The following is a 113,846-nucleotide window of genomic DNA, read 5'->3' on the forward strand; positions in this document are numbered from 1 at the left end:
CATCGAATTTTCATTCAATCGCAACTCAAAGCCATCTTCTTTTTCACCACCAGAGCATCAAGCTCTAGCAGCGAAGCCTTCGATCATAGCACAGAAAAACCTTACCGCGCAACAAACAAAGAGAAGATTTACCGCCTTCGCCGCCTCCCACCTGTCTGCACAAGCGCTTCAGCAACGAAGAGGCGTGACTATAGCACGGGTTTCACGAAATTTTCACAAACACAACCGCACTGCGCAAGTGCCTCGCTCCCACGGAGCTCGATAATCCTGCTCCCATATGGCACTCATTACTCTCTTAGACGCCCAGCTCGCCTTCGGGCATGTGGCCCTGCTGGATCACGCCAGCTTCTCGCTCGAAGCCAATGAGCGCGTCGGGCTGATCGGCCGCAACGGCGCTGGCAAGTCATCCTTGCTCAAAATCCTGGGGGGATTGGCACATCCTGATGATGGTGTACTGCAAGTGCAGCAAGGCCTGCGCATTGCCTATGTTCCCCAGGAGCCTGTGCTGGAGCCCACGCACACCATCTTTGAAGCGGCTTCCGCGGGATTGGCTGCGGTCATTGCGTTGCGTGAGCAGTACCTGTCCAACACACCAGACTTGGATCTGGATGCGTTGCAGTCGCAGATCGAGGCGGCTGACGCCTGGAATTGGGAACAGCGTGTCGAGGAAACATTGCACCGCCTGCACCTTGAGCCGCAGGCGATTGTCGGCACGCTGTCGGGCGGCACCCGCAAGCGGGTGGCTCTCGCACAAGCGCTTGTGGCCAGGCCGGATGTACTACTCCTGGACGAGCCCACCAACCACCTGGATCTGGACTCGATCGAGTGGCTGGAAGATCTGCTCCTGGGGTTCAAGGGCAGTGTCGTCACCATCACCCACGATCGCGCTTTTCTGGACCGCGTGGCCACACACATCGTCGAGCTGGATCGCGGCCAGTTACGCTCCTATCCCGGCAATTTCGCCCAGTACCAGTTACAAAAGGAAGAGCAGCTGGCCCAAGAGGCCGTCATCAATGCCCGCGCCGACAAGCTGCTGGTGCAGGAAGAGATATGGATCCGCAAAGGCGTGGAAGCACGGCGCACGCGCAGCCAAAGCCGCATCAACCGGCTGGAACAGTTGCGCGTCAACCGCGCCGAGCGGCGCGATGCGCTGGGCCGGGTGCGGATGGACATCGACGCCGGCACCAGCGGCAGCTACCAGGGCAAGATCGTCGCGGAGCTGGCAGGCGTGCACAAGGCGTTCGGCGACAAGACGATCGTGCACAATTTCTCAGGCACCATCCTGCGCGGCGACAAGGTCGGCCTGATCGGCCCCAACGGCGCAGGCAAGACCACCTTTCTCAAGATTGTGCTGTGGGAACTGTCGCCCGACAGCGGCCAGGTGCGGCGCGGTGCCAACCTGCAGGTGGCGTACTTCGACCAGATGCGCCACGCCATCGACCTCGACGCCACGCTGGAGGATTTCATCAGCCCCGGCAGCGAATGGATCGAGATTGGCAGCCAGCGCAAGCATGTGAAAAGCTACTTGGGTGACTTCCTGTTTTCACCCGCCCGCGCCCATTCGCCAGTACGCTCCCTCTCGGGTGGCGAACGCAACCGGCTGCTGCTGGCACGCCTGTTCGCCCGTCCTGCGAATGTGCTGGTGCTCGACGAGCCGACCAACGACCTCGACATCGACACGCTGGAGTTGCTCGAAGAACTGCTCCAGACCTATGACGGCACCGTGTTCCTCGTGAGCCATGACCGCGCCTTTCTCGACAACGTCGTCACCAGCACGATTGCCTGCGAGGGCGACGGCCTCTGGCGTGAATACGAAGGCGGTGTGCAGGACTGGCTCACTCAGTCCCAGCGCAGCCGCACGCCAGTGACCATGGGTAAACCCATAAGCGAGAACAAAATCGAGCCCAAAGCCATGCCAGACAAGCGCGAGCAGCTATCAAAAAAGAAGCTGAGCTACAAGGAGCAGCGCGAACTGGAACAGTTGCCTAGCCACATTGCTGCCCTGGAGGCGGAGCAGCAGGCCATCCGCACCGAACTGGCGGACGGCACCCTGTACGCCAAGGATGGCATTCGCGCCGCCGCACTGTACCAGCGCGACGCGGAAATCGAGGAGCTGCTGCTGCAAGCGCTGGAGCGCTGGACCACGCTCTCGGAATGAAGCGCCGGCCTGCACCTCATACGGATTTGCCTTCAACCGTCTAACGTCGTTGGTTCGCCTTGCCGTGCTACAGCACTGATCGTAGGCTTCCCGCCTAGTTATACGGTTGAATGCAAACCCGTATCAGTTTTTCATGCTGCGTCGCAGCACCCGCGACGCATGAAACGAGGGTGTAATTTGGGTGCGGCGTCCGGCACAGAGGTCGGTTCGTACTTGGTGTCCCGAACCCGTGTATCAGTTGGACCCGCGGCCTCACGAGCACCCCAAACTGTCGCCAGGCACTGGCGTGCCTGAGCACGCACTTCAGACTTCGATGACGTGGGTCGCACGCCGGTGTCGCTGCTGTTCTTTGATGAGGAGGCGATCATGGACGTGATTCATCCGCTCTGTGCGGGACTGGACGTGCACAAGCAAAGCGTAGTGGCTTGCGCACGGATTGCGGGCCCAGGCCCGCTGGTGCAAGAGGTCCGCACCTTTGCCACGACCACCTCGGGCCTGCTGCTGGAGCTGGCCGACTGGCTCGAATCCTTCGGCGTCGAGCACGTCGCCATGGAAGCTACGGGCGTGTACTGGAAGCCGGTGTGGCATGTGCTCGAAGGCCACTTCGAGTTGGTGCTGGCCAATGCCGCGCACGTGAAGAACATGCCCGGGCGCAAGACTGACGTGAACGATTCGATGTGGCTGGCCGATCTGCTGGCTCATGGCTTGATCCGCGCCAGCTTCGTGCCGCCGGTGGCGGTGCAGGAGCTGCGCACCCTGACGCGAACGCGCAAGCAGTTCGTGCGCGAGCGCGCCTCGCACGTGCAGCGCATCGAGAAGGTGCTCGAAGACGCCAACATCAAGATCACCAGCGTCCTGAGCGACATCCTGGGCAAGAGTGGGCGTGCGGTGCTGCAGGCGCTCATTGACGGCCGCAGCGATCCCCAGCGTCTGGCTTCATATGTCGTGGGCAACCGCCTCAAGGCCAGCCGAGCCGAGTTGGTCGAGGCATTGAGCGGGCGCGTGCGTGCCCACCACCGCTTCATGCTCAAGCTGCACCTGGGCCATATCGACGCTCTGGACAAGGCCATTGCCGACATCGAGAAGGAGGTGGGCCTGGGGCTCGAGCCGTTTCGACAAGCCGCCAAGTTGCTGAGCACGATGCCCGGCTTGAGTCAGGTCAGCGCCAACGTGGTGGTCGCCGAGATCGGCATCGACATGTCGCGCTTTGCAACGGCAGGCCACCTGCTGTCATGGGCCTGCCTGTGCCCGCGCAGCGACGAGAGCGCGGGCAAGCGGCGTAGCACACGGCTGCGCCGTGGGGGCGTGTGGCTCAAGACCACCTTGGTGCAGGCCGCATGGGCCGCGGTTAAGGTCAAGGGCAGCTACCTGCAGGCGCAGTTCCACCGCATCCGAGCCCGTCGGGGTGCCAAGAAGGCCATCATCGCCGTGGCCGCTTCCATGCTCACCGCTGCATGGCACATGCTCAAAGATGGCACCGAATGGCATGACCTGGGGGCTGCGCACTTTGACCGCGCTGACGCCGAAAAAACCGCCAACCGGCTCATTCGGCGACTACAACAAATCGGATACACCGTCCAGGTTGCTCCCGCTTGATCTGCGCCTGAGTTTCACTTCAGATGCGGTGATGCAGGCGGTCCGTCGTGCTGCGCAGGCGGGTCACCAAGGCCCCGGCGATCTGCGTCAACGGCAGCACTTCGTCCGCGGCGCCGTGGGCAATGGCTTCGCGCGGCATGCCGAAGACAATGCAACTGGCCTCGTCCTGCACGTAGTTGTAGCTGCCAGCGTCTTTCATCTCGCGCATCGCGACGGCACCGTCGGCGCCCATGCCCGTGAGCATGACGCCGTAGGCATTGCGCCCCGCCACCGCAGCCACCGATTTGAACAGCACCTCCACCGAGGGCTTGTGGCGATTCACCGGCGGCGCGTCATCGACCACGGCGACATAGTTGGCGCCGCTGCGGGCAATGTGGAACTGCGTGCCCCCCGGGGCGATATAGGCGTGGCCCGGCAGAATCCGCTCGCCGTTGACCGCCTCTTTCACCGTGATCTGGCACAGGCTGTTCAGGCGCGCGGCGAAGCTGGTCGTGAAGCCGGGCGGCATGTGCTGCGTGATGACGATGGCCGGCGAATCCGGCGGCATGCGCACAAGCACTTCGCGGATGGCCTCGGTGCCACCGGTGGATGCGCCAATCGCGATGATCTTCTCCGTCGACAGGCGGCCCAGCAGGCCCGAAGGCGCCGCCGGCGGTATGGCCGCTGCGGCCGGCGCACCGGCCGCAGTGGAAGCCGAACCGGAGGCCGGCGCCGCGACCCGGTGCACACGCGCCACGGCGGCGACACGGATCTTGTCCACGATCTGCGACGCCAGTTCGTTCAGCCCGCTGGCCAGCCCCACGCGCGGCTTGGCGACGAAATCCACCGCCCCCAATTCCAAAGCCCGCATGGTGACCTCGGCGCCACGCTCGGTCAGCGTCGAGATCATCACCACCGGCATGGGCCGCAGGCGCATGAGGCGCCCCAGGAAATCGATGCCGTCCATGCGCGGCATTTCCACGTCCAGCGTAATCACGTCGGGGTTCATCTCACGGATCATCTCGCGCGCCACCAGCGGATCGTTGGCCGTGCCGATGCACTCCATGTCGCGTTGGCGGTTGATGATTTCGGCCAGCAGACTGCGCACCAAGGCAGAGTCGTCCACCACGATGACCCGGATCTTCTTGTTCATTCCCAAATTTTTCCTCTAGCCACTTGCTTCAAAACAGATCCACGGAGCCGCCCGATGTGGTCTTGGCCACCGTGGCGGCATTGCCGCGCACTTCCTGGGCCAGCGCTTCGGGATGGGCATGCGCCAGCCGCTTCACCATGGCCTTGCCCGTCGCGGGGAAGAACACGACCTTGCGGGGATAGATGTCGAGCACGTCCTCCGAAACGATGGGGATGCGCTCGGTTTGCAGGTAGTTGACGACAAAGCTCGTGTTGCGCTCGCCCACGTTCATGGTCGTGAAATTGGCCATGACCTGGCCGCCACCGAATATCTTCGCCTGCATGGTTTCACGGCGTGCGCCCAGCTTGAGCATTTCGTTGATCAGCAGTTCCATGGCGTACGAGCCATAGCGCCCCGACACATCGGTGGAGTCGCTCTCGGGCAACATGAAATGGTTCATGCCGCCGACACGTGCGCGGCTGTCCCACAGGCACGCGGCAATGCATGAACCGAGCACGGTCATGATGACGATGTTATCGCCCGAGACGAAGTACTCGCCCGGCAGCACCTTGACCGCGTTGAACTGGAAATGGTGGTCGAAATAGAAGAACGAAGCCTCGCCCGGCTTGCGCGCACGGGCCTTGAGGTCCTGCAGCGACACCTCAGGCACGGTCCGGTTGCCTTGGGTATAGATATCGGCACTCAATGGCGCGATGCGCGGCGCACGTCGGCGCTCCATCCCGCTGGACAGCGCGCTGGCGGCAGGCGTTGAAGGCGTCGAGCCAGGGTTGAGAGACGTCATGGAGCCCTTCCAGCGGAGCCGGCATTGGTACGATCAGCGGCGCTCATATACGGTCTTTCCGCGCAGGGTGAAGAGATCGCGCGATTCGCTGAAATTCTCGGCGTGGCCGACGAACAGCATGCCGCCGGGCTTGAGCACACGATGGATGCGCTCCAGAACGCGGCGCTGCGTCTGCGCATCGAAGTAAATCATCACGTTGCGGCAGAAGACCACGTCGAAAGGCTCACGGAATGGCCAGTCGTCACGGATCAGGTTCACGCTCATGAACTCGATGGCCTTGCGCAGCTCGGGCTTGGCACGGATCATTCCCGCATTCGCCCCTTTGCCGCGCAGGAAGAAACGCTGCAAGCGCTCCTGGCTCAACCCCTTGGCGCCGTCGAGGCGGTACACACCCTCTGCCGCCTTGGCCAGCACACGGGAGTCGATGTCGCTCGCCGTCAGCTTGAACGCAGCATTCATCCCCAAGGTTTCCAGCGCCGTGATGACGATGGAGTAGGGTTCCTCGCCTGTCGATGCCGCGTTGCACCAGACACGCCACGAGGAGCCCGCGGGACGGGTGCGCAAATGCGCAGCAAAAATCTCGAAATGGTGCTGTTCGCGGAAAAAAGCCGTCAGGTTGGTGGTGAGGGCATTGACGAACTCCTGCCACTCCGGTCCATCATGCGTTTCCAGCCACCCGAGGTAATCGCTGAAGCTCGTGTGCCCCGTCTCGCGCAGCCGCCGGGAAAGGCGGCTGTAGACCATGGCATGCTTGCCGTCGTGCAGGCTGATGCCCGCGCGCTGGTATATCAGGGACTGCACCCGCGCGAAGTCAGCGGTCGTCCAGACGAATTCACGCCCCTGGGCCAGCGGGCCCGAGACGGCATCGGCATCATCGTCGGTGCGGGCGGAGGCGAGGTTCTGGCGCATGACGGCGTACGTCAGTCTTCCACCGCAACCAGGCCCATGTCGACGCTGGACATCAGCTTCTCGATGTCCAGCAAGATCAGCATGCGCTCCCCGACCGAGCCAAGTCCCAGAATGCAGTTGCTGTCGATGGCACTCTCGATGTCCGGCGCGGAACGCACGTTGTCGGGCGACAGCTCCATCACGTCGCTGACCGAATCGACCACGATGCCGACCACCCGGTTGCGCAGGTTCAGGATGATGACCACGGTGAAGCTGTTGTAGTCCGCCCTGGAACAGTTGAACTTCAAGCGCATGTCCACGATGGGCACGATAGTGCCGCGCAGGTTGACCACGCCCTTGATGAACTCCGGCGCATGGGCAATGCGGGTCGGCGGCTCGTAGCCCCGGATTTCCTGCACCTTGAGAATGTCGATGCCGTACTCTTCCTGGTCGAGCCGGAACGTCAGGTACTCGCGTGCGCCGGTAGCGGCCACTTCTGCGCTCTGGGTCACCACAGTCATGTCATATCTCCTTGTCACTGCCTGCGCCACACATAGCCTGGCGCAGGGATTCATGCGTCATCAATGGCGCGCGCGGCGCACCAGGCTGCTGGTATCCAAAATCAAGGCCACCGTGCCATCGCCCAGGATGGTGGCCCCGGACACGTTGGCCACCTTGCGGTAGTTGCTTTCAAGGTTCTTCACCACGACCTGGTGCTGCCCCAGCAGTTCGTCCACGAGCAGGGCGATGCGGCTGCCATCGGACTCGACCACCACCATGATGGTGCTGGATTTGTCCTGGTCCTGGCGCGGCACCTGGAACACCCTCTCCAGCGAAATCACAGGCATGTACTCGTCGCGCACCTTCACCAGCTGCGAACCCTGCGCGACCGTACTCACGTCATCGGGATTGACCTGGAAGGATTCGACCACCGAGGACAGCGGCAGGATGTAGACCTCGTTGCCCACACCCACGGACATGCCGTCCATGATGGCCAGTGTCAACGGCAGGCGCACGGCCACGCGCATGCCATAGCCTTCGGCAGAATCGATTTCCACCGAGCCGTTGAGCGCGGCGATATTGCGCTTGACCACGTCCATGCCCACGCCGCGCCCAGACACGTCGGTCACGACATCGGCGGTGGAGAAACCAGGCGCGAAAATCAGCTGCCACACCTCGCTGTCAGGCATGGCATCCGAGACATCCATGCCCCGCTCGCGCGCCTTGCGCAGAATCTTCTCGCGCGACATGCCCTTGCCGTCATCACGCACCTCGATGACGATGGAGCCGCCCTGGTGCGACGCCGACAGGGTGATCGTTCCGTGCTCCGGCTTGCCTGCGGCGATGCGGTCCTCGGGCGCCTCGATACCGTGGTCCACGCTGTTGCGCACCAAGTGCGTCAGGGGATCGGTGATCTTCTCGACCAGCCCCTTGTCCAGTTCCGTGGCCTCGCCCAACGTCACCAGATCGACCTTCTTGCCCAGCTTGTTCGCCACGTCACGCAGCATGCGCGGGAAACGGCTGAACACGATCGACATCGGAATCATGCGGATGGACATCACCGATTCCTGCAAATCGCGGGTGTTGCGATCCAGATCGGCCAGGCCCGCCAGCAGTTGCTGGTACGCCGCAGGGTCCAGCCCCTGGCTGTTCTGCGCCAGCATGGCCTGGGTGATGACCAATTCGCCCACCAGGTTGATGAGCTGGTCCACCTTTTTCACGTCCACGCGGATCGTGGTCGATTCCATCTGCACGGACTTGGCATCGCCGGTGCGCGGTGCCGCGGAGCGGGCACCCGCCGCATTCGCCACGGGCTGCGCCGCCGTCGCGGCCTGCTGCTCCGCAGGCGCGCCCGGCGCGCCGGGGAAGAAACCGTAAGGCGCGCCACCGGCCATTTCGGACACTGCCTGCACCGTGGCATCGGTGGGTTCGGGCTCCACGGGCGCCGCCCCTTCCATGGAACGGATCTGAACCTGCTCCTTGGCAACGTGGAAGGCAAACAGGTCGAGGAGGTCGTCGTCCGTGGAGCTGGTCTGCACGGCATACAGGCGCGTCTGCGGCACGGTGGCAGGCAGGTCCTCGATGGTTCCCAGCCCTGCGATGTCACGGAACAGTTCCTTGATGGCGTCGGCCTGCTCCATGCGTTCCATCGGCCCGATCTGGATCTGCAGCGCCCGCGCCGCACCACCGGCGGAAGCAGGCGCAGGCACTGGAGCCGCGGCGGGCGCGGGCTCCGCCACTGGCGCGGGTGCGGGTGCGGGCGGCACCGGTGCTGAAAGCGTGGGCGCCTGGCCGGCAGCGAGCTCCGCGATGCGCCGCACCAGATCGGCCGTGGACACTGCCTCTCCCTGCCCACCGGACTGGTGGCGCGCCAGCAGGCTGCGCGACGCATCGGCGGAATCGAGCAGCACATCGACCATGGCGGGAACCGGCTGCAGCTCATGGCGGCGCAGGCGGTCGAGCAGCGACTCCATCTGGTGGGTCAGCTCGGCCACATCGGAAAACCCGAACGTGGCCGCGCCGCCCTTGATCGAATGGGCGCAGCGGAAGATGCCGTTGAGCTCCTCGTCGTTCGCGGCGCTCAGATCCAGATCGAGCAGCATCTGCTCCATCTGGTCGAGGTTCTCGCCAGCCTCCTCGAAGAAGATTTGGTAGAACTGGCTCAGGTCGAAATCGGCGCCTGCGCCTGCTCCTTCGTTATAGGTATCCGCCATCTGGGCTCCTGCTGTGTCCGGGGATTCTTCGCCTTCGCGTTTCAGCGAATGACCTTTTGAATGACTTCGATCAAGCGATTGGGATCGAATGGTTTGACAAGCCAGCCCGTGGCGCCTGCGGCCTTGCCCGCCTGCTTCATCTGGTCGCTCGACTCGGTCGTGAGTATGAGGATGGGCGTGGTCTTGTAGCGCGGGTGCTCGCGCAGCTTGCGTGTCAGGCCGATGCCATCCAGGCGCGGCATGTTCTGGTCAGCCAGCACCAGCGCCACCTCGTGGGTATCCGCTTTTTCCAGGGCATCCTGGCCGTCCACGGCCTCCACCACGCGATAGCCCGCGCCAGTGAGGGTGAAGTTCACCATCTTGCGCATGGAAGGCGAATCGTCAACAGCGAGAATCGACAGCATGTAGGACTCCAACGAGACTTGTATAGATAGGTTTGGAACGGCGGACAGGCTCAGAACAGATCGATGGAACCGGCATCCATTTCACTCTGTGTCACGGGGTTGGGACGCTCGGGCATGATCTCGGTGAAGGAAGCGGCTTCCTCGCCCTCCTCCTGGCCCATGGCCTCCGAGGCGAGCCGGAAAGCGCAGCCCTGCAGCACCTTGGTGGTATGCCAGATCAATTGCGACGCCATGTCGTGAAACTGCAACTCCGTCACCGCGCTGCGCAGTGCCGCACGCGCAGCAGCGAGTTCGGGCGACGTGCCGACCACGCCATCGGTCAGCAGGCCATTGGCCTCGCCGAAGCGCTCCAGCAGATTGTCGGTGGCATGGCTGAGCAATCCTTCCAGCCGCTGCAGGTCGTGCATGACGACGAGCAGGGAGTCCTGCAGTTCCGCCGCCACCATGACTGGCACCTGAACCGCTGGCCCTCCAGATGTTGTTAGCGAAGATTGCATCATTCCTCCCCCGCTGAGGGGCGTGTCGACGGTCAGCCATTCCCGCGGAGCAAATGCCTGAAGGCTTTGTTCCAAGTTGTATCCTATGATAGCGCCCTATGGGCCATACAGTACCGGATCGACCCTTAGAACGTTGCGCGTGACAGCACCATGGAGACGTTCCGGCGCATTCTGCACATCGAAGACTCCCTGGCCGACCACCAGCTCGCCCGCATCACCCTGCAGCGCAGCGGCGCCCGCTTCGATATCGAGCACATCGACAGCCTGCAAGCACTGCAGCAGCTCGACCTCCACACCTTCGACCTGATTCTGGCCGATTACCGCCTGCCCGGCTTTACCGCGCTCGACGTGTGGGCGCACGTCGCCCGCCAGCCCGGGCACCCGCCTTGCGTGCTGCTGTCGGGTGCCATCGGCGAAGCCGCGGCCGTCGATGCCATGCGCCTGGGCCTGAGCGACTACCTGCTCAAGGACGACATCGCCCGCCTGCCCCATGTGGTGGCACGTGCCATCGAGGTGCACGAGGCGCGCCAGGCGCGCGAGCAGGCCGCCGCCGAGCTGGCCCAGTCGGAGCGCCGCCTGGCCGAGCTCACGGAGCACTTGCAGCGCTCGATCGAGGCCGAACGCGCGGCCATCGCACGCGAGATCCACGACGACATCGGCGGCGCGCTCACCGCCGTCAAGTTCGATCTGGCCTGGATCGGGCGCCACGCGCCCGAGGGCGGCATCCAGGCGCACACCAGCGCAGCGCTGGAGATGCTGCAGCACGCCATTGGCGCCAGCCAGCGCATCATGATGAACCTGCGCCCGCCGGTGCTGGACCAGGGCCTGGTGGCCGCCGTGAAGTGGCTGTCCGAGAATTTTGAGCGGCGCACCGGCGTGGCGGTGCAACTGCGCAGCAGTGCCCCGTCCATCGACGTGCCCGCCGATCTGCAGCTCGTGGCCTACCGCACGGCGCAGGAAGCCCTGACCAATGCCGGCAAGTACGCCAGCGCCCGCCAGGTGCGCATCGACCTGTCGGACCACGAGGGCGTGCTGACCGTGGAGGTCAGCGACGACGGCTGCGGCTTCGCCGCCGAGGCACGCGGCAAGCCCAAGGCCTTCGGCCTGAAAGGGCTGCAGGAGCGCGCGCGCACCGTGGGTGGCTGGCTGGACGTGAGCAGCCGGCCTGGCCAGGGCACCTCGGTGATCGTCTCGCTGCCGCTACCATCGCCTTCCACCGACCCCACGCCCAAGGAGTGCACCCCGTGATCCATGTCGTGCTGTGCGATGACCATGCCGTGCTGCGGCGTGGCATCCGCGACACCCTACTCGATGACCCCGGCATCGAAGTCGCCGCCGAGGCCGGCGGCTACTCCGAGCTGCGCGAAGCGCTGCGCCATGCGCCTTGCGACGTGCTGCTGCTGGACATCAACATGCCCGGCCGCAACGGCCTCGAAGTGCTGGCCAGCCTGCGCGAGACGCACCCCGGCATCCGGGTGCTCATCGTCTCGATGTACCCGGAGGATCAGTACGCGCTGCGCTGCCTCAAGGCCGGCGCGCACGGCTACGCCAACAAGGCCGGCGACCCGACGCACCTGGCCGCCGCCGTGCACACCCTGGCCCAAGGACGCAAGTACCTCACGCCCGAAGTGGCCCAGCTGCTGGCGAACAGCCTGGCCGAGCCCACGCCGGAGATGCCGCACGAAACGCTGTCCGAGCGCGAGCTGCAGACGCTGGTCAAGATCGCCTCGGGCAAGCGCCTGTCGGACATCGCCGACGAACTGATGCTCAGCCCCAAGACCGTGAGCGTGTACCGCGCGCGCGTGCTGGAAAAACTCCAGCTCACCAACAACGCGGAGCTCACCGTTTACGCCATCCGCAATCAGCTGGTGTAGGAACGATTTCAGGCCAAATCAGCCTCCAGCCCTTACCAGGAAAGCGCTGGCAGCTATGGTTTTTGAAAGATCTCGATCGCCAGCTGCAGCAGGTTCAGCAGCGGCTGCTCCAGCATCGGCAGCGTGGCGGCGATGCCCATCAGCCCCACGGTGAGGGTGACCGGAAAACCCACGGCGAAGATGTTCATCTGCGGCGCCACGCGCGAGATGATGCCCAGCGTGAGGTTGACGAACAGCAGCAGCGCGATCATGGGCAGCGCCAACCAGAAGGCGCTGGAAAACAGCGCACTGCCCAGTTCATACAGCCGCATCTGCGCCAGCGACTGCAGGAAATTCCCATCGGTCGGGAAATGGTCGAAGCTCTTGACCACGGCCATGAGCAGCACCAGGTGGCCGTTGCTGACCACGAACAGCAGCAGCACCATGCGGCTGAAGAAACGCCCCACGGCGCTGATCTGCCCGCCGCTGGCCGGGTCGAAGAACGCGGCGAAGTTCAGCCCCATCTGCAGGCCGATGAACTCGCCCGCCAGATCCAGCGCTGCGAACACCACGCGCACGGCAAACCCCATCGCCATGCCCACCGCCACCTGCTGCGCCGCCGTGCCCAGCGCCTCGGGGCTGTTGACGCCGATCACCGGCTGGTCCCCCAGCATGGGCTGCGCGCACAGCGACACGAACAGCGCGAAGCCGACCTTGGCGCGCGTCGGAATCACACGCAGCGAGAACACCGGCGCCGTCGAGAACAGCGCCAGCACGCGCAGGAACGGCCACAGCAGCGGCGACAGCCAGGCCATGATCTGGCCCTCGGAAAACGTCACCATGCGCCGCGCCCTCCCCGGCCCGCGTCAGCCCAGCGCCGTCGGCAGGGATTCGATGGTGCGCCGCAGGTAGTCCACCAGCGTGGTCAGCATCCATGGGCCGGCGATGGCGAACACCACCATGGCCGCGATGAGCTTGGGCACGAAGGCCAGCGTGGCCTCGTGGATCTGCGTCACGGCCTGGAACACGCTCACCAGCAGCCCCACGGCCATGATGGTGCCCAGAATGGGCATGGCCACCATGAGCAGCAGGGTGAGGGCCTCGCGGCCGATGGTGAGCACCATTTGCGCAGTCATGGCGGTTTCTCCTTCAGGTGGCGAAGCTCGCCGCCAGCGAACCGATGAGCAGGTTCCAGCCATCGGCCAGCACGAACAGCATCAGCTTGAACGGCAGCGCCACGAGCACGGGCGAGAGCATCATCATGCCCAGCGACATCAGGATGCTGGCGACCACCATGTCGATGACCAGGAACGGGATGAAGATCATGAAGCCGATCTGGAACGCCGTCTTCAGCTCGCTGATGACGAAGGCTGGCACGATGACGCGGAACGGCGCCCGCTCCACCGTCACGCCGGGCTCCAGCTTCGCCAGGCGCGCGAACAGCGCGAAATCCGACTGCCGGGTCTGCTTCAGCATGAATTCGCGCATTGGCGCCTGCGCCTTGTCCACCGCCTGCTCAAAGCCCAGGGCGTTGGTGGAATAGGGCAGGTAGGCCTCCTGGTACACGCGGTCGAAGGTCGGTCCCATGACGAAGAAGGTCAGGAACAGGGACAGCCCGATCACCACCTGGTTCGGCGGCGCCGACTGCGTCCCCATGGCCTGGCGCAGCAGCGAGAGCACGATCACGATGCGCGTGAAGCCCGTCATCATGAGCAGCACGGCCGGCAGGAAGGACAAGGCCGTGAAGAACAGCAAGGTCTGGATCGGCACCGAGTAGCTGGTGCCGCCGCTGCCTGAGCCGACCACGAGCGGCAGCGTCCCCGCCCCCCCCTGCTGCGCCCAGGCCGCACCGGCCGTGGCGGCCAGCAGCACCGCCAGGCCCCAGCGCGCAGCGCTACGCATGGGCGTCCTTGTGCGGCAGCGCCTGCGCGGCCGCCATCTCGGTGGCGAAGGAGGCCGGCGCCACTGCCGCGCCGCCCGCGGGCAGCACGTGCAGACACTGGATCTGCTGCGCCGTCACCCCGAGCACGAGCACCGCGCGCTGCCCCTCGTGCTGGACCTCCACGGTCACCACGCGCTGTTGCGGCCCCACGGCGACCTGGGTCAGCACGCGCGAACCCGCGCTGCCGCCCCCCAGGCCGGCCTGGCGCAGCTGCAGGCGGCGCACCAGCCAGGGCAGAAAGGAAATCGCCACCACGAAAAGGACCACGACCGCCAGGGTCTGGGTCATGGCGGAACTATCCACGGCTGACACGGCGCAGGCGCTCGGACGGGGTCACCACGTCCGTCAGACGGATACCGAACTTGTCGTTCACCACCACGACCTCGCCCTGCGCGATCAGGTAGCCGTTGACCAGCACGTCCATGGGCTCGCCCGCCAGGGCGTCGAGCTCGACCACCGAGCCCTGGGCCAGTTGCAGGATGTACTTGATCGGCACCTTGGTGCGCCCCAGCTCCACCGACAGCTGCACCGGAATGTCCAGCACCATGTTGATGTCGCTGACAGGCACGTCGCCCCCGCCCGTGGAAGTGAAGGGGCGCGATGCGCCGCCGGACAACGGCCCGCCCTGCTCGGCCATGTCGGCCGCCGCGGCGGCGGCCTGCTTGTCGTCGGCGCCTTTCTGCTCTTCCAGCGCCTCGGCCCAGCCGGCGAACGGATCGTCACCGCCACCGCCATCGGGGTTGTTGTTTTCTTCAGTTGCCATGCTTTTCTCCCAGCCAGCTCATATCGGAGCCACGCAGGCATTCCTCGATGCGGATGGCGTATTTGTCGTTGTGCGTCCCGTACTGGCACTCGAAGACCGGCACCCCGCCAATCGCAGCGCGGATGCGCGGCTGGCGATCGAGCTCGATGAAGTCGCCCGGCTTCATGGCCAGCAGTTGCTCTACCGTGGCGTCGGCACGGGCGAGCTCGGCCACCAGCGTCACCTCGGCAGCCTGGATCTCGCGCGTCAGCAGCTTGACCCAGCGGCGGTCGACCTCGATCGCGTCGCCCTGCACGGTCGAGTACAGCACGTCGCGGATCGGCTCCAGCGTGGCGTAGGGCATGCAGATGTGAATGGCCCCGGCCAGGTCGCCGATTTCGAGCTGGAACGCCGTGGAGACGACGATTTCGCTCGGCGTGGCGATGTTGGCGAACTGCGGCTGCATTTCGGAGCGCTGGTACGACAGCTCCACCGGATAGATGCCCTGCCACGCCTTCTTGTACTCGCCCGCGATCACGTCGACCAGGCGGTTGATGACGCGCTGCTCGGTGGGCGAGAAATCGCGCCCCTCGATGCGGGTCTGGAACTTGCCAACGCCGCCATACAGGGTGTCGATGATGCCGAACACCAGCGAGGGCTCGCACACCACCAGGCCATTGCCGCGCAGCGGACGGATCGCCACGATGTTGAAGTTGGTCGGCACCGCCAGCTCGCGCAGGAAGGCGCTGTAGCGCTGCACCTGCACCGTGCCCACCGAGATCTCGGGGCTGCGGCGGATGAAGTTGAACAAGCCGATGCGGAAGTTGCGCGCAAACCGCTCGTTGACGATTTCCATCGTCGGCATGCGCCCGCGGACGATGCGCTCCTGGCTGGAGATGTCGTAGTTGCGGATCGCGCCAACCTCGATCTGCTCCTGAACCGACTTCTGGCTCTCGCCCGTGACCCCTTCCAAGAGGGCATCGACTTCTTCCTGGGACAGAAAAGCGTCACTCATGCCTGGCTCCCTTCGCGGTTTGGCTCATTGAATGATGAAGCTGGAGAACAGCACCTGACGCACCGGGTTCTGGCTCTGGCGGCTGCGCGCGGGCTGCTCTTCCTCGCCATCCTCCAGCTCCTCCGGCGTGGGCTTGCGCGGCTTCTTCGGCACGCGGAAGCCCAGGGGGCGCGACACCTCGCGCAGAATGTCGGTGGCCAGCTTCTCCTTGCCGTCGCGCGACAGCAGCTCCTCCGCCGAGCGCTGCGAGACCAGAATCAGGATGGCGCTGCGGATGGCCGGCAGATACTGCTTGACCTGCTCGGCCGTCTTGGCATCTTCCAGCTCCAGCGTGATGCCGATCTGCGCGAAACGGTCACCGCCGGGGTCGGCCAGGTTGACCACCATGTTCTCGATGGGCATGAAGGTCGGCGCCACCTTGGCGGCGGTGGCCTTGCGCGGCGCCGCAGCGCCCTCTTCCTCCTCGCCGCTGTGCCGCCCGAGCATGAACCATGCCGCAACGCCCCCCACGACCACGAGCAGGGCCACGATGGCGCCGATCACGATCAGCTTCTTGCTCGACGCCTTTTCCTTGGCGGGTGCGGCAGCAGGCGTTTTGTCGGACACGGTGGGAATTCCTTGCGATGGGGCGGGCAGCCAGGGGCCGCATGGTGTCCATTATTGGACGGGGTGCGCCCGATAATAGCCAGAATAAACGCCCCAAACCACGGCTTTCACCGCCGTTCGGTTCGGCCTCAGACGAAGACGTCGAGCCCGGGCCGTCCCTGCTGCTGCGCTGCCGCGCGCGCGCCGCCCACGGCCCCCTCCACACCCGGCACCGCCACCTGGGCCCGCCCAGGCTGGCCACCCTGGCGTTGCCCTGGTTCACGCTGGCCGCTCCCGCTGGCCGAGCTGTCCACCGTGGCGCCCGCCAGCACCAGGCCCTGGCTTTGCAGCAGTTCGCGCAACTGGGCCATGCTGGCATCAAGCGCATCGCGCGTTTGCACCTGGTCGCTGCGGAACACGACATGCGCCTCGTTGCCCGACACCGACACACGCACCTGCACGGGCTCGCCGTCGCGGTCCAGCGTCATCTCGGCGCTTTGGTTGTTCTGGTCGACCCAGAAAGCCACTTGTTCGGCCATCTGCTCATCCACTGCCTGCTGCGTGGCGTCCGCTGCCACGGCACTGCCATCCGGAGCGAGCGCGCCCGGCTCGAAGACCTGCTCCGTACCGCCCGCCGCAGCATGCGCGGGCTGCGCGCCCCCGTCGCCGGCACCGCCTTCGCGCGCGCCCTGGCGTCCTTCGGACGATGCCGGCGCAGCATCCTGCTGGCCGGCCGCCAGCGCCGCGGCGGCAGGGTCCCCCTGCATGGCTGCCAGGCGCTCCGTGCCAGCGCCGGGGTGCATGTCACGGCGCTCCGTACCCGACAGGGCCACGGCCGCAGTGCCTGCCGGCGCCACGGCAGCCAGCAGATCGGTACCCACCTTCTTGTCCTGGGCCACGGCGCCGTGCGCGGGCACGGCCTGCGCCGCGGCCGCACCTGAAGCGGCCATGGCCGTGTTCCAGCCCATCCAGCGGGCGGCGGTGCCCTTGCCCGGCACGCTCCCCGCCTGCCCTGGCGGGTTGTCCACCGCCTGTGTCAGGTCGGCAGCCTTGTCGATGGATGCCGTCTGCGCCACCAGGCTGTCGGGCGCCTGCGCACCCAGGGCCGCCACGGCATTCCAGGCCGCCGCCGCACCTTGCAGCGGGGCTCCGCCCTGGGCGACCCCGCCCGGGGCCGCCCCGCCATTGCCACCCGCCGCCAGAGCCGCGGCCTGGGCCGCCGCTGCGGCATTCCACGGCTGCTGCTGGCCCTGGCCCAGCAGACCCGCCGGGTCTTGCGCCAGCCCGGTGCCGCCCGCCCCGGCACTTTCGTCGTCCGCCAGCGGCAAGCCCGCGTCCTGCGCCAGCAGCCCATCGTCCCCGCCCAGGGCGGCCAGCAACGCCGCGAAGGCATCCTGCGGGCTCTGGGTGCCGGCGGTGTCGGCTCCCGCGGCCTTGCCGCTGCCGCGCGTGGCGCGCGCGCCCTGTGCGGCGGGCGTGCCGTGCTGCTGCGGGCTGGAGGTACGTACGGTTTCCATGGTCATCACTCCTGGGGCCCTATCCCCTGGTTGGCCGCCGCCAAGCGCAAGGATGCGCGCTCGTCGGTCTGTTTCTGTTCCCGGCGCATCTGGGCGATGGCCAATTCATGCTGCTTGCGCTCCACCACCTTGCGCAGGCTGGTCAGGCGCAGTTCCGCCTCCAGCAGCGCCTGGCGCGCCTGCTCCACGCGCCGCGCCTGCTCCTGCACCACGCCCGACTGCAGCCCGATGGCGTGCTCCAGCTTGCCGATGAACTGGTAGTGGTGGTACATCACCTCGGGCTGCACCGTGCCGCCCTCGCGCATGCCCCAGCGGCCCTGCGTCTCCTGGGCGTAGCCGCTGAGCTGCTCCAGCTGCGCCTGCCCGGCCTGTGCCACGCGCTGCATGTCCTGCAGCACCTGGCGCGCGGCATCGCGCTTGCGCGTGGCGGCTTCCACGGCGACGTTCAGGGCGTTGAGCGATGACATGGCGGTGTCCTAGGCCCGCTATTGCGCCAATACGGCCGCCATGGTGTTCAGGCTGTCGTCCATGGTCGCGCCCTCGAACATGCTTTGCTGCAAAAAGCTCGCCATGGCAGGCTGCAGGCGGATGGCTTCGTCGAGCTGCGGGTCGGAGCCGCTCATGTACGCGCCCACCTGCACCAGGTCGCGGCTCTTCTGGTAGCGCGAATAGATGGCGCGGAACTGCCGCGCCATCTCGAAGTGCTCGCGCGTGACCACGTTGTGCATCACGCGCGAGGCCGATTGCTCGATGTCGATGGCCGGGAAATGGCCGGTTTCCGCCAGGGCGCGCGAGAGCACGATGTGGCCGTCCAGAATGGCGCGCGCGGCGTCGGCGATCGGGTCCTGCTGGTCGTCGCCCTCGGACAGCACGGTGTAGAACGCCGTGATCGAGCCCACGCCGTTGAGGCCGTTGCCGCTGCGCTCCACCAGCCCCGGCAGCTTGGCAAAGCAGCTTGGCGGATAGCCCTTGGTGGCCGGCGGCTCGCCGATGGCCAGGGCGATCTCGCGCTGTGCCATGGCGTAGCGCGTGAGCGAATCCATCAGCAGCAGCACGTGCTTGCCCTTGTCGCGGAAGTGCTCGGCAATCGCCGTGGCATAGGCCGCGCCCTGCATGCGCAGCAGCGGCGGCGCGTCGGCCGGCGCCGCCACCACCACGGCGCGGCCACGGTCCTCGGCGCCCAGGATGTCCTCGACGAATTCCTTGACCTCGCGGCCGCGCTCGCCAATCAGGCCGACCACGATCACGTCGGCCTGGGTGTAGCGCGCCATCATGCCCAGCAGCACGCTCTTGCCCACGCCGGAGCCCGCGAACAGGCCCAGGCGCTGGCCGCGCCCCACGGTGAGCAGCGCGTTGATGGCGCGCACGCCGGTATCGAGCGTCTCGCGCACCGGCGAGCGTTCCATGGCATTGATGGGGCTGCGGTCCATGGGCTCGGCCATGACGTGCTGCAGCGGGCCCGCATGGTCGAGCACCTGGCCTTGCGAATCGACCACGCGCCCGAGCAGGCCATCGCCCAGCGGCAGGCGCAGCATGCCCACGGCGAGCGAAGGCACCTCGGTGTCGCCGAGCTGCGGCGGCGGCACGTAGGGCTGCGCCGGGGTCACGCGCGCACCGCTGGACAGCCCGTGGATGTCGCCCGCCGGCATGAGAAAGGCGCGCCCGTCGGAAAAACCCACCACCTCGGCCAGCACCGGCTCCTGGCCCGGCATCTGCACCTGGCACTGCGAGCCCACGGGCACGCGCAGGCCGGCGGCTTCGAGCACCAGCCCGGTGAGGCGGCTCAGGGTGCCGCGCGACTCCAGCGCCAGCGGCTGGGCCGCGCGCGCACGCGCATGGCCGAGGAACTCGCCCCAGATGGCATCGCCCTGGATGGCGCTTTCGGCGGGCGCATGCGGTTCATGCATGTTTTTGGCCTCTAGCCCTTTCTGGGCAAGCGCTAGCAGCTATGAATATAGTAGTAAACATATTCATTCCTGCGTCTCCTGCCAGTTCCCTACCAGGCCCAGCGCGGCCACGGCGCGGCGCCAGCGCTTTTCCATGCTGCCGTCGATCACGGTGCCGGCCGATTCGACCTGGCAGTCGCCCGCCGCCACCGCCGGGTCGGGTTGCCACTGCACCTTGCCCTGGGCGAATTCGGCGTGCAGCGGCTGCTCCAGCGCGGCCCAGTCGGCCGGGTTCAGGCGCACGGTGGCCGGGCGGCCCTCGTTGACCAGCATGTCCAGCGCCTCGCGCACCACGGGCAGCAGGGCCTGGGGGTTGCTGGCGAGTTCGCGGCGCACCACCTGGCGGGCGATGTCGCAGGCCAGCTGCAGCAGCTCCTTGGCCATGCGCTGCTGCAGCGCGCCCAGGCTGGCGTCGAGCGTGCGCACCAGCGCGTCCAGGCGCTCGGCCGTTTCACGGCCCGCGCCGGCCACATAGTCATCCAGGCGCTGCTGCCACGCCTGCGTGGCCTCGGCCGTGCCCTGCGCGCGCCCTTCGGCCAGGCCTTGCGCATGGGCCTGTTCGCGGGCCTGCTGCAGCAGGGCCAGGTGTTCGTCCTCGGCCACCATGGGCACGACGGGCTCCAGGGGCACGCCCGGCGGCAACGGCTCCTCCGGCACGGGCTCGGGCTCGACCGGGGGCAGCGGGGCAGCCGAGCCATCGACGGCCGCGAAGCTCCATTGCGTGACCGAGTCGGCCTCGATCTCCTCCTTGGGGATGAAGCGCGAATAGGCGCGGGCGCTCGACGGGCTCACCATGGCAGGCCTCGCGCTGCGGGGTTATCAGACCAGGGCGTCATCTGCACCGCCTCCGAGCACGACCTGCCCTTCTTCCGCCAGGCGGCGCACCGTCTTGATGATTTCGCGCTGCTGCGCCTCCACTTCGGACAGGCGCATGGGGCCGCGCGCCTCCAGGTCCTCGCGCAGCGCCTCTGCGGCGCGCGAGGACATGTTGGCCAGGATCTTGTCGCGCATCTCGTTCGAGGCGGCCTTGAGTGCGACGATGAGCGTCTCCGACGCCACCTCGCGCAGCACCATCTGGATGGAGCGGTCGTCGAGCTTGCCGATGTCCTCGAACACGAACATCTTGTCCATGATCTTCTGCGCCAGGTCCGGGCCGTAGCCGCGGATCGACTCCAGCACCGCCGCGTCCGTCCCCGAGCTCAGCAGGTTGATGATCTCGGCCGCCGTCTTGACGCCGCCGAGCGAGCTCTTGCGGATCTTGTCGCCGCCGGCCAGTACCTTGTAGAGCACCTCGTTGAGGTCCTTGAGCGCCGTCGGCTGGATGCCTTCGAGTGTCGCCACGCGCAGCATGATCTCGCTGCGCTGGCGGTCGGTGAGCTGCATCAGGATGGCCGAGGCCTGCTCGGCGTCCAGGTGCACCAGGATGGCGGCGACGATCTGCGGGTGCTCGTTGCGCAGCAGCTCGGCCACCGACAGCGGGTCCATCCATTTCAGGCTCTCGATGCCGGACACGTCGCCGCCCTGCAGGATGCGGTCGATCAGCAGCGTGGCCTTGTCGTCGCCCAGCGCGCGCTTGAGCACCGAGCGCACGTAGTTGCCGGTATCCGACACCAGCAGGCTCTGCGCCGCCGCATCGTCGGAAAAGCGGTTGACGATGGCATCGACCTTGTCGCGCGAGATGGCGCGCATGCGCGCGATCGTCTCGCCCAGCTTCTGCACCTCCTTCGGCGAGAGGTGCTTGAACACCTCGCCCGCGGCCTCCTCGCCGAGGGAGATCAGCAAAATGGCAGCATCGTTGAGGCCTTCTTCATCCATGGCGTGTCCATCCAGAGCAAAGGGCAGAGCTTACCCGGCGCATGGCGTACGTCTTCACGCTCACCCCGCCTCGCCATTGACCCAGGTTTTCAGGATGTTGGCCACGGCGATCGGGTTCTCCTTGGCCAGCAGGCGGGCTTCTTCCAGGCGCAGTTCCTCGGGCGTCGGCCCGGGATCGACCACCTTCTTCGGCGGCAGCGCCGGGCGGCCCACGGTCTCGTCCTCCAGCGCATCGAGCTGCGTGCCCGGCAGCGCGCCGGCCGCGGCGATCTCCGCCGGCTTGGGCTGGCGCAGCGCCGGGCGCACCAGGCCCAGCAGCACCAGCAGGGCGAACAGCACCATGCCCACGGGCCAGGCAAAGCTCTTGGCCAGCTCGATGGTTTCAGGCTGCTTCCACAGCGGCAGCGGCTCGGCCGGCTTGGCATCGGCCAGGAACGGCGTGTTCATGAGGTTGACCGAGTCGCCGCGCTCCTTGCTGTAGCCGATGGTCTCGCGCACCAGCGCGGTCATCTGCTCCACCTGCTCGGGCGTCAGCGCCTTGGCCTGGGGCTGGCCCTTCTCGTCCGCGCCCGGCTGGTAGTTCACCACCACGGCCGCCGTCAGGCGCTTGATGCTGCCGTTGCCGCCACCGGTGCGCGTCACGCGCACGGTCTTGTCGACTTCGTAGTTGGTGATGGATTCGCGCTTCACGCCGCCGCCCGACGCGCCGCCGCCCTGGCTGCTGGCCACCGAGGGCGCAGGGTTGGCGCCGTTGACCGGCGCGCTCGACGTTTGCGGCGGCTGGTTGCTCACCGCGCCCGGAATGCCCGAGGGCATGACGCTGCCGGGGCCGCCCGTCTCCACCACCTGCTGGCTGCGCACGGCGCTGCTGTCCTGCGTCAGATTGGGGCGGTGCTGCTCGGAAGTCTGCTCGGTCTGGCTGAAATCGACTTCGGCCGTCACCTGCGCCTTGACGTTGCCCGGGCCCACCACGGGCTCCAGGATGTCGAGGATGCGGCGCGTGTACTGCTCCTCCAGCTTCTGCACGTACTGCACCTGCTGCACGTCGATGCTGGAGCCGCCGCTGCCCTGCCCGTCGGGCGACTGCGACAGCAGCTTGCCCGAGTCGTCGAGCACGCTCACGGCCGTGGGCGCCAGTTCGGGCACGCTGGACGCCACCAGGTGCACGATGCCCGCGATCTGCGCGCGGTCCAGGATGCGCCCCGGGTACAGGCTCAGCAGCACCGAGGCCGAGGGCTTTTGCTGCTCGCGGAAGAAACCGTTCTGGTTCGGCAGCGCCAGGTGCACGCGCGCGCTTTGCACCGAGGACAGCGCCTGGATGGAGCGCGTCAGCTCCCCCTCCAGCCCACGCTGGAAGTTCAGCCGCTCCTGGAACTGCGTGACGCCGAATTTGGCGTTCTCCATCAGCTCGAACCCCGTCACCGACCCCTTGGGCAGGCCCAGCGTGGCCAGGCGCAGGCGCGCGTCGTGCACGCGCTCGGTCGGCACCAGGATGGCGCCACCGCCCTCGGTGTACTTGTAGGGCACGTTCATCTGCGCCAGCTGGGCCACGATGGCGCCGCCATCCTTGTCGCTCAGGTTGGAAAACAGCACGCGGTAGTCGGGCTGGCGGTTCAGCACCACCGCTGCCACCACGGCCGCCACCAGCAGCACCACGGCCGCCGCCAGGCGCATGCGCTGGCCACGGTCGAGCGCCACCAGGCGCTGGCGCAACGCAGGCAGGCCCGCTTGCGGCGCGGGCGCGTTCTCGGGAATTTCGGCAACGGCGGACATGGTGCTTGGCGATTGTCAGGAACCACCGCCCAGGCAAGAGAGGGCGGTGCGTCGATTATTCGGGTGGCGCCCCTTGGCGTTTGCCCGATAAGGCGCGCAATTGTCCATCTATTCCCGCAGATGCGCAGCCTGCGCCGGCCCTAGGATTGCGCCATCCCAAGCTCCAGCATTCCGAACGCCATGGACCTGCGCATCAACAGCACGACCACTGCCCCCCTCGCGGGCGCCGGCCTGGCGCGCCGCGCGACCGGCGCCGAGGCGCCCGTGGGCAAGGAGGGCTTCTCCTCCGCCTTCAAGAACGCCCTGCAATCCGTCAGCCAGGCACAGAACCAGGCTGCAGACCTGCAGCGCGAAGTGCAGCTCGAAAACCCCTCCGTCAGCCTGGAGCAGACCATGGTCGCCATCCAGAAGGCACAGGTCGGCTTCCAGGCCACGCTGCACGTGCGCAACCGCATGGTGCAGGCCTATAGCGACATCATGAACATGCAGGTGTAAGCCTCCCATCCGCACGACAAAAAAGCCGACTGGCGCATGCCAGTCGGCTTTTTGTGGTTTTCGCTACTTCTTTGGTAGCTGCCAGCGCTTACCCAGTAAGCGCTGGAGGCCTATTCGGCTTGAAACCCGGCTCAGTGCATCAAGTGCGGCTGGCCGTCGAACATGTGCTCGAACTGGGCGATCCAGGGCTCGGCCAGGCAGCGTATCTGCGCATCGTTACGCAGGATGCGCTGCATGATGCGCATCTTCTCGCGCCGGTGCTCGGGCTTCAGCTCCTGACAGCGGGACTGGCTGCGCAGTTGCTCAATCAGCACGGCGCAGGCGCCCTCGTGGCGCACCACGCCATCCCAGTCCTTGAGCTTGGCGGCCTCCAGCATCTTGGCGCTGCTGTCTTCAATGGCTTTGTAGTAATCAATCAGCATTTCGGGCATGGCTCAGGCCCCCACCATGGCAACGCGCATCTCGGCGCGGGGCGCCACGGCAGCGGCCGTGGGGGTTTTGATCTGGTTCCAGCCCTGGGCAATGGGCTCGAACAGGTGCGCAACTTCTTCCAGCATGGCATCGTCGTTGTGGGCATTGGCCAGGATCAGGCGGCGCAGGCTGTAGTCGTACAGCGCCTCCAGGTTCTGGGCCAGTTCACCACCAGCCTCGCGATCCAGCGCCGTCATGAGGCCTTCCTCGATGATGCGCACCGCCTTGGAAACGCTGTTGCACTTGGTCAGCACATCGCCGCGCGCCAGGGCGCCACGCGCAGCAGCGATGGAACTCAGCACCCCTTCATACAACAGACTGACCAGTTGGTGCTGGTCAATCGTGTGCATGCTGGTTTCCACGTTGATGCGCTGGTAAGCGGATGCGGCACGGGGCTGGTAGGCGGCGAACATGGCAGGCATTCCTTTGAATTGACTGCTTTATTTATCGGCTTGGAACCTGGAAACTTGAAGGCCCATTGGCGTCAATTCCTAGGATTTATTCCAGGTCGTGACCTGCTGGGCAATATAGGAATTCAGCGCGTTCAGCTTGCTCATCTGGCTATCCAAGGCCACGTAGCGCGCGGTCAGGCTGGCCTCCAGCCGCTTCGCACGGTCTTCCACGGTCTGGACTTCCTTCTCATTGAGCTTCTTGGCTTTTTGCAGCAATTTATCCTTGCTGGAGAAGAAGCCCGTTCCATCGGCCAGCAGGCCATCGAGCGCCGCCTTGATCTTGGTGCCCACGCCACTGGCGGCATTGCCATCAATGCCGCGGAAGACGCCCTTGAGCGCCTCAGGATCCTTCAGCGCGGCATTGAGCTTGGTCGCGTCGATCGCCAGATCGCCCGAAGGCCGCAGCACATCAGCGCCCTTGGCTGTGCTGATACCGATGTCGGACAGCGTGCGCAGCTTGCCCTCCCCGCCCGCCACCGACTGCAGCGCCATGCGCAGCGTGTTCTGCAGCGTCACCGCCGACGAGTCGCCCTGCAGCAGGCCCGCCGTCTTGGTGTCCTTGTCGTAGGCGGTGATCGTGTTGAGCGCCTGGTTGACCGCGTTGTAGGCCTTCACGAAGGCGTCGAGGTTTTCCCTGACCTTCGAGACATCGCTGGCCACGGTAATCTCCACCGGGTCGGCGGTCACCTTCAGCGCGGTGAACGTCACGCCCGCCACCGTGTCCGTGAACGCATTGGAGGGCGACGTGACCGCGATGCCGTTGACCGTCGCCTTGGCGTCTGCCGCGTAGTCCGTGGTGGCGCTGTCCATGATGCGCGACAGGCCCGAGCCATCGGCGTTCTCGCCGTCGGCGTCGGTGACGGTCATGCGGAACCCCATCGCCTCGCCCGAGCTCTTGCTGCGCAGCAGCAGGCGCTCGCCCGCCGCATCGCTCAGGATGGTTGCCGTTACGTAGGTATTGGCGCCGTTGATCTTGCCCGCGATGTCGGACAACGTGTCCTTGGCATCGATGGTGATGTCCTTCGGTGAACCGGGCGGAATGCCCGGGCCCTGCTCAAAGGTGGCGGAATCGGTCCACTTGCCCAGCTCCAGGTGCAGCGTGCCTGCGCCCACCGGCAGGCCCTTGCCCAGCGCCTGCGACGTCACGGTCTGCGTCTTGGCCAGCCCCTGCACCTGCACACTGAACGTCGAAGCCACCGAGCCACCCAGCGCCGACGCGGTGATGGCATCCTTGTTCGACGAGGTGGCGCTCATTGCATTCCAGCCGGTCACACTGGCCAGTTTGTTCGTCGCATCCGACAGCGTGGAGACCAGCGACTTGATCTGCCCGTAGGTGGAGATCTTGGCGTCGATCATCGTGGCCTGGTAGGTCAGGCCGGTACTCCTGGTGATCGGCAGGCGCGCCCCATTCACAGCCGACTCGATGAGCCCACCGACATTGACGTTGCCGCCGAGACCGATCCCCACATTTGAAAAGCTGGCCATGGCCGCCTCCTGATGAATGCACTGTCAGGTTAATACCAACCGGGAGATTATCCAACCAGGCCGCCGGGCGCATTGCGCCGATAAGCGCCGATAAGCACCGGGAATACCGGCAATTCACGCGCAAACGGCAAAGCGGCAGCGATCTCCCATCGCCGCCGCCCTTGTTTTTGTTCGAAGGCCGGAGAACCCTCCGGCCTTCAGTCCTGGCTTAGCCGCGCAGCAGGGCCAGCACGCCCTGAGGCAGCTGGTTGGCCTGGGCCACCATGGCGGTGCCGGCCTGTTGCAGGATCTGAGCACGCGACAGGGCGGCGGTTTCCGACGCGAAGTCGGCATCCTGGATGCGGCCACGCGAGGCGGACATGTTTTCCGAGGTGGTCTGCAGGTTGGTCACCGTGCTCTCGAAGCGCGACTGCAGGGCGCCGTAGCTGGCGCGCTGGCTGGCGATGGCTGAGATGGCGGCATCGACGATGGCCAGGGTACGGTTGGCACCGGCCACCGTGCTCACATCCATGTCCTTCACGGCCTGCATCTGGCTGGCGTTGGCACTGGTGGTAAGCAGGAAACCATCCGCAGCACCCGCCGCAGTCCCCTTGCTGTCCGTGGCGCTGAACGACTTGGACGAATCCAGCGTGAGCTGCCCCGTGACAACCGTGAAATTCGTCGATGCCGCAGTCAGCGAAGCGACGCCAGGAACGGCCGTGCCCTTTGCATTGGCCTGGCTCAGGTTGGCCGTCGCCGTGGCCGACTTGTTCTTGATGTTGATGTCGCCGCCCGCATCATTCACCAGGATGATGCCGTCGCCCTTGTCGTTTACGCGGGCCGAGATACCGGTCTTGGCCGAGACGTCGTTGAACGCCTTCACGGCCGCACTCATATCCTCTGCCGTTGGCAGACCTTTCGAACTGAAAGCGATGGTTACGGGCGCAGAGGTGTCATTGTTTGAAGCCACATCCAGCGTGTAGGAGCCAGAAACAAAGGTGTCCAGCTGCACTTCGGTGCGCGCCGAGGCACTGACGCCAGTAAATTCAGTCTGGGCGTTTACCAGGGCCGCCACATCCTTAGCAGAACTCTTGGCAGCGTAGTCAATCACTTTCTTACCCAACGCGCCTTCGATGGTCAGCTGGCCACCGGTGATGGCCGAGGTACCCGTGCTGGATGCCTGCACGATCTTGGAGCCCGACGTGCTGTTCAGCGTCAGGTCGCCAGTGGCATCGGTGGACGTGACGGCCTTGCCGCCGATTCGGTAGTTGCCGTACGAATTGGTGCTGAAGTTGGACGACGTGGCCGTGATGGTCTGGTTAGCGTTGGCGCCCACCTGGAACTGTGCGCTGGTGAACGAGCCGTCCAGAAGCTTGCGGCCGTTGAATTCGGTGGTCTTGGCAATGCGATCCAACTCGGAGGTGAGCTGATTCACTTCGGAGTTCAGCGCTTCGCGGTCCGAGGCGCTGTTGGTGGCGTTGGCCGACTGCACAGCCAGCTCGCGAATACGTTGCAGAATGTCGCCCGAGCTCTTCAGCGCGCCTTCGGCGGTCTGCGCCAGCGAGATGCCGTCGTTGGCGTTGCGTACAGCCTGATTCAGACCACGAATCTGGCTGGTAAAGCGCTCCGAAATGGCCAGGCCGGCCGCGTCGTCCTTGGCGCTGTTAATACGCAGGCCCGAGGACAGACGGTTGATCGAGGTGTTGAGCGCGTTTGCGCTGGTACTCAAGTTGCGCTGGGCGGTCAGCGATGCGACGTTGGTGTTGATAGTGGCCATTGCTACTCTCCTGAAGGAACTGACATATCTATGGCGTTACCGCCAACTGGGCCCAGAACCGTCTGGCCGCAGGGTTCACAGCGCCGGGGCGGCTGTCTGTTGAACGGCGGGCACATCCGCTACCTCTTGTTGCAAACGTCCCGTTGAGGTTGTTTTCGGGCGGCCGCCGGAAAACTTTAGGGGTCTCCGCGGGCAAATCTGCGGATTAGGCGGTTTTTTGGCTGCTTATCCAACCTACGGCCTAGCGGCGGCTGACCACAATCGCTCCATCGTTCCCAAAAAGTCCGCCGGAGGGGTAGCGCTTGAGCCGGCAGAAATGTTTGTATCCCGCCACGCAGGAGTTCCGCCATGGCATCGACGATCAACACGAATATTGCCTCGCTCACCGCGCAACGCAACCTGGGCGTGAGCCAGTCGTCCCTCAACACCTCCATCAACCGCCTGTCCTCGGGCCTGCGCATCAACAGCGCCAAGGACGACGCGGCCGGCTTGGCCATTTCGGAGCGCTTCACCACGCAGATCCGCGGCATGAACCAGGCGGCGCGCAACGCCAACGACGGCATCTCGCTGGCGCAAGTGGCCGAAGGCGCGCTCAAGAGCTCGGGCGACATCCTGCAGCGTATCCGCGAGCTGGCCGTGCAGTCGGCCAACGCCACCAACAGCGCCTCGGACCGCGAAGCGCTGAACTCCGAAGTGAACCAGCTCACCGCAGAGCTGGACCGCATCGCCAAGACCACTGAATTCAACGGCCGCAAGCTGCTGGACGGCTCGTTCACCAGCGCGCAGTTCCAGGTGGGCGCCAACGCCAACCAAACCATCACGGCCACCTCGTCGAACTTCAGCACCAATTCCTACGGCAACTACCGCATTGGCGGCAAGGCCGTGCTGCCGACGGACAACACGGGCGACCTGACGCTGGGCAGCGCCCCCGGTTCCGTCAGAGCCCAGGGTGCTTCGCCAAACTCAGCCATCACCGGCGGTACCCTGTCGGTAGATGGCGCGTACGGGAAAAAGGACATCATCTACCCAGCGGGTGCCTCGGCCAAGAGCGTGGCCGCCCTGGTGAACGCCCAAACCGAACTCACCGGCGTGAGCGCCTCGGCGCGCACCGAGATCGGCCTGGATGCCCTTGCCTCCGGCGCGTACACGCTGCAAATCGCTTCGAACAACGACGCAGGTGCTCCGGCCACCGTGTCGTTTACCGTCAAGTCCCTCACCGCCGAAGGCTTGAGCGCTGCCGTCAAGGCCTTCAACGACGTCTCGGCCAAAACTGGCGTATCCGCCAGGGTGAACGACGATGGCAACCGCATCATCCTCACCAACGATTCGGGCGAGGACATCAAACTCCTGAACAAACTGGCCCCCGGAGCCATCACCATCACCACGCCCGACGGCCTCGGATTAACCCCTGCAGTGACGGCTGCGGTGAACGCGGCGGGCACCTTGGCCGGCAACGGTACTGTCCTTACGGGCCAATTGACACTGGATTCATCCAAGTCATTCAGCGCGACCGACTCGGTTGGCTCGCCCGGCGGCTTCATGATCGCCGCCGCCACCGCCACCTCGAGCCAGCTACAGGCCGTCAAGGACATGGACGTGAGCACGGTGGACGGTGCCAATCGCACCCTGGCCATGGTGGACTCTGCCATCGCCGCGATCAGCAGCCAGCGCGCCAACTACGGCGCCCTGCAGTCGCGCTTCGAGACGACCATCGCCAACTTGAACATCTCGTCGGAAAACATGTCCGCCTCGCGCAGCCGCATCCTGGATGCCGACTTCGCGGCCGAAACGGCCAACCTGTCGCGCACCCAGATCCTGCAGCAGGCCGGCACCGCCATGGTGGCCCAGGCCAACCAGATTCCGCAGGGCGTGCTGTCGTTGCTGAAGTAAAAAACAGCAAACCTCGCAAGAACTCCTTCTTTGATAGCTGTCAGCGCTTGCCAGGCAAGGGTTGACAGCTATTTTCATTAGAATCCTGCAGAAAAACAGCGGTTATCGCCAATAGCGCAGGGGTCTCCATGAAAATACGTCAATCAGGAAGCCTAGGATAAATATCCTGTCCAGCCCGGCCAGTTGTACCAGATACACCGACAGGTCCATGAAATCGCTGATCCAAGCCGCTCCGCACCAACTGACCCGCACCGACCGGCGAAACCACTATGGCCATGATGGCGCCGTTGTCTGGCTGACGGGGCTTTCCGCAGCCGGAAAATCCACACTGGCCATGGCCGTGGAACAGCAGCTGACTGCACTGGGCTACTCCTGCTATGTGCTCGATGGCGACAACGTCCGGCATGGATTGAATTCCGATCTGGGTTTCTCCCCAGAAGCCCGCACAGAAAACATCCGGCGCGTGGGCGAAGTAGCCGCCCTGTTCGCTGACGCCGGCCTAGTATGCCTCTGCGCCTTCATTTCCCCCTACCAGAGGGATCGTTTGAAGGCCCGGCAGGCTTGCCGGCAGACTTTTCACGAAGTACATGTAGCGGCCGACATCACCACTTGCGCGGCCCGCGACCCTAAGGGGCTATACCGGAAGGCAAGCGCCGGGGTATTGGGCCAAATGACCGGGCTTTCCGCCCCCTACGAGCCGCCAGACCACTGCGAGCTGAGAATCGACACGCACCGGGAATCCATCGAACAAAGCACCGAGAACCTGCTTCGGTATATCAAGCATGCCGTTCCCCTTTCTCCCCCACTGAGAACACGATGAAGGCCGTCATCCTGGCGGGCGGCCTGGGCACCCGTATTTCCGAGGAATCGCATCTGCGGCCCAAGCCGATGGTCGAGATTGGCGGCAAGCCGATCATCTGGCATGTCATGAAAATCTATTCACATTTCGGTATCAACGATTTCGTGATCTGCCTGGGCTACAAGGGCTACGTCATCAAGGAGTACTTTGCCAATTACTTCCTGCACATGTCGGACGTGACTTTCGACATGGCGCAGAACCGCATGCAAATCCACGACCAGCACGCCGAGCCGTGGCGCGTGACGCTGGTGGACACCGGTGAGCACACCATGACCGGCGGGCGCCTGAAGCGCGTGCGCAAGTACCTGGGCGACGACACCTTCTGCATGACCTACGGCGACGGCGTGGCCAACATCGACGTGGCCGCGCTGCTCGCGTTCCACCGCCACCATGGCAAGCAAGCCACCGTGACGGCCGTGCAGCCGCCGGGCCGCTTCGGCGCCCTGGAGATAGAGGGCGAACAAGTGCGCGGCTTCCAGGAAAAGCCACAGGGGGATGGTGGCTGGATCAACGGAGGCTTTTTCGTGCTGGAGCCCAGTGCACTGGATGACATCGCGGGGGATGCCACCATCTGGGAGCAGGAGCCCATGCGCCAACTGGCTGCGCGCGGCGAGCTGATGAGCCACTTCCACCATGGCTTTTGGCAACCCATGGATACCTTGCGCGACCGCAACCTGCTCGAAGAACACTGGCAAAGCGGGCATGCGCCCTGGCAGCAATGGAGTTGAGCGCCGCGTTCTGGGCTGGGCGGCGCGTGCTGCTGACCGGGCACACCGGCTTCAAGGGCGGCTGGCTGGCGCTATGGCTGCGCATGCTGGGCGCCCAGGTGCGGGGGTACGCACTACCGGCCACCGCCACGCCCGCGCTGTGGCACGCGGCACGGCTGACCGAGCTGGCGCCCGGCACGCTGGCAGACATCCGCGACGGCGCGCGCCTGGCCACTGCCGTTACCGAATTCCAGCCCGAAGTCGTGCTGCACTTGGCCGCGCAGCCGCTGGTGCGCGCGTCTTACCAGACACCCGCCGAAACCTATGCCACCAACGTGATGGGCACGGTTCACCTGCTCGAAGCCGTGCGCCAATGCAACGCGGTGCGCGCGGTGGTGGTGGTGAGCAGCGACAAGTGCTACGACAACCGCGAGTGGCTCTGGCCCTACCGCGAGCAGGACGCGCTGGGCGGGCACGACCCCTACAGCAGCAGCAAGGCCTGCGTGGAGCTGCTGTGCGCCTCGTGGCGCGCCTCGTTCCTGCAAGGCCGCGACACGCTTCTGGCCACAGCGCGCGCGGGCAACGTGATCGGCGGCGGCGACTGGTCGCCCGACCGCCTGGTGCCCGACGCCCTGCGCGCCTGGGAGCGCGGTGAGACGCTGGCGCTGCGCTACCCCCAGGCCACCCGTCCCTGGCAGCACGTGCTGGAGCCGCTGCACGGCTACCTGCTGCTGGCGCAGGCGCTGGCCGAAGGGCGCGGCACTGCGGCAGCGGCCTGGAACTTCGGTCCCGACACCAACGGCGTGGCAAGCGTGGCCGAGGTGGTCGGGCAGCTTTCCGCCCTGTGGCCCGGCCCGGCGGCATGGCGCGCCGAACCGCAGGCGCGGCAACCCCACGAGGCCGGGCTGCTGGCGCTCGATGCGTCCAAGGCGCGCAATCTGCTCGGCTGGCGCCCACGCTGGACGCTGGCGCAGGCGCTGGCGCACACCATGGAATGGCACAGCGCCTGGCGCGCAGGCGCGGACATGCAGGCTTTCACACGCGCACAGATCGCGGCTTTCCAGGACAGTGCCTCATGAATTTTTCCGATGAATCTTCGCTGCGCCAGCACATCGGCGGACTGGTGGAGCTGTATGCACAGCGCTACCGTACACCCGGGTCTTTCGTGCCGGGACAAACACCCATTCCGCCCTCCGGCAAGCTGATCGACGCCGAGGAAATCAAGCTGATGGTGGAGGCTGCCCTCGACGGCTGGCTGACCACCGGGCGGTTCAATGCGGAGTTTGAAAGCAGGCTCGCGGCGTTCATCGGTGTGAAGCACCTGATTACCGTGAATTCAGGCTCGTCGGCCAATCTGATCGCCTTCAGCACACTCACCAGCCCCAGGCTGGGCACCCGGGCCATACAGCCAGGCGACGAAGTGATCGGCGTGGCGGCGGGCTTTCCCACCACCGTCAACCCCATTCTGCAGTTTGGCGCCGTGCCGGTATTCGTGGACGTGGAACTGGGCACCTACAACATCGACGCCAGCCAGATCGAAGCAGCCATAGGCCCCCGCACCAAAGCCATCATGCTGGCCCACACGCTGGGCAATCCCTACAACCTGGAGACCGTCACCGCGCTGTGCAAGAAGCACGGTCTGTGGCTGGTGGAAGACTGCTGCGACGCCCTGGGCTCCACCTACCAGGGCCGCATGGTGGGCACGTTCGGCGACATCGGCACCCTGAGCTTCTACCCCGCGCACCACATCACCATGGGCGAAGGCGGCGCGGTGTTCACCAACAATGCCGAACTGAAGGCCATCGCCGAGAGCTTCCGCGATTGGGGGCGCGACTGCTATTGCGCGCCCGGCAAGGACAACACCTGCGGCAAGCGCTTCTGCCAGAAGCTGGGCGAGTTGCCTGCGGGCTACGACCACAAGTACACCTACAGCCACCTGGGCTACAACCTCAAGATCACCGACATGCAGGCCGCATGCGGCCTGGCGCAGCTCGGCAAGGCCGCGCAGTTCGTAGCGCAGCGCAAGCGCAATTTTGCCTATCTGCACGAGCTGCTGCGCAAGTGCGAGGAGTTCCTCATCCTCCCCCGGGCCACGGAGCATGCCGACCCGTCCTGGTTCGGCTTTCCGCTCACGCTGCGCCGCAATGCGCCGGTATCCCGTATAGATCTGCTGACGTACCTTGACCAGAACCGGGTGGGAACACGCTTGCTTTTCGCCGGGAACCTGATTCGCCAACCCTATATGGCAGGCAGAAAGTACCGGGTCAGCGGCACGCTGGAAAACACTGACACAGTGATGAACCACACGTTCTGGATCGGTGTGCAGCCGGCGTTGACACAAGACATGATGGACTTTGCAGCCGCCAGGATCAGGGCTTATCTTGGCGTCGATTTTGAATAGGCAACCCGGAGAAGAACCTGATGCAATCCATTAGCCAACGCGACAAGGACCTGTTCGAGAACCTGTTCGTCCTGGAGCTGGCCAACAACCACTGGGGCAAACTGCAACGCGGTCTGAAAATCATTCGCGACCACGGTGCGATCGTGCGCTACAACAACGTGAAGGCGGCCATCAAGCTGCAATTCCGCGATATCGACGAGTTCATCCACCCTGATTTCAAGGGCAATACCGAACTGCGCTACGTAAAGAAGACCGAGGACACCCGGCTCAGCAAGGCGGACTTTTCACGCATGGTCGAGGAGATCCGCAACCTGAGCTGCATTCCCATGGCCACCCCGTTCGATGAGGCATCCGTCGATCTGTGCATCGAGTTCGACATGCCCGTCCTCAAGATCGCCAGCTCGGATATGAACGACTGGCCGCTCATCGAGAAGATCGCCTCCACCCGCCGCCCTACCATCATCTCGACCGGCGGCGCCTCGGAGAAAGACCTGGACGACATCGTCCACTTCTTCGAGAAGCGGGACATTCCGCTGGCCATCAACCACTGTGTCTCGCTCTACCCCAGCGAAGACAGCGAGCTGCATCTGGACCAGATCGACTACCTGTACAGCCGCTATCCACGCCACGTCATCGGCCTGTCCACGCACGAGTACCACGACTGGCACTCGTCCATGCTGATCTCGTACGGCAAGGGCGCGCGCACCTGGGAGCGCCACATCGACATCCAGTACGAAGGCGTGCCCGTCTCCAATTACTGCTCGCTGCCCGAGCAATGCGACACCTGGTTCAAGGCGTTTCACAAGGCGAAGGAGATGTGCGGTGGCGTAAGCGCCAGCCGGCGCCCCATTTCCCGCAAGGAAACCGAATACCTCAACGCGCTCGTGCGCGGCGCCTATGCGCGCCGCGACCTGGAGGCGGGCTACGTCTTCGACAAGGACACGTTCGAGAAGGACTTCTACCTCGCCATTCCGTTGCACAAGGGTCAGCTGTCCTGCCGCGAAGTCATGAATGGCGAAAAGCTCCAGCAGCCGATCAAGGCCCACGAGCGCCTGACCATCAACCACATCGATGGCCCCTACAGCGAAAGCCCCGCGCTCAAGCGCCTCATCCTCGACCGCGGACTCTGAATGAAACGCATCGCCGAACGTATCGCCGACTGGCTAGCCGGCCAGGGAATCGAGCAGGTTTTCTCCGTCACGGGTGGCGGCGCCATGTTTCTCAACCAGGCCCTGGGCGGGCATGGGCAACTGCGCTGCACCTTCATGCACCACGAGCAGGCCTGCGCCATGGCGGCAGAGGGCTATGCCCGCATCACCGGCAAGCCCGCCGTGGTGATGCTGACCACCGGGCCGGGCTCGGTGAACGCGCTCAACGGCGTGTACGGCGCATTCACCGACTCGATCCCGATGATCGTCCTCTCGGGCCAGATCAAGCGCCAGACCTGCATCGATTTCCATGATGTGCCGGGCCTGCGCCAGCTGGGCGACCAGGAAGGCCCGACCATCTCCATAGCCAGCCCCGTGTGCAAGTTCGCACGGCTGGTGCGGTCAGAGAAAGAGTTGGAAACCCTGCTGCCCCAGGCCTACGTCGAGGCCACGGGCGGGCGCCCCGGCCCCGTGTGGCTGGACATTCCACTGGACATCCAGCAATCCACCGAGGCGATCCAGATACCCGCGCCTCCGGCGCCTGCCGCCAAGCCGCCGTCAAACGCACTGCACGCTGCCTGCCGCGCCATCATCGACAGGCTGCTGCAGTCCCACCGCCCTCTGATCCTGGGCGGCACTGGCGTGCGACTCTCGCGCACTGAAGGGCGACTGCTAAAGCTGGTGGAGCGCCTGGGAATTCCGCTTGCCACGGCCTGGACGCACGACCTCATCGCCTCCGACCACCCGCTGTTCGCAGGCCGCCCCGGCACCATCGGCACGCGCGCGGGCAACTTCTGCCTGCAGGCCTCCGACTGCGTGCTGGTGCTGGGCTCGCGCCTGAACATCCGCCAGACCAGCTACAACTGGGACGCCTTCGCCAGGAACGCCTGGCTGGCGCAGGTGGACATCGACGAAGCCGAGCTGAACAAGCCAACGCTGCGGCCCGACCTGGGCGTGGCGGCAGACCTGAACGACTTCCTGGACGTACTGGAGGAAGAACTCGCGCACGTACAGCCGCCCAGCTACCGGCCCTGGGCCCAGTGGTGCCGGCAGACGGGGCAGCGCTACGACACGGCGGCAGAACACCACCAGCAGAACGGCGCCCCGCTGAACCCCTACGTCATGGTCAGCCGCGTCTTCGCGCGCATGCGGCCCGACGACATCGTGGTCTGCGGCAATGCATCGGCCTGCATCCTGCCCTTTCAGGTGGGCGCGCTGCAAACAGGCCAGCGCCTGTTTAGCAACTCCGGCTCGGCTTCGATGGGCTACGACCTGCCCGCCGCCCTGGGCGCGGCCACCGCAGCGCAGGGTGCGCGGCGCGTGATCTGCTTTGCGGGCGACGGCAGCCTGCAGATGAACATTCAGGAGCTGCAGACCCTCAAGACCACGGGGCTGGACGTGATCGTCATCGTGCTCAACAACCGGGGCTACCTGTCGATCTGGCAGACGCACGAGAATTTCTTCGGCCGCGTCGTCGGCGCCACGCCCGAATCGGGCGTGGAGTTCCCCGACTTCACCGCCGTGGCCCGCGCCTACGGCTTGCGCGCCGAAAGCATCGCCACCGAGGCCGACCTGCCCCGGCTCGACGCACTGCTGGAAGGCGGCGGCCCGCTGCTGATCGATTTGCACGTCGATCCCCGGCAGGAGTTCGTGCCGCGCATCAAGTCGCGCGTGGACGAACAGGGCAAGTTCGTCACGCCCGAGTTGGACGACATGCACCCCTTTCTTGACCCAGCCACGCTGGTGCAAATCCGCAGCGAAGCGCTGGCGATCCGATCCAGCCACACAGGCACGCCATGACGGCACCGGCCGACTTCCTGCGCCTGCGCGACCAGGCCGCCGCCGCACCCCAGCCCGGCATCGACCCCGACCGCCCCTGCTGGATCTTCGGCGCGGGCAACTTCGGCCGCAGCCTAGCGGGCGCGCTGCAGGCACAGGGCACCACCATCGCCGGGTTCGTGGAAACCGCCCCGCGCACCGCCGCCGTGCAAGGCCTGCCCGTGCTGGACTGGAACACGCTGGCACGCCAGGAACCGCAGGCCCAACTGGCCCTAGGCATTTTCAACCGCGACACGCCCTTCGACCAATTGCTGGCCCTGCCCGCAGCCACAGGACTCAACCGACCGCTGATGCCCTGGACGCTCTACGGACCGCTGGCCCAGACGCTGGGCTGGCGCTTCTGGTTAAGCCCCCGCGCCCTGCTGCTGGACGGCATGCCGCGCATCGCCCAGGCGGCCGAACGGCTGGCCGACGCCGAGAGCGTGCGCACGCTCTACCGCATCTGCGCCTTCCGTCTGGGACTTGACATGGGCTACGCCAGCTTCCAGTCCACCGAAAGGCAGTACTTCAACGCGCTGACCCTGCCCACCCTGCAAGGCCGCGCCATCACCTACGTGGACTGCGGCGCCTACGACGGCGACAGCTTTAGCGACCTTCTCGCCCAGCCCGGCATCGCCTGCGCGCAAGCCTTTCTGCTGGAGCCCGACCCCGCCAACTACGCCCGGCTGGCGCAGCGCGCGGCGGCCCACGCGGGCACGGACACGCAGGCCATCTGCTTGCCACTGGCGGCGGCGCAGGCGCATGGCAGCCTGACCTTCCAAGCCGGGCAGGGCGAAGCCTGCACCGTTCTGAAAGAAGGGACAAAAGCAGGAACCGGCACCACCATCACCGCCGTGGCGCTGGATGAGCTACTGCCCGGCACCCCGGTTCATTTACTCAAACTTGATATCGAAGGCGCCGAGGCCCCGGCGCTGCGCGGCGCACGGCGGCTCATCCAGCGCGGCCGCCCCGTGCTGGCGGTATCGCTCTATCACAACCCCCAGGATCTTTGGGAACTGCCGGAGCTGCTGTTCGAGCTCTGCGGTGAGGGCTACCGCTTCCATATCCGCCAGCACGGGTTCAACTCGTTCGAATCCGTGCTGTATGCAGTGCCCCAGAATTTTTAATGAAATCGGCCTCTAAGGCATGTCCCCCAAACGCAAGCAGCTATTAAAATAGGAGTAAAACCCATGGACTTACTGCTGACGGGAGGCACCGGATTCTTTGGCAAAGCGCTGCTGCGGCACTGGCAGGCGGCGCCCGCCGCCCCGCGCGTCACCGTGCTGAGCCGCAACCCCGAGGGCTTCGTTGTGCAGCATCCGGAGTTCGCCGCGCTGCCATGGCTGCACTTCCACAAGGGCGACATTCTTGACCCCGCCAGCCTGCCAACCCACGCCGCATTCACGCACCTGCTGCACGCGGCGGCCGACTCCACGCTGGGGCCACAGCTCACGCCCTTGCAGCGCTACACGCAGATTGTCGATGGCACCCGCCATCTGCTGGACTACGCCGTCACCCACGGCATCCCGCGCTTTCTACTGGCCAGCTCCGGCGGTGTCTATGGCGCGCAGCCGCAGGACATGGCGCAGATGCCAGAGGACCACCACGGCATACCCGACCCGCTGGACGCCCGCAACGCCTACAGCGTCGCCAAGCGCTGCGCCGAACATCTGTGCGCGCTGTATGCGCAGCAGCACGGTATGCACGCCGTGGTGGCGCGCTGCTTCGCTTTCGTGGGACGCGACCTGCCGCTGGATGCACATTTCGCCATCGGCAACTTCATCCGCGACGCGCTCGCCCGGCCCCACGTCACGGTGAACGGCGACGGCTCTCCCATCCGTTCCTATATGGACCAGCGCGATCTGGCCCACTGGCTGCAGGTACTGCTGCGCCAGGGGCGCGCAGGCCAAGCCTACAACGTGGGTTCCGACGCGGCCCTGACCATCGCCGAGTTGGCGCATCAGGTGCGCGACTTGCTCGCACCAGGCAAACCGGTTCGCATCGCCGGGGCTGCGAACACGGACAGCGTCCGCAACCGCTATGTGCCGTCCATCGCCAAGGCGCGATCCGAATTGGGGCTGCGCCTGCAATACACCCTGCCGCAGTCCATTCAACATGCCGCCGCAGCCGTATGCCGATGAGCCAGCCTTGTTCCCACATCGTCTTCGACCTGGACGGCACGTTGATCGACTCGGCCCCGTCCATCCTCGCTTCCATGCAAGCCGCTTTCGACACGGCAGGCCTGCGGCCTTCGCGCCCGCTGGTGCAAGACTTGATCGGCCCGCCCCTTCATGCCACCCTGGCATCCCTGCTGCCGGCAGGGCACGGCGATAGCGTGGACAAGCTGGCCGCGCTGTTCAAGAGCCACTACGACGCCACTGGCTACCGCGACACACGGGCGTATGAAGGCATCGCGAACATGCTGGAAGCATTGCGACGCCGCGGCTGCCGCCTGCTGATCGCCACCAACAAACGCATCCTGCCGACGCGGCGCATCATCGACCACCTCGGATGGAACGGCCTGTTCGAGGAGGTACACGCCCTCGATGCCTTCATGCCGCCGCTGCGCAGCAAGGCAGAAATGCTGACCGCTTTGCGCTCCAGGCTGCACGCGCCAGCGGTGTATGTCGGTGACCGCCCCGAAGACGCCACCGCTGCCCAGCAGGCTGGCCTTCCGTTCTTTCTGGTGGCATGGGGATATGCCCCAGCCGACTACCTGGAAACGCAGCGCTCCAAGGCACAGACTCCACAAGCATTGGCACACCACCTTCAGACTATCGCCTTGGCCTCTGATCTATATCCACACACCACCACAAGAAAATGAGCAAAAAAATACCGCTGACCGTCGCACTCATGACCTACAACAGAGGCGGATCGTACCTACGAGAGGCGATACAAGGCATTCTGAATCAGACCTATCGGGATTTTGAGTTCTTGATCCTCGATAATGGCAGCATTGATGATACGCCGCAGGTTGTCCTAAGCTACAAGGACGACAGAATCCGGTATGTCAGGAACCCGCCGGGCCTCTCCGCTTTTTTCAATGGCGCATCCGCCGTGAAAATTTCACGCAGCGAACGCCTACTCATCACCTTCGATGACGACATCATGCTACCCACCATGGTGGAGAGGCAGATGGCGCTGATGGATTCAGATCCTGACATTGTGGGCGTTTGGAGCAATATCCAAACCATCAACCAGGATGGGGTCATCATCGAAGACAACTCTGCCGCGCTGGGTAAAGACCAAATCTACGATCGTGGAGAATTCTTGGCTGATTTTCTGTCGCATCAGGTCTGGCCCATCCCCTGCACCTTGATGTTCAAGAAAAATCCTCGCAAGGATTGGGGCATTGATTTCACCTACTACGGCGGCACCCTGCCCGAAAGGGTCAAGAAAAAGATAGAAAACGTGCATGGCGGAGACGACGTTCTGACGCTGGTGGGCCACAACTCCAGGGGCAAGATCGCCTTTATCAACGACCCCCTGTACAAATACAGAAGGCACAACCAACAAGACACACATGCCGTCGATCCGACGAGGGGCATTCTTAGCACATACAAGAAGATAAAGAAATTCATCCGATCACAAAGCTATATTTCTGACGAAATACGCACCACCGTGGATGCATTCGTCATGCACTACGAGGTGCAGCACGCCATTGCCTCCACACCGGATGAAGCATCCGCCAAACAATCCATTCGAAAAATATCAGCCCTTTTCAATAAAAAGAAGGATGCCCAGGATGACGCAACGCAGTACCGCATCCTATCAACAGCCATACTGCTCTCTTACTACAAAGACCGTGCATGCCGCGAACGCCTGACGAGCAACTTGCCTCCGCCCGGCCCGCAATACTCCACCGCGACACGGGCTCTTTATGCATGGGCGCAGCACCGCGCCCTCAATGAGAACCTATTCGCAAGCATTCCGAAAGAATCAAAAATCGCCATTCTTGGCAGCGTCTTCATTGCATCCCTTCTCATTCATGAGGCTCGTGCGCGTGGACTCCACATCACCTGCTGTCTTGACTCAAATAGGAACCGACAGCACAAGACATTACTTGGAGTCCCAATTATTCCGACAGCAGAACTGGCTTCCAACAAGACAATCGACTATGTCTTTCTTAGTTCCGAGAAAGACCATGAGCCTTACCTGATAGATTACCTCTCCAAACTTAATTCGGCAGTCAAGATATCTTCATGGAAGATTCTTTGCCAACCGGCATTGGAAGCGCATCAATCCCATGACAGCCAATGACTCTGCTGCACGCATCCGCGACTTGCTGAGCTCGTAGCCTTTCAAAAATTATTTCATTTTGCGTAACGGAGCCGCCCAAGACGATGAAAACATACCAGCCCGGCACGAACTTTTTTGAGAGTCGCCATGCTCCGTATTACATTGCCAGCCCCCACTTTACGCAAAAAACCGCAGGGCCACGGGTATTGCATTACCTATGCCATATTCTCAACGAGCTGGGGTACGAGTCTTACATCACCGCAACCGGGCATAGCCCTTGGCTTCGGACACCTCTTCTGACTCCGGACGTCAAGGAAAAACACGCACAAACGAGGAGGACACCCGTCATGGTGTATCCTGAAACCATCACTGGGAATCCATTGAATGGTGCAGTGGTTGCGCGTTGGCTCCTCAACCAGGCGGGCCACCTGGGAGGCGAAAAGGTCATACGCGGAAATGAAATAATATTTCATTGGGATGAATGGGTCTTGCAAGAAGAAAAGTCCAGCGGCAGACTCTTCATTCCCAGCGCAGACAATAGAATTTTCAACGAAGATGGAGTGAGCAAGGCAAATAGGAAAGGGTTCTGCTACTACGCTCACAAATATCTTTTATCTGGCGGAAAAATATCCGATACCGTCAAGAAAAATGGCCTCAGCCTATGCCAGGACATTCCTCGATCGCCCGAAGAAATCGCAGAAATCCTGCGATCAACAGAGGTTCTTTATTGTTATGAACCATCGAGCATGGCTTCGGAAGCTTATGCATGCGGCTGCCAGCCCATATTCGTCGAAACGGATTACCTGAAGCGATTCAGACCCAATCCCGGCATGAGACAAATATTGGAATCCGATATTGGAGTCTTACCAGTTCCGCCAATCGACCGCGACCATCGAGAGCAAATTGCACGGATCCATGCCCAGGCATTGGAAAGCGTCAAGAACTTCATTGACGTGACGCAAAATGCCGCCATCGCGCATGCCCAACTTCCAGACCGCCAGCGCCAGCAAAGGGAAGCCGCCATGGCCGCCTCCTATGCGTTTGCCCATACATCTTCCCTTGCGCAATGGCAAGCCCAGCGCACGCCTGGCCCCGCGCAATCACGCCTGATTACGGAACGCCTCGCCAGCGAGGCGCCCACACTGGCCGTCTTCATTCGCACCATAGGGCTGGGCAGCACAGCGCTGACCGCTACCTTGCGCAGCCTTGCGGAGCTTCAACCGCCCTATGCACCCTCTTCCATCACCGTGCTGGGCGGCCCAGAACCTGCGGCACAGGAGAAACTGCCGCAGTTGCGCTGGGTAGCGGTCGAAACGCTGGATGCCGTCCTCCCACTCGTGCAAATGGAGTCATGTGGCTGGATATTGGTGGTGGATGCGGGCGATTGCTTCACGCCATCGGGCCTGCTGATGGTGGCGCTGGAACTGGGTCATGCCCCGCAATGCCGCGCCGTCTATGCCGATGCGCTGGTGCGCACCGATACGGGCGAGCCTGCGGCGCTCATGCGCCCGGATTTCAACCTGGACATGCTGCTGTCCTGCCCCGCGAACATGGCGCGGCACTGGCTGTTCCGCCGCGACGTATTCCTCGAAGCAGGCGGGTTCGATGCTGCCTATGCGCAGGCGCCAGAATTCGCGCTGCTGCTGCGCTTGATCGAAACCGGCGGGCTTGACGGCCTGGCCCACGTGCACGAGCCCCTGCTGACCATCGCCGCGCCGCCGATGGAAAACAACGCGCATGAACTGGCCGTACTGCAGCAGCATTTGCTGGCACGCGGCTACGACAACGCCACGGTCGATGCCGCCCTGCCGGGGCGCTACCGCATCCTCTATGGGCACCAGGCGCAGCCGCTGATATCCATCATCATCCCCACCAGGGACCAATTCGCCCTGCTGGAGCGCTGCGTCAGCTCACTGCTGGAAAAGACCACCTATCCGCATTACGAGATCCTGCTGGTGGACAACGGCAGCACCGACCCGGCCGCCTGCGCATGGCTCGACGGGCTGGCCGCGCTGGGCGAGGCGCGCATCCGCGTGCTGCGCTATCCGGAGGGGTTCAACTACGCCGCCATGAACAACCTGGGCGCACGCGAGGCGCGCGGCGACTACCTGGTGCTGCTGAACAACGACACCGCCATCGTGCAGGGCGATTGGCTCGACGCGCTGCTCAACCATGCGCAGCGCCCCGAGGTGGGCGTGGTAGGCGCCAAGCTGCTCTACCCCAGCGGCCAGGTGCAGCACGCCGGGCTGCTGCTGGGGCTGCACGGCATGGCGGGCTACCCGTTCTCCGGGGCCGAGGCCGACGCACCGGGCTACATGCACCGGCTGGAGATCGACCAGAACTACAGCGCCGTGAGCGCCGCCTGCCTGATGGTGCGCCGGGCGCTCTACGACGAGCTGGGCGGCATGGATGCCGAAGCGTTCCCGCTGATCTGCGGCGACATGGATCTGTGCCTGCGCACACGCGCGGCGGGCTACCTGACAGTGTGGACGCCGCACGCCGTGCTGCTGCACGAAAAGGGCGCCACCCTGCCCGCCGTGCCGCCCGAGGCCTTCGCACAGCAGCGCGAGCGCGCGCAAGATGCGATGTACCGCCGCTGGCTGCCCGCGCTGGCACATGACCCGGCCTACAACCGCAACCTGTCGCTGCAATCGACCGAGTTCGCCGTGGAGACCGACACGCGCCTGAACTGGAACCCGCTGCCGTGGCGCCCGCTGCCGGTGGTGTTGGCGGTGAACGCTGACGCCTTCGGCTGCGGCCACTACCGCATCATCCACCCCGGCCAGGCCATGGCGCAGGCCGGGCTGGCCGACGTGCGCGTGAGCGAGTACCACTACGGCCCCGTGGAGATGGAGCGCCTGCGGCCCGACACCTGGGTACTGCAGCGCCTGGTGAGCGACGCGCCGTTCGAGATGGTGCGCCGTACCGCGCCGTTCACCCAGGCGTTCAAGGTGGCCGAGCTGGACGACTACCTGCTCAACCTGCCCATGAAGAACGGGCACCGCGGCCAGCTCCCGCAGGACATGCAGCGGGTGCTGCGGCGCTGGCTCGACCTGACGGACCGGCTGGTGGTCTCCACTGCCCCGCTGGCCGAAGCAATGGCCAAGCTGCACCGCGACATCCGCGTGGTGCCCAACCGGCTGCCGCCCGAGCGCTGGGGCCGCATCGCCAGCCTGCGCAGCCAGGGCCGCCGCCCGCGCGTGGGCTGGGCCGGTGGCGCGAGCCACCAGGGCGACCTGGAGCTGATCGCCGATGTGGTCAAAGCCCTGGCGGGGGAGGTGGAGTGGGTGTTCCTCGGCATGTGCCCCGCGCCCATGCGCCCGTACCTGCACGAGCACCACGCGCCCGTCGACATCGCGTCGTACCCGCACAAGCTCGCCAGCCTGAACCTCGACCTGGCCGTGGCCCCGCTGGAGCACAACCTGTTCAACGACTGCAAGAGCAACCTGAAGCTGCTGGAGTACGGCGCCTGCGGCTACCCCGTGGTGTGCAGCGACGTGGCCGCCTACCAAGGCAGCCTGCCCGTGACGCGCGTGAAGAACCGCTACAAGGACTGGGTGGACGCCATCCGCATGCACCTGGCCGACCTGGACGCCACGGCCGCCGCGGGCGACGCGCTGCGCGATGCGATACGGCGGGACTGGATGCTGGAAGGCGCGCATCTGGACGACTGGCTGCGCGCCTGGCTGCCCGGGTGAAACGCGCCACGCCCGTGCATCGGACATCAAAAACCATAGCTGCCAGCGCTTGCCAGACAAGCGCTGGAGGCCCAAAAAGCTATAAGTTCTCAAGCACTGGACGCCGCCAGCCGATACATTGATACGATTGCGCATCCCCGCCGTGCCCGGCGCCACTGGCTGGGCACGGTCTTTTTGACCGGCCCGCCCACGTCTCCTACTCCTCCGACATGTTCGTCCTCATTGGCTATGCCATCACTTTTGGGTGCGTTTTTGGCGTGTTCGTGGCCCACGGCGGCAACGTGCATGTGCTGCTGGAGGCGCTGCCGTTTGAAATGATCACCATCGGCGGCGCGGCCCTGGGGGCGCTCATCGTGAACAACCAGCCCAAGGTGCTCAAGGCCACGATGGCCGCCATTCCCGCGGCACTCAAGGGCAACAAGTACACCAAGGCGCGCTACATGGACCTGATGGCGCTGCTCTACGACATCCTGCAAAAGGCACGCAAGGAAGGCCTGATGGCGATCGAGGGCGACGTGGAGAACCCCAAGGAATCGCCGCTTTTCACCAAGTACCCCGGGGTGGGCACGGACCACCACGTGGTCGAGTTCATGACCGACTACCTGCGCATGATGGTGTCGGGCAACCTCAACGCGCACGAGATCGAGTCGCTGATGGACAGCGAGATCGAGACCCACCACCAGGAGGCCCATGCCCCGGTGGCGGCGCTCACGCGCCTGGCGGGCGCGCTGCCCGCCTTCGGTATCGTGGCGGCGGTGCTGGGCGTGGTGAACACCATGGGCTCGGTGGGCCAGCCGCCCGCCGTGCTCGGCGGCATGATCGCCTCGGCACTGGTGGGCACGTTCCTGGGCATCTTGCTGGCGTATGGCCTGGTCGAGCCCATCGCCGGCCTGCTGGAGCAGAAGGCCGAGGACGCCGCCAAGGAGTTCGAGTGCATCAAGTCCACCCTGCTCGCCAGCATGCAGGGCTACAACCCGGCCACGGCCATCGAGTTCGGGCGCAAGGTGCTGTTCTCCACCGACCGCCCCACCTTCATCGAGCTGGAAAGCCACGTGAAGGGCAAGAAGTAAGCCCGCGCCCCAAGCCCGCCACCACGCAACGCCATGGCAGAAAAGAAGCTCCAGCCCATCATCATCAAGCGCGTCAAGAAAACCGCGCATGCCGCGCATGGCGGGGCCTGGAAGATCGCCTACGCCGACTTCGTCACTGCGATGATGGCCTTCTTCCTGCTCATGTGGCTGCTGGGCTCCACGGCCAAGGGCGACCTGCAGGGCATCGCGGCCTACTTCGCCTCGCCGCTCAAGGTGGCGATGGCCGGCGGCGACGGCGCGGGCAACAGTTCCAGCGTGATCCCCGGCGGCGGCACGGATCTGTCCAAGGTGCACGGCCAGGTGCGCCGCTCCGACTCCCCGGACGACACCAACCGCCGCATGGACCTGAGTTCGCGCGCCGAACGCGCGCGCCAGGACGCGGCGCGCATCCGCGCGCTGCACGCCAAGATCGACGCGATGATCACGGAGAACGCCAAGCTCAACGAGTACCGCTCGCAGATCCGCATCGACGTGACGCCCGACGGCCTGCAGATCCAGATCGTCGACGACCAGAACCGTCCCATGTTCGACAGCGGCAGCGCCCTGGTGAAACCCTACATGCGCGACATCCTGGGCGCCATCGGTTCGGCCCTGGGCGGGGTGGAAAACCGCGTGAGCCTGGCCGGCCACACCGACGCCACGCCCTACGGCAACGGCGAGCGCGGCTACAGCAACTGGGAGCTTTCTGCCGACCGGGCCAATGCCTCGCGCCGCGAGCTGGTGGCCGCCGGCATGCCCGACGCCAAGCTGGCCCGCGTAGTGGGCCTGGCCGCCAGCGACCCGCTGGAGCCCACCAACCCGCGCGCGGCCATCAACCGGCGCATTACCATCACCATCCTGACCCGGGAGGCCGAGGAACGCCTGCTGGGCAAACAGCCCCGCGAAGTCCCGATTGAACAATTGCTTCCTGAAAAGCAGGACAATCCCTCACCGGGTAAGCAGCCGTAACCACTTGTCACAACGGCCGCGCCCATGAGACCATTGACCATAAATACCGACCGAAAGGGTCCCACGTGGCAGACCTTCGTTTCTTGATCGTTGACGACTTCTCGACCATGCGGCGCATCGTCCGCAACCTGCTGAAGGAAAGCGGCTTCGCCGATGCCGACGAGGCAGAGGATGGCGTCGCCGCCTTGCAGAAACTGCGCAATGGCAAATTTGATTTCGTGGTAACGGACATCAACATGCCGAACATGAATGGCTTCCAGCTGCTGGCCGAGATCAAGGGAGACGAGAAGCTCAAGCACCTTCCCGTGCTGATGGTCACGGCCGAGGCGCGCAAGGAAGACATCGTGGCGGCCGCGCAGGGCGGTGCCGCCGGCTACATCGTCAAGCCCTTCACCAAGGCCACGCTGGAGGAGAAGGTGACCTTGATCCTCAAGAAGATGGGGCTATGAAACCATGGACACCCCGGAAACACCGTCGAACAGCGCACCCGACGTACACCAGAAAATCGGCCTCCTGACGCGCCAGCTGCACGACGCGCTCAACCAGTTGGGTTACGCCGACAAGCTGCGCGGCAGCGCGGGGGAGCTGCCAGATGCGCAGAACCGCCTGTCCTACATCGCCCGCCTGACGGGCGAGGCGGCGGAAAAGGTGCTGGGGCGCGTGGAACAGGCCAAGACCCAGCACGAGTACATCGCGGCCGAGACCAAGCGCGTGCTCGATGCGCTGGTGAAAGATCCCGTCGCCACCGTGGCCAAGGGCGAGATCTACAACCATCTGGTGGACATGGAACGCGTGACCAAGGAGGCCGACGAGCACCTTACCGAGATCATGATGGCGCAGGATTTCCACGATCTGACCGGCCAGGTGATCGCGCGCGTGGTGACCCTTGCCTCGACGATCGAGCAGCAGCTGGTGCAGCTGCTGGTGCAGACCGCGCCCGCCAGCGCCCTGCCGGCGGCCGCTCCGGCACCGGCGGCGCCTGCAGTGCAAGAGCGCCCGCACCTGCCCGGCCCCGTGGTGGACCCCGAAAATACCCCGGATGTGGTCACCGACCAGTCACAAGTGGACGATCTGCTCGCCAGTCTGGGTTTTTAACCGCGCGCCAAGCCGCCTGCCAAGGCCGAATAGCACCCCTTCGGGGGCGCTATTCGGCCTTTAGTTTTGGCACTGCCTCACGACAATGGCACGACCCTTAGTGTCGTGCCCCCATGGACTCCAGCCAAGACAAGAACCTACCAGCCACCGGACGCAAGCTGCAAAAAGCCCGCGATGACGGCCAGGCTGCACGTTCGCGCGACCTCTCGCATCTGGCCATCCTGGGCGTCGGTGCCGCCGCCATGGCGGTGCTGGCCCGCCCCCTGGTCGATCACCTGCAATTCGCGTTGGGGCAACAGCTGCGCTTCAACGCCGAGACGGTGCAGGGCCCGCATTTCATGCTCCTTCGCCTGCAGGACATGGTGCTGACGGGCCTGGGCGCCAGCCTGCTTTTCGCGCTGCTGACCTGCTTCGCCACGGTGGCCAGCGCCATCGCCGCAGGCGGCTGGATCTACAGCTTCAAGCCCATCGCCCCCCAATTCAACCGGCTCAACCCCCTCCAGGGCTTTGCCAACCTGTTTTCCAAGCAGCAACTGGTCAACGTGGCCAAGATGCTGTTCATGACGACGGTGCTCACCTTCGTCGCCTGGAAGTATTTCAGCAACGGCATCGAGCAGGTGGTGATCGTGGCGCTGCAGCCCTCCAAGCTGGCCATCAGCCACGTGGCCCACTGGCTCATGATGGGCATGGCTCTGCTGCTGCTGGTCGTTTTCCTGGTGGCCCTGATCGATGTGCCGCTGCAGGCCATCCTGTTCAAGTCGCGCCTGAAGATGTCGCACGAGGAAGTCAAGAACGAGCACAAGGAAGCGGAAGGCAACCCGCAGATCAAGGGCAAGATCCGCCAGAAGCAGCGCGAGATCGCCGACCGCGCCAGCGTGAACGCCGTCCCCAAGGCCGACTTCGTGGTCATGAACCCGACCCACTACGCCGTGGCGCTGCGCTACGACGACCAGACCATGAACGCGCCGCAGGTGATTTCCAAGGGGACCGACCTGGTCGCCTTCAAGATCCGCGACCTGGCCAACAGCCACCAGATCCCCGTGCTGCAGTCCCCGATGCTGGCGCGTGCGCTGTACGCACACGCCGAGCTGGACCAGCCCATCCCCGCGCAGCTGTATGCCGCCGTGGCCCAGGTGCTGGCCTACGTGTACCGCCTCAAGGCCGCCCTGCGCGGCGAAGGGCGCATGCCCGAGGCCCTGGCGGAGCCCTTCGTTCCGCCCGAACTGGACCCGCACCACTCCGCCGCCCGTACCCAGGCACCCCGGACGCCTGAAGGAAGCGCCGCATGAACACCTCTCTGACCGCATTGCGCCAGTGGACCAGCAGCAACGGTGCCATGGTCCAGGGCCTGTCCGCCCCGCTGCTCGTGGTGGCCATCCTGGCACTCATGGTGCTGCCCATCCCGGCCTGGCTGCTCGATACCTTCTTCACCCTCAACATCGCCGTGGCGCTGATGGTGATGATGGTGGCCGCGTACATGATCCGGCCGCTGGATTTCGCCGCCTTCCCCTCGGTGCTGCTGCTGACTACGCTGATGCGCCTGTCGCTCAACGTCGCCTCCACCCGCGTGGTGCTGCTGGAAGGCCACACCGGCCCGGGCGCGGCCGGCGCGGTGATCGAGGCCTTCGGCCACTTCCTGATCGGCGGCAACTTCGCGGTCGGCCTGATCGTGTTCGCCATCCTCGTGGTCATCAACTTCGTCGTGGTGACCAAGGGCGCCGAGCGTATCGCCGAAGTGTCGGCGCGCTTCACCCTGGACGCCATGCCCGGCAAGCAGATGGCGGTGGACGCCGACCTCAACGCCGGCCTCATCAACGAGGACGAAGCCAAGCGCCGCCGCGCCGAGGTGCAGGAAGAAGCCGCCTTCTTCGGCTCCATGGACGGCGCCAGCAAGTTCGTGCGCGGCGACGCCGTTGCCGGCATCCTGATCCTGCTCATCAACATCGTCGGCGGCTTCGCCATCGGCATGGCGCAGCACGGCCTGTCAGCCAGCGAAGCCGCCAACAGCTACATCCTGCTGGCGGTCGGCGACGCGCTGGTGGCGCAGATCCCCGGCCTGCTGATCTCCGTGGCTGCCGCCATGGTGATCTCGCGCGTGGGCAAGGAGCAGGACATGGGCGGCCAGATCGTGCGCCAGCTCTTCATGTCGCCGCGCGTGCTGGGCGTCACGGCCGGCATCCTGGTCCTGCTGGGCCTGATCCCCGGCATGCCGCACGTGGTGTTTCTCGCCATGGGCAGCCTGTTCGGCTACGGCGCCTGGCTGCTGGTACAGCGTGAGAAGCAGGCCGCAGCCACGGCCGCAGCCGCGACCGAAGCCCCTCCCGCCCCGGCGAGCGACGGCGAAGCCAGCTGGGACGATCTGCAGCCCATCGACCTGCTGGGCCTGGAGCTGGGCTACCGCCTGATCGCGCTGGTGGACAAGAGCCGCCAAGGCGACCTGCTCACGCGCATCAAGGGCGTGCGGCGCAAGTTCGCGCAGGAGGTGGGCTTCCTGCCGCCCGCCGTGCACGTGCGCGACAACCTCGAACTCAAGCCCAGCGCGTACCGCATCACGCTGCGCGGCGTGGTCGTGGGCGAGGGCGAGGCCTTCCCCGGCATGTTCCTGGCCATCAACCCCGGCGGCATCAGCACGCCGCTGATCGGCACGCCCACCACCGACCCGGCGTTCGGCCTGCCCGCGCACTGGATCGACGGCGCGCAGCGCGAAGCGGCGCAAATGGCCGGTTTCACGGTCGTTGATTCCGAGACCGTGATGGCCACCCATTTGTCACACTTGATGCAAGTGCACGCCGCCAAGCTCCTGTCGCGCACCGAGACGCAGCAACTCGTGGAGCACGTGGCAAGGCTGGCACCCAAGCTCATCGAAGAGGTGGTACCGAAGATGGTCTCGATCACGACCTTCCAGAAGGTGCTGCAGCTTCTGCTGGAGGAATCCGTGCATATCCGCGACATCCGCACCATCATCGAAACACTGGCCGAGCACGCCACCGCCACGCAGGATCCGGTGGAGCTGGCGCGCCGCGTGCGCATCGCGCTGTCGCCCGCCATCGTCCAGCAGATCTACGGGCCCACGCGCGAACTCAGCGTGATCGCCATCGAGCCCGGCTTGGAGCGCCTGCTGGTGCAAGCCCTGGGCAATGCCGCCAACGGCCCCTCGCTCGACCCTGGCGTGGCCGACATGCTCACGCAAAAAGCTGCCGAAGTCGCCCTGCACCAGGAGGAAATGGGCATGCCCGCCTGCCTGCTCGTGCCCGACGCCATCCGGGGCGCCATTTCCCGCCTGGTGCGCCGCGTCGCGCCCCGGCTGCAGGTACTCGCGCACAGCGAGATCCCTGAAACCCACACCATCCGCATCGGCCCGATTCTCAAAGGTGCAGCATGAACATCAAACGCTTCCACGCCGCCACCTCGCGTGAGGCCCTGGCCAAGGCCCGCATGGCCTTCGGCGACGGCACCTTGATCCTGTCCAACCGCGCCACCGCCAACGGCGTGGAGGTCGTGGCCACCGCCGAGGACACGCTGCACGCGCTCGACCAGGACAGCGCCCCCTCCGCACGGCCCGCGCTGCAGTCCATGCAGCCCAGCGAAGAACCGCGCCGCGCCGCGCCCGCGCCGAGCGCGCGGCCCGCCCCCGCGCCCACCCCTGCGCCCGCGCGCCGCAGCGTCGAGGCCGACACCGAACAGCTGGCCATGAGCACCCTGTCGTTCCAGGACTACGTACGCGAACGCATGCTGCGCCGCCGCCACGAGGCCATGCACGGCGCCCCCCCGGCCGCGAAGGCCGAGCCCGCCATGCCGGAACGCCTGCCCACCTTCGCCGAGCGCGCGCGCGACTCCCAGCCCGAACACACGCGCGGCTTCACGCCCGAGCCGCAGCCGCGTGCGCGCGAGTTCGCGCCCGAGCGCCCGAGCGCGCGCGAGCCCGAATTCATCGCCCGCGAGCCCCAGCGAGCCCCAGCGCCCGTGCATGAACCGCGCCCCGCGCCCGCCGCGCCGGTGGTGGCGCGCCACAATCCGCTGCGCAGCATTCCGATGGACCTGCCCGAGGAGCCGCGCCGCCGCGCCGAGCCCGCCATCAGCCAGCAAGGGCTGATGAACGAGCTGCAGGCCATGAAGGAGCTGATCGAGGACCGCTTCAACACCCTGTCCTGGCTGGGCCAGGCGCGGCAGGACCCGATCCAGTCGAACCTGATGCTCAAGCTGATCCGCGCGGGCTACTCCCCGGCGCTGTCGCGCGCCATCCTGGAGCGCCTGCCTGAAGACCTTTCCGCCGCCGACGCCGTGCGCTGGCTCATGGAAGTGCTGGAGCGCAACCTCAAGACCGACGCACGCATGGAGCCGCTGTACGAGGAAGGCGGCATCTTCGCCCTGGTCGGCGCCACGGGCGTGGGCAAGACCACCACCACGGCCAAGCTCGCCGCGATGTGCGCGCGCCAGTACGGCCCGGGCAGCGTCGGCCTGATCACGCTCGACACCTACCGCGTGGGCGCGCACGAGCAGTTGCGCAGCTTCGGTCGCATGCTCGGCGTGGTGGCCCACCTGGCGCACGACCGCGCCGCGCTGCAGGACCTGCTGGGCCTGCTGGTGGGCAAGAAGATGGTGCTGATCGACACCACCGGCGTGGCCCCGCGCGACCCGCGCAAGCGCGAGATGGAAGAAGTGCTCGACCTGCCCGGCGTGCAGCGCCTGCTGGTGCTGAACGCCGGCTGCCACGGCGATACGCTGGACGACGTGCTCGACGCCTTCAAGACCAGCGGCGCGCCGCAGCAAGCCATCCTCTCGAAAATCGACGAGGCCGTGAAGCTTGGCCCCGCCATGGACGCGCTGATCCGCCACCAGACGCTGCTGCGCGGCGTGACCAACGGCCAGCGCGTGCCCGAAGACTGGGAAGCCGCCAACGCGCACCAGCTCATCCAGCAGTCCATGCGCGCGCCGGCCAAGTCGGCGTTCGACCCCAAGGCCATGGAACTGAACTTCTTCTTCTCGCCCGGGCCGCAGCATGCTTGAACGCGGCATGCACCAGGGCATGGGCCTGCTGCACCGCGCCCCGGCCGAGGCACTGCGCTTCGCCGCCGTCGGCAGCGCGCCGGATGCGCTCGGCCTGCAGGTGCTGTGGCAGCTGTGCGAACAGTTGCAGCGCCTGGGCTACCCGACCATCGTGCTCGATGGCTGCGCCGTGGAAAGCCCGCACGCCCCCGGCCTGGAACAACTGCTGGAGCAGGACGGCTGGAGCGCCCCCCCCAGCCCCCTGCACGGCGACAGCGCCTGCGTAGCCGTGCTGCCCGCTGCCCGCGGCCTGTTGCGCCTGCCGGACGCCGCACCCCTAGCGCCGCTGCACCCCTTGTTCCGCGCCTACGCACTGGTGCTGCTGCACGCCCCCGTGCACCAGCTGGCGCAGCTGCTGCCGCACGCCAGCGTGCCGCTGATCCTGACCGCGCCCGGCACCACGGGCACACAGCAGGCCTACCGCCACATCAAGCAGCTGGCGGTGCAGGCCGGCCTGGGCAGCCAGGTGTGCGCCCTGGTGCGCGGCGACGGCCCGGCGCAGCAGCGCCAGGCGCGCACGCAGATCGCCACGCTGCAGCGCTGCGCGGCCGACTACCTCGGCTTGGCGCAGCAGGGGCTGGTGGTGGACGCGGATAATCCCCAGGATCTGCAGCGCATGGCCTTGCAACTGCTGGAGAACGCGGGCACCATCGACGAAACGGTGGCCATGCCGCCGCTGTATGCCAGTCTTGCACCGGCCACCGCACCCTTCGTCCGGAGCCACTGACTCGTGATGTACACCGCCAAAGGCCAGCTCGACCGCGATGCCCTGCTGCGCCAGCATGTACCGCTGGTGCGGCGCATTGCGCACCACATGATCGCCAAGCTGCCGCCCAACGTGGAGCTCGACGATCTGATCCAGGTCGGCATGATCGGCCTGGCCGAGGCGCTGTCGCGCTACGAGGCGGCGCAGGGCGTGCAGTTCGAAACCTTCGCCACCCAGCGCATCCGCGGCGCCATGCTCGACGAGCTGCGCGACAGCGACTGGATGAGCCGCAGCTCGCGCAAGAGCCAGAAGGACATCGAGCAGGCGCTGCACCGCGTCGAGCAGCGGCTCGGGCGCAGCCCGCTGGAATCCGAGATCGCCGCCGAGCTGGGCATGAGCCTGGAGGACTACCAGAGCCTGCTGGGCAAGGTGCGCGGCACCCAGCTTGTCTACCTCGAAGACATGCACCATGACGATGGCGACGAGGGCTTTCTCGACCGCCACGTGGCCGACGCAGGCGCCGACCCGCTGGCTATGCTGCGCGACCAGCGCCTGCGCGACGCGCTGGTGCGTGCCATCCAGGCCCTGCCCGAGCGCGAGCAGCACATCATGGGCATGTACTACGAGCACGACATGAACCTGAAAGAGATCGCCGCCGTGCTCGGCGTGACCGAATCGCGCGTGTGCCAGCTGCACAGCCAGGCCGTCGCCCGCCTGCGCACCAAGATGCGGGCGCATTGAGAGAACACCCCCCTGAGCCGCTGCGCGGCTTCCCCCCGCTCTCGCCACGCTGCGCGTGGCGGGCAGGGGGACGACGCCAGCGCGGCGGGGCGGCCCTTGCGCGGCGTCTGCTGGCCCAAGGCTGCGCCAGTTGCATAGACTGCGCTCCGAACTAAGCCGAATACAAGGGAAAATCGCTCTAGCGCTTATGTAGCAAGCGCTGGAAGCTATGTTTTTGGGAGCAATCAGCCGGCTGCGCGGTAGATGCGCGCGGCGCTGCCCTTGGGGCTGCCGTAGGTGGAAGGCTCGACCGGGGGCAGTACGGTGGCGGCCTGGCGGTCGGCCAGCGCGGCCACGCGCGCCAACTGGTCGCGCACCAGGGCCAGGCGCGTGCCCAGGGCCTGGATGCGCTGCACGCTCGCGGCGTCGATGGCCTGCGTGCCCTGGCGCTGGACCAGCTGTGCCAGCGCGGCGGCGGCGTCACGCAGCAAGCCGCTGCACTGCTCCAGCTTCACGGGGTCGGCCGCCAGCAGGGCGTCGGAAGCGGCCTGTACTTTTTCTTCGGCACCGGCGAGGATGGCTTGCAAGGTCATCGCGGTGCCTGCTCAGGAGAGGGAGAGGAGAAGGGGGAAAGAACCGGGGAGGAGAAAGCGGGCGCTCTCAGTTGTGCACGCGCGCGAACACTTCCTGGGCGTTGGCCAGCATCTTGTCGGCAATGGCTTCGGCATTGACCTTGAACGTGCCGTTCTGGATGGCCTCGCGCATGGCCTTGACCTTGTTGGCGTCGAAGTCGCCCTGGGTGCGGCTGGCGGAGTCGAGGCTGCGCGTCGCGTTCGAGAACGTGACCGGCGCACCGCTGCTCGTTGCCACGGTGCTTTGGGCAACGGCTTGCGCCGCAGGCGCGGCGGCCTTGGCCTGCTGCTTGGCAGGCTGCGACAGCGCATTGGCGATTTCCGGGTGCTGACCTATCTTCATGGTTCTCTCCATCGCCTCCAGTGGACAGGAGGCTGCGTGTCCATGTTTTCGGCGGCTCGTTCCCAGACTTTAGGTTTTTCTGGAACTTTTTTTGCCGTTCACAGCGCCACTTCCACGGCGCCATCCTCGGACACGGTGCCGCTGATGATACGGCCGTTGTCCATGCGCACGCGCACCGCCTGGCCCGCGGCCCCGGAGCTCAGCGCCTGCCCTGCGGACGTGATGACATAGCCCGCGCCCTGCGCCACCACACGCACCTGGGCGCCAGCGCGGAACAGCTCGGGCGGACGCACCATCGACTGGCGCAGCGCCTGGCCCGCCAGCAGCTGGCGCGATGCCACCTGCCCGACCCAGGACTCCTGGTTCGCCAGGACCGCGGCGCTTTCAGCCGCCCAGTCCACCTCGTCCTGCACGGCGTCGGCGGCCGTCAGCACCTTGCCGGAGGGCACGTTGCCCGCCAGCACCCAGGCGGGGCCCCAGGCCTTGATGGTCACGGGCAGGAAGACGTTCCACTGCACCTGGCCTTCGACGCAGCGCAGCCCCAGGCGCGTGCGCCCCCACAGGCGCGACCCGGCGGGCAGGTAGGGTTCGACGCGCGCGCACGGCGCCAGGCGCAGGCGCGGATCGAGCGAGCCCACCGCCACTTCCATGCGCAGCGCCGATCCGCCCGCCTGCGCGCGCTGCAGCGCGTCGTCGAGCCAGCGCTGCGTCATCGGGCCGATGCCGGCCAGCGCATCGCCCGGCATGGGCGCCGGTACTTGTGCGAAGGCGCCCAGGGCCACACCCAGCGCCATGCCGGGCAGCGCGCGGCGCAGCCAGGTCCAAGGTGAAGAAAGAGTGGAAGTCATGAGCGCCTCCTGCAGCGCAGGGCCAATTCAACGCATGCACTGTAGGCCCGGCTGCCCGGCGGCCATGCCGGGAATTGCGCACCCAAACCCGGCTTCTTCGGGCTTTAGAAAACAGGGCGCATTTCCATAATCGCTGCACGACCCGAAGCCCCCCGGCATTTCCCCACCAGAGGCCCCCATGCTCGACAAGATGACGCAACGGCTGGATTTCCACGGCAACGCGCTGATGCTGCGCGCCGAGCGCCAGCGCGTCATCGCCAGCAACATCGCCAACGCCGACACCCCGGGCTACGTGGCGCGCGACTTCCAGTTCGCCGACGCCCTGCGCGCCGCCACGGATGGCGGCGCCGCGCTGGTGCAGCAGAAGCTGGGCACCGACGGCACCAGCCACGCGGGGCACATTCCGCTGCCCGCGGCGCGTACCGGCGAACAGCCCGGCGCCCTGGGCTACGCGGTGCAGACGCAGCCCAGCCTGGACAAGAACACCGTGGACATGGACCGCGAGCGCGCCAACTTCGTGGACAACGCCGTGCGCTACGAGGCCACGCTGCGCTTCATCAACGGCAACGCCAAGACCATGCTCAGCGCCATCCAGGGCCAGTAAGAGAAAGCGAGCCTTCGCCATGTCGATGTTTTCCATCTTCAACGTCTCCGGCAGCGCCATCAGCGCCCAGTCGCAACGCCTGAACGTGGTGGCCAGCAACCTGGCCAACGTGGATGCCGTGGCCGGCCCCGACGGCCAGGCCTACAAGGCACGCCAGGTGGTGTTCCAGACCACGCCCATGGGCTCGGACGCCGCCGCCGGGGTGCGCGTGCGCAGCATCGAGGAAAGCCAGGTGCCGGGGCGGCGCGTGTTCGACCCCAGCCACCCTTCGGCCGACGGCGAGGGCTACGTCAACCATTCCAACGTGAACGCGGTGGAGGAGATGGTCAACATGATCTCGGCCTCGCGCTCCTACCAGAACAACGTCGAGGTCATGAACACGGCCAAGACGCTGCTGCTCAAAACCCTGCAGATGGGGCAATAAGCCATGTTCATCACCCCCATCGACACCAGCGCGCTCGACGCGGGCGCCGCCACCACGGCCACCAAGGGCAACTCGACGACGGATCCGAACGCGGCGCAGGACCGCTTCCTGAAGCTGCTCGTGGCGCAGCTCAACAACCAGGATCCGATGAACCCGATGGACAACGCCCAGATGACCTCGCAGATGGCGCAGATCAACACGGTGACGGGCATCCAGCAGCTCAACCTGACCATGCAGAGCATGACCGAGCAGTTCGCTGCCATGCAGACGCTGCAGGGCACGATGATGATCGGCCGCTCCGTGCTGGCCGAAGGCAACAAGCTGGCCGTGGACGAAAAGGGCAGCGGCAAGGGCTATTTCGTGCTGGGCAACACGGCCACCTCGACCAAGATCGAGGTCCTCAGCCCCAGCGGCCAGGTGGTGGACACGGTGGACCTGGGCGCGCAGGAAAAAGGCCGCCACGACTTCACCTGGGACACGAGCAAGTACACCGCCGGCGACCCGAGCACGCTGCGCTTTCGCGTGGTGGCCGCGAACAAGGACGGCGCGGTGGACAGCTCCACGCTCATGCAGTCGAAGGTAGTGGGCACGGGCTGGGACAACGGCTCGCTCACGCTGACGCTGGAAAACGGCGACACCATCCCCTACAGCCTGTTCCGCAACATCGTCTGAGCGCGGCACACCCTCTTTCAAGGAGCAAACCATGGGTTTTCAACAAGGTCTCTCGGGCCTGAACGCCGCCAGCAAGAACCTGGACGTGATCGGCCACAACATCGCCAACTCCGGCACGGTGGGCTTCAAGGCGTCGCGCACCGAGTTCGACGAAATGGTGGCCTCGGCCATCGGCTCGGCCAACGGCACCAACGGCGGCATCGGCGTGAGCGTGGGCGCCATCGCACAGCAGTTCACGCAGGGCAACATCTCCGTGACCGGCAACAACCTGGACGTGGCCATCAACGGCAACGGCTTCTTCCAGATCCAGCAGAACGACGGCACCATGGCCTACACGCGCGCCGGCAATTTCAAGCTCGACAAGGCCGGCAACGTCATCACCAACGCCGGCGGCAAGGTGATGGGCTACCCGGTCGACCCGGCCACGGGCAAGCCCACCGCCGGCTCGCCGCGGCCGCTGGTGTTCCCCACCGGCGCGCCGATCCCGGCCAAGCAGACCGAGAAGGCCAAGGTCACGTTCAACCTGGACGCGCGCGCCGTCGAGGCCGCCACCGCCACGCCGCCCACGCCGCGCGCCACCTACGGCACCTCGATCACCGTCTACGACAGCCAGGGCGTGCCCAACACCGTGAGCCTGTACTTCGAGAAAACGGCCAACCCCAACGAGTGGAGCGTGTACAACCAGCTGGACGACCCGACCGCGACGCCGCCCGTGGTGGCCACGCCGGTCGGCACCATCACCTTCGACGGCAACGGCAAGATCACCAGCGGCTCCACCCTGACGCTGAACATCGCCACGGCGCCGGCCAACCCCAACAGCCCGACGCCAGGCCCCACTTTCCCGGTGGAGTTCGACTTCAGCGACTCGACCCAGTACGGCACCAAGTGGGCCGTTTCCGAGTCCACGCAGGACGGCTACACCGCCGGCCAGCTCACCGGCATCAACATCGGCACCGACGGCACCATCCTGACGCGCTACTCGAACGGCGTGACGCGCCCCGAAGGCGTGGTGTCGCTGGCCACGTTCCGCAACACGCAGGGCCTGTCGGACATCGGCAACAACCTCTGGGTGGAAACCTTCGAGTCGGGCCAGCCCACCGTCGGCCAGCCGACCAACGGCGCCTTCGGCCAGCTGCGCTCCGGCGCGCTGGAAGACTCGAACGTGGACCTGACGGCCGAGCTGGTGAACATGATGACCGCGCAGCGCGCCTACCAGGCCAACGCGCAGACCATCAAGACCCAGGACCAGATCATGTCCACCCTGGTGAACCTGCGCTGACGCGCGCTGAACCCGAGGCCACGCCATGGACCGCATCATCTACACCTCCATGACCGGCGCCAGCGCCGCCGCGCACCGGCAGGCGGTGCTGTCCAACAACCTGGCCAACGTCTCCACCAACGGCTTCCGCGCCGAGATGTCCACCTTCCGCTCCGTGCCCATGCAGGGCGACGGCGCGACCACCCGGGTGTTCGCGCTGGAGGCCACGTCGGGCCATGTGCAGACCCCCGGCCCGGTGCAGCGCACGGGCCGCAACCTGGACGCCATGGCCACGGGCAACGCCTGGTTCGCCGTGCAGGGCCTGGACGGCACCGAGGCCTACACGCGCGCGGGCTCGCTCCAGGTCACGCAGGCGGGCCAGCTGGTGACCAGCACCGGGCTGCCCGTGCTGTCCGACGGCGGCGCGCCCATCGACGTGCCGCCCGGCGCCGAGATCACGCTCGGCGCCGACGGCACCATCACCGCCCAGACGGCGGGCCAGCCCCCGGCGCCGGTGGGCCGCATCAAGCTGGCCACGCCGGGCCTGGACGACCCGCTGCAGCGCGGCGACGACGGGCTGTTCCGCGCCGCCTCGGGCAATCCGCTGGCGCAGGACCCGAACGCCACGCTGCTGTCCGGCGCGCTGGAGGGCTCGAACGTCAACGCCGTCGAGTCCATGGTCGGCATGATCGCCGCCGCGCGCCAGTTCGAGCAGCAGATGCGCCTGCTGCAAACCGCCGAATCCAGCGACAAGAGCGCCGCCCAGCTGCTCAGCATCAACGGCTGACGCGGCCGAAGGAGAACACCATGATCAATTCCCTGTGGATCGCCAAGACCGGCATGACCGCCCAGCAGACCCAGCTGGACGTGATCTCGCACAACCTCGCCAACGTCTCGACCAACGGCTTCAAGCGCAACAACGCCGTGTTCGAGGACCTGATCTACCAGAACCTGCGCCAGGTCGGCTCGCAGACCACCGAGCAGAACCAACTGCCCACCGGCCTGCACCTGGGCCTGGGCGTGCGCACGGTGGCCACCAGCCGCACCTTCACCCAGGGCAGCCTGCAGCAGTCGAACAACAGCCTGGACGTGGCCATCAACGGCAACGGTTTCTTCGAGGTCAACCTGCCCGACGGCACCATCGGCTACACGCGCGACGGCTCGTTCCAGGTCGATGCGCAGGGGCGCCTGGTCACCTCCAGCGGCCTGCCGGTGGCCAACGGCATCACCATCCCGGCCAACGCCACCAAGGTCAGCATCAGCGCCGACGGCGTGGTGTCGGCCACCGTGCCCGGCAACGCCCAGCCGCAGCAGGTGGGCAACCTGGCCATGTCCACCTTCATCAACGCCGCCGGGCTGGAGCCCGTGGGGCAGAACATGTACAAGGAATCGGCCGCCTCCGGCCAGCCGCAGCAGGGCACGCCGGGCACCAACGGCCTGGGCTACATCAAGCAGGGTTTCCTGGAGGCATCGAACGTCAACGTGGTGGAGGAGCTGGTCAGCATGATCCAGACCCAGCGCGCCTACGAGATGAACTCCAAGGCCATCTCGACCAGCGACCAGATGCTGGCCAAGCTCTCCCAGCTGTGAGGTTCGCCATGAGCACCGCCCTGCGCCTCGCCCTGCCCGCCCTGGTGGCGGCCCTGGCGGCCCTCGCCACCGGCTGCGCCAGCATGAACCCGCCGCCGCCCGTGGACGTGCTGCCCACCGCGCCGCCGCCGCTGTCCGCCATGCCGCAGCAGCACACGGCCGCCCCGCCCACGGGCAGCCTGTTCCACGCGGCGCGCTACCGCCCCGCGCTCGAAGACCCGCGCGCACGCCTGGTGGGCGACGTGGTCACCATCCGCATCAGCGAGCAGACCTCGGCCACGCAGAACTCGACCTCCAACGTCAGCCGCAACCCCAAGGTCAGCGGCAGCATCACCGCCCTGCCCTTCGTCGGCGGCAACCTGGCCGACAAGACGGCCATCGGCGCCGAATACTCCAACGCCTTCGAGGGCGGCGGCAAGACGCAAAGCACCAACACCTTCACCAGCAACATCACCGCCATCGTCAGCGAGGTGCTGCCCAACGGCCACCTGGTCATCGCTGGCGAGAAGCAGGTCGGCGTGAACCGCAGCGTGGACGTGCTGCGCTTTTCCGGCACCATCGACCCGCGCCGCATCGCCCCCGGCAACATCATCGACTCGCAGTACGTGGCCAACGTGCGCGTGGTCTCGCGCGGCCTGGGCGAGCAGGCCGAGGCCCAGGCCATGGGCTGGCTCGGGCGCTTCTTCAACAGCGTCACGCCGTTCTGACCCGCTCCTTTCTTGATAGCTGGCAGCGCTTGCTGCACAAGGATTTCAGCAACAAAAGCACCTGAAAACCTTGTACGACAAGCGCTAGCCGCTATCAAAAATGATTCCCCGTGGCCAATGGGACAATGCGCCCCCATGACCGCCACCCTCGACACCCTCACGATCACCCGCCCCGACGACTGGCACCTGCACGTGCGCGACGGCGCGCCCCTGGCCACCGTGGTGCCGCACACGGCCGCGCAGTTCGGCCGCGCCATCATCATGCCCAACCTGCGCCCGCCCGTGACCACGGCCGCGCAGGCGCTCGACTACAAGCAGCGCATCCTCGCCGCCGTGCCTGCGGGCGTGGCGTTCGAGCCGCTGATGACGCTGTACCTCACCGACAACCTGGCGCCCGCGGAAATCGCCCGGGCCCGGGACGCGGGCGTGGTCGCGGCCAAGCTCTACCCCGCCGGCGCCACCACCAACAGCGACGCGGGCGTGACCGACCTGCGCAAGATCCACAAGACGCTCGAAGCCATGCAGCAGGCCGGCATGCTGCTGCTGGTGCACGGCGAGGTGACCAGCCCCGACATCGACCTGTTCGACCGCGAGGCCGTGTTCATCGAGCAGCAGCTCATCCCGCTGCGCCGCGACTTCCCCGGCCTCAAGATCGTCTTCGAGCACATCACCACCCGCGAAGCCGCGCAGTACGTGGCCGAGGCCGGCCCCTGCACCGCCGCCACCATCACCGCGCACCACCTGCTGTACAACCGCAACGCCCTCTTCACCGGCGGCATCCGCCCGCACTGGTACTGCCTGCCGGTGCTCAAGCGCGAGGTGCACCGCCAGGCGCTGGTGCAGGCCGCCACCAGCGGCAGCGCGAAATTCTTCCTCGGCACCGACAGCGCGCCGCACCCCGCGCACCTCAAGGAACACGCCACGGGCTGCGCCGGCTGCTACACCGCGCACGCCGCCATGGAGCTGTACGCCGAGGCCTTCGACAACGCCGGCGCGCTCGACAAGCTCGAAGCCTTCGCCAGCTTCCACGGCCCGGCCTTCTACGGCCTGCCGCGCAACCAGGGCACCATCACCCTGCGCCGCGAAAGCTGGACGCCGCCCGAGCGCTTCGCCTTCGGCGAGGCCGAGCTCAAGCCCCTGCGCGCGGGCGAAGCGCTGCCGTGGCGCCTGGTGGACTGATGCCCGCTGCGCTCCCCTCGGCACCAAACACGGCCCGCAATATGGCCGTGTTCATTGACGCAGACAACTTGTGCGACCCAACGGCACTCGATCATGTCCTGACTGATCTGCGCCAGCGTGCCGAGCGGGTGCTATACAAGCGCGCCTACGGACGGGCAGAGAGCCTGAAAGCCATCGAATCCGTACTCTGGCGCCATGGCGTGCGCCCCGTCGCCAACATGATCGTTAACAAGGTGACAACCGACAGTGCCCTTGTCATCGATGCGGTTGAAGCGGTGTGCACCAACACGATTGATGCCGTTGCCATTTGCTCTGGCGACGCAGACTTCGTTCCGCTGGCCACCTGGTTGCGCGAAAAGGGCTGCCAAGTATGGTGTTTCAGCTTGGCCGACCGGATTTTTGCGAATCCAGAGAGCTTCTACGATGACGTGGTGCTGATGGAGCTAGTGGATTTGCCCCCGCCAAGTTCAACGGCTGCGCCAGCCACGCCCCCTGCGGTTCCTCCTGCCAATCCAACGCTGACAGATGCAGTGCAGCAGGTTTTGACAGCCTTTCCTGCCTTGCGCGACGGGCAGCCACAGCACCTGAACCACGTGGTAGCAGCTTTACGTCAACAGGGTGTCCTGGGCAAATCGGACAAAACGGTTGCATGGTTTCGCCAGCATGCAAAAGCATTCCGCCTATCGCCCGATGTGGCCCCGAACCAGATTTGCTATGCCCCTCCGTCGAAGACTGCGCCGCCGATGACCGGCGCTTCTGCTGCCTTGTGCCAGAACACACAGGTGATGGCTCTTTTGCGGCAAGCCGTGCAGGCCACCCAGGACGCTCAGGGCTGGGCCCTCGTTAGCGCCATGCGCACGCACCTGGGAGACAAGACAGTCTTCGATACCCGCGCCCATGGCTTCGCCACGCTGACCAAACTGCTCGCAGCCACAGGAGCATTCGAGCTTCGCGGCACGGGGACACCCCAGGTTGCAGTGCGCGTGACCGCTGCAGCTCTGCCTGTGCCTGCTTCTGTGACTGCGCCAGTTGTGATTACATGGCCTTGTATATCCGGCAGGCGCGTAGCCCCGCCCCTGCCTGCGCCGTTACATGCGCTGCGCGCCGCCTTGCTACAACTTGCCACGCAACGTGTGCAGCGCGAAGACGTATTCAAGGCTGTGCCTGAATTGGTTTTTGGCGCTCCCTGTGCTCTCCATTCAGTGGCGGGACGCCTGCGCGAGCATGGGCTGCTCGGGCCATCGCAATCAGCCCTGCGCATTCTGGAACGCTATCCGCAGTCGTTTGAGGTCAACCTTCGCCACTATCCACAGAGCGTGCGCCATATCAGCTCCGTCGCAGCCTGAAACATGCCTGCCTCTATCCCTAGCATCGACTGGCAGCCCCCCTGGCTCCAAGGCCTGCCGCGCGTGTCCATGTCACCGGATCTGGCACGGGTGCACCAGGCGCTGAACGCCGCCGGCCCGTGCCCGGTGCGCTTCGTGCCGCAAGACGCCCTGCCCCCGGGCATGGCCTACGAGCAGTTCATCCACGCCACCGGCCAGGTGCCCACGCGCGACAACCTGCACGACTTCTTCAACGGCCTCGTCTGGCTGCGCTTCCCGCAGGCCAAGCGGCGCCTGAACCAGCTGCACGCCCAGGCCATCGCGGCGCAGGGCGTGGGCGCCACGCGCGGGCCGCTGCGCGATGCGGCCACGCTGCTCGACGAAAACGGCGCCCTGCTGCTGGCGCCCGAGGCGCTGTGGCAGGCGCTGCGCGCGCGCCAATGGCGCCGGCTGTTCGTGGAGCTGCGCCCGCTGTGGCGCCAGGCGCGGCTGGCGGTGTTCGGCCACGCGCTGCTGGAGCAGCTGGTTCACCCGCGAAAACCGCTCACAGCCCATGTGTACCAAGCGCGAACAGCTCCCGATTCGGTAGCAGACCTGGACGCCTGGCTGGCCGCCGACCTCGACGCCGCACACCTGGCGGCCAAGCCCTTCACGCCGCTGCCGGTGCTGGGCGTGCCCGGCTGGTGGCCGGAGAACGAGAACTTTTCCTTCTATGATGACTCCCTCGTTTTCCGCAGCGCCCGGCCGAACCCCAAGAACCACACAACAGGCCCCGTCCCCGCTGCCCGCCGCGGCGCTTGAAGCGCGGCGCTCCCGCCCCCATCTGATCCATCCAGTGCCCGCTGCCCGCGCGGCGGCTCTTTTGCATTCCCTTGCGGAGTCCCTTCGATGAAACGTATTGCTCTGTTCGTACTCACCAACCTCGCCGTGGTCGTGGTGCTGGGTATCGTCGCCAACCTGCTGGGCGTGAACCGCTACCTCACGGCCAACGGCCTGAACCTGGGCGCGCTGCTCGGCTTCGCCCTGGTGATGGGCTTCGGCGGCGCCATCATCTCGCTGCTCATCAGCAAGCCCATGGCCAAGTGGAGCGCGGGCGTGCAGATCATCGACGGCTCGGGCTCGCCCGACGAGCGCTGGATCGTCGAGACCGTACGCGGCTTCGCGCAGAAGGCCGGCATCGGCATGCCCGAGGTCGGCATCTTCCAGGGCGACCCCAACGCCTTCGCCACCGGGGCGTTCAAGAACTCGGCGCTGGTCGCCGTCTCCACCGGCCTGCTGCAGAACATGACGCGCGAGGAGGTCGAGGCCGTGATCGGCCACGAGGTGGCGCACATCGCCAACGGCGACATGGTCACCATGACGCTGATCCAGGGCGTGATGAACACCTTCGTGGTGTTCCTGTCGCGCGTCATCGGCTACGCGGTGGACAGCTTCCTGCGCAAGAACGACGAAAACAGCTCCGGCCCCGGCATCGGCTACATGGTCACCACCATCGTGCTCGACATCGTGCTGGGCTTCCTGGCCGCCATCATCGTGGCCTGGTTCTCGCGCCAGCGCGAGTTCCGCGCCGACGCCGGCGCCGCCCAGCTCATGGGCCGCCGCCAGCCCATGATCAACGCCCTGGCGCGCCTGGGCGGGGTGCACGCGGGCGAGCTGCCCAAGAGCATGGCCGCCATGGGCATCGCCGGCGGCATCGGCCAGCTGTTCTCCACCCACCCGCCGATAGAACAACGCATCGCGGCTCTGCAGAACGCGCAGCAGGGCTGACATCGCACCATGGACACGCCGCCAGCGGGCCACGCACCCCTGGCGGCTTTTTCTTGCCCGGGGGGCCTGGCCTCCGCTTTACCCCGGCTTTACGCCGCGCGGTCAACAGCCCTGGCGGTGGCGCGTTGAACAGACAGGCCAACGCCATACAAGGAGTGCTCCATGCCCGCCATCGCCTCTGTGCCCGCCCGCCTCGGCCGCCACCTGCTGGGTGCCGGACTGCTGGGCGGCGCCTTGCTGCTGGCCGGCTGCGCCGTGGGGCCCATGGTTCCGGTCTATCCGGGCGACGCGGCCATGGTGGCGCAGCCGTACACCACGTATGAAACCTACGGCACCTATGGCACGTACGCGCCCTACGGTTACAGCTATAGCGTGCAGCCGGTCTACCCGGCGGTGGTTCCGCCTCCCGTGGTCTGGATCGGTGGCACCTGGCGCAGCCGCCCGGACTACCGCCGCCCGCCCGGCCCGCCGCCGCATTGGGGCGGCCGTCCCGGCCCCGGCCCCGGCCCCGGCCCTGGTCCCGGCCCGGGCTGGCACAGGCCCCCACAGGGTGGACCTGGCCCGGGGCGCGGGCCCGGCCATGCCGGGCCGCCGCCTCCGGGCGACAGGCCATCGCTACCCGGCAGCCGGGGCGGCGGGCGTTGAACGGCCGCTCTCCATTTGATAGCTGCCAGCGCTTGACCAGCAAGGGCCAGAGGCCCTTTTGGCTCGAAATTACAGCAGGCTGCGCGCCACGGCCTCGCCGACCTTGATGCCATCGACACCGGCCGAGAGAATGCCGCCCGCGTAGCCCGCGCCCTCGCCCGCGGGGAACAGCCCGCGCGTGTTGGGGCTTTGCAGGCTGTCGTCGCGGTCGATGCGCAGGGGGGCCGAGGTGCGCGTCTCCACGCCGGTCAGCACCGCGTCGGGCATGTCATAGCCCCGGATCTTGCGGCCGAAGGCGGGCAGGGCCTCGCGCATGGCCTCGATGGCGTAGCCCGGCAGCGCGGGCGCCAGGTCGCCCAGGGCCACGCCCGGCTTGTAGGAAGGCTGCACCGTGCCGAACTGGCGCGAGGCCCGGCCCGCCAGGAAATCCCCCACCAGTTGGCCCGGCGCGCTGTAGTCGCTGCCGCCCAGCACGTAGGCGTTGGATTCCAATTGGCGCTGCAGCACGATGCCGGCCAGCGGGTGGAACGCGCCCGGGGGCAGCGCCTCCACACCGTGGGTGGCGCCCAGGGCGGCCTCGAAGGCAGCCGGGTCGTGCGGGTAGTCCTCCGGGCCGATGCCCACGACCATGCCGGCGTTGGCGTTGCGCTCGGCGCGCGAATACTGGCTCATGCCGTTGGTGACCACACGGCCCGGCTCGCTGGTGGCGGCCACCACCGTCCCGCCCGGGCACATGCAGAAGCTGTAGACCGAGCGGCCGTTGGCGGCATGGTGCACGAGCTTGTAGTCGGCCGCGCCCAGCAGCGGATGGCCCGCGTGGCGGCCCCAGCGCGCACGGTCGATCACGCCTTGCGGGTGCTCGATGCGAAAGCCCACCGAGAAGGGCTTGGCCTGCATCTGCACGCCGCGCGCGTGCAGCATGGCGAAGGCATCGCGGGCGCTGTGCCCCACGGCCAGCACCACCTGCGCGGCGGCGAGTTCGTAGCCCTGGCCCGTGGCCAGGTCCTGCACCTGCAGGCCGCGCACCTGGCGGCCTGCCGGGCCATCGGCCAGCAGCAGGTCGGTCACGCGCTGCTCGAAGCGCACCTCGCCGCCCAGCGCGATGATCTGCGCGCGCAGGTTCTCCACCATCTTCACCAGGCGGAAGGTGCCGATGTGCGGGTGCGCCTCGTACAGGATCTCGGGCGGCGCGCCGGCATCGACGAACTCCTGCAGCACCTTGCGGCCCAGGTGGCGCGGGTCCTTGATCTGGCTGTAGAGCTTGCCGTCGGAGAACGTGCCGGCCCCGCCTTCGCCGAACTGCACGTTGCTCTCCGGGTGGAGCTGGCGCTTGCGCCACAGGCCCCAGGTGTCCCGGGTGCGCTCGCGCACCGGCTTGCCGCGCTCCAGCACGATGGGCCGGAAACCCATCTGCGCCAGCACCAGCGCCGCAAAGATGCCGCAGGGGCCGAAGCCCACCACCACGGGGCGCTGCGCCAGCGTGGCCGGCGCCCGGCCCACCGGCCGCCAGGCCATGTCGGGCGTGGGCTGGATGTGGACATTGCCCGCATGCCGCGCCAGCAGGGCGGCCTCCTGGGCCGGGTCGGCCAGGGTGGCATCGACGATGTACACCGCCAGCAGCTCGGCCTTGCGCGCATCGAAGCTGCGCTTGAATACGTGGATGTGCGCGATGGCCTCGGGCGCAATGCCCAGGGCCTGTGCCGCCGCGGCGTGCAGCGCGGCATCGGGCGATTGCGCTGCGGCGAGCGGCAGCTTGATTTCGGAGAGGCGGATCATGGCTTGCGGGCCCGTGTCGATCGGGCGGTCGGCAAAAAAGGGAGCGTGATGATAAGGCCGCGGCGCCCGCTAGCCACGCACCACCAGCTGCAGCCCTTCCAGGTCCAGCCCGGCCTGCCGGGCCGCCGCCAGCAGGCGTGCGTGCAGCACCGCATCCACCACCACGGCGCACTCGCCGGTGCCGGCCCGCTCGAAGCGCACCAGCGCCGACGCCGCGCCACCGCCGCGCACGAAATACAGCGCCGTTTTGCCGCGCGCGACCGCCATGGAGAACAGCAGGCCATGCTCGCAGAGCTCGCGCATGATGCGGAAGACGCTGCTGAAGGAGACGCGGATGCCGCGCTGGAGCACCGACTGGAACGCATCATGGGCCGTCACCCCATCCGTCCCCGCAGCCACGACCGCCTGGTGCACGCCAACGCGCGCCATGGTCGGGCGAAGGCCCGCGGCGCGCAGGCGTTCGAGGGTGCTGGCCTGTGCGGCGAAGGGGTCGTCGGACACGGGTGTGGGCGCGGCCCAGCAAGGCATGGGTGCCATGGCAGATGGATCGGTGCGTGGCGGATAGATCAACGCAAAAATAGTACCACCAAGTACTACTTCTCCAGAATTTTTGAGGATGCTTTACGCTGCATGAAAGCGCTTTTCCATGCAATCTCCGCGGAAAAAATCGTTCCTCTTGCAACCCGAAAAGTAGTTGTTTGAATGACTACTCCGCGCAGCCGCCGGGCGCACACAGGCGCATGGCCCCCCGCTTGAGTGCGGAAACGGCGGGCGGCTACCATCGGCGCCTGATCCTCTCGCCCGCCATGCAACGTCCCGCCTTCGTCCACGCCACCCTGGCCGCGCACCGCCCGCGGGGCCGGTGCGCGGTACGCTGGCTGCACAAGCCGATTGCACATTCCTCGGCCCGGCGATCCCCCTCCCTCTGATTCGCGCAGTTTCATGCATCGCCGGGCCCCACATCCGGCGCGGTGGTGGCCGCCTGCCTGCCCGGCAGCGGCCTGGCATGGAAAGGTGCAGGCAATGGAATTCACCAAGCGTTTCTTGCGGGCCAAGAGCCCTTGTGCGGATGGTTTCCGCTGGTTCTCGCGCAACGTGCAGGACGGTGCCGGCTACCAGCAGGCGCTGGACACCCTGGTGGCCGCCGGGCGCGTCGACGACGCCTGCTGGCTGCTCGACCAGTTCGGCCCCACCAACGAGGTGCTGACGCTCGACGCGCTCGATGCCGAGGCCCTGGTGTTCGCCGGCACGCTGGTGGTGCGCGGCGCCATCGCGGCCGACCGGCTGCGCGTGGGCCGCTCGCTGCGCGCCGGCGCAGGCCTGCGCATCGACGGCGCGCTGGGTGTGGGCGAAGACCTGCGCGTGGACGGCGCCCTGGCCTGCCGTGGCGCGCTGCAGGTGGGGGGCGACGTGCGCTGTGCCTGGGGCATCGAGGTGCATGGCGCCTTCGAGGGCGGCGGCGATGCGCGCGCCGCCTGGGACCTGCTGTGCCACGGCCCGTTGACCCTGGCGGGCCACGCCCTGGTGGGGCAGGACCTGCTGGTGCAGGCCGACACGGCCTGCGGCAAGGGCCTGCGCGTGGGCGGCCAGATCGACTGCACGGGCAACCTGCGCGCCGGGCACGGCATCATCGCCGGGGGCGCCATCGCCGCCACGGGCCACATCGAGGCCGGCTGGGGCATCCGCGCGGCGCAGGACATCGCGGCCCAGGGCGCCATCAAGGCCGGCGAGAGCCTGGTGGCCGAGGGCCTGATCCGCGCAGGCGCAGGCTACGGCATCTACGCGGGGCTGAACGTGCAGCGCGACGCCTGGGAGGCCAGCGCCCAGGTGCGCGCGCGCCAGCGCCCCGCCGAGCTGCTCAGCGGCTGCTGGGTGGCGTAGCCCCTCAGCCGGAAGCAGAAGCGATCAGACGGGCAGGAAGCCCTCGACCGAAAGGTAGCGCTCGCCCGTGTCGTAGGCAAAACCCAGCACCTTGGCGCCAGCAGGCAGTTCGGGCAGCTTCTGGGCAATAGCGGCCAGCGTGGCGCCCGAGGAAATGCCCACCAGCAGCCCTTCTTCGCGTGCCGCGCGGCGCGCGTATTCGCGCGCGGGCTCGGCATCGACCTGGATCACGCCGTCAAGCAGGCTGGTGTCCAGGTTCTTGGGCACGAAGCCCGCGCCAATGCCCTGGATCGGGTGCGGCGCAGGCTGCCCGCCCGAGATCACGGGCGAGGCCGACGGCTCGACGGCGAACACCTTGAGCTGCGGAAACTTCGCCTTCAGCACCTTGGCCACGCCGCTCAGGTGGCCGCCCGTGCCCACGCCGGTAATGACGGCATCCAGGCCTTCGGGAAAGTCCGCCAGGATTTCCTGCGCCGTGGTGCGCTCGTGCACCGCGACGTTGGCCGGGTTCTCGAACTGCTGCGGAATCCAGGCGCCAGGCGTCTGCGCGGCCAGTTCCTCGGCGCGGGCGATGGCCCCCTTCATGCCCTTCTCCTTGGGCGTCAGGTCGAACGTGGCACCGTAGGCCAGCATCAGGCGGCGGCGCTCGATGCTCATGCTCTCGGGCATCACCAGGATGAGCTTGTAGCCCTTGACGGCGGCCACGAGGGCCAGGCCCACGCCGGTGTTGCCACTGGTCGGCTCAATGATGGTGCCGCCCGGCTGGAGCGCACCGGACTTCTCGGCGTCCTCCACCATCGACAGCGCGATGCGGTCCTTGATCGAGCCGCCGGGGTTGCTGCGCTCGGATTTGATCCACACGTTGGCGCCTGCGCCGAACAGGCGGTTGATGCGGACATGCGGCGTGTTGCCGATGGTTTGCAGGATGTTGTCGGCTTTCATGGCGGCTCCTTACAAAAGAGGGTTCAACGTGGGTGCATTCTGACCCACTTGTTCTGCGCACTTGGCTATTTGGATATACCGCCGGGCGGCTGAAGCGCGGGCGGTGTGCAAGGGCGCACCAGCACCTGCATGGCACGCTCCACGGGCGATATCTCCACGCGCACCGGCAGGCACCGTGCAATGGTCTGCGCATTCGTCTCCGCATGGGGCGTGACCGCGCTGCAGGTGTAGCGCGCGGCCTGCCCGCTGCGCCACACCGCCAGGGCCAGCGGCAGCATCCACTGGTCGGCCAGGTGCGGGCCCAGGGCCCCCTGGCTGCGCCAGTAGGCGCGCACGTCGTCGCAGAGGCGGCGCGCCACCTGCTCGGACGACAGGCTGCGCTCGCCCAGCTGGCAGAACACCTCGGTCACGTGGGCGTGCGCCAGGATGGCCAGCAGGGCATTGCCCGGGCCTTCGTTCTGCCGCGCCACGGGCTGGCGCAGCTGGCCGGCCTCGAACGTCCAGCCCATGCGCTGGCCCAGCGCCTGCAGCTCGCGCGCGGCCACGCCTTTGGCGATACCCGGCGCCAGCACCTCGCCCCAGGCGCTCGCCAGCGGGCCGCGCTCCAGCAGGTCGAACGGCGCCAGCGGCTGCGCTGCAGGCGTGATGCGCGCCACCACCTCCCCGCCCCCGGCGGGAAAGAAGCCGCGGCGCTGCAACTGCAGGTCCAGCCCCGCGCCCAGGCGCCGCACCAGCGGTGCGAAGGCACGGTCGAGAAAGTCGAACGGCGGTGCCATGGGGTTGTGGGTGCCGCCGGCCAACTGCACTTCGCTCGCGCCATCGGCCAGCAGCAGCGCCGGCAGCACGGTCTGCAGCACCAGCATGCAGCTGCCGGCCGTGGCGACCTGGAAGCGGTAGCGGCCCGCCCGCACCAAGCCCGGCGTGAACTGCAGCGCCTGCGCGCCCAGCGCCGCGCCTTCGGCCCGGCCATGGCACACCGCCTCGGCGGCCTGCACGCAGGCCAGATGCTGGCGCATCAGCCCCGGCTTGGGCCGCCCGGCACGAATGCGCGTGATGTGCAGCGGCTGCCCGGTGGCCAGCGAAAGGGCCAGGCCCGTGCGCAGGATCTGGCCGCCGCCTTCACCGGCGGCGCCATCAAGGGTGATGGGCGGCTGTTCTCCTGGTTCTTTGTTATGCATAAAAAGTGCCTCCAGCGCTTGTCCATGAAGCGCTGACAGCTATCAAAATGGTAGTTATCCAGGCACGGGGCATCACCCCTTCACGCACACCACCTGCTTGAGCGTGTAGACCACTTCCACCAGGTCCTGCTGCGCGGCCATGACGGCGTCGATGTCCTTGTAGGCCATCGGAATCTCGTCGATCACGTCGGCATCCTTGCGGCATTCCACGCCCTCGGTGGCGGCGATCTGGTCGGCCACGGTGAACAGCTTCTTGGCCTTGGTGCGGCTCATGGCGCGGCCCGCGCCGTGGCTGCAGCTGTTGAAGCTCTCGGGGTGGCCCTTGCCGCGCACGATGAAGCTCTTGGCACCCATGCTGCCGGGAATGATGCCCAGCTGGCCCTGCGCGGCGCTCACCGCGCCCTTGCGGGTCACGAACACCTCCTGCCCGAAATGCGTCTCGCGCTGCACGTAGTTGTGGTGGCAGTTCACCGCTTCCACGTGTGTCTCGAACGGCTTGGCGACACACAAGCGCAGAGCGTTGATGACGCGCGTCATCATCACCTCGCGGTTGGCGGCGGCGAACTTCTGCGCCCAGCCCACGGCCTTGACGTAGTCGCCGAAGTAGCGCGCGCCTTCCTCGAAGTAGGCCAGGTCCTTGTCGGGCAGGTTGCGCTGGTGCAATTCCGCGTCCTTCTTCGCCAGTTCGATGAAGTGCGTGCCGATGGCGTTGCCCACGCCGCGCGAGCCGGAGTGCAGCATGATCCACACGGCCTGGTGCTCATCCAGGCACACCTCGATGAAGTGGTTGCCGGTGCCCAGCGTGCCCAGGTGCTTGTAGTTGTTGGTGTTCTTGATGCGCGGATGCGCTTCGCAGATTTCCTCGAACTCCTGCACCAGCGCGGCCCAGGCGTGGTCGGTTTCGGCGGGCGGGGTTTCCCAGCTTCCCTTGTCGCGGCCATAGCGCTTGGGCGTCAGGCCCACGGGCACGGCGCGCTCGATGACGGCGCGCACGCCCGAGAGGTTGTCGGGCAGGTCGCTGGCGGTGAGCGTGGTCTTGCAGGCCATCATTCCGCAGCCCAGATCCACGCCGACCGCCGCCGGGATGATGGCCTTCAGCGTGGGCACGACGGAGCCGATGGTGGCGCCGATGCCCAGGTGTACGTCGGGCATCACCGCCACGTGCTTGAAAACGATGGGCAGGCGGGCGATGTTGTGCAGTTGCTTGCGTGCGTCTTCCTCCACGGGCACGCCGTGGGTCCACATCTTGACGGGGACGCCGCTGGGGACTTCGTATTGCTGGTAGTTGGTCATTTTTGTTTCCTGTCTCTCGTTGCTCATGCAGCCGCCATGACATCGAAGGCGGCGGCGATGCGGTCGGTCAGCGGGTGGTATGTTTTGCCGCATTTGCGGCAGGCGGGGCGCCAATCGCAGGGGATTCCTTTATCGATCAGCTTCAACAGCTTGTCCGCCCATGCGGCTTTGGCTTGCGGATCGGTCACCGCAGCGTTCAATGGCGTGTCTTTCTTTTTCATTGTTGTTTCCTCTTTCTTTCAACGCATCTTCACGAGGCCGTTCAGCACCTGGTCCAGCCCGCCAAAGACGGAGATCTTGTCGATGCGCTCGGCCACGCGCTCCAGCGTTTCCAGTTCCTTCATGCGCAGGGCGACGGGGTTGTCCTCCATCACCTTGGCGGTGTTGAGCAGCGAGCGCGTGGCGGCGGTTTCCTCGCGGCGGCGGATCACGTTGGCCTGGGCCTGCTTCTCGGCCTGCACCACCTGGGCCAGGATGGCCTTCATGTCCCCGGGCAGCACGATGTCCTTCACGCCCACGCTTTCCAGTTGCAGGCCGTAGGGCTGCAGCTTGGCGGCCATGTGCGCGGTCACGACGTCGTCGATCACCGTCTTGTTCTCCAGCAGCTCGTCCAGCGTGCGCGTACCCACGGCCGCGCGCAGCGCAAATTGCAGTTCGCGGTACAGGTGCTCCACGGGCTTTTGCAACTGACCGAAGGCGCGCAGCACGTCGGTGTAGCGCCAGGTGGCGCTCAGGTTCAGGCGCAGGGCCACCTTGTCGCGGGTCATGATGTCCTGGCCCGAGACTTCGACGGCCTGCAGGCGCAGGTCCACCAGCTCCACGGCGATGACACGGCCGTATTTCCAGAAGGCATAGCTGCCAGCGGCCAGCAGGCGGTCCACCTTGCCGTCGATGGCGAGCAGCGCGCACTGGCCGTCGGGCACCTGCACTTGCAGCACGCCGTTCAGGCCCGCCACGGGGCGCTGGCGCAGTTGGGTTTGCGCCAGGCGCGCGGTCAGGCCGGCGGGCAGCTCGGCACTGGCGCGCAGGTCGATGACCTGCACGGCCACATCGACCAGACCCTTCCAATACAGGCGGCGGGTGCCGGGCGGCAGGATTTCGACCAGCACGCCGTTCTCGCTGCGCAGGCCCGCTTCGTGTTCGGCCAGGTTCACGGCGATGAACTCGGCGGCCACCACGGCAGGCTCGCGCGCCATCAGGTATTCGGCCAGGCCGTGGGTGAAGGCGGGCTGCTCCAGCGCGAAGGTCTCCACGCGCAATTTGTCGAGGCCCGCGAACAGCCAGTGCGTGCCGCTGTGCAGAACCCGGTCGAAATCGCCGTTGCGAAGCAGCAAGGCGCGTTCGTTCTTCTTGACGGTGATGCGTTGGAGGGTGTTGTTCAGCATTTTTCTCTTCCTTCTTCTCTGTCGTCACAGGGTGCCGTTACAGCGGCGGCGGGGAGCCAGGGGACGCGGCCTCGGGCCGTGCAGTGCGCCGGGGTGTGGCTGGCTGCGGGCGCGGGCTGCGCCGGGTGCTGGCGCAAACCGCCGCCGGCTGACGGGGTGCAGGCTTGGGCTTGCGCCTTGGCCCGTGCCCCGCGTTCGGCGGTTCTTTCAACAACCGGCCTTGCGGCCGGATCAATGGACGGGATTCGAACCCGCGACAGATCTCTTATGAGGAGATTGCTCTACCAAACTGAGCTACCAGTGGCGGCACGCCTGGAGTCGAACCAGACACGCCCTTGCGGGTTGGTCACCACGACCGTGCCAGTACCCGGCGCTTGCGGCGTGCGGCATGCAGGGAATCGACAAGGCGCGAAGGCCCCGGACTCCCGGCACCGGCAGGGCGGACATGCGTCCAAACCCTGGCCTGTGAGCGTTCGGCGCTTGCGTCGGGTACCTTGTCTATTGCCAGATGCGTGCCAGCCTGGGTGGAATTGCGCTAACCATTTGCCACCAAAGGGGAAAACCGGATTCATCGGTCATCGGTGCGATTGCTGATTGCCAGTATTGCTAGACTGTTGGCTAGTTATCTAGCTGAAAACATGCACAAGAAAAAAGTGGTCATCGGCTTCCTCGGCACGCAGCTCGACTCGGGCCGGGGCGCGGGCCGCTGGCAAAAGTGGCGGCCTACCGTCTCGCTGGTGCAGCACCCGGACATGGTGATCGACCGGCTGGAACTGCTCTACACAACCCCGCACAAGGATCTGGCCGCGCTGGTGCGCGCCGACATCGCCACCACCTCGCCCGAGACTTCGGTCAACCTCGTGGAGATGCCCACCGCCGATCCGTGGGACTTCGGCGAGGTCTATGCGCGCCTGTTCGACTGGGCGCAGGCCTACCGCTTCGACCCGGAGCGCGAGGACTACTGGACGCACATCACCACCGGAACGCACGTGGCGCAGATCTGCCTGTTCCTGCTGGTCGAGTCGCGCCGCATTCCGGGGGTGCTGGTGCAAACCTCTCCCCCGAAGCGCCAGCGCAGCGGCGCGCCGGGCACCTACACGCTGATCGACCTGGACCTGTCGCGCTACGACGTGATCGCCCAGCGCTTCGGCGCCGAGCAGCGCGACGCGGTGCAGTTCCTCAAGAGCGGCATCGCCACGCGCAACGCGCGCTTCAACGCGCTGATCGACGAGGTGGAGCGCGTGGCAGTGCGCTCGCGCGCGCCCATCCTGTTCACCGGGCCCACGGGCGCGGGCAAATCGCACCTGGCGCGGCGCATGTACGCGTTGAAGAAGGCGCGCCACCAGGTGCAAGGCCCGTTCGTCGAAGTGAACTGCGCCACCTTGCGCGGCGATGGCGCGGCCTCCACCCTGTTCGGCCACAAGAAGGGCGCCTTCACCGGCGCGGCCGCAGACCGGCCGGGCCTGCTGCGCGCCGCGCACCAGGGCGTGCTGTTTCTCGACGAAATCGGCGAGCTGGGCCTGGACGAGCAGGCCATGCTGCTCAAGGCCGTGGAGGAAAAGCGCTTCTACCCCCTGGGCAGCGACCGGGAGGTGGAAAGCGACTTCCAGCTGGTGGCCGGCACCAACCGCGACCTGCGGGCCGAGGTGGCGGCGGGGCGCTTCCGCGAAGACCTGTTCGCGCGCATCAACCTCTGGAGCTACGTGCTGCCCGGCCTGGCGCAGCGGCCCGAAGACATCGCCCCCAACGTGGACCACCTGCTGGCGCAGGCGGGCCATGCGCTGGGCCGCGGCGTGCGCTTTTCCAGCGAGGCACGGGCGGCGTACCTGCGCTACGCCCAGTCGCCCGAGGCGCCGTGGGCGGGCAACTTCCGCGACCTGTCGGCCAGCGTGACGCGCCTGGCCACGCTGGCGGACAACGGGCGCATCGGCCTGCCCTTGGTGGACGCGGAGCTGCAGCGGCTGCGCTGGCAATGGGAGCGGCTCGGGAACGCGCCGGCAATGGACGCGCAGGCCGGCGGCGTCGATCTGGCGGCCTTGCTGGGCGGCGAGGCACTGCAGTCCATCGACCTGTTCGACCAATTGCAGTTGCGCGCGGTGCTGCAGGTGTGCCAGCGCGCGCGCACCCTGTCGGAAGCGGGGCGGATGCTGTTCCAGGCCTCGCGCGGGCAGCGCAGCGTGGTCAACGATGCCGACCGGCTGCGCAAATACCTGGCACGGTTCGGGCTGACGTGGGACCGGGTGCGCGAAGCTCTGGGATAATCGCCCCCGTGAAGCACGCCAGACCGCCGCTGGTGCTAGTGCCGAAAGGCCGCACTGGAGGAATGTCCGGACTGCACAGGACAGCGTAGCAGCTAACGGCTGCCCACCGTGAGGTGAGGATCAGAGCAACAGAGACGAGTCCCGGGGGAGTGCCGCAAGGTAGACCACTGGGGGTGAAACGGGCAATCTCTACGCGCAGCAACACCAAGTAGGCCAGCGTTGACGTGGTTCCGCGGAGCTGGCGGGTAGGTGGCACCGAGCCGTGGTGGCGACACCCGGCCCAGAGTAATGGCGGTCACGTGCGGGCAACCGCATGCACAGAATCCGGCTTATCGGCGCGCTTCACACTTTTCATTCAAAACGGCCTCCAGCCCTTACTGGGAAAGCGCCAGCAGCTCTTCTTTCAGGAGCAACCGGGCACCTGCCCGGCACGCAGCGCACGCGCGCGCCCGGCGGTGTCGGGGTGGCTGCTCAGCAGCGACCAGACGGGGTGCGCCTCGTCCTGCCCGGGCTCCGTGGCCTTGCCGGGCTGCGGGTCCTTGCCGCCCGAACGCGCGTCCTGCGCCATGGCCAGCAGCAGGTCGCCCATGGGCGCGGTGGGCAGCGCGGCGCGGCGCATCAGCCCCAGCGCGAAGCAATCGGCCTCGCGCTCGTGCGCGCGGCTGTACGACATGGCGGTGAGCAGCGCGCTGCCCGAGGCCAGCAGGCCCGAGACATCGCCCAGCGCCAGCTCCAGCCCCATCTGCAGCACGCCCTGCTGCACCAGCATGCGCGTGGTATGGCGGTAGGCCACGTGGCCGATCTCGTGCGCCAGCACGCCCGCCAGCGCCTCGTCGCCCAGCCCCTGGCGCGCGGCCACCTGCACGATTTCGTCGGTCAGCACCACCGTGCCGCCTGGCAAGGCGAAGGCATTGGCGCCCATGCCGCGGCGGAACTGCAGCGACCACTGCGGCGCATAGCCGGGGTAGCGCTGCAGCGCGGGCACCGTGGCCATGGCCCGGGTCAGCCCCTGGAAGCGCGCGCGCAGGGCCTCCTGCCGCGCACGCGGCAGTTGGCTGGGCTTGAGCATGCCGTCGTCCATTTGCGCCAGGCCCTGGTCGGCCAGCGCCGTTTCCCAGCCCAGCGGCACCCAGCGCGCGAGCTGCGTCGCCAGCCAGGGCGTGCCGTAGCGGTAGAACAGCGCCAGGCCCAGCACGCCGGCCAGCAGCATGGCCAGGAAGATGCCCCAGCGCGTCTGCATGCGCTGCGCCAGGCGCGGCCGGTCGCCCGCGGCGGCCAGGGCGCTGTGCCATGCGGCCACAGCGTCGATCTCCAGGCTGCCATGGGCGTGCAGGTCGACCACCACGCGCTGCTGCGGGCGGCGGGCGCTCCAGGCCTCGGGCCAGCCCACCGCGCGCCAGGGCAGGTGCAGCGCCTCGCCCCCCGGGGCCGCGACCGGGTGCACGCTCAGCGACGGCCCGCCGGGCGCCGGGTGCAGCCCCACGAGCACGGCGCGCGCCTGGCTGCTGCGCCCGTCGAACCAGCGCGCGGGCACCAGCGCGGCGGGGGCCGGAGTGTCGCCGGGGGCGAGCATCAGACGATCAGCTCCAGCCCCGCGGCGTCGGCCAGCGCGTCGCCGATGCCGCCGGTCTGCTGGCGCGCCAGCGTGCCGGCCACCTGGTCCACCCCGCCCTTGATGTGCAGGGTGACCGATTCCAGCTTCATGCGGTACTCGCTCACCACGGCGAACGGGCGGAACAGCCCCAGCGTGACCAGGGTGAGCAGCATGTTGCGCAGGCGCAGCAGCACGTAGCGCCCCACGCGCAGATCGCATTTGAAGCGCGCGATGCGGCTCACGCCGATGTTGTTCCAGGTCAGGCGGAACAGCGCGGCCTCCCGGTAGGCGCGCGCGGGCGCCGTGGCCAGGAAGAGCACGAACAGCAGCGCCACGAAGGCGGCGATCAGGAACAGCACCATGCCCATCCCGGGCTGCCCCTGGCCCAGCGCCTTGACCATGGCGAACGAGCCGCCCACCAGCCCCGCCAGCAGCAGCGACAGCACCAGGATCGACACCAGGAACACCCCCACCGTGGCCAGCCAGAGCCGGACGAAGTCCATGTACGCCGGCTTCCAGCGCCCCGGTTCGGTGCCCAGGCTGGCACGCAGCACCAACAGGCTGCGGTAGTTGAAGTCGATGCGGATCAGGCACAGCACCGTGAGCACCAGCCCCAGCAGCACCAGCGCCACCATGGGGGCACCGACCTGCGGCAGCTTGCGGCCCGCCGCGGCGCCCTCCAGCGGCGCGGGCGCCAGCGCCTGCAGCCCGAAGAACACGGCCAGCCACACCAGCGCCAGCGCGAACACGGGCCAACTGGCGCGGTAGACCTCGCGCCAATCGGCCGTGAACTGCAGCCGCAGGCCGCGCCAGCGCGTGTTGCCCAGGCGAAAGCGCATGGCGCTGCTCCAGATCAGCGGCGCCAGCGCCGCCCCGGCCAGGATGAACAGCCCCACGGCCACGTCCTGCCCGGTGCTGGCCGCCAGCTTGTAGGCCAGCGTGAGCAGCACCACCACCAGAAAGCCCACCACCATGCGCCGCTGCTGCGCCGTGAACTCCAGCGGGCTGCCCGCCACCAGCGTGTGGCCAAAGAAATACTGCGCCGTGCGCCGCCGCGCCCAGGGGGTGTAGAAGCCCAGCGTGACGATGGTGAGCAGCACGTTGACGATCCACACGCGCAGGAACTCGGCCCCGCTGCCGGTGAAGCGCATGGGGTGCGGCTCGATGTCTTGCGATGCGAACGAAGCGTGCATCCGGGCAGCGCCGGGCGGTGCGGGACGTGGCATGGGTTTTTCCTCCCTCTGCGGCTTGCGTGGCCGTGGTGTGTCGTAATGGCTTGGCGCGCAGTGTAGCCGGGCGCCGTTTCTGCACAAAAAGGCTGCCAGCGCCCATCCATCAAGCGCCAGCAGCTCTTTTTTCAGGAGCATGCAAGGTCTAGAACCGCTCCCACGGGTGCGCGTAGCGCCATTGCCCCGCCGGCAGTTTGGCCAGCGGCAGGCGGCCGATGCGGATGCGCTGCAGCGCCGTCAGCGCCAGCCCCACGGCGGCGCACATGGCGCCCACCTGGCCGGGGTGCACGCCCTTGAGCGCGAAGCGCAGGCGGCGCTCGCTCTGCCAGCTCACCTTGGTGGGCGGCAGCATCTGCCCGTCCAGGGCCAGGCCATGGCACAGGCGCTGCAGACCGTTGGGGGCGATGCTGCCCACCACCTCGGCCAGGCATTCGTGCTCCAGCGTGGCGGTGCCTTCGGCGAAGTAGCGCGCCACGCGCCGGTCCTGCGTGTAGACCACCAGGCCGCCGGCTTCGGCGGGCAGCGGCGCCACGCATTCGAGCTGGCGAAAATGCCGCTGCAGCACACGCACCGGCGGGCCGCCGGACGCATGCCGGTGCGCGGGGGCCAGCAGCGCCAGCGCGCCCTCGGCGTCCAGGCCTGCGGGCTTGTGCAGCAGCAGCGTGACGGGCGGAAGCTCCTGCGCCCGCGCGCCCGGCGCCAGGGCGACCTGCTGGCCCGGCGCCACGCGCGCGCCGGGGGCTTCGACCACCGCGCCATCGACCTGCACCCAGCCGCCCTCGATGTACAGCTCGGCCTCGCGGCGCGAGCACGGCAGTTGCGCCGCCAGGCGCTTGGCCAAACGCTCGCCTGTGTCAGTCATTGCCGGGCTCCAGCATGCGGATGCGCTCCACGTGCGCCAGCAGCGAGCGCTGCGCCACCGGCCACAGGCGCGGCGGCACGTCGGCGTAGGCGTGCTCGACCCACTGCTCCACCGTGCCCTCGGGCAGCGCCTGCATGGCGGCGATGACCCTGGCCTCGCGCGCCAGGCGGTGGGCCTTGAGCTGCGCGATGGTGGCGCGTGCCGTGCCCAGCACGTAGCCGTGCGCGGGCAGGATGAATTCGACGCCGTGCGCGGCGCACAGCGCGTCGAGCCGGTCGAGCGCGTCCAGGTAATCCGCCATATTGCCGTCGGGCGGGTCGATCACCGTGGTGCTGCCGTTGAGGATGTGGTCGCCCGAGAACAGCAGCGCATCCTCGACCAGCAGCAGGCACAGGTGGTTGGCCGCGTGGCCGGGCGTGTGCACCACCTGCAGGGTATGGGTGATTTCACCCTCCAGGCCTTTGCCAGCAAGCGTGAGCAGCTCCCCATCTTGTAGCGCCCGCTCGGGCGTGAACTGGGCCGCGGCGCGCGCCGTGGGGGCCGAGGGCAGGCCCAGGATAGGCGGCGCGGCGCGCCCAGCCTGCACGCACAACTGCTGCAGTGGCCAGGCGCCGGGCGAGTGGTCGGCGTGCGAGTGCGTGCACACGATCATGCGGATGTCGCCGCCCGCGGCGCGCCACAGGCGCTGCAGGTGCTCCAGGTCCTCGGGGCCGGGGTCGATGGCGATGTAGCCCGTGGCCGGGTCGCCCACCAGATAGCTGTTGGTGCCGGGGCCGGTCATCACGCCCGGGTTGGGGGCGGTGAGGCGCTGCAGGTTCTTGCGCAGCGCCACGGAGCGCTCGCTCTGCCACTCCAGCGGGTGCACGATCTGCCCGTCGGGGCAGACCATGGCCAGCTCGCCGAACTCGGGCTCGTGCTCCATGTGGCGCGATTCCTTGCCGTGGCGCAGCCCGGCGCGCGGGCAGCTCACCCACAGCGGCGCCTCGCCCGCCACGGCGGCCAGCAGCGCGCCGGTGTGGGCGTAGGCCGCCAGGCGCTCCAGCGTGCGGATGGTGGGGTAGATCATGAAGAACTGCCCGGCGGCGTGGCGCGCCAGCGCATCGGCCGGGCGCACCCACACGGGCTCGAACTGCTCGGCCTCGTCGGCCACGGGCTCCTGGCCGGGCGGCATGCGCGCCACCAGGAAGGGCACGGCGAAGCGCTTGGGCAGGTCGCGGTCGGCCGTCCAGTGCGCCAGCAGGTACACGGCGTCGGCCGCCAGGCGCAGGCCGCGCGCCGCCACCTGCGCGGCGAAGGGGCCGCGGCGGTCGAGCGCGGCGATGTCGGCCGCGCCGGCCCAGCGGCCATCGGCATGGCGCGCCAGCAGGATGCCCAGTTCCTCGAAGCTCTCGCGGATGGCGGCGATGGCCTCGGTCAGGTGCCGCTCGCCCTGCGCCGGGCGGCGGTCGGCCAGGGCGTGGGCGGCGCTGTCCTGCGCGTCGATGCCGCCGCCGGGGAACACGTAGGCGCCGGGGGCGAAGCTGGCCTGGGCGCTGCGGCGCGTCATCAGCACTTCGAGCGCGCCGTCGGCCCCATCGCGCAGCAGCAGCACGGTGGCGGCCTCGAGCGGCCGGGCGGGCTGGCGCGCGGGGTGCAGGTATTGGTTGGTACGGGCCATGGCGCGTCTCACTTTCCGGATCGGGCGGTCAGCACCACCACCAGGGCGCTGGCCAGGTAGAAGGCCTGCAGCTCCAGCGCCCAGCCGCCCGAGCGGTTCAGCGCCAGCCAGTCGCCCTGGTGTACCAGCACCAGCGCCACGACCATGTTGACCACGACCACGGCGGCGGCGGGCACCACCCAGAAGCCGACCAGCAGCATCAGCGGCGCCACCACCTCGCCCAGGTACACCGCGTAGGCCAGGAAGCCGGGCAGGCCGCGCTGCACCAGCAGGCCCTCGATCCACCCCACGCCGTAGCGGATCTTGGCCCAGCCGTGCAACAGCAGCAGCAGCAGCAGCGCCAGCGTGGTGCGCAGCAGCAGCGCGCCCAGGTGGGGGTGGTGGAAATGGCTCCAGAACTTCACGGGGTTTCCTCGGGTGACGCCGACCAGGGGCGAAGGCGGCACGATAAACCATTCTCTGCGCGGATAATGGGCGCCCATCATGCAGATCCGTTTCACCAAGATGCAGGGCGCGGGCAACGACTTCATCGTGCTCGACGAAACCCAGGGCCGCCTGGGCCTGTCGCCCGCGCAGTACCGCTTTCTGGCGGACCGCCACTTCGGCGTCGGCGCCGACCAGATCCTGAGCGTGCGCGCCCCCGCCCCACAGGCCGCGGCCGAGGGCATCGACTTCGAGTACGTGATCCACAACGCCGACGGCGGCGAGGTGGAGCAGTGCGGCAACGGCGCGCGCTGCTTCGCGCGCTTCGTGCACGACCAGGGGCTGACCGGCAAGGACAGCATCCGCGTGCAGACCCGCGCCGGCGTGATCGCCCCGCGCCTCACGGCCGACGGGCGCGTGACCGTGGACATGGGGCTGCCGCGCTTCGCGCCGCAGCAGTTGCCGTTCGACGCCAGCGGCCTCACGCCCACGCCCCAGCACCAAGGGGAAAAATGGCCTCTAACGCTTGATGGGATTGCGCCAAAAGCTCATGTTTCGATAGCAATCGCCTCCATGGGCAACCCGCACGCCGTGCTGCTGGTGGACGACGTGGACACGGCGCCCGTGGCCGCCTGGGGGCCGCTGATCGAGCGCCACGCGCGCTTCCCGGCGCGGGTGAACGCGGGCTTCCTGCAAATCGTCGACCGCGCGCAGGTGCGCCTGCGCGTGTACGAGCGCGGCGCCGGCGAAACGCTGGCCTGCGGCACCGGCGCCTGCGCCGCCGTGGTCTCGGGCATCCGCCTGGGGCTGCTGGACGGCCTGGTGGACGTGCACACGCGCGGCGGGCGCCTGTCCATCGCCTGGGCCGGCGGCGCCAGCGACCCCGTTTTTCTCACCGGCCCCGCCACCACCGTGTTCGAGGGCCAGATCGAACTCCCCGACCTGCTATGACTTCCACGACTTCTTCCGCACCGCTGCCGCCGCTGTCCGAAGCCGACATCGCCGAGTACCTCATCAACACGCCGGAGTTCTTCCAGCGCCATGCCGAGGTGCTGGGCAGCATCACCATCGCCAGCCCGCACGGCGCGCGCGCCGTGAGCCTGCACGAACGCCAGACCGAGCTGCTGCGCGAAAAGATCAAGGGGCTGGAACTGCGCGTGATGGACATGGTGCGCCACGGCAACGAGAACGCCGCCATCGCGCAGAAGATCCACGAATGGGCCTGCACGCTGGCGCGCGCCATCGACCCGGCCGACCTGCCCCAGGTGGCGGCGGACGGCATCCAGGCGCGCTTCGACGTGCCCCAGGCCGCGCTGCGCGTGTGGGGCGTGGCACCGCAGCACCAGGGCGCGGCGTTCGCCTCGGGCGTGAGCGAGGACACGCGCGCCTTCGCCACCTCGCTGACCATGCCGTTCTGCGGCCCCAACCTCGGCTTCGAGGCCACGGCCTGGCTGCCGCAGCCGGAGGTGGTGCAATCGATGGCGCTGCTGCCGCTGCGCGAGGGCACCATCGACAGCACCACCCCGGCCTTCGGCCTGCTGGTACTGGGCTCGCCCGACCCGCAGCGCTTCGATGCCACCATGGGCACCGAATTCCTCTCGCGCATGGCCGAACTGGCGAGCGCGGCGCTGGCGCGGCTGCGCTGACTCACCCGCCCCTCAAACAAACAGGGCGCCCATGGCGCCCTGTTTTTTTGCACCGCAGCTCAGTGCTGCAGGATCTTGTTGAGGAAATCCTTGGTGCGCGGCTGGCGCGCGTCGGGGTTGCCGAAGAATTCCTCCTTCGTGCAGTCCTCCAGGATCTTGCCGCCCACGTCCATGAAGATCACGCGGTTGCTCACGCGCTTGGCGAAGCCCATTTCGTGCGTCACGCACATCATGGTCATGCCCTCGTTGGCCAGGCCCACCATCACGTCGAGCACCTCGCCGACCATCTCCGGGTCGAGCGCCGAGGTGGGCTCGTCGAACAGCATCACGATCGGATCCATGCTCAGCGCGCGCGCGATCGCCACGCGCTGCTGCTGGCCGCCCGAGAGCTGGCCGGGAAACTTGTCCTTGTGCGCCGACAGGCCCACGCGGTCGAGCATCTTCAGGCCGCGCTTCCTGGCGTCGTCCAGGCTGCGGCCGAGCACCTTGACCTGGGCGATGGTCAGGTTTTCGGTCACCGACAGGTGCGGGAACAGCTCGAAGTGCTGGAACACCATGCCGACGTGGCTGCGCAGCTTGGGCAGGTCGGTCTTGGGGTCGTGCACGGCCGTGCCGTTGACCCATATCTCGCCCTTCTGGATCGGCTCGAGCGCGTTGATGGTCTTGATGAGCGTGGACTTGCCGGAGCCGGAAGGCCCGCACACCACCACCACCTCGCCCTTCTGGATGCTGGTGGAGCAGTCGTTGAGCACCTGGAAGCTGCCGTACCACTTGGAGACGTTCTTCAGTTCAATCATGGTTGAAATTCCTCATTCACACGCCATCAGCGGATGATGGCGATCTTCTTGTGCAGGCGCTTGACGCTCCACGACAGCGCGTAGCACATCACGAAATACAGCACGGCGGCCGCCAGGTAGGCTTCGATGGGACGGCCGAAGTTCTTGCCCGCCACCTCGAAGCCCTTGAGCATGTCGTAGGCACCGATGGCGTAGACCAGCGAGGTGTCCTGGAACAGGATGATGGTCTGCGTCAGCAGCACCGGCAGCATGTTGCGGAAGGCCTGGGGCAGGATCACCAGCTTCATGTTCTGCCCGTAGGTCATGCCCAGCGCCTGCCCGGCGAACACCTGGCCGCGCGGGATCGACTGGATGCCGGCGCGCATGATTTCGCTGAAGTAGGCGGCCTCGAAGGCGACGAAGGTGATGACGGCGGAGCTTTCCGCGCCGATGGGGCGGCCGATGATCAGGGGCACCAGCAGGAAGAACCACAGGATCACCATCACCAGCGGGATGGAGCGCATGCCGTTGACGTAGATGGTGGCGGGCACCACGAGCCACTTCTTGCCCGACAGGCGCATCAGCGCCAGCAGCGTGCCGAAGAACACGCCGCCCAGCGTGGCGACGATGGTCAGCAGCACGCTGAAGGTGAGGCCCTTCAGCACGAAGTTGCTGATGAGGTCCCAGTTGTAGAACGAGAAATCGATATTGAGGTTCATGTCAGTGCCCCCCGCCGCCTGCGGCGATCAGGCCAGGTACGCGCGAGCGCTTCTCGATGAACGCCATGACGCGGTTGATGGCGAAGGCCGAGACCACGTACAGGCCCGTGACGGCCAGGTACACCTCGACGCCGCGCGCCGTTTCCTCCTGCGCCTGCATGGCGAACATGGTCAGCTCGGCCACCGACACAGCGAAGGCCACCGACGAGTTCTTGAACACGTTCATGGTCTCGCTGGTGAGCGGCGGAATGATGATGCGGAACGCCATCGGCAGCAGCACGTAGCGGTAGTACTGGAACGTGGTGAAGCCCAGCGCCATGCCCGCGTAGCGCTGGCCGCGCGGCAGCGACTGGATGCCCGAGCGCACCTGCTCGGCGATGCGCGCCGAGGTGAAGAAGCCCAGGGCGAAGACCACCAGCACGAACCCCGGCAGCGACTTCATCGCCGGGAACATCGCAGGGATCACGTGGTACCACAGGAAGATGTGGACCAGCAGCGGAATATTGCGGAAAAACTCGACCCAGGCGTTGCCCAGGCGCACGGTCCACGGACGGCCCTCCAGCGTGCGCAGCGTGCCGATGACCGCGCCGACCACCAGGGCGATCAGCAGCGAAAGCAGCGAGACCGACACCGTCCAGCCCCAGGCCGACAGCATCCAGTCGAGGTAGGTGACATCGCCGTTCTTGCCGAAGCAGCTCGCGCCCACCTCTTGGGTAATGGTGTCCTGGCAGAACACCTGCCATTCCCAGCTCATAGGAACATCCCTTCAATGACCCGCACACGGCGGGTGACAACAAAAAACGCCCCTCCAACCACGCGGCAGAAGGGGCGGAGCATGGAAACGCCGCTTACTTGACTTCGTAAGCCTCCATCGGCTTGTCGTTGGGGTGTGCCCAGGCTTCCTTGGTGGCGTCGGACAGCGGCAGGCCGATCTTCACGTTGGCCGGGGGAATCGGCTCCAGGAACCACTTGTCATACAGCTTGCCCAGGCTGCCATCGGCGATCTGGCGCTTGATGGAGTCGTCCACGGCCTTCTTGAAGGCCGGGTCGTCCTTGCGCAGCATGCAGGCGATGGGCTCGACCGACAGCACTTCGCCGACGATCTTGTAGTCGGCGGGGCTCTTGGACTTGGAGATGTTGGCGGCCAGGATGGAGCCGTCCATGATGAAGGCGTCGGCGCGGCCGGTCTCCAGCATCAGGAAGCTGTCGGCGTGGTCCTTGCCCATCACTTCCTTGAAGGTCAGGCCATCGGCGCGCTTGTTCTTGCGCAGCGTCTGCACCGAGGTCGTGCCCGTCGTGGTGACGATGGTCTTGCCGTTCAGGTCCTTGATGCCGGTGATGCCGGACTTGGCGTTCACGGCGATGCGCACTTCCTCCACGTAGGTGGTCACGGCAAAGGCCACTTCCTTCTGGCGGGCCGCGCTGTTGGTGGTGGAGCCGCACTCGATGTCCACCGTGCCGTTGGTCACCAGCGGGATGCGGTTCTGCGACGTCACGGGCTGGTACTTGATCTCCATCTTGGCCAGGCCCAGCTGCTTCTGGATGTCGGCCAGCACGCGCTCGCCCATCTCGGTATGGAAGCCGACGTACTTGCCATTGCCCAGGGTATAGCCCAGGCCCGAGGACTCGCGCACGCCCAGCGTGACCGCGCCCGAGGACTTGATCTTGGCCAGGGTGTCGTTGGCCTGGGCGAAGGCTGCGGTTGCGGCCAGCGCGGTGACGGCCACCGCCAGCAATTGCTTCTTCATACAAACTCCTTATGGGTGAAGCGAAGGGAAGGTTGGGAGCGCGGGCCCGCGGTTCTTGGCCGCACGGTCCACGCCTATCGAAACGACAGGATAAGAGGTATAGCCCTAAAAGGGGACCTGATCCGTAGGGTATTTCCAGAAGTCCCGCAGCAAATAGCTTACCGGGAGATGCAACGCCCTGCCCTGCGGCGGGATGGGCTGCATGAACCACTTGTCATAGATGGCCAGGATCTCGCGGCTGGTGATCAGGCGGCGCATTTCCTCGTCCACGACTTGCTTGAAGGCAGCGTCCTGCCTGGGCAGCGCGATGGCCAGGGCCTCGGTGGTCAGGAAGCGGCCCTCGACCTTGAGCGCCTTGGGGTCGGGGCGGCTGGCCGCCAGGCTGTAGAGCAGCACGTCGTCCATGGCGAAAGCGTCGGCCTCGCCCTTCTCGACCATCTCCACGGCGCGGGCGTGGTCCGGCGCCTCCAGCAGCGTGAAGCCCATGAGACGCTCGCGGCCAGCCTTCTCGGCCACCTTGTAGGCCGTCGTTCCGCGCGTGGACACCAGCTTCTTGCCCGCCAGGTCTTCCATGCGCGTGACCTTGCTGGACGCCTTCATGAGCAGGCGCGTGCCGGTGATGAAATGGGGAATGGTGAACGCCACCTTCTCCCGGCGCTCGGCATTGTTGGTGGTGGAGCCGCACTCCAGGTCCGCCTTGCCCTGCTCGACCATGGCCATGCGGTTTTCCGGCGTGACTTGCAGGAATGCGACGGCCATGTCCTTCATGCCGGTTTTCCTGCGCACGGCCTCGGCCAGCCGCAGGCACAGGTCGACGGCATAGCCCATTGGCTTGCCCTCGTGCACGTAGGAGAAAGGAACCGAGGACGCGCGGTGCGCCAGCACCAGCTTGCCCCCCGCCGCGACCCGGTCGAGCACGCCCTGCGCGCCAGCACCCGCGGTACAGCACAGCAGCGCGAAGCCCAATGCCATGCCCAAGTGCTGCTTCTTCATGTGACGGCTCCGTACCGAGGTCCTGCTTGTAACAAAGGGTGGCGTCTTTTGGACGCATCCCAAGGGGGTGTGCTGCGCCGTGGCGGCCTGTACGGCGACCCTGCCGCGCAGCAAGGTTGCAGACTGTAAGAGCACACCCGGGCAAATGCCAATGCCGATTACAAAACAGGATTATGCAGAATTTTTATGTCCGTATTTACCCTAGGCATGGGGCGCCATGCGCCTGCAGGTGGGCCCAAAGGGCCTGGGCCGTGCCCTGGGGCACGTCCTTGCCCATGGGCCGCTCGCGGTAGGCGCGCACGTCCATCACCATCTGCAGCGGCTCCCGCAGCTCGGCGGGCGCGGCACCCACCAGCTTGCCCGCCGCCAGTTCCTTGCGCACGGCGCTCGACGGCAGGAAGGCGACGCCGTGGCCTTCCAGGGCCATGGCCTTGAGCCCCTCGGCCATGTCGGTCTCGTAGACCCGGTCGAGGTGGATCGGGATGCCCGACTGCTTGAGGATCAGGTCGGTCAAATGCCCCAGATAGGCCCCCGCCGCGTAACCCAGGTAGGGCAGCGGCAGCTGCGCTGCGCCAGGCAGGCGGTACAGCGGCTGGCCCTGTGCATCGGGCTTGGCATAGGGCGCCAGGGCCTCCTGCCCCAGGCTCACCATCTCATAGCGCTCCGCATCCAGCTGGATCGGCTGCGAGGGATGGTGGTAGGCGATCAGCAGGTCGCAGCCCCCCTCGACCAGGCGCATCACCGCATCGTGCACGTTCAGCGCGATCAGGCGGCTCTTGAACGGGCCGAACTGCGCGTGCAGCTCCGACACCCAGGCCGGGAAGAACGTGAACGCCAGCGTGTGCGGCACGGCGAAGGCCACCACGTCCTTGCCCGAACTGGTGTGCGCGCGCAGCATGGCGCGCGTGTTGTGCAGGCCCTGCAGCATCTCCAGGGCCTGGTCGTACAGCGTCTTGCCTGCGGGGGTGAGCCGCGTGGGGTAGGAGCTGCGATCGACCAGGTCGGTGCCGGCCCAGGCCTCCAGCGCCTGGATGCGGCGCGAGAACGCCGGCTGCGTCACATGGCGCAACTGCGCCGAGCGGCTGAAACTGCGCGTTTCCGCCAGGCTGACAAAGTCCTCTAACCACTTGGTTTCCATGCGCGGCATTATCCGCCCGGGACATGGCGGCACGGAAAAGCCACGGGCCTGCGCCCGCGCGGCCCGCGCCGCATAATCTGCAGCGCGGCGCCTACCCGGCGCCCTTCCCCGGCCCCAGGTGCAAAACGCTGCGGGGCAGCGAGATCCGCATTCGCCATGTTCGCCTTTTCCGACTCACTGCACCCATGTCCCCCACACCTCCCGCCGGGCCGCAAGACGACGCGCCCCGCCCTGACGAGCCGCGTTCGCTGCGCCTGGAAGACTGGCTCACCGTCATCGTGATGGCGCTGCTGGCGCTGATCACCTTCGCCAACGTGATCGTGCGCTACTTCACCGACACCTCGTTCGCCTGGACCGAGGAGATTTCGGTGTTCCTGATGATCGTGCTCGCGCTCGTCGCCGGCTCGGCCGCCGTGGCGCGCGACGTGCACATCCGCATCGAATGGTTCGCCGAGGGCGGCTCCGCGCGCCGCCGCCAGGCGCTGGCGCGCTTCGGCGCGCTCATGGTGGCGCTGCTGTTCGGCGTGATCGCCGTGCTCAGCGTGCGCGTGGTGTGGGACGACTTCCGCTTCGAGGAGACCTCGCCCGGCATCGGCGTGCCGCAGTGGTGGTACTCGGTGTGGCTGCCCGTGTTCTCGGCGCTCATCGCCTGGCGCGCCATCGGCCTGTTCATCCGCCGCGGCCGCCAGGCGCCGCCGGAAAACCACCACGGGGACTTCCAGGCATGATCGCCACCCTGCTGTTCGTGGCTTTCCTGGCCATGATGTTCGTGGGCGTGCCCATCGGCGCGGCCCTGGGGCTGGCGGGCGCGGCCTGCATCGCGCTGGCCAACGCCGATGCGCAGTGGTTCGGCCTGCTGGCCGTGCCGCAGAACTTTTACGCCGGGCTGGGCAAGTACCCGCTGCTGGCCATCCCGATGTTCGTGCTCGTGGGCTCGATCTTCGACCGCTCGGGCGTGGCACTGCGGCTGGTGAACTTCGCCGTGTCCATCGTCGGGCGCGGCCCCGGCATGCTGCCGCTGGTGGCCATCACCGTGGCCATGTTCCTGGGCGGCATCTCGGGCTCGGGCCCGGCCAACGCGGCCGCCGTGGGCGGCGTGATGATCGCTGCCATGAGCCGCGCCGGCTACCCCGGCAGCTTCTCGGCCAGCGTGGTGGGCGCGGCGGCGGCCACCGACATCCTGATCCCGCCCTCGGTGGCGTTCATCATCTACTCGGTGCTGGTGCCCGGCGCCTCGGTGCCCGCGCTGTTCGCGGCCGGCATGGTGCCGGGCGTGCTCGCGGGCATCGCGCTGATCGTGCCCGCCGTGTGGATGGCGCGCCGGCACAAGATGGGCGCGCTGGAGGCCGACATGCCGCGCCCGCCGTTCTGGCAGAGCCTCAAGGAAGCCCTGTGGGGCCTGGCCGCGCCGGTGCTGATCCTGGGCGGCATGCGCGCGGGCTGGTTCACGCCCACCGAGGCCGCCGTGGTGGCAGTGTTCTACGGCCTGTTCGTGGGCATGGCGGTCCACCGCACGATCAAGGTGCGCGACCTCTTCCCCATCCTGCGCGAGGCGGGCGAGCTGTCGGCCGTGATCCTCATCGTGGTCTCGCTCGCGGGCATCTTCGCGTTCTCGCTGTCCACGCTGGGCGTGATCGACCCGGTGGCGAATGCCATCGTGCACTCGGGCCTGGGCGAATACGGCGTGCTGGCGCTCTTGATTCTGCTGCTCATCACCGTGGGCATGTTCCTCGACGGCATCTCGATCTTCCTGATCTTCGTGCCGCTGCTGCTGCCCATCATGCAGCACTACGGCTGGGACCCGGTGTGGTTCGGCGTGATCCTCACGCTGAAGGTGGCGCTGGGCCAGTTCACGCCGCCGCTGGCCGTGAACCTGATGGTGTCGTGCCGCATCGCCGGCGTGCGCATGGAGTCCACCGTGCGCTGGGTCGGCCCGATGCTGCTGGCCATGTTCCTGGTCATGGTGGCCGTGATCGCCTTCCCGCAACTCGCCCTGTGGCTGCCGGCCAAGCTGGGCTACTGATTTTTCCCAAGGAGACTGTCTGATGAAACTGCGTACCTTCCTCGCCTCGGCCGTAGCCGCCGCCGCGGCACTCGCCTTCGCCACGCCCGCGCTGGCGCAGAACTACAAGAGCGAATACCGCATGTCGCTGGTGCTCGGCACGGCCTTCCCCTGGGGCAAGGGCGGCGAGATCTGGGCCGCCAAGGTCAAGGAAAAGACCCAGGGCCGCATCAACATCAAGCTCTACCCCGGCGTGTCGCTGATCCAGGGCGACCAGACGCGCGAATTCAGCGCGCTGCGCCAGGGCGTGATCGACATGGCCGTGGGCTCGACCATCAACTGGTCGCCCCAGGTCAAGCAGCTCAACCTGTTCTCGCTGCCCTTCCTGTTCCCCGACTACGCCGCCGTGGACGCGGTGACGCAGGGCGAGGTCGGCAAGAGCCTCTTCGCCACGCTGGAGAAGGCCGGCGTGGTGCCGCTGGCCTGGGGCGAGAACGGCTACCGCGAGATCAGCAACTCCAAGCACGCCATCAAGAGCCCGGCCGACCTCAAGGGCCTGAAGATCCGCGTGGTGGGCTCGCCGCTGTTCCTCGACACCTTCACCGCCCTGGGCGCCAACCCCACGCAGATGAGCTGGGCCGACGCCCAGCCCGCCATGGCCAGCGGCGCCGTGGACGGCCAGGAGAACCCCATCTCGGTGTACCAGGCCGCCAAGCTGCACACCGTGGCGCAGAAGCACATCACCATGTGGGGCTACATGAACGACCCGCTGGTCTTCGTGGTGAACAAGGACATCTGGAACAGCTGGACGCCCGCCGACCGCGAGGCCGTGCGCCAGGCCGCCATCGAGGCCGGTAAGGAAGAAATCGCCATCGCGCGCAAGGGCATGGTCGAGGAAGGCAAGCCGCTGCTCAAGGAAATCGCCGCCCACGGCGTGACCATCACCCAGCTCAGCCCCGCCGAGCGCGAAGCCTTCGTCAAGGCCACGCGCCCGGTGCACGACAAGTGGAAGAACCAGATCGGCGCCGACCTGGTGCAGGCGGCCGAAAAGGCCATCGCCGCGCGCAAGCCGTAACGCTATCAAAAAAAGAGCTTCTGGCGCTTGCCTGGCAAGCGCCAGAAGCTCTTTTTTATTCAAACTATTGGGCCCAGCGGCGCCCCTGCGCGCGCCGTGCCACGCGCGTAACTCCCACCCTGGCGGCCGGATGATCTGGGATAAATTGCCTGCGAGAACGTGTTCACGGGCTCTTCGAGGAGGGGCATGCGACATTTCCTGCTCGCGGCGGCGCTGTGGCTGCTGGCGTGCCTTGCCGCGGTCATCGGCGCCGAAGCCTATGACCGCGATCGCGCGCGCCAGGCCGCGCTGAACGAACTGCAAGGCCAGCTCGACGCGCATGGCGCGCGCCTGCAGGCGCGCCTGGACGGCATCGCCCGGCACAACCGCGCGCTGGCACAGGCGCTGGCGCACGACGCCGGCATGTCCCCCACCGCCCTGGAGGCCCTGGCGGCGCAGGCCGTGGCCGAGGAGCCGCTGCTCGCCAGCGTGCTGGTGTCGCGCCACGCCAAGGCGGTTTTCGTCTACCCGCAGCAGGGCAATGAAGCCATCGTCGGGCTGAACTACGACCTGCGGCCGGAGTTCATGGCCAGCTTCAAGCGCGCGAGCGAAACGCGCGCCACTGCCTTCGACGTGCCGGTGCGCCTGATCCAGACCGGCAAGGACGGCATCATCGCCCGCACCGCCGTGTTCGTGCACCTGCCCAGCAGCGGCGAGGACGTGCTCTGGGGCCACGTGTCCATGGGCGTGGACCTGGAGCGGCTGCTGCGCTCCGCCGGGTTCCTGGCGCCCCAGGCTGGCTTCGCCCTGGCCATCCGCAGCGCGCTGCCGCAGCAGCACGCCCGCCCGGTCTTCGGCGACCCCGCCGTGTTCCAGGGCCCGCACGCCCAGGCGCGCCTGGCGCTGAGCGACAGCACCTGGGACATCGGCGCGGCGCCGCTGCACCCCGCCGCCTACCCGCCAGGCCGCGCCTGGGCGCTGCGCGCGGCCGGCCTGTGCCTGGCTCTGGCGCCCCTCCTCGCGCTCCTGGCGTGGCGGCTGCGCGGCGCGGCGCACCAATCCGCCACGGCCCCGGGGCCGCGCCGCTACGGGCTGCGCGCCGTGCTGCTGCTGGCCGTGCTGGTGCCCGTGCCGGTGATGGTGGGCCTGTCGGCCCTGCTGTCCTTCGAGGCGTCGACCCAGGCGGCGGACGAGCTGGAGCAGCGCCACGCCACCGAGATGGCGCTGCGCATCCACGACCGGGTCACGGCCTTCTTCGACATCCCGCGCCAGATGGTGATCTACAACGCCGAGCAGTTCCGCGCCGGCCTGCTGCGTACCGACCAGCCCCAGGCAGCGCTGCACAACTTCCTGCTGCAGATGCGGCGCCAGCCCCTGCTGACCTTCCTGTCCCTGGGCACCACGGAAGGCGATTACTACACCGCCAGCCGCCCGCCGCGCGGCGGCGACAAGGCGCTGAACGTAATGCGCTCGAGCAGCGCCACCGGGCACGCGCTGCACATCCAGCGCGTGGACGACGACTACCGTAGCAGCCCGCTCGCGTTCACCGGCAACCGCCATTTCGACGTGCGCGACCGGCCCTGGTTCCGGGCCGCGGTGACGGCCAACGCCATCTGCTGGTACCCGGCCTACCGCTACACCATCCAGGACGCCGAGGGCGTTTACGACGCCATGGGGATCGGCATGTCGGTGCCGCTGTACGACCAGGGCCGGCGCTTCGTCGGCGTGCTCGCGGCGGACGTGGCGCTGTCGCAGCTGAGCGAGCTGCTGCGCGAGCTCACGGCCAGCATCGGCGGCGTGGCCTTCCTCACCGAGGGCGACGGCGCGCTCCTGGCCAGCTCCGGCAGCGAGCCGGTGTACCACCTCGACGGCGAAACGGCGCGGCGCATCCAGGCCGACGCCAGCGAGAACCCCGCCATCCGCAGCGCCCAGGCCACGGTGCGCGCCAGCCAGGCCACCGAGGGCCGCCAGCGCATCACCGTGCAGGGCGAGCGCTACCTGACCAACTGGCAGACCATCCAGCTCCCCGATGGGCCAGCGCTGACCATCGTCGTCGGCCTGCCGGAGCGCCATTTCACCGGCCCGGCGCGGGACACGCTGCACACCACCGGCTACCTCACGCTGGCCTTCGGCCTGTTCGGCGTGCTGCTGGCCATGTGGGTGGCCCAGCGCCTCGCGCAGCCGCTGCTGTCCATCCACCAGTGGGCGCAGCGGCTGGCCCAGGGGCATTGGCAATCCCCGCCGCCCCTGCCCAGCGCGGTGCGCGAGGTCGCCGACCTGTCGCTGGCCCTGGGCGACATGGCCGAGCACCTGCAGCGCAACACCCAGGAGCTGGAGCAGCGCGTGCACGAGCGCACCGCGGCCCTGGCCGAGGCCAACCGCCAGCTCGAAGCGCTGGCCGTGACCGACGGGCTCACCGGCATCGCCAACCGGCGGCACTTCGACAGCACGCTGGCGCTGGAGTGGGCGCGCGCGCAGCGCAGCCAGCAGCCGCTGGCGCTGCTGATGCTCGACGTGGACCTCTTCAAGGACTACAACGACCACTACGGCCACCAGGCGGGCGACGAGACCCTTAGGGCCATCGCGCAGGTCTTGCTGGAGACCACGCGCCGCGCGGGCGACCTGGCGGCGCGCTACGGCGGGGAGGAGTTCGCCGTCATCGCGGCCAACACCGGCGCGGCGGCGGCGCGCCAACTGGCCGAGTCGCTGCGCGCCGCCGTGCAGCACCTGGCCATCGCGCACGCCCTGGCGCCGCAGGGCCACGTCACGGTGAGCATCGGGCTGGCCCTGCTGGCGCCGGGCCGGCCGGTGCCGGCCCAGACGCTGATCGGCCAGGCCGACGAGGCGCTGTACCGCGCCAAGACCCTGGGGCGCAACCGGGTGGAGCAGGCGTGACGGCCAATCACTCCTGAAAGCATAGCTGCCAGCGCTTTATGGATAAGGGCTAGAGCCCGTTTTCACCCGAATTCTGCTGCAGCGCCCACATGCGCGCATAGTGCCCGCCGGCCGCCAGCAGCGCGGCGTGCGTGCCGCGTTCGACGATGCGCCCGGCCTCCATGACCAGGATCTCGTGCGCATCCACCACGGTGGACAGGCGGTGCGCGATCACCAGCGTGGTCTTGCCCCGGGCCACCTGGCGCAGTTCGGCCTGGATGGCGCGTTCGTTGGCCGAGTCGAGCGCGCTCGTGGCTTCGTCGAAGATCAGGATGGGCGGGTTCTTGAGCAGCGTGCGCGCGATGGCCACGCGCTGCTTCTCGCCGCCCGAGAGCTTGAGGCCGCGCTCGCCCACCATGGTGTCGTAGCCCTTGGGCGTGGCGGCGATGAAGCCGTGGATGTGCGCCGCGCGCGCCGCCTGCTCCACCTCGGCCTGCGTGGCGTCGGGCCGGCCATAGGCGATGTTGTAGGCCACGGTGTCGTTGAACAGCACCGTGTCCTGCGGCACGATGCCGATGGCGCGGCGCAGCGACTGCTGCGTCACGGCGCGGATGTCCTGCCCGGCGATGGTGATGCGGCCCTGCTGGATGTCGTAGAAGCGGAACAGCAGGCGGCTCAGCGTGCTCTTGCCCGCGCCCGAAGGGCCGACCACGGCCACCGTCCTGCCGGCCGGGATCTCGAAGCCCACGCCCTGCAGGATGGGGCGCCCGCTTTCGTAGGCGAAGTGCACGTCCTCGAAGCGCACGGCGGGCTGCTCCAGCCCGGCCAGGGCCACGGCGCCGGGCGCGTCGGCCACCTCGCGCTCCTTGTCCATGAGCACGAACATCTTTTCCAGGTCGGTCAGGCTCTGCTTGATCTGGCGGTAGATCACGCCCAGGAAGTTCAGCGGCATGTAGAGCTGGATCATGAAGGCGTTGACCATGACCAGGTCGCCCAGCGTCATGCGGCCCTCGGCCACGCCCTGCGTGGCGCGCCAGAGCATGGCCACCAGGCCGATGGCGATGATGAGCTGCTGCCCGGCGTTGAGCAGCGACAGCGTGGTCTGGCTCTTGAGGCGCGCGGCGAACAGGCGCTGCAGGCTCTCGCCGTAGCGCCGGGCCTCGAAGGCCTCGTTGTTGAAGTACTTGACGGTCTCGTAGTTGAGCAGCGAGTCGATGGCCTTGGTGTTCGCGGCCGAGTCGAACTCGTTGACGCGGCGGCGGTACTGGGTGCGCCATTCGGTCACGCTGACGGTGAAGGCGATGTACACGGCCAGCGCCGCCCCCGTGATGATGGCGAACCAGGCGTCGAACTTCACCGCCAGGATGCCCAGCACCAGCGCCACCTCGATCAGCGTGGGCAGGATGCTGTAGAGCGCATAGGAGATCAGCGACTCGATGCCGCCCACGCCGCGCTCGATGTCGCGCGTCATGCCGCCGGTCTGGCGCTCCAGGTGAAAGCGCAGGCTCAGGCTGTGCAGGTGCTCGAACGCCGTCTGCGCGATGCTGCGCTCCACGCCGTGCGTGGCCTTGGCGAACACCAGCTCGCGCAGCTCGGTCAGCAGCGCGGTGGACAGGCGCAGCAGGCCGTAGGCCAGCAGCAGCCCCACCGGCACCACCAGCAGCGCGGTGCTGCCGCCGGGCGGCACGTCCATGGCGTCCACCAGGCGCTTGAGCAGCAGCGGCACGCCCACGTTGGCCATCTTGGCGCCGACCATGAAGGCGATGGCCGCGGCGACGCGCCATTTGTACGTCCACAGATAGGGCAGCAGGCGCGCCAGCGTGGCGCCGTCGGAGCGCGGCGGCGCGGAGGATGCAGGAGATGCGGGGTTTTGCGGGGGGGCGTGTTCGCCTTGGCGGCGCATGGGAGAGAATCCGGGAGATCAGCAAAACCAACGATTGTGCCCATGTCCCAGCCCGCAGCGCGCCCCACGTCCGAATTGCCCGCCAACAAGGAGCTGGTGATGAAAGTCATTCCCATGCCCGCCGACACGAATGCCAACGGCGACATCTTCGGCGGCTGGGTGATGGCACAGGTCGATCTGGCCGGCGCGGTGCTGCCCGCGCGCGTGGTGCAGGGGCGCATGGCCACGGTAGCGGTGAAAGAGTTCGTCTTCAAGCAGCCCGTGCGCGTGGGCGACATCCTGTCGTTCTACTCCAGCGTGGTGCGCCTGGGCCGCACCTCGGTCACGGTGGACGTGGAGGTGTATGCCGAGCGCTTCGCCACCCAGGGCAGCTATGTGAAGGTGACGGAGGCGCTCCTGACCTACGTGGCCATCGACGCCAGCGGCAAGCCCCGGCCGATCCCGCCGCAGCAGGGGTAACTCAGGCCAGCACCGCCCCGGTGCGGCCGCCTCACGGGCGCACCGCCAGGGCCGCCGCAGCGTTGCCTGCGGAGATCTCGCCAGTGAGCTGGCCACCTTCCTCGATCACCACCTTGCCGTAGCGGATCTTGCCGCTGACCTTGCCGCCGCTGTGGATCACGAGCTTCTCGCGCACGGTGAGCGTGCCGTCGAACAGGCCATGGATCTCGGCCACGTCGATCTGGGCCGTGCCGTGGAAAGCGCCCTCCTTGGCGATCTGGATCACGCGCGAATCCATGGTCGCCTCGACCGTGCCCTCGACCACCAGCGTGTCGCAGTCGGTGATCTCCACGCCCTTGAGCTTGATGTTGGGCCCCACCGTGAGCTTGCTGCCGCCGCTGTCGGCGTGGCCTGGCCTGGCCTGCGCCGCGGGCGCTGCCGGGCTGGCGGCGGCGCTGGTGCCCGTGGCACTGCCGCTGGACAGCGGCTGGGCGCTGGTGCGCATCAACGGCGATTCGGGTTCACGTTTGCCAAAGAAGGGGTTTTGCACGGCCATCAGGACTCCTGGGTTCAACGGGAAAAAACCCATCGTAGAAGCCTTGATGCGTGACAAATTCCAGCATCACGCAAGAGCCGTAAGCAAACCCTTCGTTTGTTGCCTGCACTTGCAGGTCTTGCACCGGCACACGCCAGCCGCCATCCTGTTGCAACCACGGGGGCGGCGGCAGCCCTCAGGAGACGATGTAGGCGGCCGCGCCGGCCGAGAGCAACTGCCCGTCGGCCCCGAGGAACTCCATGCGCGTCGTGGCCACGCGCGAACCCAGGCGCAGCACCTGCGCGCGCAGCTCGAAATGCTGGCCGATGGCCGGGCGCAGGTAGTCGATGCGCAGGTCGATGGTGCCGAGCTTGGCGAAGCGCAGCAGGCGCTGCAGTGGCGCTTCGTCCATGTGGCGGGCGCCAATGGCCGCCATCACGGCCAGGCCGCCCATGGCGTCGAGCCCGGCGCTGATGACGCCGCCGTGCATGCGGTTGTAGGCGTAGTGGCCGATCAGGTCGGGGCGCATGTCGATGCGCGCCGTCACGCAATCGGGCGCCACGTCCTGCACCTTCAGGCCCAGCAACTGGTTGAAGACGATCTTCTCCTCGAAGATCGTGCGCACGCCCTCGATGAACTCGGGCTCGAAAGCGGCCGGAGCCGCGGTGGCCTTGCCCATGTCAAACCTTGCTGAAATCGGGCGGGCGCTTTTCCATGAACGCGGTGAACGCCTCGCGCGCCGCGGGCTCGCGCAGCATGCGGCCGAAGCTCGCGCCCTCTTCCGCCATGCGTTCGAGCACCGGGGCCAGCAGGCCTTTCTTCATCAGCCGCTTGGTCTCGACCAGCGACGACAAGGGCTTGGCGGCCAGCTTCCGGGCCTGCGCCTGGGCCACGGCGTTGCACTCGGTCGGCGGCACCACGCGGTTGACCAGGCCCACCTCCAGCGCGGCCTCGGCCATGAAGGGCTCGCCCAGCAGCAGCGCCTCGGCGGCGCGGTGGTAGCCCAGCATCTGCGGCACCAGCAGGCTCGAAGCGGCCTCGGGGCACAGGCCCAGGTTCACGAAGGGCATGGAGAACGCCGCGTTGTCGCCCGCATAGACCAAGTCGCAGTGGAACAGCATGGTGGTGCCGATGCCCACGGCCGGGCCGCACACGGCGGCCACGATGGGCTTGGAAAAGCCGGCCAGGGCGCGCAGGAAGCGGAACACGGGCGACTCCTGCGTGGCCGGCGGCGCGTTCAGGAAGTCGCCGATGTCGTTGCCGGCGCTGAAGATGGCGGGGTCGCCCTGGAACACCACCACGCGGGTGGCGGCGTCGGCCTCGGCCTGGGCGAGCGCCTCGGCCAGGGTGGTGTACATGGCCTGCGTCAGCGAGTTTTTCTTCCCGGCGCGGTTGAGGGTGATGGTGCAGACACCGGCTTCGGTGTGGATCAGGATGTCCTGGGTCGTGGCTTCGCTCATGGCGTGCAATCTCCTTGGGGGGTCACTCTTTGTAATAGACGATCTGGTGGCTGGTGGCGAGCAGCGTGCCCGCCTCGTTCCACAGCTGGGCGCTGTGGTCGAAGAAGCCGTGGCGGAATTCCTGGGCGCGCGCCTGCCCCAGCAGGTAGCCTTCGCCCGTGGCGGCGAGCTGGGCGCGGCTCGCATGGAAGTAGATGGTGATCGACACCGTGCCGGCCGGCACCATCTGCGCGCGGCGCAGCCACACGCGCGGGAAGAAGATGTCGGCCATGGCCGCGAGGGCGCAGAAGTCCAGCGCCCGCGCGGGCGCATCGCGCATCCACAGCCGCGTCAGGCTGGAGTCGCCGCTGCCGTCCCACTGCGTGGGCAGGCTGCCTTCGACCAGCCGCATCTCGTAGCGCCGCAGCCATTCGGAGCCGAAGAAGGCCTCGGCCTGCGGGCACTGCGCGGGCGCGGGCACCGGCGGCAGGGGCTGGTCGCTGGCGCTCCAGGTGTCGCGGCGCGTGGCGGTCACGGCGGTGGCAGTAGTGGTCACGACCGGCTGGCCGTCGGCTCCGGCCTGGGAAATGGCCAGGGTCCAGTGCTGCGTGGAACGGTTGGTGCGCACCGGCACGGCCTGCAGCGTGAAGGGCCCGGCCTCCAGCGCGCCGGCATAGTTCACGGTGAGCGACAGCGGCTCGCCCAGGCAGTCGGGGTGCTGCAGCACGGCCTGCAGCAGCGTGGCGGCGGTGACGCCGCCAAAGGGCCCGACCATGTTCCAGTAGGCCGGGCTGGTCTGGCCCGCGTACTGGCCGGGCGCGGACGACGCGAGCGCCAGCGCCGCGTCCAGGGGGTGGGATTGGGAAGTGCTCATGGCGCGCAAGTGTGCCCGGAGTTGGCGGGCGCCGCCGTCGTCCCAGCGACTGCGCTGGCGTATCGCCTGGTGCGGGGTTCCATGTCGGTCTCCTGGGTTCGGTGCCGCTCTGCGTCGGCTCGCATGGAAGAAGGCAGCCGCCCGCCCCCTGCACGGGGGACGGGCGGCAGGTGCGTCAAAGGTGCGTCAGACGCGCTCGAAAATGCCGGCAGCGCCCTGGCCCGTGCCCACGCACATGGTGACCATGCCGTACTTCAGGTTGTGGCGGCGCAGCGCATGCACCACCGTGGCAGCGCGGATGGCGCCGGTGGCGCCCAGCGGGTGGCCCAGGGCGATGGCGCCGCCCATGGGGTTGACCTTGGCCGGGTCCAGGCCCAGGGTGTTCACCACCGCCAGGGACTGGGCCGCGAAGGCCTCGTTCAGCTCGTACCAGCCGATGTCGTCGCTCTTCAGGCCGGCGTAGCGCAGCGCGGCGGGAATAGCCTCGATCGGACCGATGCCCATGATCTCGGGCGGCACGCCGCGCGCGGCGTAGCTCACGAAGCGCGCCAGCGGCGTCAGGCCGAACTGCTTGACGGCCTTCTCGCTCGCCAGGATCAGCGCGCCCGCGCCGTCGCTGGTCTGCGAGCTGTTGCCCGCCGTGACGCTGCCGCGCGCGGCGAACACCGGACGCAGCTTGGCCAGCCCTTCCAGCGAGGTGTCGGGGCGCGGGCCTTCGTCCAGGTTCACGGTGCGCTTCTTTTCCACCACCGCGCCGGTGGCGAGGTTGGGGGTGCGCTCGACGATCTCGAACGGCGTGATCTCGTCGGTGAACTCGCCCGCCTGCTGGGCCTTGATGGCGCGCAGGTGTGATTCGAGTGCGAAGGCGTCCTGGGCCTCGCGCGTCACGCCCCACTGCTGCGCCACCTTCTCGGCCGTCAGGCCCATGCCGTAGGCGATGCCGACGTTCTCGTCGCGCGCGAACACCTCGGGGTTGAACGAGGGCTTGTTGCCGCCCATGGGCACCAGGCTCATGGATTCGGCGCCGCCGGCGATCAGCACGTCTGCCTCGCCCACGCGGATGCGGTCGGCCGCCATCTGGATGGCCGTCACGCCCGAGGCGCAGAAGCGGTTCACCGTCACGCCGCCCACGGGGTGGTCGAAGGCCAGGCCCATGGCGATGCGCGCCATGTTCATGCCCTGCTCGCCCTCGGGGAAGGAGCAGCCGATGATCGAGTCCTCGATGGCCTTGGGGTCCAGCGTGGGCACCTGGGCCATGGCGCCGCGGATGGCGGCCACCAGCAGGTCGTCGGGGCGGGTGTTGCGGAAGTAGCCGCGGCCCGAACGGCCGATGGGCAGGCGCGTGGCGGCAACGATGTAGGCGTCTTGCACTTGTTTCATGGTGAGTGTCCTTCTCAATTTTCCAAAGCGCTTAAGCGCTGCTCCTGGCGCATGCAACTAGCGCACGCCAAGCCAGCAGACGCCGTGGAGCTGGCTTTGCCAGGCCACCGGCGGCGTCCCCCTTCCCGCGCGTAGCGCGAGAGAAGGGGGAAGGCGCGAAGCGACTCAGGGGGATGGTCATTAGTTCCGCACCGGCTTGCCGGTGTTCAGCATGCCCAGGATGCGCTCGTGCGTCTTGGGCTGGGCGATGAGGTGGCAGAACACCTTGCGCTCCAGCGTGAGCAGGTATTCCTCGCTCACCAGGGCGCCCGCGTCCACGTCGCCGCCGCAGACCACGTCGCCGATCATGCTGGCGATCTTGAAGTCGTAGGCGCTGATGAAGCCGCCGTCGCGCATGTTGACCAGCTGGGCCTTGATGGTGGCCAGGCCGCTGCGGCCCGCCACGGGGAACAGGCGCTTGAGCGGGGCGCGCCAGCCGCCAGCGGCCATGGCCTTGGCTTCGTTGATGGCGACGAACAGCACCTCGTCCTTGTGCGGCACGATGATGTCGGAATCCAGCAGGTAGCCGAGCTTGCGCGACTCGATGGCGCTGGTGCCCACCTTGGCCATGGCGGCGCCGGTGAAGCCTTCGGTCAGGAAGGGCAGCAGATCGCGGCTGGTACTCTTGGCCATGTTCTCGGCCGCGCGGCGGGCGATGTAGGTCAGGCCGCCGGCGCCGGGCACCAGGCCCACGCCCACTTCCACCAGGCCGATGTAGCTTTCCATGTGGGCCACACGGCGCGCCGAGTACACGGCCAGCTCGCAGCCGCCGCCCAGCGCCATGCCATGGATGGCAGCGACCACCGGCACCTGCGCGTAGCGGATGCGCATCATCAGGTTCTGCAGCTCCTGCTCCACGCTCTCGATGGCGTCGGCGCCGCCCACCACGAAGGCGGGCATGGTGGCTTCCAGGTCGGCGCCCACCGAGAACGGCGCGTCGCCCGACCAGATGACCATGCCCTGGTACGCGGCCTCGGCCAGCTCGACGGCTTCCACCAGCCCTTCCATCACTTCGGGGCTGATGGCGTGCATCTTGTTCTTGATGCTGGCGATCAGCACCTGGCCGTCCAGCGTCCAGGTGCGCAGCGCGCGCGATTCGGCAATGGTGGTGCCGGCCGTCTGCCAGTCGGGCAGGCTGGCCTCGCCCAGCAGCTTCTCGGGGAACAGCTGGCGCTGGTACACGGGCAGCACGCGGCGCGGCACGAACTTGCCCAGCGCAGGGCTCCACGAACCTTCGGCCGTGTGCACGCCGCCGGCCTGGGCCACCGGGCCCTCGAACACCCATTGAGGCAGCGGCGCCTTGCACAGCGCTTTGCCCGCGTCGATGTCCTCCTGCACCATGCGGGCGACTTCGAGCCAGCCGGCTTCCTGCCACAGCTCGAACGGGCCCTGCTTCATGCCGAAGCCCCAGCGCATGGCCTGGTCCACGTCGCGCGCGCTGTCGGCGATGGCCTCCAGGTGCAGCGCGGCGTAGTGGAAGCTGTTGCGCAAAATGGCCCACAGGAACTGGCCCGGCGCGCCTTCGGCATTGCGCAGCAGTTGCAGGCGCTCGGCGGCGGGGCGCTTGAGCATGCGCGCGTACACGTCGTCGGCCTTCTGGCCGGCGGGCACGTATTCCTCGCTCTCCAGCTCGAAGCGCAGGATGTCGCGGCCCACCTTCTTGAAGAAGCCGGCCTTGGTCTTCTGGCCGAGGTTGCCCAGTTCGATCAGCTTCTGGAGCACGGCGGGCGTGCCGAAGCTGCCGTAGAACGGGTCGGTCTCCAGGCTCAGGTTGTCCTGCAGCGTCTTGATGACATGGGCCATGGTGTCCAGGCCCACCACGTCGGCGGTGCGGAAGGTGCCCGAGGACGCACGGCCGAGCTTCTTGCCCGTCAGGTCATCGACCACGTCGTAGCTCAGGCCGAAGTTCTCCACTTCCTTCATCGTGGACAGCATGCCGGCGATGCCGATGCGGTTGGCGATGAAGTTGGGCGTGTCCTTGGCACGCACCACGCCCTTGCCCAGGCCGCTGGTGACGAAGGCTTCCAATTGGTCGAGCACCACGGGCTCGGTCGTCGGGGTGGGAATCAGCTCCACCAGCGGCATGTAGCGCGGCGGGTTGAAGAAGTGGATGCCGCAAAAGCGCGGCTTGATGGCCTCGGGCAGCGCCTCGCTCAGCTTGGTGATCGACAGGCCCGAGGTGTTGCTCGCCACGATGGCGTGCTTGGCCACGAACGGAGCGATCTTGGTGTACAGGTCGAGCTTCCAGTCCATGCGCTCGGCGATGGCCTCGATCACCAGGTCGCACTCCTTCAGCAGCTTCAGGTGCTCCTCGTAGTTCGCGGCCTGGATCAGGTCGGCGTCCTCGGCCACGCCGATGGGCGAGGGCTTGAGCTTCTTCAGGTTGGCGATGGCGCGCTCGGCGATGCCGCTCTTGGGGCCTTCCTTGGCGGGAAGGTCGAACAGCACCACGGGCACCTTCACGTTGACGAGGTGGGCCGCGATCTGCGCGCCCATCACGCCCGCGCCGAGAACGGCGACTTTTTTCACATTGAATCGGGACATGGTTGTCTTTGAATCCGGGGATGAATGAGGGGGTTACTCCACGCGCTGCCAGGTCTGCGTGCGGCCGAACGGACCGATGGAGCCGCGCACTTCAAGCTTCTTGCCGCCCTCGATGGGGGTCAGGCGCAGGGTGTAGAACTTGCCGTTCTCGGGGTCGAGGATCTTGCCGTCCTCCCACACGTCCTTGCCCTCGGCCTTCTTCGCGTCCTTGATGATGCGCAGGCCCACCATGGGCTGGTCCTTCAGCTCATCGCGACATTCGGTGCACTTGGCGGCGGGGTCTGCACCCTTGCGCAGCAGTTTGTCGATGCGCCCCTCGAGCACGCCGCCGTTGTCGCCGATGCGCACCTCCGACTTGGGCTCGTTGGTCTTTTCGTCGAAGCTGCGCCACAACCCGACCGGGGTCATCTGGGCCAGGGCGGGTGCCGTGATTGCTACCAAAGCGATAGCTGCTAGCGCTTGTCTCATAAGGTCTCCATGGCAAAAAGGCTGTTTTCTGGCGGGAGCGGCCGCGCCCCCGCCACACACCGCGCCGGTCAGGCCAGGGCGGCGTCGGTGTCCATCAGCACCTTGCAGCCGGCGCGGGCCGTGCGCATCAGCGTCTGGACTTCGGGGAACAGCTTGGCGAAGTAGAAGCGCGCCGTCTGCAGCTTGGCGGTATAGAACGGGTCGGTGCTGCCGGCGGCGATGGCGCGCAGCGCCACCTGGGCCATGCGGGCGAACAGGTAGCCAAACACCAGGTGGCCGGCCACGCGCAGGTAATCGACGGCGGCGGCGCCCACTTCGTCGGGGTTCTGCATGCCCTTGAAGCCGATCTCGGTGGTGAACTTGGTCATCTGGTCGCCCAGGATGGCGATGGGGTTGATGAACTCGGCCATCTTCTCGTTCACGCCCTCTTCCTGCACCAGCTGGCCGATCAGCTTGCCCAGCTTCTTCAGCGTGGCGCCGTTGTTGCCCAGCACCTTGCGGCCCAGTAGGTCGAGCGACTGCACGGTGTTCGTGCCTTCGTAGATCATGTTGATGCGGTTGTCCCGCACATACTGCTCCATGCCCCATTCCTTGATGAAGCCATGGCCGCCGAAGACCTGCATGCAGGCGTTGGTGGAGATGTGGCCGTTGTCGGTGATGAAGGCCTTGACGATCGGGGTCAGCAGCGCCACCAGCTCGTCGCACTCGGCGCGCACCTTCTCGTCGGGGTGATGGTGCGACTTGTCCAGCAGCAGCGTGCAGTAGATCTGCAGCGCGCGCGCGCCTTCGGCGTAGGCCTTGGCGGTGAGCAGCATCTTGCGCACGTCGGGGTGCACGATGATCGGGTCGGCATCCTTGTCCTTGGCCTTGGTGCCCGAAAGGCTGCGCATCTGGATGCGGTCCTTGGCATAGGCCAGCGCGTTCTGGAACGCCACTTCGGTCAGGCCCAGCGACTGGTTACCCACGCCCAGGCGCGCGGCGTTCATCATCACGAACATGGCGGCCAGGCCCTTGTGCGGCTGGCCCACCAGCGTGCCGACGGCACCGTCGATGGCGATCTGCGCCGTGGCATTGGCGTGGATGCCCATCTTGTGCTCCAGGCCGGTGCAGTAGATGGGGTTGCGCGCGCCCAGCGAGCCATCGGCGTTGACGTTGAACTTGGGCACCACGAACAGGCTGATGCCCTTGCTGCCCTTGGGCGCGTCGGGCAGGCGGGCCAGCACCAGGTGCACGATGTTGGGCGCCACGTCGTGCTCGCCCGCGCTGATGAAGATCTTGTTGCCGGTGATCTTGTAGGTGCCCTCGGGTGCGCCTTCGACGGGCTCGGCCTTGGTGCGCAGCAGGCCCAGGTCGGTGCCGCAGTGGGGCTCGGTCAGGCACATGGTGCCGGTCCACTCGCCGCTCACCAGCTTGGGCAGGTAGGTTTGCTTCTGTTCGTCGGTGCCGTGGGCCAGCAGCGCTTCATACGCGCCGTGCGACAAGCCGGGGTACATGGTCCAGGCCTGGTTGGCGCTGTTGAGCATTTCGTACAAGCACTGGTTGACCACGTGGGGCAGGCCCTGGCCGCCGTACTGCGGGTCGCACGACAGCGCGGGCCAGCCGCCCTCGACGTAAGTGGCGTAGGCTTCCTTGAAGCCCTTGGGCGTGGTCACGGAATGCGTGGCCACGTCGTGCTTGCAACCCTCGGTGTCGCCGCTGATGTTCAGCGGGAAGGCCACCTCGGCGGCGAACTTGCCGGCTTCCTCGAGCACGGCGTTGATGGTGTCGGCATCCGTCTCGGCATGCGCAGGCATCGCCTTGAGCTCGTCGGCGACGTGGAAGACTTCGTGCAGGACAAAGTGCATGTCGCGCAGTGGCGGCTGGTAGGTGGGCATGTGCGTACTCCTTGAGTGATGCGTTGGGTGGAAAAGGGAATCAGCCCGGCTGGCGCGCGTGCGCGCCATAGTGGGCCAGGATGTTGTCGAAGCCGGTCAGCGCGCGCTCGATCGAGCCCGCGTGGCGCAGGAAGCGCGCCTCGTAGTGCAGCGCCAGGATGAGGCCGTGGATCTCGAAGAGCATCTGCTCCTCCTTCACGTCGGCCTGCAGGTCGCCGCATTCCTTGCACTGCTGGATGGCGCGGCGCATGGCGGCGTGCCAGGTCAGTACCGAATCGGCCAGCGCGTCGCGCACCGGGCCGGCGCGCTCGTCGAACTCGACCGCGCCGCTGATGTAGATACAGCCCGAGTCGATCTCGACCGAGGTGCGCTTCATCCAGTTGTCGAACAGCGCGCGCAGGCGCGCCACGCCGCGCGGCGCGGCCAGGGCGGGGTAGAACACCTCCTGCTCGAAGCGCTGGTGGTATTCGCGGATCACCGAGATCTGCAGCTCCTCGCGCGAACCGAAGTGCGCGAACACGCCGGACTTGCTCATGCCCGTGACATCGGCCAGGGCGCCGATGGACAGCCCCTCCAGCCCGATGTGCGTGGCCAGGCCCAGGGCCGCATCGACGATGGCGGCCTTGGTCTGCTGCCCTTTCTGCAGCGCGCGCCCCCGGCCGGTGCGCGCGGCGCTGGAGACGGAGGCTGTGCGAGACTTGAGGGCGACGGGCATGGGAACAGGCAAAAACGAACGTGCGTTCTATTTTGCAGCAAATTCCCGGGCCGGGCACCCCCCTCCGGGAAAATAGGGAGGCGGCTCCAGACAACCGCTCAGCCCGCAGGCCCGAAAGCCATGGCTATGGCCGTGGCATCACGCCTTCCCATACCGCAAGCAAGGCCGCTCCACCCCGAACCACGACGCGGCCGCCAGCGCCAGCACCAGCACCAGCGAAAGCCCCAGGCACACCGCCAGCGGCCAGCCCTGGCGCAAGCACAGCTCCGTCACCGCCTGCTGGACGGGGAATGCATAGATGTAAACCCCGTAGGAAATATCGGTGCGCCCCCGGCCCTGCCGCACCGGCGCCCCGGCATGCGCGGCATAGAACACCCCGCAGGCAATCAGCCCCCACACCGCCAACTGGCGCAGCGGCTCGGCGTCGGCGTAGTAGGCGCACAGCGCCGCCAGCAGCGCCGCCCCGGCCATCCACCCGCGCGGACGCACGGCGTATGCGGCAAACGTGCCGCCCAGGAAAAAGGGCACGCCGAAAGCGCAGAAATCCGCCCACCGGAACACATCGGCCCCCCAGCCGCCAATGGCCGCCCAGCGGACGTCCCACTGCCCCTGGCGGGCGCCCATCCACAGGACCGCCAAGGCAACTACCGCTGCCGGAGAGGCCCAGCGCCGCCCCCGGGTGCACCAGGCCAGCAGTGCCAGCAGCGCATACATGAACAGCTCATAGCGAATCGTCCACAACGAACCATTCACCGCCCGCGCGAAAGGGTTCGACTCGAACACCCCGGGCAGCGTCTGCACCGTCGCCAGGCCCGCCGCGTTGTTGAAGAAGTTCATCCATGTTCCGGGCGCGCGCCAATAGGCCGCCGTGGGCAGGGTCGTCACCGCCCAGCCCAGCACGAACACCGAAAACGCCACGGCCACCACCAGCCCGGGGAAAACCCGCATGCAACGCTTCAACGCAAAAGCGTGCCATTGCGGCTGGCGCATCCAGCTCTGCTGCACCAGATAGCCACTGATGAAGAAAAACACGTACACCGCCAGCGATCCCAGGCTGTGCCCAGGAAACGGCACCGGCAACTGCAGCCGGTACAGGAACAAGCCATGCGAGACAAAGACCCCCAGCGCCGCCGCCAGGCGCAACCCGTCGAAATGATTACCCATACACGCCCTACCCTCCCAGCGCCCCGCCATCCTCGCGCTGCGCCTCGCCCAGAAAGCCCCCGCTCTGGTGCGCCCACAGGCGCGCGTAGATACCGCCCTGCGCCAGCAGCGCGGCGTGCGTGCCCTGCTCCACGATGCGCCCGGCCTCCAGCACGATGAGGCGGTCCATGGCGGCGATGGTGGACAGGCGGTGCGCGATGGCGATCACCGTCTTGCCGTGCATCAGCCCGTCCAGGCTCTGCTGGATGGCGGCCTCGACCTCGCTGTCGAGCGCGCTGGTGGCCTCGTCGAGCAGCAGGATGGGCGCGTCCTTGAGCATCACGCGCGCAATCGCCACGCGCTGGCGCTGGCCGCCCGAGAGCTTCACGCCGCGCTCGCCCACCTGGGCGTCGTAGCCGCTGCGGCCCTTGAGGTCGGTGAGCTGCCCGATGAACTCGGCAGCCTCGGCGCGCTCGGCGGCGGCGCGCATCTCGGCCTCGCTCGCGTCGGGGCGGCCATAGAGGATGTTGTCGCGCATCGAGCGGTGCAGCAGCGAGGTGTCCTGCGTCACCATGCCGATGGCGCCGCGCAGGCTGTCCTGCGTCACGGCGGTGATGTCCTGCCCGTCGATGGTGATGCGCCCGCCCTGCGCCTCGTGAAAGCGCAGCAGCAGGTTCACCAGCGTGGACTTGCCCGCGCCCGAGCGGCCGATGAGGCCGATGCGCTCGCCGGGGCGGATGTGCAGGCGCAGGTGGTCGATGACCTGCTTGCCCCCGTCCTTGTAGGCGAACGACACGTCCTCGAACGCGATCGCCCCCTGCGTCACGCGCAGCGGCTGCGCCCCCGGCGCATCGACGATGGTGCGTGGCTTGGTCAGCGTGAGGATGCCGTCCTGGATCGTGCCCACGTTCTCGAACAGCCCCGTCATCTGCCACATGACCCAGTGCGAATAGCCCATCAAGCGCAGCGCCATGGCGATCACCGCCGCCACCACGCCCGCCGTGGCCTGCCCCCCGGACCACAGCCACAGCGCCGTGCCCGTGCTGCCCAGCAGCAGCAGGGTGATCATCAGGTGGTTGGCGATCTCGAACTGGCTCACCAGGCGCATCTGCGCATAGCCCGTGGCCTTGAAGGCCTCCATGGCGCTGCGCGCGAACTCGGCCTCGCGGCGCGTGTGCGCGAACAGCTTCACGGTGGCGATGTTGGTGTAGGCGTCGGTCACGCGGCCGGTCATCATCGAGCGCGCATCGGCCTGCTCCTTGCCGATCTGGCCCAGGCGCGGCACGAAGTAGAAGCACGCCGCCGTGTAGGCCGCCAGCCACAGCGCGAACGGCAGCACCAGCCGCCACTCGAAGCTCGCGGCCAGCACCAGGATGCCGATCATGTAGACGCTCACGCCCACCAGCACGTCCACCACCATGAACACCACCTCGCGCACCGACAGCGCGGTCTGCATGATCTTGGTGGTGATGCGGCCGGCGAACTCATCGGCGTAGAACGACATGCTCTGCCCCAGCATCAGCCGGTGGAACACCCAGCGCAGCCGCATCGGGAAGTTGATGGCCAGCACCTGGTGCATCACCGCCGTGTGCAGCCCCAGCAGCAGCACGCTGGACAGCAGGATGCCCGCGATGCCCCATACCGTGCCACGCTGCGCCTGCCAGAAGCCGGCGGGCGACACGGTGGACAGCCAGTCCACCACGTGGCCCATGATGGCGAACAGCGCCGCCTCGTACACCGCCAGCAGCGCCGAGGTGAGCGTGAGCAGCCCGATCCAGCCGCGCATGCCGCGCGTGCAGGCCCAGACGAAAGCGAAGAAGCCCGGCGGCGGCGGCACGGGCTCGGTGCTGGGATAGGGTGGAACGCGGTTCTCAAAAAACGGAAAAAGCACGGACAAAGGCCTCCTGCAGCCCATGGTACGCAGAGCGGCCCGCCTTTGCCGGCGTGGGCCTACCCGGGTTGCAAATCAGAGCAAAAAACGCCTCCAGCCCTTACGGAGCAAGCGCTAGCAGCTCACATTTTTGAAAAAATCCAGCGCCGCGAGGGCGCGGATCAGAGCATCAAGGCCAGGCTGGCCTGCAGGTGCTCGGTGGGCAACTGGCGAAAGCCCGAGCGCGCGAAGCGCTGCAGCCGCCCCAGCGCGAAGGCCGTGAGCACGCTGGCGCCCACCTGCGCATCCACCGACGGCGTGCCGGAGCCGCGCGCCAGCGCGGCTCCGCGCAGCGCCTGGCGCAGCGTGGACTCGATGCGCTCGAAGAACTGGTTCATGCGCGCCTGCAGGCGCTCGTGCTCCAGCACCAGGGCGTCGCCCACCATCACGCGCACCATGCCGGGGTTCTTCTCGCCGAACTGCAGCAGCAGCGCCACCACGCGCGCGGCCTGCTGGGCGCCGTCGGGGTTGCCCTGCTGCGGGTCCAGCGGCGCGCGGCCCACGATCTGCTGCGCCAGCGTGAAGACGGACTGCTCGATGAACTCGATCAGCCCCTCGAACATCTGCGCCTTGCTGGCGAAGTGGCGGTACAGCGCCGCCTCGCTCACGTCGAGCTGGCGCGCCAGCGCGGCGGTGGTGATGCGCTCGGCCCCGGGCTGCTCCAGCATGGCGGCCAGCGCCTGCAGGATCTGCACGCGCCGCTCCCCCGGCTTGGGGCGCTTGCGCGCCGCGGGCGCGGCGGACAGGGATTCGGGGGAGAGGTCGGACATGGGCGGGCGGGGTTGCGCGGGGATTCTCGCACAGCCCCCGAGGCGGGCTCAGGCGCCCGCCGCCTGCGTTCCGCAGGCATGGCAGAAGCGGGCGAAGGCGCTCTTGCGCGTGCTGCAGTGGCCGCAGCGATCGAACAGGCCAATGCCGCAGTGCGGGCAGTAGTCGATCTTGTCGTTCTTGAGGTCCACCGGGCGCTCGCACCCAGGGCACACGCTCTTGGCCAGGCGCGCCAGCGCCACGTCATAGCTCAGTTCCTTGCGCCGCTCCTGGTCGGGCAGCGCCTCGGCCTGCTTCTGCCGCTCCAGGTAGCGGTTCAGCGCCACGATGGCGTAGCGCCCCACCAGCGCGGTGACGGCGATGCCGACCACATAGCGCACGTAGCCGCCGTAGCTGGGCAGGTAGGGCACGAGCTCGACGAAGAAGGCGAACAGCGCGAAGAAGATGAAGCCCCACACGAATGGCCACCAGGTGCCCTGGCGCTTTTTGGCGAACAGCCAGCCCGCCGCCACCAGCAGCGGCAAGGTGAGCGCCAGGCGGTAGAGGAACACGCGCAGCTCCACCGTGCGCTGGGCCGCGGCCAGCTTTTCGTAACCGCCGCGCTCCAGCGTGTCGAGCTGCTGCTGCGCGGCCTGGGCGCCCTGGCGCGCGTCCAGCAGGGCCTGCTCCTGCGCCTCCACGGCCTGCTGCGCCTGGCGCTCGCGGCCCTTGAGCGCATCGAGCGCCTGGGTGCGCGCGATCACCTCGGGGTCGTGCTCTGCGCGCTGCGTGGCGTGGCGCGCGGCCAGCCAGTTGTTGAAGGTCTCGCGCTCGGCCTGGCTCTCGCTGCGCGCCTTGGCGCGCTGCAGCCGCGCCTGCTCCAGCGCGGCCTGGGCGTCCTGCTCGGCCTGGTGCGCCTCCTTGACCTGGCCGCGCAGCGCCTGCGCGGCCGCGCGGTCGAGGAAGTCGTCCACGCGCAGCGGCGCCTCGACCTTGGGCAGATCGCCCACGATGGTGCCGCCCAGCCCGATCAGGAACCCCGCGAACACCAGCGCCACCAGCCACAGGCCGCGGCGAAACCACTTCTCTGACAGACGCAATGCCTTGCCCATGATGCACCTCTCTCGTTGGGAATCCCGTTGGAAACTATGAATTCAATAGCTGCCAGCGCTTGCCACACAAGCACTGGAGCCCATTTTGATCTCTAATCATTGCGTCACCCGCGGCGCCCCGGCCAGTTGCGCGCGCTCCAGCCAGACCAGGGCCGAGTCCACCGTCACCGTCTCGATGCGGTCGGAAAAGCGCTTTTCCGGCGGATGGTCGTCGAAGGCGACGTTGGCCGCCGTCACGCGCCCGCCCAGCCGGGTGAGCGGGCCGATCTTCAACACGCTCGGCTCGTAGCCCTTGAAGCGCAGCCACGCCTGGGCCTGGGCGCGCTGGCGCACGCTGGCGGGCTCCATGGCGGCGGCCAGGGTCTCCAGCGCCCACTGGTTGGACTGCTGGTATTTCTCGCCCCAGGCATAGCTGACCATGCTGTAGGGGCGCACGTGCAGCTGCGTGGCCTGGGCGTTGGCCTGCAGCACCGGCATCAGGCGCGCCTGCACTTCGGGGACGGGTACGGCCCAGACGGCCTCGTGGCGCCACAGGCCGTCGAGGAAGAACTCGCCCAGCCCCTGGCGGTACACCGCCGCCACCGCGGTGCCGCATTCGTTGAGCTTGTGCACCACGCGCCAGGGCCCGGCCTCGCTCTTGTAGGCCCAGCCGAGGTGCGAGTAGCGCAGCCCGTATTTCGACAGGTCTTGCCCGGCACGGCCCAGCAGCACCACGCGCGCGCCGCTGGCGTCCAGCGCCTGCGCGGTCCGCTGCGCCAGTTGCATGCCACGCTCGATGCCCTGCGCCGTGGGCTGGTGCGGCGCGCACGGGCGGCCCGCGTGCGCCGGCAGCCCCAGCGAGGCCCACAGCGCCAGCGCTGCGGGAAGAACGACAAGGCGGCGCATGGTCACAGCCTT

General features: G+C 67.3%; 107 protein-coding genes, 1 tRNA gene, 1 other RNA gene and 1 pseudogene (1 of these 110 only partly in view). 48 read left to right on the forward strand and 62 right to left on the reverse strand.

Annotated features, from left to right (window positions below):
- The first annotated feature begins 277 nt into the window (after window positions 1-277).
- Together YS110_11390 and YS110_11395 are read left to right on the forward strand one after the other, a co-directional pair.
- The gene (locus YS110_11390) at window positions 278-2,158 is read left to right on the forward strand and encodes an ATP-binding cassette domain-containing protein (GenBank protein UJB65305.1); all 1,881 of its coding nucleotides are present in this window, start codon (window positions 278-280) and stop codon (window positions 2,156-2,158) included.
- 366 nt (window positions 2,159-2,524) lie between these two features.
- The gene (locus YS110_11395; GenBank protein ID UJB67432.1) at window positions 2,525-3,754 is read left to right on the forward strand and encodes an IS110 family transposase; all 1,230 of its coding nucleotides are present in this window, start codon (window positions 2,525-2,527) and stop codon (window positions 3,752-3,754) included.
- Window positions 3,755-3,773: 19 nt separating this feature from the next.
- Here the strand turns inward: YS110_11395 and YS110_11400 are convergent, their stop codons facing one another.
- From YS110_11400 to YS110_11430, 7 genes are read right to left on the reverse strand one after another with little or no spacing between them, the layout of a single operon-like run.
- Window positions 3,774-4,886, reverse strand: a complete 1,113-nt coding sequence (locus YS110_11400; GenBank protein ID UJB65306.1) for a chemotaxis response regulator protein-glutamate methylesterase — start codon at window positions 4,884-4,886, stop codon at window positions 3,774-3,776.
- Window positions 4,887-4,914: 28 nt separating this feature from the next.
- Window positions 4,915-5,667: a chemoreceptor glutamine deamidase CheD gene (cheD, locus tag YS110_11405; protein ID UJB65307.1), complete on the reverse strand. Its 753-nt coding sequence runs from the start codon at window positions 5,665-5,667 to the stop codon at window positions 4,915-4,917.
- A gap of 33 nt (window positions 5,668-5,700) precedes the next feature.
- Window positions 5,701-6,576: a methyltransferase domain-containing protein gene (locus YS110_11410; protein ID UJB65308.1), complete on the reverse strand. Its 876-nt coding sequence runs from the start codon at window positions 6,574-6,576 to the stop codon at window positions 5,701-5,703.
- Window positions 6,577-6,587: 11 nt separating this feature from the next.
- Entirely contained in the window at window positions 6,588-7,076 is a 489-nt protein-coding gene (locus YS110_11415; protein ID UJB65309.1) for a chemotaxis protein CheW, read from the reverse strand.
- 60 nt (window positions 7,077-7,136) lie between these two features.
- The gene (locus YS110_11420; GenBank protein ID UJB65310.1) at window positions 7,137-9,269 is read right to left on the reverse strand and encodes a chemotaxis protein CheW; all 2,133 of its coding nucleotides are present in this window, start codon (window positions 9,267-9,269) and stop codon (window positions 7,137-7,139) included.
- A 41-nt stretch (window positions 9,270-9,310) separates the two neighbouring features.
- Window positions 9,311-9,673 (reverse strand): response regulator, encoded by a 363-nt coding sequence (locus YS110_11425; protein UJB65311.1) that lies wholly within the window; start codon window positions 9,671-9,673, stop codon window positions 9,311-9,313.
- Between the two features lie 50 nt (window positions 9,674-9,723).
- Window positions 9,724-10,170: a hypothetical protein gene (locus tag YS110_11430; GenBank protein UJB67433.1), complete on the reverse strand. Its 447-nt coding sequence runs from the start codon at window positions 10,168-10,170 to the stop codon at window positions 9,724-9,726.
- 150 nt (window positions 10,171-10,320) lie between these two features.
- Between YS110_11430 and YS110_11435 the strand changes: the two genes are divergently transcribed.
- Together YS110_11435 and YS110_11440 are read left to right on the forward strand one after the other, a co-directional pair.
- On the forward strand, window positions 10,321-11,418 hold the full coding sequence (locus tag YS110_11435) for a response regulator (GenBank protein ID UJB65312.1): 1,098 nt from the start codon (window positions 10,321-10,323) through the stop codon (window positions 11,416-11,418).
- Window positions 11,415-12,044 carry a response regulator transcription factor gene (locus tag YS110_11440; GenBank protein UJB65313.1) on the forward strand — a complete coding sequence of 210 codons (630 nt, stop codon included), beginning with the start codon at window positions 11,415-11,417 and terminating at the stop codon, window positions 12,042-12,044. Before YS110_11435 ends, YS110_11440 begins: the two co-directional genes overlap by 4 nt.
- 53 nt (window positions 12,045-12,097) lie before the next feature.
- Here YS110_11440 and fliR read toward each other — a convergent pair whose 3' ends face one another.
- From fliR to fliF, 13 genes are all read right to left on the reverse strand, one after another.
- Window positions 12,098-12,865, reverse strand: coding sequence for a flagellar biosynthetic protein FliR (gene fliR, locus YS110_11445; protein ID UJB65314.1), 768 nt, complete (start codon window positions 12,863-12,865; stop codon window positions 12,098-12,100).
- A gap of 24 nt (window positions 12,866-12,889) precedes the next feature.
- Window positions 12,890-13,159, reverse strand: a complete 270-nt coding sequence (gene fliQ, locus YS110_11450; protein ID UJB65315.1) for a flagellar biosynthesis protein FliQ — start codon at window positions 13,157-13,159, stop codon at window positions 12,890-12,892.
- A 13-nt stretch (window positions 13,160-13,172) separates the two neighbouring features.
- The gene (gene fliP, locus YS110_11455) at window positions 13,173-13,925 is read right to left on the reverse strand and encodes a flagellar type III secretion system pore protein FliP (protein UJB65316.1); all 753 of its coding nucleotides are present in this window, start codon (window positions 13,923-13,925) and stop codon (window positions 13,173-13,175) included.
- The gene (locus YS110_11460) at window positions 13,918-14,253 is read right to left on the reverse strand and encodes a flagellar biosynthetic protein FliO (GenBank protein UJB65317.1); all 336 of its coding nucleotides are present in this window, start codon (window positions 14,251-14,253) and stop codon (window positions 13,918-13,920) included. The genes fliP and YS110_11460 overlap by 8 nt, the downstream gene beginning before the upstream one ends.
- A 7-nt stretch (window positions 14,254-14,260) precedes the next feature.
- Window positions 14,261-14,728, reverse strand: coding sequence for a flagellar motor switch protein FliN (gene fliN, locus YS110_11465; GenBank protein ID UJB65318.1), 468 nt, complete (start codon window positions 14,726-14,728; stop codon window positions 14,261-14,263).
- Window positions 14,718-15,722: a flagellar motor switch protein FliM gene (fliM, locus tag YS110_11470; protein UJB65319.1), complete on the reverse strand. Its 1,005-nt coding sequence runs from the start codon at window positions 15,720-15,722 to the stop codon at window positions 14,718-14,720. The genes fliN and fliM overlap by 11 nt, the downstream gene beginning before the upstream one ends.
- A gap of 24 nt (window positions 15,723-15,746) precedes the next feature.
- Complete coding sequence (locus YS110_11475; protein ID UJB65320.1) at window positions 15,747-16,328, reverse strand: flagellar basal body-associated FliL family protein; 582 nt, start codon at window positions 16,326-16,328, stop codon at window positions 15,747-15,749.
- Between the two features lie 128 nt (window positions 16,329-16,456).
- Window positions 16,457-16,846 carry a flagellar hook-length control protein FliK gene (locus tag YS110_11480; protein ID UJB67434.1) on the reverse strand — a complete coding sequence of 130 codons (390 nt, stop codon included), beginning with the start codon at window positions 16,844-16,846 and terminating at the stop codon, window positions 16,457-16,459.
- A 983-nt stretch (window positions 16,847-17,829) separates the two neighbouring features.
- Complete coding sequence (fliJ, locus tag YS110_11485) at window positions 17,830-18,291, reverse strand: flagellar export protein FliJ (GenBank protein ID UJB65321.1); 462 nt, start codon at window positions 18,289-18,291, stop codon at window positions 17,830-17,832.
- Between the two features lie 18 nt (window positions 18,292-18,309).
- On the reverse strand, window positions 18,310-19,731 hold the full coding sequence (fliI, locus tag YS110_11490) for a flagellar protein export ATPase FliI (GenBank protein ID UJB65322.1): 1,422 nt from the start codon (window positions 19,729-19,731) through the stop codon (window positions 18,310-18,312).
- A gap of 63 nt (window positions 19,732-19,794) precedes the next feature.
- Entirely contained in the window at window positions 19,795-20,565 is a 771-nt protein-coding gene (locus tag YS110_11495) for a flagellar assembly protein FliH (GenBank protein ID UJB65323.1), read from the reverse strand.
- Window positions 20,566-20,589: 24 nt separating this feature from the next.
- Window positions 20,590-21,585 (reverse strand): flagellar motor switch protein FliG, encoded by a 996-nt coding sequence (gene fliG / locus YS110_11500; protein ID UJB65324.1) that lies wholly within the window; start codon window positions 21,583-21,585, stop codon window positions 20,590-20,592.
- A 60-nt stretch (window positions 21,586-21,645) separates the two neighbouring features.
- Window positions 21,646-23,358, reverse strand: coding sequence for a flagellar M-ring protein FliF (gene fliF / locus YS110_11505; protein ID UJB65325.1), 1,713 nt, complete (start codon window positions 23,356-23,358; stop codon window positions 21,646-21,648).
- Window positions 23,359-23,538: 180 nt separating this feature from the next.
- Here fliF and fliE point away from each other — a divergent pair, with 180 nt between their 5' ends.
- On the forward strand, window positions 23,539-23,853 hold the full coding sequence (gene fliE / locus YS110_11510) for a flagellar hook-basal body complex protein FliE (protein ID UJB65326.1): 315 nt from the start codon (window positions 23,539-23,541) through the stop codon (window positions 23,851-23,853).
- A gap of 131 nt (window positions 23,854-23,984) precedes the next feature.
- On the opposite strand, the gene YS110_11515 is transcribed toward fliE, so the two are convergent.
- The 4 genes from YS110_11515 to YS110_11530 form a co-directional block, all read right to left on the reverse strand.
- On the reverse strand, window positions 23,985-24,284 hold the full coding sequence (locus YS110_11515) for a flagellar protein FliT (protein UJB65327.1): 300 nt from the start codon (window positions 24,282-24,284) through the stop codon (window positions 23,985-23,987).
- A 3-nt stretch (window positions 24,285-24,287) separates the two neighbouring features.
- Window positions 24,288-24,737, reverse strand: coding sequence for a flagellar export chaperone FliS (fliS, locus tag YS110_11520; GenBank protein ID UJB65328.1), 450 nt, complete (start codon window positions 24,735-24,737; stop codon window positions 24,288-24,290).
- Between the two features lie 78 nt (window positions 24,738-24,815).
- The gene (gene fliD, locus YS110_11525; protein ID UJB65329.1) at window positions 24,816-26,261 is read right to left on the reverse strand and encodes a flagellar filament capping protein FliD; all 1,446 of its coding nucleotides are present in this window, start codon (window positions 26,259-26,261) and stop codon (window positions 24,816-24,818) included.
- Between the two features lie 208 nt (window positions 26,262-26,469).
- Window positions 26,470-28,017, reverse strand: coding sequence for a flagellin (locus YS110_11530; GenBank protein ID UJB65330.1), 1,548 nt, complete (start codon window positions 28,015-28,017; stop codon window positions 26,470-26,472).
- A 348-nt stretch (window positions 28,018-28,365) separates the two neighbouring features.
- Here YS110_11530 and YS110_11535 point away from each other — a divergent pair, with 348 nt between their 5' ends.
- The 21 genes from YS110_11535 (at window position 28,366) to YS110_11635 (ending at window position 54,404) form a co-directional block, all read left to right on the forward strand.
- Entirely contained in the window at window positions 28,366-29,907 is a 1,542-nt protein-coding gene (locus YS110_11535; protein UJB65331.1) for a flagellin, read from the forward strand.
- Window positions 29,908-30,115: 208 nt separating this feature from the next.
- Window positions 30,116-30,727 carry an adenylyl-sulfate kinase gene (cysC, locus tag YS110_11540; GenBank protein UJB65332.1) on the forward strand — a complete coding sequence of 204 codons (612 nt, stop codon included), beginning with the start codon at window positions 30,116-30,118 and terminating at the stop codon, window positions 30,725-30,727.
- Window positions 30,724-31,494, forward strand: coding sequence for a glucose-1-phosphate cytidylyltransferase (gene rfbF, locus YS110_11545; GenBank protein ID UJB65333.1), 771 nt, complete (start codon window positions 30,724-30,726; stop codon window positions 31,492-31,494). Before cysC ends, rfbF begins: the two co-directional genes overlap by 4 nt.
- On the forward strand, window positions 31,485-32,552 hold the full coding sequence (rfbG, locus tag YS110_11550; protein UJB65334.1) for a CDP-glucose 4,6-dehydratase: 1,068 nt from the start codon (window positions 31,485-31,487) through the stop codon (window positions 32,550-32,552). Before rfbF ends, rfbG begins: the two co-directional genes overlap by 10 nt.
- Complete coding sequence (rfbH, locus tag YS110_11555) at window positions 32,549-33,874, forward strand: lipopolysaccharide biosynthesis protein RfbH (GenBank protein ID UJB65335.1); 1,326 nt, start codon at window positions 32,549-32,551, stop codon at window positions 33,872-33,874. Before rfbG ends, rfbH begins: the two co-directional genes overlap by 4 nt.
- A gap of 20 nt (window positions 33,875-33,894) precedes the next feature.
- Complete coding sequence (locus tag YS110_11560; GenBank protein ID UJB65336.1) at window positions 33,895-35,004, forward strand: N-acetylneuraminate synthase family protein; 1,110 nt, start codon at window positions 33,895-33,897, stop codon at window positions 35,002-35,004.
- Window positions 35,005-36,822, forward strand: coding sequence for a thiamine pyrophosphate-binding protein (locus YS110_11565; protein UJB65337.1), 1,818 nt, complete (start codon window positions 35,005-35,007; stop codon window positions 36,820-36,822). It begins immediately after the preceding gene.
- Window positions 36,819-37,967: an FkbM family methyltransferase gene (locus tag YS110_11570; GenBank protein ID UJB65338.1), complete on the forward strand. Its 1,149-nt coding sequence runs from the start codon at window positions 36,819-36,821 to the stop codon at window positions 37,965-37,967. Before YS110_11565 ends, YS110_11570 begins: the two co-directional genes overlap by 4 nt.
- Window positions 37,968-38,030: 63 nt before the next feature.
- Complete coding sequence (locus tag YS110_11575; protein ID UJB65339.1) at window positions 38,031-38,981, forward strand: NAD(P)-dependent oxidoreductase; 951 nt, start codon at window positions 38,031-38,033, stop codon at window positions 38,979-38,981.
- Entirely contained in the window at window positions 38,972-39,664 is a 693-nt protein-coding gene (locus YS110_11580) for an HAD family hydrolase (protein UJB65340.1), read from the forward strand. Before YS110_11575 ends, YS110_11580 begins: the two co-directional genes overlap by 10 nt.
- Window positions 39,661-41,100 (forward strand): glycosyltransferase, encoded by a 1,440-nt coding sequence (locus YS110_11585; GenBank protein ID UJB65341.1) that lies wholly within the window; start codon window positions 39,661-39,663, stop codon window positions 41,098-41,100. Before YS110_11580 ends, YS110_11585 begins: the two co-directional genes overlap by 4 nt.
- Window positions 41,101-41,426: 326 nt before the next feature.
- On the forward strand, window positions 41,427-44,777 hold the full coding sequence (locus tag YS110_11590; GenBank protein ID UJB65342.1) for a glycosyltransferase: 3,351 nt from the start codon (window positions 41,427-41,429) through the stop codon (window positions 44,775-44,777).
- 209 nt (window positions 44,778-44,986) lie between these two features.
- Window positions 44,987-45,847 carry a flagellar motor stator protein MotA gene (gene motA / locus YS110_11595; GenBank protein UJB65343.1) on the forward strand — a complete coding sequence of 287 codons (861 nt, stop codon included), beginning with the start codon at window positions 44,987-44,989 and terminating at the stop codon, window positions 45,845-45,847.
- A 33-nt stretch (window positions 45,848-45,880) separates the two neighbouring features.
- Entirely contained in the window at window positions 45,881-46,816 is a 936-nt protein-coding gene (gene motB / locus YS110_11600; protein UJB65344.1) for a flagellar motor protein MotB, read from the forward strand.
- 65 nt (window positions 46,817-46,881) lie between these two features.
- Window positions 46,882-47,265 carry a chemotaxis protein CheY gene (cheY, locus tag YS110_11605; protein ID UJB65345.1) on the forward strand — a complete coding sequence of 128 codons (384 nt, stop codon included), beginning with the start codon at window positions 46,882-46,884 and terminating at the stop codon, window positions 47,263-47,265.
- A gap of 4 nt (window positions 47,266-47,269) precedes the next feature.
- On the forward strand, window positions 47,270-47,911 hold the full coding sequence (locus tag YS110_11610) for a protein phosphatase CheZ (GenBank protein ID UJB65346.1): 642 nt from the start codon (window positions 47,270-47,272) through the stop codon (window positions 47,909-47,911).
- A 113-nt stretch (window positions 47,912-48,024) separates the two neighbouring features.
- Entirely contained in the window at window positions 48,025-49,200 is a 1,176-nt protein-coding gene (locus tag YS110_11615; protein ID UJB65347.1) for an EscU/YscU/HrcU family type III secretion system export apparatus switch protein, read from the forward strand.
- Window positions 49,197-51,293, forward strand: coding sequence for a flagellar biosynthesis protein FlhA (flhA, locus tag YS110_11620; protein ID UJB65348.1), 2,097 nt, complete (start codon window positions 49,197-49,199; stop codon window positions 51,291-51,293). The genes YS110_11615 and flhA overlap by 4 nt, the downstream gene beginning before the upstream one ends.
- Window positions 51,290-52,918, forward strand: a complete 1,629-nt coding sequence (gene flhF / locus YS110_11625; protein UJB65349.1) for a flagellar biosynthesis protein FlhF — start codon at window positions 51,290-51,292, stop codon at window positions 52,916-52,918. Before flhA ends, flhF begins: the two co-directional genes overlap by 4 nt.
- Window positions 52,911-53,684 (forward strand): hypothetical protein, encoded by a 774-nt coding sequence (locus tag YS110_11630; GenBank protein UJB65350.1) that lies wholly within the window; start codon window positions 52,911-52,913, stop codon window positions 53,682-53,684. Before flhF ends, YS110_11630 begins: the two co-directional genes overlap by 8 nt.
- A 6-nt stretch (window positions 53,685-53,690) precedes the next feature.
- On the forward strand, window positions 53,691-54,404 hold the full coding sequence (locus YS110_11635; GenBank protein UJB65351.1) for an RNA polymerase sigma factor FliA: 714 nt from the start codon (window positions 53,691-53,693) through the stop codon (window positions 54,402-54,404).
- A gap of 224 nt (window positions 54,405-54,628) precedes the next feature.
- On the opposite strand, the gene YS110_11640 is transcribed toward YS110_11635, so the two are convergent.
- The 3 genes from YS110_11640 to flgA all read right to left on the reverse strand — a co-directional run bounded on the left by YS110_11640 (window position 54,629) and on the right by flgA (window position 56,206).
- Complete coding sequence (locus YS110_11640; protein ID UJB65352.1) at window positions 54,629-54,976, reverse strand: hypothetical protein; 348 nt, start codon at window positions 54,974-54,976, stop codon at window positions 54,629-54,631.
- A gap of 67 nt (window positions 54,977-55,043) precedes the next feature.
- Window positions 55,044-55,358, reverse strand: coding sequence for a flagellar biosynthesis anti-sigma factor FlgM (flgM, locus tag YS110_11645; GenBank protein UJB65353.1), 315 nt, complete (start codon window positions 55,356-55,358; stop codon window positions 55,044-55,046).
- Between the two features lie 98 nt (window positions 55,359-55,456).
- Entirely contained in the window at window positions 55,457-56,206 is a 750-nt protein-coding gene (gene flgA, locus YS110_11650) for a flagellar basal body P-ring formation protein FlgA (GenBank protein UJB65354.1), read from the reverse strand.
- Window positions 56,207-56,384: 178 nt separating this feature from the next.
- Between flgA and flgB the strand changes: the two genes are divergently transcribed.
- From flgB to YS110_11710, 12 genes and pseudogenes are all read left to right on the forward strand, one after another.
- Window positions 56,385-56,810: a flagellar basal body rod protein FlgB gene (gene flgB / locus YS110_11655; protein UJB65355.1), complete on the forward strand. Its 426-nt coding sequence runs from the start codon at window positions 56,385-56,387 to the stop codon at window positions 56,808-56,810.
- 19 nt (window positions 56,811-56,829) lie between these two features.
- Window positions 56,830-57,234 carry a flagellar basal body rod protein FlgC gene (gene flgC / locus YS110_11660; protein UJB65356.1) on the forward strand — a complete coding sequence of 135 codons (405 nt, stop codon included), beginning with the start codon at window positions 56,830-56,832 and terminating at the stop codon, window positions 57,232-57,234.
- 3 nt (window positions 57,235-57,237) lie between these two features.
- Window positions 57,238-57,906, forward strand: coding sequence for a flagellar hook assembly protein FlgD (locus YS110_11665; protein ID UJB65357.1), 669 nt, complete (start codon window positions 57,238-57,240; stop codon window positions 57,904-57,906).
- 31 nt (window positions 57,907-57,937) lie between these two features.
- Entirely contained in the window at window positions 57,938-59,185 is a 1,248-nt protein-coding gene (flgE, locus tag YS110_11670) for a flagellar hook protein FlgE (GenBank protein UJB65358.1), read from the forward strand.
- Between the two features lie 25 nt (window positions 59,186-59,210).
- Complete coding sequence (gene flgF, locus YS110_11675; protein ID UJB65359.1) at window positions 59,211-59,951, forward strand: flagellar basal-body rod protein FlgF; 741 nt, start codon at window positions 59,211-59,213, stop codon at window positions 59,949-59,951.
- Between the two features lie 20 nt (window positions 59,952-59,971).
- A complete protein-coding gene (gene flgG, locus YS110_11680) occupies window positions 59,972-60,754 on the forward strand; it encodes a flagellar basal-body rod protein FlgG (protein UJB65360.1) in 783 nt (260 codons plus the stop codon).
- A gap of 8 nt (window positions 60,755-60,762) precedes the next feature.
- Entirely contained in the window at window positions 60,763-61,461 is a 699-nt protein-coding gene (locus YS110_11685; protein UJB65361.1) for a flagellar basal body L-ring protein FlgH, read from the forward strand.
- A 135-nt stretch (window positions 61,462-61,596) separates the two neighbouring features.
- Window positions 61,597-62,640 (forward strand): dihydroorotase, encoded by a 1,044-nt coding sequence (gene pyrC, locus YS110_11690; GenBank protein UJB65362.1) that lies wholly within the window; start codon window positions 61,597-61,599, stop codon window positions 62,638-62,640.
- Entirely contained in the window at window positions 62,640-63,986 is a 1,347-nt protein-coding gene (locus YS110_11695) for an NYN domain-containing protein (GenBank protein ID UJB65363.1), read from the forward strand. The genes pyrC and YS110_11695 overlap by 1 nt, the downstream gene beginning before the upstream one ends.
- A 3-nt stretch (window positions 63,987-63,989) precedes the next feature.
- Window positions 63,990-64,766 (forward strand): DUF3025 domain-containing protein, encoded by a 777-nt coding sequence (locus YS110_11700; GenBank protein UJB65364.1) that lies wholly within the window; start codon window positions 63,990-63,992, stop codon window positions 64,764-64,766.
- An 87-nt stretch (window positions 64,767-64,853) separates the two neighbouring features.
- Entirely contained in the window at window positions 64,854-65,732 is an 879-nt protein-coding gene (gene htpX / locus YS110_11705) for a protease HtpX (protein ID UJB65365.1), read from the forward strand.
- A 450-nt stretch (window positions 65,733-66,182) separates the two neighbouring features.
- A pseudogene (locus tag YS110_11710) lies at window positions 66,183-66,377 on the forward strand (ligand-binding protein SH3).
- 69 nt (window positions 66,378-66,446) lie between these two features.
- Here YS110_11710 and YS110_11715 read toward each other — a convergent pair.
- Window positions 66,447-68,153 carry an FAD-dependent oxidoreductase gene (locus YS110_11715; protein UJB65366.1) on the reverse strand — a complete coding sequence of 569 codons (1,707 nt, stop codon included), beginning with the start codon at window positions 68,151-68,153 and terminating at the stop codon, window positions 66,447-66,449.
- Between the two features lie 69 nt (window positions 68,154-68,222).
- The gene (locus YS110_11720) at window positions 68,223-68,690 is read right to left on the reverse strand and encodes a hypothetical protein (GenBank protein UJB65367.1); all 468 of its coding nucleotides are present in this window, start codon (window positions 68,688-68,690) and stop codon (window positions 68,223-68,225) included.
- 486 nt (window positions 68,691-69,176) lie between these two features.
- On the opposite strand from YS110_11720, the gene YS110_11725 reads away from it, so the two are divergent.
- Window positions 69,177-70,034 (forward strand): hypothetical protein, encoded by an 858-nt coding sequence (locus YS110_11725; GenBank protein ID UJB65368.1) that lies wholly within the window; start codon window positions 69,177-69,179, stop codon window positions 70,032-70,034.
- Between the two features lie 24 nt (window positions 70,035-70,058).
- On the opposite strand, the gene cysK is transcribed toward YS110_11725, so the two are convergent.
- The 6 genes from cysK to YS110_11755 all read right to left on the reverse strand — a co-directional run bounded on the left by cysK (window position 70,059) and on the right by YS110_11755 (window position 75,136).
- On the reverse strand, window positions 70,059-70,976 hold the full coding sequence (gene cysK, locus YS110_11730) for a cysteine synthase A (protein UJB65369.1): 918 nt from the start codon (window positions 70,974-70,976) through the stop codon (window positions 70,059-70,061).
- A gap of 65 nt (window positions 70,977-71,041) precedes the next feature.
- Window positions 71,042-72,154, reverse strand: coding sequence for an RNA 3'-terminal phosphate cyclase (locus YS110_11735; protein UJB65370.1), 1,113 nt, complete (start codon window positions 72,152-72,154; stop codon window positions 71,042-71,044).
- Window positions 72,155-72,226: 72 nt separating this feature from the next.
- Window positions 72,227-73,447 (reverse strand): RtcB family protein, encoded by a 1,221-nt coding sequence (locus YS110_11740; GenBank protein ID UJB65371.1) that lies wholly within the window; start codon window positions 73,445-73,447, stop codon window positions 72,227-72,229.
- A gap of 23 nt (window positions 73,448-73,470) precedes the next feature.
- Complete coding sequence (locus YS110_11745; GenBank protein UJB65372.1) at window positions 73,471-73,668, reverse strand: hypothetical protein; 198 nt, start codon at window positions 73,666-73,668, stop codon at window positions 73,471-73,473.
- An 18-nt stretch (window positions 73,669-73,686) separates the two neighbouring features.
- Window positions 73,687-74,832: a slipin family protein gene (locus YS110_11750; protein ID UJB65373.1), complete on the reverse strand. Its 1,146-nt coding sequence runs from the start codon at window positions 74,830-74,832 to the stop codon at window positions 73,687-73,689.
- Window positions 74,833-75,062: 230 nt separating this feature from the next.
- Window positions 75,063-75,136 (reverse strand) — tRNA-Met (locus YS110_11755).
- A gap of 334 nt (window positions 75,137-75,470) precedes the next feature.
- On the opposite strand from YS110_11755, the gene YS110_11760 reads away from it, so the two are divergent.
- Together YS110_11760 and rnpB are read left to right on the forward strand one after the other, a co-directional pair.
- Window positions 75,471-77,093 carry a sigma 54-interacting transcriptional regulator gene (locus YS110_11760; protein UJB65374.1) on the forward strand — a complete coding sequence of 541 codons (1,623 nt, stop codon included), beginning with the start codon at window positions 75,471-75,473 and terminating at the stop codon, window positions 77,091-77,093.
- Between the two features lie 10 nt (window positions 77,094-77,103).
- Window positions 77,104-77,441, forward strand: an RNA gene (gene rnpB, locus YS110_11765) — RNase P RNA component class A.
- Window positions 77,442-77,496: 55 nt separating this feature from the next.
- Here the strand turns inward: rnpB and YS110_11770 are convergent.
- The 5 genes from YS110_11770 to YS110_11790 all read right to left on the reverse strand — a co-directional run bounded on the left by YS110_11770 (window position 77,497) and on the right by YS110_11790 (window position 82,839).
- A complete protein-coding gene (locus YS110_11770) occupies window positions 77,497-78,666 on the reverse strand; it encodes a M48 family metallopeptidase (protein ID UJB65375.1) in 1,170 nt (389 codons plus the stop codon).
- Window positions 78,666-79,913 carry a DUF898 domain-containing protein gene (locus tag YS110_11775; GenBank protein ID UJB65376.1) on the reverse strand — a complete coding sequence of 416 codons (1,248 nt, stop codon included), beginning with the start codon at window positions 79,911-79,913 and terminating at the stop codon, window positions 78,666-78,668. The genes YS110_11770 and YS110_11775 overlap by 1 nt, the downstream gene beginning before the upstream one ends.
- 148 nt (window positions 79,914-80,061) lie before the next feature.
- Window positions 80,062-80,778 (reverse strand): RNA-binding protein, encoded by a 717-nt coding sequence (locus tag YS110_11780; GenBank protein UJB65377.1) that lies wholly within the window; start codon window positions 80,776-80,778, stop codon window positions 80,062-80,064.
- A complete protein-coding gene (locus YS110_11785; GenBank protein UJB65378.1) occupies window positions 80,771-82,435 on the reverse strand; it encodes an MBL fold metallo-hydrolase in 1,665 nt (554 codons plus the stop codon). The genes YS110_11780 and YS110_11785 overlap by 8 nt, the downstream gene beginning before the upstream one ends.
- An 8-nt stretch (window positions 82,436-82,443) precedes the next feature.
- The gene (locus YS110_11790; protein UJB65379.1) at window positions 82,444-82,839 is read right to left on the reverse strand and encodes a DoxX family protein; all 396 of its coding nucleotides are present in this window, start codon (window positions 82,837-82,839) and stop codon (window positions 82,444-82,446) included.
- Between the two features lie 79 nt (window positions 82,840-82,918).
- Between YS110_11790 and dapF the strand changes: the two genes are divergently transcribed.
- Both dapF and YS110_11800 read left to right on the forward strand, forming a co-directional pair.
- Window positions 82,919-83,809 (forward strand): diaminopimelate epimerase, encoded by an 891-nt coding sequence (dapF, locus tag YS110_11795; protein UJB65380.1) that lies wholly within the window; start codon window positions 82,919-82,921, stop codon window positions 83,807-83,809.
- Window positions 83,806-84,504 (forward strand): DUF484 family protein, encoded by a 699-nt coding sequence (locus tag YS110_11800; GenBank protein UJB65381.1) that lies wholly within the window; start codon window positions 83,806-83,808, stop codon window positions 84,502-84,504. The genes dapF and YS110_11800 overlap by 4 nt, the downstream gene beginning before the upstream one ends.
- Before the next feature lie 59 nt (window positions 84,505-84,563).
- Here the strand turns inward: YS110_11800 and YS110_11805 are convergent, their stop codons facing one another.
- From YS110_11805 to YS110_11830, 6 genes are all read right to left on the reverse strand, one after another.
- On the reverse strand, window positions 84,564-85,301 hold the full coding sequence (locus tag YS110_11805) for an amino acid ABC transporter ATP-binding protein (GenBank protein ID UJB65382.1): 738 nt from the start codon (window positions 85,299-85,301) through the stop codon (window positions 84,564-84,566).
- Window positions 85,302-85,327: 26 nt separating this feature from the next.
- Window positions 85,328-85,999, reverse strand: a complete 672-nt coding sequence (locus YS110_11810; protein UJB65383.1) for an amino acid ABC transporter permease — start codon at window positions 85,997-85,999, stop codon at window positions 85,328-85,330.
- A 1-nt stretch (window position 86,000) separates the two neighbouring features.
- Window positions 86,001-86,753, reverse strand: a complete 753-nt coding sequence (locus YS110_11815) for an amino acid ABC transporter permease (protein ID UJB65384.1) — start codon at window positions 86,751-86,753, stop codon at window positions 86,001-86,003.
- Window positions 86,754-86,847: 94 nt separating this feature from the next.
- Entirely contained in the window at window positions 86,848-87,747 is a 900-nt protein-coding gene (locus tag YS110_11820; GenBank protein ID UJB65385.1) for an amino acid ABC transporter substrate-binding protein, read from the reverse strand.
- 105 nt (window positions 87,748-87,852) lie between these two features.
- The gene (locus YS110_11825) at window positions 87,853-88,740 is read right to left on the reverse strand and encodes an amino acid ABC transporter substrate-binding protein (GenBank protein ID UJB65386.1); all 888 of its coding nucleotides are present in this window, start codon (window positions 88,738-88,740) and stop codon (window positions 87,853-87,855) included.
- Window positions 88,741-88,936: 196 nt separating this feature from the next.
- Window positions 88,937-89,878, reverse strand: a complete 942-nt coding sequence (locus YS110_11830) for a LysR family transcriptional regulator (protein UJB65387.1) — start codon at window positions 89,876-89,878, stop codon at window positions 88,937-88,939.
- 185 nt (window positions 89,879-90,063) lie between these two features.
- On the opposite strand from YS110_11830, the gene YS110_11835 reads away from it, so the two are divergent.
- The 4 genes from YS110_11835 to YS110_11850 all read left to right on the forward strand — a co-directional run bounded on the left by YS110_11835 (window position 90,064) and on the right by YS110_11850 (window position 95,829).
- Window positions 90,064-90,606, forward strand: a complete 543-nt coding sequence (locus tag YS110_11835) for a TRAP transporter small permease (GenBank protein ID UJB65388.1) — start codon at window positions 90,064-90,066, stop codon at window positions 90,604-90,606.
- Entirely contained in the window at window positions 90,603-91,901 is a 1,299-nt protein-coding gene (locus YS110_11840) for a TRAP transporter large permease (GenBank protein UJB65389.1), read from the forward strand. The genes YS110_11835 and YS110_11840 overlap by 4 nt, the downstream gene beginning before the upstream one ends.
- Before the next feature lie 22 nt (window positions 91,902-91,923).
- Window positions 91,924-92,955 carry a DctP family TRAP transporter solute-binding subunit gene (locus tag YS110_11845; protein ID UJB65390.1) on the forward strand — a complete coding sequence of 344 codons (1,032 nt, stop codon included), beginning with the start codon at window positions 91,924-91,926 and terminating at the stop codon, window positions 92,953-92,955.
- 186 nt (window positions 92,956-93,141) lie between these two features.
- Window positions 93,142-95,829 (forward strand): diguanylate cyclase, encoded by a 2,688-nt coding sequence (locus YS110_11850; protein UJB65391.1) that lies wholly within the window; start codon window positions 93,142-93,144, stop codon window positions 95,827-95,829.
- A gap of 49 nt (window positions 95,830-95,878) precedes the next feature.
- Here the strand turns inward: YS110_11850 and YS110_11855 are convergent, their stop codons facing one another.
- A complete protein-coding gene (locus tag YS110_11855; protein UJB65392.1) occupies window positions 95,879-97,711 on the reverse strand; it encodes an ABC transporter ATP-binding protein/permease in 1,833 nt (610 codons plus the stop codon).
- Between the two features lie 42 nt (window positions 97,712-97,753).
- Here YS110_11855 and YS110_11860 point away from each other — a divergent pair, with 42 nt between their 5' ends.
- A complete protein-coding gene (locus tag YS110_11860) occupies window positions 97,754-98,170 on the forward strand; it encodes an acyl-CoA thioesterase (protein ID UJB65393.1) in 417 nt (138 codons plus the stop codon).
- Window positions 98,171-98,201: 31 nt separating this feature from the next.
- Here the strand turns inward: YS110_11860 and YS110_11865 are convergent, their stop codons facing one another.
- The 15 genes from YS110_11865 to YS110_11935 all read right to left on the reverse strand — a co-directional run.
- Complete coding sequence (locus tag YS110_11865) at window positions 98,202-98,705, reverse strand: polymer-forming cytoskeletal protein (GenBank protein UJB65394.1); 504 nt, start codon at window positions 98,703-98,705, stop codon at window positions 98,202-98,204.
- Between the two features lie 175 nt (window positions 98,706-98,880).
- Window positions 98,881-99,363, reverse strand: a complete 483-nt coding sequence (locus YS110_11870) for a thioesterase family protein (GenBank protein UJB65395.1) — start codon at window positions 99,361-99,363, stop codon at window positions 98,881-98,883.
- A 1-nt stretch (window position 99,364) separates the two neighbouring features.
- Entirely contained in the window at window positions 99,365-100,144 is a 780-nt protein-coding gene (locus tag YS110_11875) for an enoyl-CoA hydratase (GenBank protein UJB65396.1), read from the reverse strand.
- 22 nt (window positions 100,145-100,166) lie between these two features.
- Window positions 100,167-100,997 carry a thioesterase family protein gene (locus YS110_11880; protein ID UJB65397.1) on the reverse strand — a complete coding sequence of 277 codons (831 nt, stop codon included), beginning with the start codon at window positions 100,995-100,997 and terminating at the stop codon, window positions 100,167-100,169.
- 186 nt (window positions 100,998-101,183) lie between these two features.
- Entirely contained in the window at window positions 101,184-102,377 is a 1,194-nt protein-coding gene (locus tag YS110_11885; GenBank protein ID UJB65398.1) for an acetyl-CoA C-acyltransferase, read from the reverse strand.
- A gap of 180 nt (window positions 102,378-102,557) precedes the next feature.
- On the reverse strand, window positions 102,558-104,960 hold the full coding sequence (locus tag YS110_11890; protein UJB65399.1) for an enoyl-CoA hydratase/isomerase family protein: 2,403 nt from the start codon (window positions 104,958-104,960) through the stop codon (window positions 102,558-102,560).
- A 33-nt stretch (window positions 104,961-104,993) separates the two neighbouring features.
- Window positions 104,994-105,428, reverse strand: coding sequence for a DUF2147 domain-containing protein (locus tag YS110_11895; protein ID UJB65400.1), 435 nt, complete (start codon window positions 105,426-105,428; stop codon window positions 104,994-104,996).
- Window positions 105,429-105,496: 68 nt separating this feature from the next.
- On the reverse strand, window positions 105,497-107,302 hold the full coding sequence (locus YS110_11900) for an acyl-CoA dehydrogenase C-terminal domain-containing protein (protein UJB65401.1): 1,806 nt from the start codon (window positions 107,300-107,302) through the stop codon (window positions 105,497-105,499).
- Window positions 107,303-107,342: 40 nt separating this feature from the next.
- Window positions 107,343-108,017, reverse strand: coding sequence for a TetR/AcrR family transcriptional regulator (locus YS110_11905; GenBank protein UJB65402.1), 675 nt, complete (start codon window positions 108,015-108,017; stop codon window positions 107,343-107,345).
- 138 nt (window positions 108,018-108,155) lie between these two features.
- Entirely contained in the window at window positions 108,156-109,181 is a 1,026-nt protein-coding gene (locus tag YS110_11910) for an acyltransferase (protein ID UJB67435.1), read from the reverse strand.
- Window positions 109,182-109,188: 7 nt separating this feature from the next.
- Complete coding sequence (locus tag YS110_11915) at window positions 109,189-111,075, reverse strand: ABC transporter ATP-binding protein (protein UJB65403.1); 1,887 nt, start codon at window positions 111,073-111,075, stop codon at window positions 109,189-109,191.
- A 137-nt stretch (window positions 111,076-111,212) separates the two neighbouring features.
- A complete protein-coding gene (slmA, locus tag YS110_11920) occupies window positions 111,213-111,860 on the reverse strand; it encodes a nucleoid occlusion factor SlmA (GenBank protein UJB65404.1) in 648 nt (215 codons plus the stop codon).
- Between the two features lie 48 nt (window positions 111,861-111,908).
- Window positions 111,909-112,949, reverse strand: a complete 1,041-nt coding sequence (locus YS110_11925; protein ID UJB65405.1) for a serine endopeptidase — start codon at window positions 112,947-112,949, stop codon at window positions 111,909-111,911.
- A 96-nt stretch (window positions 112,950-113,045) separates the two neighbouring features.
- A complete protein-coding gene (locus tag YS110_11930) occupies window positions 113,046-113,834 on the reverse strand; it encodes a DUF2145 domain-containing protein (GenBank protein ID UJB65406.1) in 789 nt (262 codons plus the stop codon).
- A gap of 2 nt (window positions 113,835-113,836) precedes the next feature.
- A protein-coding gene (locus tag YS110_11935; GenBank protein ID UJB65407.1) for a hypothetical protein crosses the window boundary here: on the reverse strand, window positions 113,837-113,846 show its 3' end. The gene runs 443 nt beyond the window's last position; 10 of the gene's 453 nt are visible here — the last part of the coding sequence; its start codon lies off the right edge, out of view — the gene reads right to left on this strand; the stop codon is at window positions 113,837-113,839.

Origin of the sequence: Acidovorax sp. YS12 (assembly GCA_021496925.1) — a bacterium.
Classification (GTDB): domain Bacteria; phylum Pseudomonadota; class Gammaproteobacteria; order Burkholderiales; family Burkholderiaceae_C; genus Paenacidovorax.

Bases quoted from the DNA above. Each gene is read 5' to 3' on its own strand.
- YS110_11895 (UJB65400.1), bottom strand. From the start codon at position 105,428: ATGAGACAAGCGCTAGCAGCTATCGCTTTGGTAGCAATCACGGCACCC.
- fliN (UJB65318.1), bottom strand. From the start codon at position 14,728: ATGGCAACTGAAGAAAACAACAACCCCGATGGCGGTGGCGGTGACGAT.
- fliP (UJB65316.1), bottom strand. From the start codon at position 13,925: ATGCGTAGCGCTGCGCGCTGGGGCCTGGCGGTGCTGCTGGCCGCCACG.
- YS110_11515 (UJB65327.1), bottom strand. From the start codon at position 24,284: ATGCCCGAAATGCTGATTGATTACTACAAAGCCATTGAAGACAGCAGC.
- YS110_11460 (UJB65317.1), bottom strand. From the start codon at position 14,253: ATGACCCAGACCCTGGCGGTCGTGGTCCTTTTCGTGGTGGCGATTTCC.
- flgM (UJB65353.1), bottom strand. From the start codon at position 55,358: ATGAAGATAGGTCAGCACCCGGAAATCGCCAATGCGCTGTCGCAGCCT.
- YS110_11785 (UJB65378.1), bottom strand. From the start codon at position 82,435: ATGGCCCGTACCAACCAATACCTGCACCCCGCGCGCCAGCCCGCCCGG.
- YS110_11585 (UJB65341.1), top strand. From the start codon at position 39,661: ATGAGCAAAAAAATACCGCTGACCGTCGCACTCATGACCTACAACAGA.
- fliF (UJB65325.1), bottom strand. From the start codon at position 23,358: ATGTCCGCCGTTGCCGAAATTCCCGAGAACGCGCCCGCGCCGCAAGCG.
- dapF (UJB65380.1), top strand. From the start codon at position 82,919: ATGCAGATCCGTTTCACCAAGATGCAGGGCGCGGGCAACGACTTCATC.
- motA (UJB65343.1), top strand. From the start codon at position 44,987: ATGTTCGTCCTCATTGGCTATGCCATCACTTTTGGGTGCGTTTTTGGC.
- fliD (UJB65329.1), bottom strand. From the start codon at position 26,261: ATGGCCAGCTTTTCAAATGTGGGGATCGGTCTCGGCGGCAACGTCAAT.
- fliI (UJB65322.1), bottom strand. From the start codon at position 19,731: ATGCATGAACCGCATGCGCCCGCCGAAAGCGCCATCCAGGGCGATGCC.
- YS110_11735 (UJB65370.1), bottom strand. From the start codon at position 72,154: ATGCATAACAAAGAACCAGGAGAACAGCCGCCCATCACCCTTGATGGC.
- flgE (UJB65358.1), top strand. From the start codon at position 57,938: ATGGGTTTTCAACAAGGTCTCTCGGGCCTGAACGCCGCCAGCAAGAAC.
- YS110_11815 (UJB65384.1), bottom strand. From the start codon at position 86,753: ATGAGCTGGGAATGGCAGGTGTTCTGCCAGGACACCATTACCCAAGAG.
- YS110_11925 (UJB65405.1), bottom strand. From the start codon at position 112,949: ATGGGCAAGGCATTGCGTCTGTCAGAGAAGTGGTTTCGCCGCGGCCTG.
- YS110_11615 (UJB65347.1), top strand. From the start codon at position 48,025: ATGGACTCCAGCCAAGACAAGAACCTACCAGCCACCGGACGCAAGCTG.
- flgC (UJB65356.1), top strand. From the start codon at position 56,830: ATGTCGATGTTTTCCATCTTCAACGTCTCCGGCAGCGCCATCAGCGCC.
- YS110_11640 (UJB65352.1), bottom strand. From the start codon at position 54,976: ATGACCTTGCAAGCCATCCTCGCCGGTGCCGAAGAAAAAGTACAGGCC.
- motB (UJB65344.1), top strand. From the start codon at position 45,881: ATGGCAGAAAAGAAGCTCCAGCCCATCATCATCAAGCGCGTCAAGAAA.
- YS110_11885 (UJB65398.1), bottom strand. From the start codon at position 102,377: ATGAAACAAGTGCAAGACGCCTACATCGTTGCCGCCACGCGCCTGCCC.
- YS110_11580 (UJB65340.1), top strand. From the start codon at position 38,972: ATGCCGATGAGCCAGCCTTGTTCCCACATCGTCTTCGACCTGGACGGC.
- YS110_11495 (UJB65323.1), bottom strand. From the start codon at position 20,565: ATGGTGAGCCCGTCGAGCGCCCGCGCCTATTCGCGCTTCATCCCCAAG.
- YS110_11395 (UJB67432.1), top strand. From the start codon at position 2,525: ATGGACGTGATTCATCCGCTCTGTGCGGGACTGGACGTGCACAAGCAA.
- YS110_11685 (UJB65361.1), top strand. From the start codon at position 60,763: ATGAGCACCGCCCTGCGCCTCGCCCTGCCCGCCCTGGTGGCGGCCCTG.
- YS110_11610 (UJB65346.1), top strand. From the start codon at position 47,270: ATGGACACCCCGGAAACACCGTCGAACAGCGCACCCGACGTACACCAG.
- YS110_11410 (UJB65308.1), bottom strand. From the start codon at position 6,576: ATGCGCCAGAACCTCGCCTCCGCCCGCACCGACGATGATGCCGATGCC.
- htpX (UJB65365.1), top strand. From the start codon at position 64,854: ATGAAACGTATTGCTCTGTTCGTACTCACCAACCTCGCCGTGGTCGTG.
- flgF (UJB65359.1), top strand. From the start codon at position 59,211: ATGGACCGCATCATCTACACCTCCATGACCGGCGCCAGCGCCGCCGCG.
- YS110_11530 (UJB65330.1), bottom strand. From the start codon at position 28,017: ATGGCCACTATCAACACCAACGTCGCATCGCTGACCGCCCAGCGCAAC.
- YS110_11720 (UJB65367.1), bottom strand. From the start codon at position 68,690: ATGGCACCCATGCCTTGCTGGGCCGCGCCCACACCCGTGTCCGACGAC.
- YS110_11760 (UJB65374.1), top strand. From the start codon at position 75,471: ATGCACAAGAAAAAAGTGGTCATCGGCTTCCTCGGCACGCAGCTCGAC.
- pyrC (UJB65362.1), top strand. From the start codon at position 61,597: ATGACCGCCACCCTCGACACCCTCACGATCACCCGCCCCGACGACTGG.
- YS110_11635 (UJB65351.1), top strand. From the start codon at position 53,691: ATGTACACCGCCAAAGGCCAGCTCGACCGCGATGCCCTGCTGCGCCAG.
- flgA (UJB65354.1), bottom strand. From the start codon at position 56,206: ATGACTTCCACTCTTTCTTCACCTTGGACCTGGCTGCGCCGCGCGCTG.
- YS110_11870 (UJB65395.1), bottom strand. From the start codon at position 99,363: ATGGGCAAGGCCACCGCGGCTCCGGCCGCTTTCGAGCCCGAGTTCATC.
- fliQ (UJB65315.1), bottom strand. From the start codon at position 13,159: ATGACTGCGCAAATGGTGCTCACCATCGGCCGCGAGGCCCTCACCCTG.
- cysC (UJB65332.1), top strand. From the start codon at position 30,116: ATGAAATCGCTGATCCAAGCCGCTCCGCACCAACTGACCCGCACCGAC.
- flhF (UJB65349.1), top strand. From the start codon at position 51,290: ATGAACATCAAACGCTTCCACGCCGCCACCTCGCGTGAGGCCCTGGCC.
- flhA (UJB65348.1), top strand. From the start codon at position 49,197: ATGAACACCTCTCTGACCGCATTGCGCCAGTGGACCAGCAGCAACGGT.
- YS110_11775 (UJB65376.1), bottom strand. From the start codon at position 79,913: ATGCCACGTCCCGCACCGCCCGGCGCTGCCCGGATGCACGCTTCGTTC.
- YS110_11740 (UJB65371.1), bottom strand. From the start codon at position 73,447: ATGACCAACTACCAGCAATACGAAGTCCCCAGCGGCGTCCCCGTCAAG.
- fliG (UJB65324.1), bottom strand. From the start codon at position 21,585: ATGGATGAAGAAGGCCTCAACGATGCTGCCATTTTGCTGATCTCCCTC.
- YS110_11535 (UJB65331.1), top strand. From the start codon at position 28,366: ATGGCATCGACGATCAACACGAATATTGCCTCGCTCACCGCGCAACGC.
- YS110_11855 (UJB65392.1), bottom strand. From the start codon at position 97,711: ATGCGCCGCCAAGGCGAACACGCCCCCCCGCAAAACCCCGCATCTCCT.
- YS110_11890 (UJB65399.1), bottom strand. From the start codon at position 104,960: ATGTCCCGATTCAATGTGAAAAAAGTCGCCGTTCTCGGCGCGGGCGTG.
- YS110_11860 (UJB65393.1), top strand. From the start codon at position 97,754: ATGTCCCAGCCCGCAGCGCGCCCCACGTCCGAATTGCCCGCCAACAAG.
- cheD (UJB65307.1), bottom strand. From the start codon at position 5,667: ATGACGTCTCTCAACCCTGGCTCGACGCCTTCAACGCCTGCCGCCAGC.
- YS110_11930 (UJB65406.1), bottom strand. From the start codon at position 113,834: ATGCGCCGCCTTGTCGTTCTTCCCGCAGCGCTGGCGCTGTGGGCCTCG.
- YS110_11840 (UJB65389.1), top strand. From the start codon at position 90,603: ATGATCGCCACCCTGCTGTTCGTGGCTTTCCTGGCCATGATGTTCGTG.
- YS110_11910 (UJB67435.1), bottom strand. From the start codon at position 109,181: ATGGGTAATCATTTCGACGGGTTGCGCCTGGCGGCGGCGCTGGGGGTC.
- YS110_11865 (UJB65394.1), bottom strand. From the start codon at position 98,705: ATGGCCGTGCAAAACCCCTTCTTTGGCAAACGTGAACCCGAATCGCCG.
- YS110_11415 (UJB65309.1), bottom strand. From the start codon at position 7,076: ATGACTGTGGTGACCCAGAGCGCAGAAGTGGCCGCTACCGGCGCACGC.
- YS110_11565 (UJB65337.1), top strand. From the start codon at position 35,005: ATGAAACGCATCGCCGAACGTATCGCCGACTGGCTAGCCGGCCAGGGA.
- YS110_11820 (UJB65385.1), bottom strand. From the start codon at position 87,747: ATGAAGAAGCAATTGCTGGCGGTGGCCGTCACCGCGCTGGCCGCAACC.
- YS110_11570 (UJB65338.1), top strand. From the start codon at position 36,819: ATGACGGCACCGGCCGACTTCCTGCGCCTGCGCGACCAGGCCGCCGCC.
- YS110_11900 (UJB65401.1), bottom strand. From the start codon at position 107,302: ATGCCCACCTACCAGCCGCCACTGCGCGACATGCACTTTGTCCTGCAC.
- YS110_11835 (UJB65388.1), top strand. From the start codon at position 90,064: ATGTCCCCCACACCTCCCGCCGGGCCGCAAGACGACGCGCCCCGCCCT.
- YS110_11480 (UJB67434.1), bottom strand. From the start codon at position 16,846: ATGGCCGAACAAGTGGCTTTCTGGGTCGACCAGAACAACCAAAGCGCC.
- YS110_11845 (UJB65390.1), top strand. From the start codon at position 91,924: ATGAAACTGCGTACCTTCCTCGCCTCGGCCGTAGCCGCCGCCGCGGCA.
- YS110_11435 (UJB65312.1), top strand. From the start codon at position 10,321: ATGGAGACGTTCCGGCGCATTCTGCACATCGAAGACTCCCTGGCCGAC.
- YS110_11810 (UJB65383.1), bottom strand. From the start codon at position 85,999: ATGAACCTCAATATCGATTTCTCGTTCTACAACTGGGACCTCATCAGC.
- YS110_11695 (UJB65363.1), top strand. From the start codon at position 62,640: ATGCCCGCTGCGCTCCCCTCGGCACCAAACACGGCCCGCAATATGGCC.
- YS110_11880 (UJB65397.1), bottom strand. From the start codon at position 100,997: ATGAGCACTTCCCAATCCCACCCCCTGGACGCGGCGCTGGCGCTCGCG.
- YS110_11745 (UJB65372.1), bottom strand. From the start codon at position 73,668: ATGAAAAAGAAAGACACGCCATTGAACGCTGCGGTGACCGATCCGCAA.
- YS110_11575 (UJB65339.1), top strand. From the start codon at position 38,031: ATGGACTTACTGCTGACGGGAGGCACCGGATTCTTTGGCAAAGCGCTG.
- YS110_11665 (UJB65357.1), top strand. From the start codon at position 57,238: ATGTTCATCACCCCCATCGACACCAGCGCGCTCGACGCGGGCGCCGCC.
- YS110_11750 (UJB65373.1), bottom strand. From the start codon at position 74,832: ATGCTGAACAACACCCTCCAACGCATCACCGTCAAGAAGAACGAACGC.
- fliR (UJB65314.1), bottom strand. From the start codon at position 12,865: ATGGTGACGTTTTCCGAGGGCCAGATCATGGCCTGGCTGTCGCCGCTG.
- YS110_11830 (UJB65387.1), bottom strand. From the start codon at position 89,878: ATGGAAACCAAGTGGTTAGAGGACTTTGTCAGCCTGGCGGAAACGCGC.
- YS110_11915 (UJB65403.1), bottom strand. From the start codon at position 111,075: ATGGGCTGCAGGAGGCCTTTGTCCGTGCTTTTTCCGTTTTTTGAGAAC.
- rfbH (UJB65335.1), top strand. From the start codon at position 32,549: ATGAATTTTTCCGATGAATCTTCGCTGCGCCAGCACATCGGCGGACTG.
- YS110_11390 (UJB65305.1), top strand. From the start codon at position 278: ATGGCACTCATTACTCTCTTAGACGCCCAGCTCGCCTTCGGGCATGTG.
- YS110_11630 (UJB65350.1), top strand. From the start codon at position 52,911: ATGCTTGAACGCGGCATGCACCAGGGCATGGGCCTGCTGCACCGCGCC.
- YS110_11800 (UJB65381.1), top strand. From the start codon at position 83,806: ATGACTTCCACGACTTCTTCCGCACCGCTGCCGCCGCTGTCCGAAGCC.
- rfbF (UJB65333.1), top strand. From the start codon at position 30,724: ATGAAGGCCGTCATCCTGGCGGGCGGCCTGGGCACCCGTATTTCCGAG.
- YS110_11725 (UJB65368.1), top strand. From the start codon at position 69,177: ATGGAATTCACCAAGCGTTTCTTGCGGGCCAAGAGCCCTTGTGCGGAT.
- YS110_11875 (UJB65396.1), bottom strand. From the start codon at position 100,144: ATGAGCGAAGCCACGACCCAGGACATCCTGATCCACACCGAAGCCGGT.
- flgB (UJB65355.1), top strand. From the start codon at position 56,385: ATGCTCGACAAGATGACGCAACGGCTGGATTTCCACGGCAACGCGCTG.
- YS110_11850 (UJB65391.1), top strand. From the start codon at position 93,142: ATGCGACATTTCCTGCTCGCGGCGGCGCTGTGGCTGCTGGCGTGCCTT.
- YS110_11430 (UJB67433.1), bottom strand. From the start codon at position 10,170: ATGCAATCTTCGCTAACAACATCTGGAGGGCCAGCGGTTCAGGTGCCA.
- YS110_11400 (UJB65306.1), bottom strand. From the start codon at position 4,886: ATGAACAAGAAGATCCGGGTCATCGTGGTGGACGACTCTGCCTTGGTG.
- YS110_11420 (UJB65310.1), bottom strand. From the start codon at position 9,269: ATGGCGGATACCTATAACGAAGGAGCAGGCGCAGGCGCCGATTTCGAC.
- slmA (UJB65404.1), bottom strand. From the start codon at position 111,860: ATGTCCGACCTCTCCCCCGAATCCCTGTCCGCCGCGCCCGCGGCGCGC.
- fliJ (UJB65321.1), bottom strand. From the start codon at position 18,291: ATGTCATCGCTCAACGCCCTGAACGTCGCCGTGGAAGCCGCCACGCGC.
- YS110_11715 (UJB65366.1), bottom strand. From the start codon at position 68,153: ATGATCCGCCTCTCCGAAATCAAGCTGCCGCTCGCCGCAGCGCAATCG.
- YS110_11805 (UJB65382.1), bottom strand. From the start codon at position 85,301: ATGATTGAACTGAAGAACGTCTCCAAGTGGTACGGCAGCTTCCAGGTG.
- rfbG (UJB65334.1), top strand. From the start codon at position 31,485: ATGGAGTTGAGCGCCGCGTTCTGGGCTGGGCGGCGCGTGCTGCTGACC.
- YS110_11825 (UJB65386.1), bottom strand. From the start codon at position 88,740: ATGAAGAAGCAGCACTTGGGCATGGCATTGGGCTTCGCGCTGCTGTGC.
- fliS (UJB65328.1), bottom strand. From the start codon at position 24,737: ATGTTCGCCGCCTACCAGCCCCGTGCCGCATCCGCTTACCAGCGCATC.
- YS110_11590 (UJB65342.1), top strand. From the start codon at position 41,427: ATGGTGTATCCTGAAACCATCACTGGGAATCCATTGAATGGTGCAGTG.
- YS110_11560 (UJB65336.1), top strand. From the start codon at position 33,895: ATGCAATCCATTAGCCAACGCGACAAGGACCTGTTCGAGAACCTGTTC.
- YS110_11700 (UJB65364.1), top strand. From the start codon at position 63,990: ATGCCTGCCTCTATCCCTAGCATCGACTGGCAGCCCCCCTGGCTCCAA.
- cysK (UJB65369.1), bottom strand. From the start codon at position 70,976: ATGAAAGCCGACAACATCCTGCAAACCATCGGCAACACGCCGCATGTC.
- fliE (UJB65326.1), top strand. From the start codon at position 23,539: ATGGACCTGCGCATCAACAGCACGACCACTGCCCCCCTCGCGGGCGCC.
- fliM (UJB65319.1), bottom strand. From the start codon at position 15,722: ATGAGTGACGCTTTTCTGTCCCAGGAAGAAGTCGATGCCCTCTTGGAA.
- YS110_11770 (UJB65375.1), bottom strand. From the start codon at position 78,666: ATGCTCGCCCCCGGCGACACTCCGGCCCCCGCCGCGCTGGTGCCCGCG.
- YS110_11780 (UJB65377.1), bottom strand. From the start codon at position 80,778: ATGACTGACACAGGCGAGCGTTTGGCCAAGCGCCTGGCGGCGCAACTG.
- YS110_11905 (UJB65402.1), bottom strand. From the start codon at position 108,017: ATGCCCGTCGCCCTCAAGTCTCGCACAGCCTCCGTCTCCAGCGCCGCG.
- YS110_11425 (UJB65311.1), bottom strand. From the start codon at position 9,673: ATGCTGTCGATTCTCGCTGTTGACGATTCGCCTTCCATGCGCAAGATG.
- flgG (UJB65360.1), top strand. From the start codon at position 59,972: ATGATCAATTCCCTGTGGATCGCCAAGACCGGCATGACCGCCCAGCAG.